At 35.1% G+C, this 115,343-nt stretch carries 99 protein-coding genes and 2 pseudogenes (1 of these 101 running past the window's edge); 68 read left to right on the top strand and 33 right to left on the bottom strand.

Annotation, left to right across the window (positions count from 1 at the left end):
• The 6 genes from EK417_RS20335 to EK417_RS20310 all read left to right on the top strand — a co-directional run.
• Window positions 1-2,201, top strand: the 3' portion of a protein-coding gene (locus tag EK417_RS20335) for a valine--tRNA ligase (protein WP_136523190.1). Its footprint begins 412 nt before the window's first position; 2,201 of the gene's 2,613 nt are visible here — the last part of the coding sequence; its start codon lies beyond the left edge, outside the window; it ends in the stop codon at window positions 2,199-2,201.
• An 85-nt stretch (window positions 2,202-2,286) separates the two neighbouring features.
• Window positions 2,287-2,922: a DUF4241 domain-containing protein gene (locus tag EK417_RS20330; protein ID WP_136523189.1), complete on the top strand. Its 636-nt coding sequence runs from the start codon at window positions 2,287-2,289 to the stop codon at window positions 2,920-2,922.
• A gap of 68 nt (window positions 2,923-2,990) precedes the next feature.
• Window positions 2,991-3,881, top strand: coding sequence for a ribokinase (locus EK417_RS20325; RefSeq protein WP_076596302.1), 891 nt, complete (start codon window positions 2,991-2,993; stop codon window positions 3,879-3,881).
• A 90-nt stretch (window positions 3,882-3,971) separates the two neighbouring features.
• Window positions 3,972-4,817, top strand: a complete 846-nt coding sequence (locus EK417_RS20320) for an alpha/beta hydrolase family protein (RefSeq protein WP_110367128.1) — start codon at window positions 3,972-3,974, stop codon at window positions 4,815-4,817.
• Window positions 4,814-5,458: an HD domain-containing protein gene (locus EK417_RS20315; RefSeq protein WP_076596300.1), complete on the top strand. Its 645-nt coding sequence runs from the start codon at window positions 4,814-4,816 to the stop codon at window positions 5,456-5,458. The genes EK417_RS20320 and EK417_RS20315 overlap by 4 nt, the downstream gene beginning before the upstream one ends.
• Before the next feature lie 225 nt (window positions 5,459-5,683).
• Window positions 5,684-6,289 (top strand): hypothetical protein, encoded by a 606-nt coding sequence (locus EK417_RS20310; protein ID WP_136523188.1) that lies wholly within the window; start codon window positions 5,684-5,686, stop codon window positions 6,287-6,289.
• A 32-nt stretch (window positions 6,290-6,321) separates the two neighbouring features.
• On the opposite strand, the gene EK417_RS20305 is transcribed toward EK417_RS20310, so the two are convergent.
• From EK417_RS20305 to EK417_RS20270, 8 genes are all read right to left on the bottom strand, one after another.
• The gene (locus EK417_RS20305; RefSeq protein ID WP_076596298.1) at window positions 6,322-6,552 is read right to left on the bottom strand and encodes a hypothetical protein; all 231 of its coding nucleotides are present in this window, start codon (window positions 6,550-6,552) and stop codon (window positions 6,322-6,324) included.
• Window positions 6,553-6,682: 130 nt separating this feature from the next.
• Window positions 6,683-7,573 carry a DUF72 domain-containing protein gene (locus tag EK417_RS20300; protein WP_076596403.1) on the bottom strand — a complete coding sequence of 297 codons (891 nt, stop codon included), beginning with the start codon at window positions 7,571-7,573 and terminating at the stop codon, window positions 6,683-6,685.
• A gap of 80 nt (window positions 7,574-7,653) precedes the next feature.
• A complete protein-coding gene (locus EK417_RS20295; RefSeq protein WP_110367131.1) occupies window positions 7,654-9,222 on the bottom strand; it encodes a hypothetical protein in 1,569 nt (522 codons plus the stop codon).
• A gap of 6 nt (window positions 9,223-9,228) precedes the next feature.
• A complete protein-coding gene (locus tag EK417_RS20290; protein WP_110367132.1) occupies window positions 9,229-9,801 on the bottom strand; it encodes a phage tail-like protein in 573 nt (190 codons plus the stop codon).
• A gap of 503 nt (window positions 9,802-10,304) precedes the next feature.
• Complete coding sequence (locus tag EK417_RS20285; RefSeq protein ID WP_076596295.1) at window positions 10,305-11,963, bottom strand: ribonucleoside-diphosphate reductase subunit alpha; 1,659 nt, start codon at window positions 11,961-11,963, stop codon at window positions 10,305-10,307.
• Window positions 11,964-12,019: 56 nt separating this feature from the next.
• Entirely contained in the window at window positions 12,020-12,310 is a 291-nt protein-coding gene (locus EK417_RS20280) for a hypothetical protein (RefSeq protein WP_136523187.1), read from the bottom strand.
• A gap of 9 nt (window positions 12,311-12,319) precedes the next feature.
• Window positions 12,320-13,282: a TIR domain-containing protein gene (locus tag EK417_RS21495; protein ID WP_228457979.1), complete on the bottom strand. Its 963-nt coding sequence runs from the start codon at window positions 13,280-13,282 to the stop codon at window positions 12,320-12,322.
• Between the two features lie 2 nt (window positions 13,283-13,284).
• Window positions 13,285-14,259, bottom strand: coding sequence for a ribonucleotide-diphosphate reductase subunit beta (locus tag EK417_RS20270; RefSeq protein ID WP_041461620.1), 975 nt, complete (start codon window positions 14,257-14,259; stop codon window positions 13,285-13,287).
• Between the two features lie 424 nt (window positions 14,260-14,683).
• Between EK417_RS20270 and EK417_RS20265 the strand changes: the two genes are divergently transcribed.
• The 35 genes from EK417_RS20265 (at window position 14,684) to EK417_RS20095 (ending at window position 55,143) form a co-directional block, all read left to right on the top strand.
• Window positions 14,684-15,373 carry an ABC transporter ATP-binding protein gene (locus EK417_RS20265; RefSeq protein WP_136523186.1) on the top strand — a complete coding sequence of 230 codons (690 nt, stop codon included), beginning with the start codon at window positions 14,684-14,686 and terminating at the stop codon, window positions 15,371-15,373.
• A 91-nt stretch (window positions 15,374-15,464) separates the two neighbouring features.
• On the top strand, window positions 15,465-16,694 hold the full coding sequence (locus EK417_RS20260) for an ABC transporter permease (protein WP_076596293.1): 1,230 nt from the start codon (window positions 15,465-15,467) through the stop codon (window positions 16,692-16,694).
• 86 nt (window positions 16,695-16,780) lie between these two features.
• Window positions 16,781-18,052 carry an ABC transporter permease gene (locus EK417_RS20255; RefSeq protein WP_076596292.1) on the top strand — a complete coding sequence of 424 codons (1,272 nt, stop codon included), beginning with the start codon at window positions 16,781-16,783 and terminating at the stop codon, window positions 18,050-18,052.
• A 121-nt stretch (window positions 18,053-18,173) separates the two neighbouring features.
• Window positions 18,174-19,385 carry an efflux RND transporter periplasmic adaptor subunit gene (locus tag EK417_RS20250; RefSeq protein WP_181446087.1) on the top strand — a complete coding sequence of 404 codons (1,212 nt, stop codon included), beginning with the start codon at window positions 18,174-18,176 and terminating at the stop codon, window positions 19,383-19,385.
• Between the two features lie 155 nt (window positions 19,386-19,540).
• Window positions 19,541-21,067 (top strand): glycosyltransferase family 39 protein, encoded by a 1,527-nt coding sequence (locus EK417_RS20245; protein WP_136523184.1) that lies wholly within the window; start codon window positions 19,541-19,543, stop codon window positions 21,065-21,067.
• Between the two features lie 150 nt (window positions 21,068-21,217).
• Window positions 21,218-22,123 carry an NAD(P)/FAD-dependent oxidoreductase gene (locus EK417_RS20240; protein ID WP_136523183.1) on the top strand — a complete coding sequence of 302 codons (906 nt, stop codon included), beginning with the start codon at window positions 21,218-21,220 and terminating at the stop codon, window positions 22,121-22,123.
• A 377-nt stretch (window positions 22,124-22,500) separates the two neighbouring features.
• Window positions 22,501-23,766: a serine hydroxymethyltransferase gene (glyA, locus tag EK417_RS20235; RefSeq protein WP_076596610.1), complete on the top strand. Its 1,266-nt coding sequence runs from the start codon at window positions 22,501-22,503 to the stop codon at window positions 23,764-23,766.
• 57 nt (window positions 23,767-23,823) lie between these two features.
• Window positions 23,824-24,282, top strand: coding sequence for a regulatory protein RecX (locus EK417_RS20230; RefSeq protein WP_083688869.1), 459 nt, complete (start codon window positions 23,824-23,826; stop codon window positions 24,280-24,282).
• A gap of 357 nt (window positions 24,283-24,639) precedes the next feature.
• A complete protein-coding gene (locus EK417_RS20225) occupies window positions 24,640-26,568 on the top strand; it encodes a polysaccharide biosynthesis protein (protein WP_076596609.1) in 1,929 nt (642 codons plus the stop codon).
• 39 nt (window positions 26,569-26,607) lie between these two features.
• A complete protein-coding gene (locus tag EK417_RS20220) occupies window positions 26,608-27,432 on the top strand; it encodes a polysaccharide biosynthesis/export family protein (protein WP_076596608.1) in 825 nt (274 codons plus the stop codon).
• 6 nt (window positions 27,433-27,438) lie between these two features.
• The gene (locus tag EK417_RS20215; protein WP_076596607.1) at window positions 27,439-29,835 is read left to right on the top strand and encodes a GumC family protein; all 2,397 of its coding nucleotides are present in this window, start codon (window positions 27,439-27,441) and stop codon (window positions 29,833-29,835) included.
• On the top strand, window positions 29,835-31,130 hold the full coding sequence (locus EK417_RS20210) for a nucleotide sugar dehydrogenase (protein ID WP_076596606.1): 1,296 nt from the start codon (window positions 29,835-29,837) through the stop codon (window positions 31,128-31,130). The genes EK417_RS20215 and EK417_RS20210 overlap by 1 nt, the downstream gene beginning before the upstream one ends.
• A gap of 6 nt (window positions 31,131-31,136) precedes the next feature.
• Entirely contained in the window at window positions 31,137-32,327 is a 1,191-nt protein-coding gene (gene lhgD, locus EK417_RS20205) for an L-2-hydroxyglutarate dehydrogenase (RefSeq protein WP_076596605.1), read from the top strand.
• Between the two features lie 35 nt (window positions 32,328-32,362).
• Window positions 32,363-33,487 (top strand): DegT/DnrJ/EryC1/StrS family aminotransferase, encoded by a 1,125-nt coding sequence (locus EK417_RS20200; RefSeq protein ID WP_076596604.1) that lies wholly within the window; start codon window positions 32,363-32,365, stop codon window positions 33,485-33,487.
• Window positions 33,488-33,499: 12 nt separating this feature from the next.
• Window positions 33,500-34,072 carry an acyltransferase gene (locus EK417_RS20195; RefSeq protein WP_076596603.1) on the top strand — a complete coding sequence of 191 codons (573 nt, stop codon included), beginning with the start codon at window positions 33,500-33,502 and terminating at the stop codon, window positions 34,070-34,072.
• 10 nt (window positions 34,073-34,082) lie between these two features.
• Window positions 34,083-35,093 (top strand): Gfo/Idh/MocA family protein, encoded by a 1,011-nt coding sequence (locus EK417_RS20190; RefSeq protein WP_076596602.1) that lies wholly within the window; start codon window positions 34,083-34,085, stop codon window positions 35,091-35,093.
• Between the two features lie 26 nt (window positions 35,094-35,119).
• Window positions 35,120-36,499: a polysaccharide deacetylase family protein gene (locus EK417_RS20185; RefSeq protein ID WP_136523182.1), complete on the top strand. Its 1,380-nt coding sequence runs from the start codon at window positions 35,120-35,122 to the stop codon at window positions 36,497-36,499.
• Window positions 36,496-37,566, top strand: coding sequence for an ATP-grasp domain-containing protein (locus EK417_RS20180; RefSeq protein WP_136523181.1), 1,071 nt, complete (start codon window positions 36,496-36,498; stop codon window positions 37,564-37,566). The genes EK417_RS20185 and EK417_RS20180 overlap by 4 nt, the downstream gene beginning before the upstream one ends.
• 1 nt (window position 37,567) lies before the next feature.
• On the top strand, window positions 37,568-38,275 hold the full coding sequence (locus EK417_RS20175; RefSeq protein ID WP_076596599.1) for a PHP domain-containing protein: 708 nt from the start codon (window positions 37,568-37,570) through the stop codon (window positions 38,273-38,275).
• Window positions 38,272-39,453 carry a lipopolysaccharide biosynthesis protein gene (locus EK417_RS20170; protein WP_136523180.1) on the top strand — a complete coding sequence of 394 codons (1,182 nt, stop codon included), beginning with the start codon at window positions 38,272-38,274 and terminating at the stop codon, window positions 39,451-39,453. Before EK417_RS20175 ends, EK417_RS20170 begins: the two co-directional genes overlap by 4 nt.
• A 644-nt stretch (window positions 39,454-40,097) precedes the next feature.
• Window positions 40,098-40,727 carry a hypothetical protein gene (locus EK417_RS20165; protein ID WP_168802049.1) on the top strand — a complete coding sequence of 210 codons (630 nt, stop codon included), beginning with the start codon at window positions 40,098-40,100 and terminating at the stop codon, window positions 40,725-40,727.
• A complete protein-coding gene (locus EK417_RS20160) occupies window positions 40,720-41,871 on the top strand; it encodes a glycosyltransferase (protein ID WP_076596596.1) in 1,152 nt (383 codons plus the stop codon). Before EK417_RS20165 ends, EK417_RS20160 begins: the two co-directional genes overlap by 8 nt.
• A 13-nt stretch (window positions 41,872-41,884) precedes the next feature.
• Window positions 41,885-43,714 (top strand): glucosamine 6-phosphate synthetase, encoded by a 1,830-nt coding sequence (locus EK417_RS20155; RefSeq protein ID WP_136523178.1) that lies wholly within the window; start codon window positions 41,885-41,887, stop codon window positions 43,712-43,714.
• 102 nt (window positions 43,715-43,816) lie between these two features.
• Window positions 43,817-44,989, top strand: coding sequence for a hypothetical protein (locus tag EK417_RS20150; RefSeq protein WP_136523177.1), 1,173 nt, complete (start codon window positions 43,817-43,819; stop codon window positions 44,987-44,989).
• Window positions 44,990-45,002: 13 nt separating this feature from the next.
• Window positions 45,003-46,235: a glycosyltransferase family 4 protein gene (locus EK417_RS20145; RefSeq protein ID WP_136523176.1), complete on the top strand. Its 1,233-nt coding sequence runs from the start codon at window positions 45,003-45,005 to the stop codon at window positions 46,233-46,235.
• A 35-nt stretch (window positions 46,236-46,270) separates the two neighbouring features.
• Complete coding sequence (locus EK417_RS20140) at window positions 46,271-47,452, top strand: O-antigen ligase family protein (RefSeq protein WP_076596592.1); 1,182 nt, start codon at window positions 46,271-46,273, stop codon at window positions 47,450-47,452.
• Window positions 47,453-47,493: 41 nt separating this feature from the next.
• On the top strand, window positions 47,494-48,099 hold the full coding sequence (locus EK417_RS20135; protein ID WP_076596591.1) for a sugar transferase: 606 nt from the start codon (window positions 47,494-47,496) through the stop codon (window positions 48,097-48,099).
• A 2-nt stretch (window positions 48,100-48,101) separates the two neighbouring features.
• Entirely contained in the window at window positions 48,102-48,743 is a 642-nt protein-coding gene (locus EK417_RS20130) for an acetyltransferase (protein WP_076596590.1), read from the top strand.
• Between the two features lies 1 nt (window position 48,744).
• Window positions 48,745-49,881: an aminotransferase class I/II-fold pyridoxal phosphate-dependent enzyme gene (locus EK417_RS20125; protein WP_136523175.1), complete on the top strand. Its 1,137-nt coding sequence runs from the start codon at window positions 48,745-48,747 to the stop codon at window positions 49,879-49,881.
• Between the two features lie 15 nt (window positions 49,882-49,896).
• Window positions 49,897-50,466 carry a sugar transferase gene (locus EK417_RS20120; protein WP_136523174.1) on the top strand — a complete coding sequence of 190 codons (570 nt, stop codon included), beginning with the start codon at window positions 49,897-49,899 and terminating at the stop codon, window positions 50,464-50,466.
• Window positions 50,467-50,480: 14 nt separating this feature from the next.
• Complete coding sequence (gene rfbC, locus EK417_RS20115; protein WP_076596587.1) at window positions 50,481-51,026, top strand: dTDP-4-dehydrorhamnose 3,5-epimerase; 546 nt, start codon at window positions 50,481-50,483, stop codon at window positions 51,024-51,026.
• Between the two features lie 95 nt (window positions 51,027-51,121).
• Window positions 51,122-52,423 (top strand): 30S ribosomal protein S12 methylthiotransferase RimO, encoded by a 1,302-nt coding sequence (gene rimO, locus EK417_RS20110; protein ID WP_076596586.1) that lies wholly within the window; start codon window positions 51,122-51,124, stop codon window positions 52,421-52,423.
• 398 nt (window positions 52,424-52,821) lie between these two features.
• Window positions 52,822-53,451, top strand: coding sequence for a phage tail-like protein (locus EK417_RS20105; protein ID WP_136523173.1), 630 nt, complete (start codon window positions 52,822-52,824; stop codon window positions 53,449-53,451).
• Window positions 53,452-53,485: 34 nt separating this feature from the next.
• Window positions 53,486-54,238 carry a hypothetical protein gene (locus EK417_RS20100; RefSeq protein ID WP_181446086.1) on the top strand — a complete coding sequence of 251 codons (753 nt, stop codon included), beginning with the start codon at window positions 53,486-53,488 and terminating at the stop codon, window positions 54,236-54,238.
• A gap of 527 nt (window positions 54,239-54,765) precedes the next feature.
• Window positions 54,766-55,143: a septal ring lytic transglycosylase RlpA family protein gene (locus EK417_RS20095; protein ID WP_076596583.1), complete on the top strand. Its 378-nt coding sequence runs from the start codon at window positions 54,766-54,768 to the stop codon at window positions 55,141-55,143.
• Window positions 55,144-55,213: 70 nt separating this feature from the next.
• Here the strand turns inward: EK417_RS20095 and EK417_RS20090 are convergent, their stop codons facing one another.
• The 4 genes from EK417_RS20090 to EK417_RS20075 all read right to left on the bottom strand — a co-directional run bounded on the left by EK417_RS20090 (window position 55,214) and on the right by EK417_RS20075 (window position 59,825).
• Window positions 55,214-55,978 (bottom strand): exodeoxyribonuclease III, encoded by a 765-nt coding sequence (locus EK417_RS20090; protein ID WP_110367156.1) that lies wholly within the window; start codon window positions 55,976-55,978, stop codon window positions 55,214-55,216.
• A gap of 87 nt (window positions 55,979-56,065) precedes the next feature.
• Window positions 56,066-56,443, bottom strand: a complete 378-nt coding sequence (locus EK417_RS20085; protein ID WP_076596581.1) for an MliC family protein — start codon at window positions 56,441-56,443, stop codon at window positions 56,066-56,068.
• A gap of 121 nt (window positions 56,444-56,564) precedes the next feature.
• Window positions 56,565-58,109 (bottom strand): T9SS response regulator signal transducer PorX, encoded by a 1,545-nt coding sequence (porX, locus tag EK417_RS20080; protein ID WP_136523172.1) that lies wholly within the window; start codon window positions 58,107-58,109, stop codon window positions 56,565-56,567.
• A gap of 132 nt (window positions 58,110-58,241) precedes the next feature.
• The gene (locus EK417_RS20075) at window positions 58,242-59,825 is read right to left on the bottom strand and encodes a S41 family peptidase (RefSeq protein ID WP_168802048.1); all 1,584 of its coding nucleotides are present in this window, start codon (window positions 59,823-59,825) and stop codon (window positions 58,242-58,244) included.
• 293 nt (window positions 59,826-60,118) lie between these two features.
• On the opposite strand from EK417_RS20075, the gene EK417_RS20070 reads away from it, so the two are divergent.
• The 8 genes from EK417_RS20070 (at window position 60,119) to EK417_RS20035 (ending at window position 67,907) form a co-directional block, all read left to right on the top strand.
• On the top strand, window positions 60,119-61,345 hold the full coding sequence (locus EK417_RS20070) for an HD domain-containing protein (protein WP_076596578.1): 1,227 nt from the start codon (window positions 60,119-60,121) through the stop codon (window positions 61,343-61,345).
• Window positions 61,346-61,416: 71 nt separating this feature from the next.
• A complete protein-coding gene (lpxD, locus tag EK417_RS20065; protein ID WP_076596577.1) occupies window positions 61,417-62,448 on the top strand; it encodes a UDP-3-O-(3-hydroxymyristoyl)glucosamine N-acyltransferase in 1,032 nt (343 codons plus the stop codon).
• Window positions 62,441-63,838 carry a bifunctional UDP-3-O-[3-hydroxymyristoyl] N-acetylglucosamine deacetylase/3-hydroxyacyl-ACP dehydratase gene (locus tag EK417_RS20060; RefSeq protein ID WP_076596576.1) on the top strand — a complete coding sequence of 466 codons (1,398 nt, stop codon included), beginning with the start codon at window positions 62,441-62,443 and terminating at the stop codon, window positions 63,836-63,838. The genes lpxD and EK417_RS20060 overlap by 8 nt, the downstream gene beginning before the upstream one ends.
• The gene (gene lpxA / locus EK417_RS20055; protein WP_076596575.1) at window positions 63,839-64,633 is read left to right on the top strand and encodes an acyl-ACP--UDP-N-acetylglucosamine O-acyltransferase; all 795 of its coding nucleotides are present in this window, start codon (window positions 63,839-63,841) and stop codon (window positions 64,631-64,633) included.
• Window positions 64,634-64,718: 85 nt separating this feature from the next.
• Window positions 64,719-65,285, top strand: a complete 567-nt coding sequence (gene efp, locus EK417_RS20050; protein ID WP_076596574.1) for an elongation factor P — start codon at window positions 64,719-64,721, stop codon at window positions 65,283-65,285.
• A gap of 67 nt (window positions 65,286-65,352) precedes the next feature.
• On the top strand, window positions 65,353-66,255 hold the full coding sequence (locus EK417_RS20045; protein ID WP_076596573.1) for a UDP-3-O-(3-hydroxymyristoyl)glucosamine N-acyltransferase: 903 nt from the start codon (window positions 65,353-65,355) through the stop codon (window positions 66,253-66,255).
• A 90-nt stretch (window positions 66,256-66,345) separates the two neighbouring features.
• Window positions 66,346-67,218, top strand: coding sequence for a succinate--CoA ligase subunit alpha (gene sucD, locus EK417_RS20040; protein WP_002977143.1), 873 nt, complete (start codon window positions 66,346-66,348; stop codon window positions 67,216-67,218).
• 17 nt (window positions 67,219-67,235) lie between these two features.
• A complete protein-coding gene (locus EK417_RS20035) occupies window positions 67,236-67,907 on the top strand; it encodes a porin family protein (RefSeq protein ID WP_076596572.1) in 672 nt (223 codons plus the stop codon).
• Window positions 67,908-68,012: 105 nt separating this feature from the next.
• Here EK417_RS20035 and EK417_RS20030 read toward each other — a convergent pair whose 3' ends face one another.
• The 3 genes from EK417_RS20030 to EK417_RS20020 form a co-directional block, all read right to left on the bottom strand.
• Complete coding sequence (locus EK417_RS20030; RefSeq protein WP_076596571.1) at window positions 68,013-69,323, bottom strand: ABC transporter permease; 1,311 nt, start codon at window positions 69,321-69,323, stop codon at window positions 68,013-68,015.
• 4 nt (window positions 69,324-69,327) lie between these two features.
• The gene (locus EK417_RS20025; protein ID WP_136523170.1) at window positions 69,328-70,239 is read right to left on the bottom strand and encodes an ABC transporter ATP-binding protein; all 912 of its coding nucleotides are present in this window, start codon (window positions 70,237-70,239) and stop codon (window positions 69,328-69,330) included.
• Between the two features lie 108 nt (window positions 70,240-70,347).
• Window positions 70,348-70,698: a T9SS type A sorting domain-containing protein gene (locus EK417_RS20020; protein ID WP_076596569.1), complete on the bottom strand. Its 351-nt coding sequence runs from the start codon at window positions 70,696-70,698 to the stop codon at window positions 70,348-70,350.
• 119 nt (window positions 70,699-70,817) lie between these two features.
• On the opposite strand from EK417_RS20020, the gene hemB reads away from it, so the two are divergent.
• A complete protein-coding gene (hemB, locus tag EK417_RS20015; RefSeq protein WP_136523169.1) occupies window positions 70,818-71,807 on the top strand; it encodes a porphobilinogen synthase in 990 nt (329 codons plus the stop codon).
• 76 nt (window positions 71,808-71,883) lie between these two features.
• On the opposite strand, the gene EK417_RS20010 is transcribed toward hemB, so the two are convergent.
• On the bottom strand, window positions 71,884-72,144 hold the full coding sequence (locus EK417_RS20010) for a TM2 domain-containing protein (RefSeq protein ID WP_110367182.1): 261 nt from the start codon (window positions 72,142-72,144) through the stop codon (window positions 71,884-71,886).
• A 186-nt stretch (window positions 72,145-72,330) separates the two neighbouring features.
• Here EK417_RS20010 and lptB point away from each other — a divergent pair.
• From lptB to EK417_RS19995, 3 genes and pseudogenes are all read left to right on the top strand, one after another.
• Window positions 72,331-73,056, top strand: a pseudogene (gene lptB / locus EK417_RS20005) (LPS export ABC transporter ATP-binding protein); the annotation flags it as partial.
• A gap of 503 nt (window positions 73,057-73,559) precedes the next feature.
• Complete coding sequence (locus tag EK417_RS20000; protein WP_136523204.1) at window positions 73,560-75,281, top strand: ABC transporter ATP-binding protein; 1,722 nt, start codon at window positions 73,560-73,562, stop codon at window positions 75,279-75,281.
• Window positions 75,282-75,337: 56 nt separating this feature from the next.
• Window positions 75,338-76,291, top strand: a complete 954-nt coding sequence (locus EK417_RS19995; protein ID WP_136523167.1) for a helix-turn-helix transcriptional regulator — start codon at window positions 75,338-75,340, stop codon at window positions 76,289-76,291.
• 162 nt (window positions 76,292-76,453) lie between these two features.
• On the opposite strand, the gene EK417_RS19990 is transcribed toward EK417_RS19995, so the two are convergent.
• Window positions 76,454-76,945, bottom strand: a complete 492-nt coding sequence (locus EK417_RS19990) for a DinB family protein (protein ID WP_076596563.1) — start codon at window positions 76,943-76,945, stop codon at window positions 76,454-76,456.
• A 171-nt stretch (window positions 76,946-77,116) separates the two neighbouring features.
• Between EK417_RS19990 and EK417_RS19985 the strand changes: the two genes are divergently transcribed.
• The 6 genes from EK417_RS19985 (at window position 77,117) to EK417_RS19960 (ending at window position 84,517) form a co-directional block, all read left to right on the top strand.
• Window positions 77,117-77,701, top strand: a complete 585-nt coding sequence (locus tag EK417_RS19985; RefSeq protein ID WP_110367160.1) for a hypothetical protein — start codon at window positions 77,117-77,119, stop codon at window positions 77,699-77,701.
• A gap of 336 nt (window positions 77,702-78,037) precedes the next feature.
• A complete protein-coding gene (locus EK417_RS19980) occupies window positions 78,038-80,458 on the top strand; it encodes a TonB-dependent receptor plug domain-containing protein (RefSeq protein WP_136523166.1) in 2,421 nt (806 codons plus the stop codon).
• Window positions 80,459-80,650: 192 nt separating this feature from the next.
• Window positions 80,651-81,220 carry a cob(I)yrinic acid a,c-diamide adenosyltransferase gene (locus EK417_RS19975; protein ID WP_076596560.1) on the top strand — a complete coding sequence of 190 codons (570 nt, stop codon included), beginning with the start codon at window positions 80,651-80,653 and terminating at the stop codon, window positions 81,218-81,220.
• Window positions 81,210-81,857, top strand: a complete 648-nt coding sequence (locus EK417_RS19970) for a thiamine diphosphokinase (protein ID WP_136523165.1) — start codon at window positions 81,210-81,212, stop codon at window positions 81,855-81,857. Before EK417_RS19975 ends, EK417_RS19970 begins: the two co-directional genes overlap by 11 nt.
• 240 nt (window positions 81,858-82,097) lie before the next feature.
• Window positions 82,098-83,003 carry a tyrosine-protein phosphatase gene (locus EK417_RS19965; protein ID WP_228457978.1) on the top strand — a complete coding sequence of 302 codons (906 nt, stop codon included), beginning with the start codon at window positions 82,098-82,100 and terminating at the stop codon, window positions 83,001-83,003.
• 122 nt (window positions 83,004-83,125) lie between these two features.
• A complete protein-coding gene (locus tag EK417_RS19960) occupies window positions 83,126-84,517 on the top strand; it encodes a type III PLP-dependent enzyme domain-containing protein (RefSeq protein ID WP_076596558.1) in 1,392 nt (463 codons plus the stop codon).
• A 230-nt stretch (window positions 84,518-84,747) separates the two neighbouring features.
• Here EK417_RS19960 and EK417_RS19955 read toward each other — a convergent pair whose 3' ends face one another.
• Window positions 84,748-85,407, bottom strand: coding sequence for an HAD family hydrolase (locus EK417_RS19955; RefSeq protein ID WP_136523164.1), 660 nt, complete (start codon window positions 85,405-85,407; stop codon window positions 84,748-84,750).
• A gap of 327 nt (window positions 85,408-85,734) precedes the next feature.
• Between EK417_RS19955 and speB the strand changes: the two genes are divergently transcribed.
• From speB to EK417_RS19940, 3 genes are all read left to right on the top strand, one after another.
• Window positions 85,735-86,592, top strand: a complete 858-nt coding sequence (speB, locus tag EK417_RS19950; RefSeq protein WP_136523163.1) for an agmatinase — start codon at window positions 85,735-85,737, stop codon at window positions 86,590-86,592.
• A 67-nt stretch (window positions 86,593-86,659) separates the two neighbouring features.
• Window positions 86,660-87,502, top strand: a complete 843-nt coding sequence (locus tag EK417_RS19945) for a bifunctional helix-turn-helix domain-containing protein/methylated-DNA--[protein]-cysteine S-methyltransferase (RefSeq protein WP_136523162.1) — start codon at window positions 86,660-86,662, stop codon at window positions 87,500-87,502.
• Window positions 87,503-87,874: 372 nt separating this feature from the next.
• Window positions 87,875-88,483, top strand: a complete 609-nt coding sequence (locus EK417_RS19940; protein ID WP_076596616.1) for an alpha-ketoglutarate-dependent dioxygenase AlkB family protein — start codon at window positions 87,875-87,877, stop codon at window positions 88,481-88,483.
• A gap of 349 nt (window positions 88,484-88,832) precedes the next feature.
• Here the strand turns inward: EK417_RS19940 and EK417_RS19935 are convergent, their stop codons facing one another.
• The 4 genes from EK417_RS19935 to EK417_RS19920 all read right to left on the bottom strand — a co-directional run bounded on the left by EK417_RS19935 (window position 88,833) and on the right by EK417_RS19920 (window position 94,709).
• Complete coding sequence (locus tag EK417_RS19935) at window positions 88,833-90,692, bottom strand: CocE/NonD family hydrolase (RefSeq protein WP_136523161.1); 1,860 nt, start codon at window positions 90,690-90,692, stop codon at window positions 88,833-88,835.
• 238 nt (window positions 90,693-90,930) lie between these two features.
• Window positions 90,931-93,699 carry a TonB-dependent receptor gene (locus EK417_RS19930; protein ID WP_136523160.1) on the bottom strand — a complete coding sequence of 923 codons (2,769 nt, stop codon included), beginning with the start codon at window positions 93,697-93,699 and terminating at the stop codon, window positions 90,931-90,933.
• 95 nt (window positions 93,700-93,794) lie between these two features.
• Window positions 93,795-94,214 (bottom strand): SH3 domain-containing protein, encoded by a 420-nt coding sequence (locus EK417_RS19925; RefSeq protein WP_136523159.1) that lies wholly within the window; start codon window positions 94,212-94,214, stop codon window positions 93,795-93,797.
• Between the two features lie 6 nt (window positions 94,215-94,220).
• The gene (locus tag EK417_RS19920) at window positions 94,221-94,709 is read right to left on the bottom strand and encodes a BON domain-containing protein (protein WP_047434427.1); all 489 of its coding nucleotides are present in this window, start codon (window positions 94,707-94,709) and stop codon (window positions 94,221-94,223) included.
• A 220-nt stretch (window positions 94,710-94,929) separates the two neighbouring features.
• Between EK417_RS19920 and EK417_RS19915 the strand changes: the two genes are divergently transcribed.
• Window positions 94,930-96,180: a dicarboxylate/amino acid:cation symporter gene (locus tag EK417_RS19915; protein ID WP_110367164.1), complete on the top strand. Its 1,251-nt coding sequence runs from the start codon at window positions 94,930-94,932 to the stop codon at window positions 96,178-96,180.
• A gap of 6 nt (window positions 96,181-96,186) precedes the next feature.
• Complete coding sequence (locus tag EK417_RS19910) at window positions 96,187-96,912, top strand: phytanoyl-CoA dioxygenase family protein (RefSeq protein WP_136523158.1); 726 nt, start codon at window positions 96,187-96,189, stop codon at window positions 96,910-96,912.
• 77 nt (window positions 96,913-96,989) lie between these two features.
• Here the strand turns inward: EK417_RS19910 and EK417_RS19905 are convergent, their stop codons facing one another.
• Together EK417_RS19905 and EK417_RS19900 are read right to left on the bottom strand one after the other, a co-directional pair.
• Window positions 96,990-97,760, bottom strand: a complete 771-nt coding sequence (locus tag EK417_RS19905) for a hypothetical protein (protein ID WP_110367166.1) — start codon at window positions 97,758-97,760, stop codon at window positions 96,990-96,992.
• A 16-nt stretch (window positions 97,761-97,776) separates the two neighbouring features.
• Complete coding sequence (locus tag EK417_RS19900; RefSeq protein ID WP_136523157.1) at window positions 97,777-100,578, bottom strand: GH92 family glycosyl hydrolase; 2,802 nt, start codon at window positions 100,576-100,578, stop codon at window positions 97,777-97,779.
• 93 nt (window positions 100,579-100,671) lie between these two features.
• On the opposite strand from EK417_RS19900, the gene EK417_RS19895 reads away from it, so the two are divergent.
• From EK417_RS19895 to EK417_RS19885, 3 genes are all read left to right on the top strand, one after another.
• Window positions 100,672-103,014, top strand: a complete 2,343-nt coding sequence (locus EK417_RS19895) for an outer membrane beta-barrel family protein (RefSeq protein ID WP_136523156.1) — start codon at window positions 100,672-100,674, stop codon at window positions 103,012-103,014.
• A gap of 332 nt (window positions 103,015-103,346) precedes the next feature.
• Entirely contained in the window at window positions 103,347-104,453 is a 1,107-nt protein-coding gene (locus EK417_RS19890; protein WP_062674106.1) for an Mrp/NBP35 family ATP-binding protein, read from the top strand.
• 47 nt (window positions 104,454-104,500) lie between these two features.
• Window positions 104,501-104,749 (top strand): NifU family protein, encoded by a 249-nt coding sequence (locus tag EK417_RS19885; RefSeq protein ID WP_076596547.1) that lies wholly within the window; start codon window positions 104,501-104,503, stop codon window positions 104,747-104,749.
• Between the two features lie 127 nt (window positions 104,750-104,876).
• Here the strand turns inward: EK417_RS19885 and EK417_RS19880 are convergent, their stop codons facing one another.
• The 6 genes from EK417_RS19880 to EK417_RS19860 form a co-directional block, all read right to left on the bottom strand.
• Window positions 104,877-105,584, bottom strand: a complete 708-nt coding sequence (locus tag EK417_RS19880) for a barstar family protein (protein ID WP_136523155.1) — start codon at window positions 105,582-105,584, stop codon at window positions 104,877-104,879.
• A gap of 24 nt (window positions 105,585-105,608) precedes the next feature.
• Window positions 105,609-106,001 carry a DUF3060 domain-containing protein gene (locus EK417_RS19875; RefSeq protein WP_136523154.1) on the bottom strand — a complete coding sequence of 131 codons (393 nt, stop codon included), beginning with the start codon at window positions 105,999-106,001 and terminating at the stop codon, window positions 105,609-105,611.
• 175 nt (window positions 106,002-106,176) lie between these two features.
• Complete coding sequence (locus tag EK417_RS19870; RefSeq protein WP_136523153.1) at window positions 106,177-109,215, bottom strand: choice-of-anchor I family protein; 3,039 nt, start codon at window positions 109,213-109,215, stop codon at window positions 106,177-106,179.
• 140 nt (window positions 109,216-109,355) lie between these two features.
• On the bottom strand, window positions 109,356-109,505 hold the full coding sequence (locus EK417_RS21265; protein WP_168802047.1) for a hypothetical protein: 150 nt from the start codon (window positions 109,503-109,505) through the stop codon (window positions 109,356-109,358).
• Entirely contained in the window at window positions 109,502-110,155 is a 654-nt protein-coding gene (locus EK417_RS19865; protein ID WP_076596544.1) for an NAD-dependent epimerase/dehydratase family protein, read from the bottom strand. Before EK417_RS19865 ends, EK417_RS21265 begins: the two co-directional genes overlap by 4 nt.
• Before the next feature lie 299 nt (window positions 110,156-110,454).
• Complete coding sequence (locus EK417_RS19860; protein ID WP_136523152.1) at window positions 110,455-110,967, bottom strand: thioredoxin family protein; 513 nt, start codon at window positions 110,965-110,967, stop codon at window positions 110,455-110,457.
• A 571-nt stretch (window positions 110,968-111,538) separates the two neighbouring features.
• Between EK417_RS19860 and EK417_RS21490 the strand changes: the two genes are divergently transcribed.
• The gene (locus tag EK417_RS21490; protein ID WP_228457977.1) at window positions 111,539-111,880 is read left to right on the top strand and encodes a hypothetical protein; all 342 of its coding nucleotides are present in this window, start codon (window positions 111,539-111,541) and stop codon (window positions 111,878-111,880) included.
• Window positions 111,881-111,898: 18 nt separating this feature from the next.
• Here the strand turns inward: EK417_RS21490 and EK417_RS19850 are convergent, their stop codons facing one another.
• The 3 genes and pseudogenes from EK417_RS19850 to EK417_RS21260 all read right to left on the bottom strand — a co-directional run.
• Window positions 111,899-113,008 (bottom strand): heparan-alpha-glucosaminide N-acetyltransferase domain-containing protein, encoded by a 1,110-nt coding sequence (locus EK417_RS19850; protein ID WP_136523151.1) that lies wholly within the window; start codon window positions 113,006-113,008, stop codon window positions 111,899-111,901.
• 249 nt (window positions 113,009-113,257) lie between these two features.
• Window positions 113,258-114,019: an aspartate/glutamate racemase family protein gene (locus EK417_RS19845; protein ID WP_136523150.1), complete on the bottom strand. Its 762-nt coding sequence runs from the start codon at window positions 114,017-114,019 to the stop codon at window positions 113,258-113,260.
• A 293-nt stretch (window positions 114,020-114,312) separates the two neighbouring features.
• Window positions 114,313-115,343 (bottom strand): annotated as a pseudogene (locus tag EK417_RS21260) (hypothetical protein); the annotation flags it as partial.

The raw sequence follows: 115,343 nt of genomic DNA, 5'->3' as shown, positions 1-115,343 counted from the left end.
GGGACAGAACCAGATTCACTATGGAAGACAAACTTTCCCAGCAGGTTATCAAAAGTTTTGTAGATCTTTATAATAAAGGACTCATCTACAGAGGGTACAGAATGGTCAACTGGGATCCGGAAGCGAAAACCAATATCTCTGACGAAGAAGTAATATTTAAAGAACAAAACGGAAAATTATATTTCCTTAAATATAAAATCGAAGGATCTGAAGAATTTCTTTCGGTGGCTACTACGCGTCCTGAAACTATTTTTGGGGATACAGCGGTATGTATCAATCCGAATGATGAAAGATATGCTCACCTGAAAGGTAAAAATGTAATCGTACCCATCGTTGACAGAGTAATCCCAATCATTGAAGATGAATATGTGGATATTGAATTCGGAACAGGAGCTTTGAAAATTACTCCTGCTCACGATATTAATGACTACGAAATCGGACAGAAACATCAATTAAAAATGATTGATGCGCTGGATGATGACGGAAACCTTAACGAGCATGGTCTACATTATGCAGGAAAAAACAGATTTGATGTAAGAAAACAAATCGCTAAAGAACTTGAAGAAAAAGATCTTTTACTGAAAGCTGAAGACTATGTCAATAAAGTAGGAACTTCTGAGAGAACAGGTGCTGTTATTGAACCTAAAGTTTCAGTACAGTGGTTCCTTAAAATGTCTGAAATTGCTAAGCCTGCTCTGGATGTAGTAATGGATGATGAGGTTAAGTTTTATCCTGAAAAGTTTAAAAATACCTATAAGCACTGGATGGAAAACATCCGTGACTGGAATATTTCCCGTCAGCTTTGGTGGGGACAGCAGATTCCTGCTTATTACTATGGGGAAGGAGAAAATGATTTTGTAGTTGCTGAAGATAAGCATCAGGCTCTTGTAGTATTAGAAGAACAAAAAGGAATTATTGCTAATCTTGAAGATTTAAGACAAGATGACGATGCATTAGACACATGGTTCTCCTCATGGCTGTGGCCAATGTCTGTATTTGAGGGATTACTTGATCCTGAAAATAAAGATATCAACTATTATTATCCAACCTCTGATTTGGTAACAGGTCCGGATATTATTTTCTTCTGGGTAGCCAGAATGATCATGGCCGGGTTGGAATACAGAAAAGAAGTTCCGTTCAAGAATGTTTATTTTACAGGAATTGTAAGAGATAAGCAGAGAAGAAAGATGTCTAAATCTCTAGGAAACTCTCCTGATCCTATTGAATTAATGGAAAAATATGGAGCTGATGGAGTACGTGTAGGAATTCTATTGAGTTCTGCGGCTGGAAATGACCTTCTTTTTGATGAAGATCTGATGCTTCAGGGAAGAAACTTCATGACGAAGATCTGGAATGCATTCCGTCTGATCAATATGTGGAATCATGAAGATAAGCCGGCTGTTGCTACAGATAACCAAGCTATTGAGTGGTTTGAAAATAAACTGAACAAAACAATCGTTGAAATTAATGATCAGTTCGAGAAATTCAGAATTTCTGATGCATTGCATTTGATCTATAAATTAATTTGGGATGATTTTTGCGGTTGGTATCTTGAAGCGATCAAACCTAACTATGGAGAAGGAATCTCTAAAGAAGTGTATAACAAAACAATATATTTCTTTGAAGAGCTGATGAAGTTACTTCATCCGTTCATGCCTTTCCTGACAGAAGAACTATGGCAGACTATCTCAGATAGAAGTATTGATGAGGCTTTAGTAATCGCTCAACAGAAAGAAGCAGGAGCGTTTGATGAGACAATTATTAAAAACTTTGAAACGGCAGCAGAGTTGATTTCAGGAGTTAGAAATTACCGTCAGACAAAAGGAATATCACCAAGAGAAGCGGTTGAGGTTTATACCAATGCATCTGAATTTGCCAATGAAGCTGTAGTAAGAAAGCTTGCTAATGTTTCTGATATCCATTTTGGACAGAAAACTGATAAGCCGAGTTTTACCTTCCTGGTAGGAGCAACTGAAGTTTCTATTCCATTAAGTGAAAACTTAGATTTGGCAGAAGAAAAAACTAAAACTGAAGAAGAATTGAAATATTTAAAAGGATTCTTGATTTCAGTAGATAAAAAACTTTCCAATGAGAAGTTTGTTGCCAATGCTAAGCCGGAAATTGTTGAGGTAGAGCGTAAGAAACAAAAAGATGCTCAGGATAAGATTGCGATCCTTGAAGAGAAACTGAAAAGTTTGTAAAGTATAGACAATAAATTTTGTCAAACCTCAGGCTGGATACACATGTATAATTGTATCCAGCCTGATGGTTTAAAGAATAAATACAATGACACATATAGAAAACATACAAAAACTATTCTCGAAAGACTTTGTAGAAAGTCCTTTGCTTGAAAGTTTTGAAGTAGGAAAGATTTATCTTTCAAGCGGGAAACTGGTTGCCTGTGATCCTTTGATTACTAATGATATGCTTCCTTTCACTACAGAATTTCCGAAAGGAGATTTCGCAGTAATGCTTCACAAAGAAAGAGATAGCAACTGTGTTGCCTATGCCGAAATTATATTCAATAATTCTGAAATTAAAGAATGGCAAATGGCTACCACAGCAGGACAGAAAATAAAAGATCTTGAGGAAGGAGAGGTTTTCGGATATCCTGTAGAAAGTGGGATGGGATGCCTGATGGATGTTGATACCCAAAACAGTCTTAACGAACTGGAGCAAAGATTATATCAAAATAAAGGAGGTGATTTTATGGGAATCTATGAAGAATTCTTCCATGACTATTTCTTTGATGAAAACGGAGCAATAGATCAATACGCCTTTCTTAAACCGGCAAAAGAACATCCCGGAACTATATTTGCTTTTGAAACCGGATATGGAGAAGGATTTTATGCCAGCTATATAGCCTACAACAAAGATCAACAGCCAGTGAAAATAATTACTGAATTTATAGAAATAAGTTAATTTTAAATTAGTTATTTTTGAGACACAATTTTTGTCAGTTATAAATTTTAAAGCTAATACAAAACACAATGAATTTCTCATCAGAACAACCCCGTATTATTGTTGTGGGCAGCTCATCGATAGATTTGGTTCTTGAAACCGAAAAACTCCCTTTGCCTAATGAAACGGTTTTAGCCGTCAAGTCAGATAGTTATTTTGGGGGGAAGGGAGCCAATCAATCAGTAGGTACAGCCAGACTGGGAGCAAGTGTATATTTTATCGGATGCGTCGGGATGGATCCTCTTGGGCAGCAGATTATGAGAAATCTGGTAAGCGAAAATGTGAATGTAGGATTTGTTCATGAAACAGATAAAGAAGCTACAGGAACAGCTTATGTAACAACTTCTCACGGAAACGCAGCGATTGTTGTAGTACCTGCCGCCAATAAACACCTTAGCAAATCCCATGTAGACGAAGCAGACAAGTATTTTCATACCACAGACCTTGTATTGGTACAGCTTGAAGTTTCTATGGATGTTGTAGAGCATACCATTAGAAAAGCTAAGAAATACGGAAAAAAAGTAGGGTTGTATGCTTCTCCTGCAATGAGAGTCAGTGAAGAAATTCTAGAAATGGTAGACTTTATTGTGGCAAAAAGTAATGAATTATATGTTATTTTCGGGGAAGAAAAAAGGGAAGAGGTTCTTAAAAAATATTTCAATAAAGTTTTTGTAAGAGATGATACCAATTCCACCATTTATTTTGATGGTACAGAAATGAAATATTACAGAAACGATAAAGATGAAAAAGTATATAAAATGGGGATGGGGGATGCATTTACATCAGGATTTGCCATTGCATTATGCCATGGGAATTCCATTGAAGAATGTGTGAAATTCGGGAATGAAGTTTCATCAAGGGTTTCCGGAGGCAAAGGCTCTCAGACAGGACTTCCGAGAATATCAGATTTCTTTTCTTAAAGCTATTTACGGCATATCAAAAGTCTGAAACTTAACATAAAAATATAAGTAAAATGTCCACTTTTATAGTGGATTTTTTCTTTTTATAGTATGGAAAAACTAATATTAACCACAGAAGACCATGTCTCGCTGACTGGCCATTTATTTAAACCGGAAAAAGATAATGGGAAATTACTCCTGATCAACTCAGCAACAGGAGTAAAACAGCAGGTCTACTTTTCTTTTGCCAGCTACTTCTGTGAAAAGGGATTTACCGTTGTTACCTATGATTACAGAGGAATAGGGCTTTCAAAACCGGAAAATATGAGAGGATTTCATGGCTCTATGAGGCTTTGGGGCTCAAAAGATTATAAAGCGGTAACTCAATATATCAAGTCAGAATTTAAAGAATATAAAAAGTACTGTTTGGGCCATTCTGTAGGCGCGTTGATTCTGGGAATGAATGCAGATTCCAAAATCTTTGAAGAATTTGTTTTTGTGGGTACGCAAAATGCCTTTGTAGGAAACCTTAAAGGGAGAACAAAAGTTGAAGCGTATTTAGGCTTTGGAATTGCCCAGCCATTAACAACTTCATTGTTAGGATATTTCCCCGCACATTGGTTTGGACTGGGAGAAAGTCTTCCAAAAAATTGCGCATATGACTGGAGAACCTTAATTTTAAACAAGAAATCAACCAATAAGCTGTTGGAAAAAATTGATGACTTTTCTAAAAATCTGACCCAGAAAGTATTTGTAATCCGGGCTGAAGATGATATATGGCTTACAGAAAAAGGAGTATTAAGTTTATTAAATAATACCTATTCAAATCTCAAACCTACATACAGATTGGTCGCTGCTTCAGAATCTGATCAGAATGAAATAGGACATATCAATTTTTTTAGAAGTTACAACAGCAAACTATGGGATATTATTTTAAATGAACTGATAGATAAATGAAAAGTACGATTGACAACACAGTAGCATTTGTAAAAGAAAAATTAGAAGGAGCAGAAGCAGGACATGACTGGTTCCATATTGAAAGAGTCTGGAAACTGGCCGCTCAGATAGCAGAAACAGAAGATTGTGACAAAGAAGTAGTAGAATTGTCTGCACTTCTTCACGATATTGCCGATCCTAAATTTCATAACGGTGATGAAACCATTGCTCCCAAAATATCCAGAGCATTTCTTGAAGAACAGAATGTTTCTGAACAAACCATTCAGAAGGTGTTGTTTGTGATTGAAAATATTTCGTTTAAAAACAGAGATCAGGCACCCGAAAATCCACCTGTTGAACTTCAGATTGTACAGGATGCAGACCGTATTGATGCCATAGGAGCTATTGGAATTGCAAGAACATTCAATTTTGGAGGTTTTAAAAATAACCTGATGTATCATCCGGATATAAAACCCAAACTGGGAATGTCAAAAGAAGAATATAAAAAGTCTGATGGAACCACTATTAATCATTTCTATGAAAAGTTACTGCTTTTGAAAGATATGATGAATACTGAAAAAGGAAAAGAAATGGCCGAAGAAAGACATCATTATATGTTGAATTTCCTCGACCAGTTTTATAAAGAATGGAATGTAGACTAGAAAATATGATGAGAATGAATTAATTTTGCCTCTGCTTGGCAAAAAAGGAAGTATCCGAACAAATATTGTATATGACATAATTTGTTTGGATATTTTTTATGTACAGATATACTTTATGAGTTCAAAGGGAAATAAAGGGGTAAAACTATTTTTTATGTTGGGTTAAAATTAAAAAATTGGCCTCAGATATAGATAAAATAGAGATAAGAAGTATCTTTGTAAAATATGACACTCATTATTTTTATCATATTTCTGGCTTGTGTCCTTTCATTGGTCCTGTTTAAGGTTAAATCAGGAAGCATAGCAAGATGGGCAAAACTGTTTCGTATTGTAACGGTGGTTTTTTCAATTTCTGTTTTTACATATTGGTTTATCAAGAAAAGCGCTGTGGCATTTGTGGATAATTCTGTGGGGCTTCAGGTGGTTAATAAACTTCCGCAGGCATTGGACTTTTATTTAATCAAGGTAAATAAAACAGATCAGAATACAGTTCTTGAACCTAAACATATCGGAAAAATACGTCCGGAGTATTACAGAATAGAATATCTCAAAATGGATAAGTCTGATGAATATTGGATAGTAGGTTATCTTGGGAAGAAAAACCTCGTATATTTTTCTCAACATTCTGTACCCAATAAGAATATTGACCAGATTGTAGAAGTACAGAACTATATCAATCAAAGTATGAAACTTTCTGAGGCGGCAAAAAAGCAGGTAGATGGTTATAATTATGAGAATACAAAACTGGGAATCTGGATTACACTGGATTTTCTGCTTCTATTTCTCAATCTTGTATTGCTTCTTAGAAAAAATAAACAGAAAAGGTTATGAGTTTTCAATACTCATTAACTTTTCTGTTTCTGTTAAGGATAATCCAGAATCTGCATAATCTGTTCCTTAAATTCTTCAGGACAGGCTTTAATAAGTTTATCCTTATTTTGTTTACTGATTTCTTTGGGTTTAAGCCATTCGCTCTTATTGGAATTCAAACTGTGGTTGTCATACACTCTTTTTATGGTATGATTTTCATAAAAAATATATTCATCACCAAGCCAGTTGGTAGCAATACTGATTGTGCAAATTTCCTTTTCCATGATTTATGTTTTAAAGCATAATGTTTAGTGAAATACATTATATTCTAATATACGAATTTTTCTTGATGAAAAGGAAGTAAACGGCTGTTTTTAAAATATATCGAAATTATTCTATTTATACTCTATATCATTAAAAAAGTGTCCCGGTAGTCTCCGTAGCCATCTGCGGAATATGAATATTCGTTTTCCATTCCTCATTCACTTTCCTGATGAAATAAGCAGACAATAAAGGAGATGCTTTTTCAATATTCTGGTGTACAAAGAAATAAAGATTCTGAAGACCTTCTTTTTTCCATTGGGTAAGATGTTTCAGCCAGTCATCCAGTCTTTCGTAGTCACTTTCTGCGTTGGCTCCTACATAACGGATAAATGCATTGGGTGTGGTAAGGCGCATATGAAGCATATCTCTTCTTCCGGCAGTATCTACAATAATATTGGTGATATTATGAGCTTCAAAAAGATCACAGGTTGTATTCAGGATTTCCTCATTGGTGAACCATTCCGTATTCCGGAGTTCTATGGCTAACGGGACTTCTTTAGGCCATTCTTTTACAAACTTTTCCAGTCTGTCATAATCTTTAGGTTTAAAATTATCGTGAAGCTGAAGGAAAGCCATCCCTAGTTTCTCATCAAAATTGATAATAGCGGAAGCAAAATGAGTTACAGGATCGGTAACATCAATCAGCCTTCTGAAATGGGAAACGGTATTGGTGATTTTAGGGAAAAATTTAAAATTTTCCGGCGTTTTTTCTTTCCAGGTTTTCACCTGATCCGGAGTGGGCATTCCATAGAAAGTAGCATTCAGCTCAATAGAATTAAACTGAGTGGCGTAATAGGTCAGTTCATCCTTAGTTCCTTTAGGATAGAATCCTTTAAGATCTGTTTTATTCCATTTCGCACATCCGATAGAAATGTTTTCCAGTCCTTTTTTATTAAGAGCCAGTATTTCCTTGGTTCTGGGATGGTCTTTAGGTAGTGTGAAATCTATTTTCGATGGATCTTCTACTTGTCCGAATTTCATATCTGTAGTTTTGGTATTAAACAATAAACACAAATATAAACAAAAAAGATCTTCATTATTTTGAAGATCTTTTTGATAATTTATTTTACCCCCTGTGTTACCATTCTATTTGAAATGACAGGATAGGTGCAGCCGGTAGTTTTTAAATTAACAGTAATTGTAGCGGGAACAGACCGATAGGCTGTATCACCATAAGGTTCAATGATTGTACCACTTGAATCCTTTACCGTTTTTCCTTTTATGCTGTACGTCATTGTAGCAGTTCCTGTAAATCCGCTTGAAGGAGTGAATGTGACAATGCCTGTAGACTTGTTGTACGTCCAGGTACCGGCAGAAGTTACTTTTTTGCGGTACAATGTGAGATCCGTGTCGCTGGTCTTTGCAAAACTGAATGTTGAATAATCAATATTGGCATTACTTCCGGTAGGTGGAGTTGTGATGCTTATTGGTCCTTTGTAGGCAATATCATTATTGAAAACAGGGATATTTACAGCCTGATACTTACACGTTGAAGCTGCATCATCATTGGTAACTGCTGAATAAGGAAGGGTTAATTTTACATTTCGGATAATATGTTGCTGAAATGCAGCTCCTGTAGAGGCTGCAAAACCTAATTTAAGAAAGGCAGGTGCGGTTGCATTAAGCGTCTGAGGAGTTGCAGCTCCTTCTATATCTGAAGTATTGAAATCTGTTGTCTGAGGATTGGCATTTTCCATATAAGGTACTGAAGTCTTATAATGATAATAATTGATGACATTAACAGGCGTTCCGTTTTGTGTCGTCTGGATGTCTACTTTTATATCAAATCCGTCTGTAGTGGTAGCACTTGTAAAATGGGGAATCAGATCCAGATATACTTTTCTGAACTCTCCGGCATTGTTTCTGAGATCAAACACGGTAGAAAGAGTATTGGATGTAGCAAGGTAGCTTCTGTCTGCTTGCAGTTCCCTGCCCACAGTTCCCGAGTTACTTAAAGTGGAACGCGTAATAAGAACAGGATATCCTGTAAAGCCTTCTCCTAATCCGTTTGTATTGATAGCAGCTCCTCTTGCTCCTCTGAGGGTAACATGGCTTGTAGGTTGTGACCAGGTTACTCCAGTGATTCCGTTTACCCTTGATTCACCCTGAAAACGCTTTGATTTGAAATTCCCAAATTCATCAAGGGCAATACCAAGATAAGCAGATGATAGACCTGCTTTTCTCTGGCTTGCATAGGTGTCCTTTGCCCTGTTGTAAGAATATCCAAGACCCGCTCCGGGTGCTCCGATTACTGGATTTGTCACAGCTCCATCATATAGGAAAAAGGATAAGCCATCTCCAAAAGTACCAGTGAAAGGAGTTCCGTTTTTCATGTCATATTCAAACTCAACATGAAGACCATTAACCGAGGTAAAGGTTCTTCCATTGATAAACAATCCTCCAAACTGCCCTAAGCTTGCAGGAGTAAGTTGCACTCCGGTAGAGGTATGTGATGCATTTCCCTGTATCGTAAGTTCGGAAGCTGAAGAAGCGTTCATAAGCGAGCTCGAATAGGAATAAAATCCATATATACTTGCTACTTCTGTACTGTCTGTCTGTGCATACATGAAGTTTGTAAGCAGCGAAAAAAACAGGCTCATCAATGATAGCCTTTTAACATACTTTTTCATAACTGCTTATTTTACAACAAATACGATGTTAATAAAAGCTGCCGGAGTAGCATTGGATAAAACATCGTAATTCAATACACCTGTACTGCTGATACTGTTTATTTTAAAAACAGTGGTATCATAACCTGTCACATAATAATATAAATCTGTTGCATTGGGAAAAAAAGGTATCGATGCAGGAGCAGATGTACTTCTTGCATTTGCCGGGATATTTGAAAACTGATTTTTATACAATGTGTACAGATCTTTCGTTTGACCCGTTGTGATTGTTGTAGTATCAAAAACTACACTTGGCATGTAGAAAAACTTATTGACATAGGGAGAAAGGCATACCCAATCCGGAGTTGCGGGAGTTCCTACATTTTGGCTGATACATTTTTTATTGGTATCAAAGATAATCAGACCGGTTGCCGGAGTGGTGACAGCGGATAGATTGCTGATTCTTGGCAGAAGTACGCCTTTGGAAGTACTTGTAACGTCTAAAACTGTGCTTTGATCAGGAGTTGTAGTGTTAATTCCAACCTGTGCATAAAAAGTAATGCTGAGCAATGTAAGCATTAAGGTAATAATTTTGTTCATGTTCGAAATAATTGTTTGTGTTTATACCTGGGTTAGTTTTTCAATAATATTAAATATTGAAATTTTGTTTGTGTTTTAAATGAAGATTTTGTGTTTTTTTTGTATTGTATTTTAATTCAGCGTGTTTTTAGCTAATTAATTTTAATATATGTTGTTTTATAATTATCCAAACCGGCTATTTTATTAAACTAAACAAAAATATAAGCTTTATTTTGTATTAACTTTTTTATTGAGGTTTTTGTATTATAAATACATTTGTTTTTATTTATTTTTAACAAATGTATATAAAAATGGTTTATAATAATAATGAAAAATCAATAATACAGGGACTTGATTCACTATTTAGGGAGTGATGGTTATAAATTTTCAGTATTAATGAATGATTAAAGAGAAATAGTTTTTTTTAACTTAAAATGTTAAAATTTGTTAAAGTTTTTGTTGCAATAAAAAAACACGCTTAAAAAGCGTGTTTTACTATAGAAATGTTTATTATTTGTGATTTTTTATGCCTCACAGCTTGAACATGATACGAAGTTAACCATCATTTCTTTTGAAACGGATGAACTTCTTTGGTAATAAAGTGTTTTTACTCCTTTTTTCCAGGCCTCAATATAAAGATAGTTGACATCTTTTACAGGCATTGTAGAAGGAATCTGCAGATTCAGAGACTGTGCCTGGTCAATATACTGTTGTCTCTGGGCTGCCTGAGAAATAATTTCCATTGGAGAGATTTCTTTGAACGTTTTGAATACTGCCTTTTCTTCAGGAGTAAGCTCGTTCAGGTGTTGTACAGACCCGTGGTTCAACATGATTGTTCTCCATGTTTCTTCGTTATCCAACCCTTTTTCCTTCAATAGTTTCGCCAGGTATTTGTTTTTACGCATAAAGTTTCCTTTTGCAAGGCCTGCCTTATAATAGTTGGAAGAGAAAGGCTCAATTCCAGGAGAAGTCTGTCCTAAGATGGCAGAACTTGAAGTGGTAGGAGCAATAGCCATTGTAGTGGTATTTCTTAATCCGTACCCTTTCAATACTTCCGGTTCTCCATAGATGTTCGCAAGCTCTCTTGAAGCCTGCTCAGCCTGCTCTTTAATATGTCTGAATGCTCTTGCGTTGAACTGAGTCGCTTCAAAGCTTTCAAACGGAATCATATTTTTCTGCAGATAAGAATGATATCCTAAAACTCCTAATCCAAGTGCTCTGTGACGCATAGCGAAGTTTCTTGCTCCCTGTAGGTAGTAGTTACCTTCAGTTTTGTCAATAAACTCTGATAATACAGCATCAAGGAAGTAGACTGCCAGTTTTACTGCATCGGTATCTTTCCACTCATCGTACAGCTCAAGATTCATGGAAGACAGACAGCAGATGAAAGACTCTTCCATAGTAGAAGGAAGCATGATCTCAGAACAAAGGTTACTTGCATTCACCGTCATTCCCAAATCTTTATAAACCTGAGGTTTATTTCTGTTCACGTTGTCTGTGAAGAAAATATACGGAAGACCTTTTTGCTGGCGGCTTTCCAATACTCTTGCCCAAACTTTACGTTTTTCCATATCACCCTCAATCATATCCTGCATCCAGTAATCGGGTACACATACTCCGGTAAACAGGTTCTGGATAGGGCTGCCGATATCTTTAATGGATAAAAATTCTTCAATATCTCCGTGGTCAATATCTAAGTAAGCAGCAAAGGCACCTCTTCTTACTCCTCCCTGAGAAACAACATCCATAGCCGTATCGAAAAGCTTCATGAATGAAACGGCTCCTGAAGATTTTCCGTTATCCGTTACAGCGGTTCCTCTGTTTCTCAATTCTCCAAAATATCCTGAAGTACCGCCTCCGATTTTGGTCTGCATGATGACTTCACCCATTTTGTGGGTAATCCCTTCAATACTGTCCGGAATGTGAACATTGAAACATGAGATAGGAAGACCTCTTTCCGTCCCCATATTAGCCCATACAGGAGAAGAGAAGCTGATCCATCCTTTTGTGATCATTTCTTTGAATGCCGGTTGAAGTTCAGGTTTGTATAACCTTTTTGCAGCGGCAGTGGTAATTCTGTCGATAGCTCCGTCTACCGTTTCACCTTTTAACAGATATCCTCTGTTCAGCATTTGCTCAGACTCTTCATTGAGCCACCATATATTTGAATTTTGCTCTTCCATAGATGTTATATTTTCGAATTCCGGAATGAGAGAATCACTCCGGAATTTTGTTTTTTTTATAGTATTGATTGTAAAATTTCTACTTTGTGGGAACCGTTCAGCCCGCTTTCGTCTCTTAATGTCTGAAATTCTTTAAAAGACGGAACATTCAAAACCTCATGCTGAACTTCTTCATTGATGTAGTTTGAATAATGTATAAAAGTAACACCATCTTCCTTTACATAGACCTTATATTCAAATGTTGTCTGATCCAGATTTTTGAAATCATTCAAAAACTTTTGAATATTTGCCTTATTTGCAGGAACAAATTCAGGATTTACGGTATAGCTTACAATTACATTAATCATTTTTAATTATTAAAAAAGGTTATTGATATCAATATCAAATCCTGTCGATTTTAATTCTTTAGCAAGTTCAATTTTCCAATTTCCTTGTTGATCATAAGGAGTATAAACTACTCCCGAAATATCATTAGGAACTTCAACACCTTCTTCTTTTAAAGTCATTACATTTTCTCTTCCTAGTTTTCCTATGAAATAACCTAATTCAAAGATAACATTTTGTCTTGCTCTTTTATTAGGTTTATCAATGTTATTTTTAGAGTTGCCTAGATCATCAGCTGTTAATAAAATTACAGCAAATGAAACATCGGAAAACTTTTCGAACTTCTCAATTATGGTTTTACCATTATTACTTTGTTCATGAAGAATTATTGGTTCTAATTTTAGTTTTTCTAATGTTCTTGCAACTTCAACTTTTAAATGATTATCATGTCCGTGTACAATAAATATTTCATTTCCATTTTTTAAATTACTCATATTGTTACCCGTAGAGTTATTTATTTCTAAAATATTAGTGTTTTGAATTTGATCAGAATGTTTTTTCTCAATAATATTTTCAATAATATTAATGTTTTCAGAAGAAAATTTTAGAAGCTCAATGTCCTTTTTTATTAATTCAAAATTTTTAGGAATAGAACTGTTCAATATAAATCCTTCAATTATTTTAGTTACAATGTTTTGAACTTTAATATCTTCTATATTATTGATAAATTTTATTAATACCTTTTCTAGATCACTTTTCTTTTGATTTGTTATAAGAGAAAATGTTCTATTTGTATTTTCTACTTCTATTAAAATTTGCTTCCATAGTTCATAAGAATTATTTTCCATCATTAGAATCTTGAATTCTCTGGAAAGAAAAAATGATCCGATATCTAATTTTAATAAATCATCGTAAAGTACTTCATAATTTGGTTTTATTTTTTCAAAAAGAGATAATGCTAATACATCCCGTGAAGGAAAATAATTTCTTGCCATTTTTAAAACAAATCGTTCGCAGTAATACTCTTATCGTGCTTCGTGTAGTCTACAGGTCTTTTGGCAAAGAAATCATCTAATGAATTGGCGAAAACTTCTTCCTCGAACCATACCATTGGTCTGTATTGCTCCGGAGTAATGTTGTATCTTGTTTTCATGTTGATTTTCTTCAGGCTGTCATCTACACGGTATTTCATGAAGTTTAACAGGTCTTCTTTGGAAACGTTGTCGATTTCTCCCAGTTCAAAGATCCAGCTAAGAATATCACCTTCTCTTGCGATAGACTCGTCTACTAAGGTGTAAATGTCTTCGATATCGCTGTCTGTTAACAAGTCAGGCTGTTCCTCACGGATTTTGTTGATCAGGTAGATTCCTGCATTGGCGTGAATCTGTTCATCTACGGAAGTCCATGCAATGATATTGGAAACATTCTTCATGAAACCTTTGAATCTTGTGAAAGAAAGGATGATGGCAAACTGCGAGAAAAGAGAAACGTTTTCCACTAAAATACTGAATAATAGTAAAGCAGAAACATACTCTTTAGGTGTCGCAGAATTAGCATGCTTTAAGGCATTTCCAAGAAACTCTATTCTTCCTTTTACGGCAGGAATTTCGATCACGTTAAGGAACTCGTCATTATATCCTAATACCTCTAATAAGCGGGAATATGCTTCAGAATGACGGAACTCGCATTCTGCAAAAGTAGATCCTAATCCATTGAACTCCGGTTTTGGTAGGTGGTTGTATAAATTTCCCCAGAATGTCTTTACAGACACCTCGATCTGTGCAATGGCTAACAGCGCATTTTTCACAGCATGCTTCTCATGTGGTTCCAACTGCGAATGAAAATCCTGAACATCTGCAGTAAAGTCCACTTCCGAATGCACCCAGAACGATTTGTTGATGGCCTCTACAAATTGAAGAACCTCCGGGTATTCAAATGGCTTATAACTTACTCTTTTATCAAAAATTCCCATATTAAATATCTTTATAATTAAATAATTTAGATCCTTGTGGATAAAGTTCCGGAAATACTTAACTTTTTGTTTTTCTGCGGGTTGTGAATTAAAGTTATTCACTTCCGCAAATCCATATTTCTTGTAAAGAACTAGTAGCAAAGTTCGAAAAAAAGAACTGATTTTGAAAGAGGTAAATACTAATAGGCTGACTTTTAGCCTGAAAAGTTTTCCACATTTACATGAAACTGGCTCGGATAATAGGCTGGACCGCAATCTTGAGGATAAATAGATGCAAATGAGGAGTTACAGTTAAACGATATTTTATAAACTATTATAAATAAAGGATTAATGTGTTAAACAAAAAAATATTTGAATAAATTTTTATTCTTGTAACAATTTGAAAATATGATCTACTTATTGGGTATAAAACATACATCACTTAATGTTAGTAATTCAGGATTTAAATAAGTCATACGATACAGGGAAAAGCAAGCTTCATGTTCTCAAAGGAATTAATCTGAATATTTCTGAAGGAGAGTTTGTTTCCATTATGGGAAGTTCCGGTTCCGGAAAATCCACACTTCTTAATATTATTGGAATTCTGGATGAAAAAGATTCAGGAATCTATGAATTGGATGGAGTTCCTATTGAGAATTTGTCCGAAGTAAAAGCGGCCGAATACAGAAGTAGATTCTTAGGATTTATTTTCCAGTCTTTTAACCTTATCAATTATAAAACAGCCCTGGAAAATGTTTCTCTGCCTTTGTACTATCAGAATGTACCGAGAAAAGAGCGAAATCAGAAAGCGATGGAATACCTGGAGAAAGTAGGATTGGCACAGTGGGCCAACCACCTTCCAAGTGAACTTTCAGGAGGACAGAAACAAAGAGTCGCTATTGCAAGAGCTTTGATTACAGATCCTAAAGTAGTACTGGCAGATGAGCCTACAGGAGCATTGGATTCCAAAACCACTCATGATATTATGAAACTGCTTCAGGATATTAATAATGAGGGGAAAACAATCATTGTTGTAACCCACGAACCCGATGTAGCTGCACAAACCAAAAGGAATGTAGTACTGAAGGACGGGATTATTGAAAGTGATGAGTTTATTAAGCAGATTGTGCTTTAGGAATTTGATAATTTGAAAATGAGATAATTTGAAAATTTACTGATTCAGTTTTTTAATCTTTAAATTTTTCAATCTTTAAATACCAATAAAAATGTTTGACCTAGATCGTTGGCAGGAAATATTCAGTTCTATCCGGAGCAATGTGCTCAGGACGGTACTTTCAGGGTTTACGGTAGCCCTGGGACTGTTTATTTTCATTGTGCTTTTTGGAATTGGAAAAGGACTTCAGAATGCTTTCTTTGAGGGATTTGCCGGAGATGCTAAGAACCTTATTGTTATTTCAACCGGGAAAGCCACTTTAGCGTATAAAGGGTTACAGTCTGATAGAAATGTTTCAATGAATAACGCAGACTATGATTTTTTGATTAATGCGGATAAGGAAAAAACGGGTCCTTCAAGTCCCAGGTATAGCGCCAATTTAATGGTGAAATATGGGAAAGAGAGTGGTCTTTATCAGATCAATGGTGCTGAGCCGGGGGAGCAGGTTATTGAGAATAGAAAAATTATTGATGGCCGTTATCTGACATCTATGGATTTGACAAGGAAATTAAATGTGGCAGTAATCGGAAGAATGGTTCAGCGTGATTTGATCAAAAATGGAAATCCTATTGGAAAAGATCTTGATATTAATGGAACGATGTACAAGGTGATAGGAGTCTTTTCAGATGATGGAGGAGACAGAGATGAAAGACATATTACAGTTCCTATTACCACTTTGCAGCAGATGAAAAAAGGTTCTGATACTGTAAATATAGCATATATCACCTATAGTGATAAGCTGACTCCGGATCAGGCTATAAAATATGGTGATGAGCTACAAGATAAATTGAAAGCCAGAAAAAATGTTTCTCCTGATGATGAAAATGGAGTTCGTGTCTGGAATAACGCCAAAAACATGAATGATACATTTACTTTTTTGGCAGTTCTTACCGCTATTGTTGGATTTATTGGCCTGGGGACATTGCTTGCTGGAATTATCGGGATCAGTAATATCATGGTGTATATCGTGAAAGAAAGAACCAAAGAAATCGGGGTACGAAAAGCCATTGGAGCAAAACCAGCCGGAATCGTAGGTCTGATTGTTCAGGAAAGTGTTGTGATTACAGTGGTATCCGGACTTATAGGAGTAGGAATAGGTGTTTTGACATTAACCCTTATTGGTGACAATCTCGAAGAATTCTTTATTAAAAGCCCGAGTGTAGGATGGGGAGCTATTATTATGGCATTTATTGCACTGATTTTTTCAGGATTGATTGCTGGATTTGTACCCGCGTACAGAGCTTCAAGAATAAAACCTATTGAAGCACTGAGAACAGAATAATATAAGCTAAAAAGCAAAAGCAGGTCTTTAGTTAAAAGGATGAATGAATTTCATAAATCATAATTTATAACTTATAATTCAAAAAGGTGAATATCATATTTAAAAAAGATACTTGGCAGGAGATTTATTATTCATTGAGGAATAATAAACTCCGAACATTTCTTACCATGATCGGCGTAGGATGGGGGATGTTTTTGTATGTAAGCCTTCTTGGAGCAGCAAAAGGAATGGAGAATGGTTTTGATAAATTATTTTCCGGTTTTGCTACCAATTCAATCTTCTTGTGGGCACAGAAAACGTCTATTCCATATGACGGTTTTCCTAAAGGAAGAGAAGTTCACCTGAACCTGGTAGATATGGATATGCTGAAAAGAAAAGTAACTGACATAGATTATATATCGCCGCAAAATGCAAGAGGAAGTTTTACCGGAACACCGGGAGAAGCAATGTCAAGAAACGGGAAAAACGGAACCTATTCGCTTACGGGAGATTATTCTGTAGGAAATAAAATATCAGAAAAGAAACTGATCTACGGGCGCTACATCAATGATGCAGATGTTTCCGGGAATAAGAATGTAGTCGTTATTGGAGAAGAAATTTATAAAAACTTCTTTGATTCCAAGAAACAAGAAAATCCAATAGGAAAATCAATCAATATTAAAGGTCTCTTCTTTAATGTCATCGGAGTTTTCCGTGTGAAAAAAGGAGGCGGCTTAGAAAATGACCAGACAGCTTTCATTCCACTTTCCACTTACACAAAAATGTATAATGCAGGAGACCAGATAGACATGTTTGCTATCGTAAGCAAGCCTAATGCTAACGTTAATTCTGTGGAAGAGGATGTGAAGCAGGTTCTAAAAACCAAAAATAAAGTTTCACCTGAAGATACCAATGCTTTCGGAAGCTTCAACCTTGGAAAAGAGTTTAAAAAACTGACTGGTTTTCTTACAGGGATGCAGTTACTGACCATTATTGTTGGGACACTGACTATTCTTGCAGGAGTAATCGCTATTTCAAATATTCTTTTGATTACGGTAAAAGAAAGAACCAAAGAAATCGGAATCAGAAGAGCATTGGGAGCAAAACCTGCTGAAGTAAGAAATCAGATTTTGTTGGAAAGTGTTGTAATCACACTCTCCTCGGGACTGTTGGGTTTTATGTTTGGAATTTTTGTACTCATGATCCTCAATGCTGTTACCCAGGGCCAGGATTCATTTCCTTTCTATAATCCGACAGTTAACTATGGAAACGTATTTGCAGCCATGGCTGTAATGGTGGTTTTGGGATTGATAATTGGGATGATTCCTGCGCAGAGAGCCGTAAAGATAAGACCTATTGAAGCATTAAGAACAGAGTAATTAATTTGAAAATGAAACAATTTGAAAATTTGAAAATGAAGACGGACGGTTTATCAAAGTACCGGATTGATCTTTTAATTTTTAAATCATTCAATCTTTAAATAAAAAATAAACTATACATATGAAAAAGAAATTCACCTGGAAAAAAGCCATTTATATAGTGTTGGGGCTTTTATTTGCAGTGGCATTGTTCTCGGGGCTTGGCTATCTTATTAAATCTAACTCTAAAGAAAGCGAGGCTTTCCTTACCCGTAAGCCTACTATTCAGAATATGGATGATAAAGTGATGGCCACAGGAAAAATTGTTCCCAAAGAAGAAATTGAAATCAAACCCAACATTGCAGGGATTATAGATAAAATATTAGTAAAAGAAGGAGATAAGGTAGAAGTAGGACAGCTGATTGCTACCGTTAAAATTGTTCCAAGCATCTCTGAAGTAAACGCCGCCCAGCAGGAAGTTCAGAATGCGCAGATTCAGATCAGTAATGCGCAGATGAATGTAGGGAATATGCAAAGGCAGTTTGAAATACAGGACAAATTATACAAGCAAGGAGTCACTTCTAAACAGGAGTATCTGAACTCTCAGCAGCAGTTGTACACTCAGCAGCAGACGTTGAAAAATGCTCAGCAGCAGTTAAATACCGCTCAAAAAAGATTGCAGATCGCTAAAACAGGAGCAACTCCGGAACTTAAAGGACAAGGTTTAGCTACTACAGAAATCCGTTCCAAAGCCTCAGGTACCGTACTTGAAGTTCCTGTAAAAGCAGGAAGCCAGGTGATTGAAGCCAATAACTTTAACGCAGGAACCACAATCTGTTCAGTGGCAGATTTAAATGTTTTGATTTTTAAAGGCGAAATTGATGAAGCACAGGCAGGAAAGCTAAGTGAAGGTATGGATATGAACATCGTGATCGGTGCTCTTCAGAATAAAACATTCCCGGGAAAACTAACCATGATTGCTCCAAAAGGTAAAGATAATGCAGGAACTATTAAATTTCCGGTAGAAGGTAATGTAACTAATCCTAATAATGAGTATATTAGAGCAGGTTTTTCGGCCAATGGTGAAATTGTGTTGAGTTCTCAGAAAAATGCATTATTATTGGATGAGTCTTTAGTTCAGTATGAAAAGAAACAAGGAAAAGATGTACCTTTCGTAGAAGTAAAACAAAAAGATGGGAAGTTCAAAAAAGTATACGTGAAACTGGGAGCAAGTGATGGGATCAATGTTCAGATTCTTCCGGGATCAAATATCACAAAAGATACGGAGATTAAAGTTTGGAATCCGTCTGATAAAGACAAAGAAGAGCTTAAAGAAAAAGCAAATAAAAAATAATAAACTACACTATACACTTTTAAACTGTGAATCCTGGAGAAATTTTTTTCTCCGGGATTCTTTTTTGATATATTGATAGTATTCTAAAATAGAAAGAATGTAACAAAAAGTAAATTCAAACTGTCTTATCTTTAAATTTTAAACTATTATCCCTCATGAAAAAAGACTATTGGATTCTGTTTCTTTTTATCATTGCAAAGTTTGCACTCCAATACTCACTGATAAGCCCTGAGTATGAACTTCACAGAGATGAATACCTGCATCTTGATCAGGCCAATCATCTTGCCTGGGGATATCTCTCTGTTCCTCCTGTTAATTCCTGGTTGGCCTGGATGATTAAAATGTTGGGAAATTCTATTTTTTGGGTTAAATTCTTTCCAGTGCTGTTCGGAGCTTTGACAATTGTGCTGACATGGAAAGTTGTTGAAGAACTTAAAGGAGGTCTGTTTGCTAAAATTCTGGCTTCTGCAGGAATATTATTTTCAGTGCTTCTCCGGATTAATATGCTGTTCCAGCCAACCTCTCTGGAGATTTTACTCTGGCTTTCCCTTTATTACAGCCTGATCAGATATTTCAATTCTCAAAAAATAGAATGGTTGTATATAGGTGCCGTTATTGTTGGAATAGGAATATTAAATAAATACAATATTGCTTTTGCATTGTTAGGACTTATTCCTGCATTACTGTTGACAAAGCAAAGGCAGATTTTTATGCAGTCTCATGTGTATTGGGCTGCTCTTTTAGCTTTAATTATTATTTTCCCCAATCTTCTTTGGCAGTACCAGAACCAGTTTCCGGTTATTCATCATATGAAAGAACTTTCTGAAAAACAATTGGTGCATGTAGATCGAATGGGTTTTATGAAATCACAGATTTTATTTTTTGTTGGAGTTATTTTTGTAACGATTGCAGGTTGGGGAGCATTGCTGTTGTACAAACCTTTTGAGAAATTCAGGTTTTTCTTCTGGAGCTATATCATAACTATTAGTCTGTTTTTGTTTTTTAAAGCAAAAGATTACTACGCGATAGGGCTTTATCCGGTTTATATTGCTTTTGGTGCTGTTTTTCTCGGGCATGTGTTAGAAAAAGGATGGAAAAGGTTTTTAAAACCGGTTAGCATACTTATTCCAATACTTTTATTCCTTCCACTATATAATGTCGCCTTTCCGAATAAAAGTCCTGAATATATTGAATCTCACCAGGATCAATACAAAAAATTCGGACTGCTTCGCTGGGAAGATGGAAAAGATCATCCGCTGCCACAGGATTTTGCCGATATGCAGGGTTGGAAAGAGCTGGCTCAAAAAGTAGATAAAGAATATTTCAGGGTATCAAAAACCGGAAATACGATGGTGCTGTGTGATAATTACGGACAGGCCGGAGCTATTAATTATTATTCGAAGGCTGGCGTTACGGCCATGTCATTTCATGCGGATTATATCAATTGGATAGATGTAAGCAGGAAATATAAAAATGTTATCAGAGTTAAAGATGCCCCTGAAGCAGGGAGAGAACTTGAAGAATCCGGCTCTTTTTTTGAAGTTTCAAAATTAGCTGATTCTATTACCAATCCGTATGCAAGAGAAAGAGGAACCGCAATTTTCAGTTTTCAGGGAGCAAAAACAGATATCAATAAAAGAATTCAGGACGAAATTATCGAAGTAAAAAATGAGTGGAAATAGTTTTTCAAAATTGAGAGAGAAGTGATGATTTGTTTACAAAATAAAGGTAATAGATATAAATTGTTATTGCAATCTTGTTGCGTTAATTAATTTTAATTTACCTTTGCACTATCATCTATCATCTATCATCTATCATCTATCAACTGAACTATGAAAAACAAAAACTTTGATGTCATTATAACAGGAGGAAGCTATTCTGGATTGTCAGCAGGAATGTCTTTAGGAAGATCTTTAAGAAATGTTCTGATTATCGATAACGGAAAACCTTGTAACATACAGACTCCGCATTCCCATAATTTTATTACTCATGATGGGAAAACACCCGCGGAAATTGCAAAGCTGGCAAAAGAAGATGTTCAAAAATACAATACAGTTCACTTTTATAACGGAACCGTAGTGAAAACACAAAAGACAACCGAAGGTTTTGTGATTGAAACTTCCTCCGGTGAAAAATTTAATGCTAAAAAACTTATTCTTGCTTCAGGAGTGAAAGATATAATGCCGGATATTCCTGGGTTTGCAGAATGCTGGGGAACTTCTGTTATACACTGCCCATACTGTCATGGTTATGAAGTGAAAAACGAGGTTACCGGAATTCTTTCCAATGGAGATATGGCTTACGAATTTTCAAAACTGATTTTTAATCTGACTAAAGATCTTACCCTGTTTACCAACGGAAAGTCTTCACTTTCAAAAGAACAGATTGAAAAACTGGGTCACAATAAAATCGTTCTTAACGAAGATGAAATAAAAGAAATAAAACATGAAAACGGTTTCATTCAAAAAATAGTGTTTAAAAACGGAAAAGAACTTCCTTTACAGGCTTTGTATGCTAAAATTCCTTTTGAACAAAATATCAATGTATCTGGTGATCTGGGTTGTGAAATGACAGAACAGGGATTTATTAAAGTAGATATGATGCAGAAAACAAACATTCCCGGAGTTTTTGCCTGTGGAGATAATGTAACCATGATGCGTTCCGTATCCAATGCAGTTGCACAGGGAAATTTTGCAGGTGCTGTGGTGAATAAAGAACTTGCCGATGAGGAATTTTAAAGGCTTTCTTATTATAAAGTTGTTTAAACTTTATAAAACCACAAAAGTCACAAAAGGTTTCATTTTAAACCATTTTAGTCTACTTAAGTAAGTTTAAAATAAGTCTGAAGAAAAGTTCACATAAGACGAAAATCAAAGATTTTTTAAAACTTCGGTTTACTTATTATGCATAAAATCTGGTCCTAAAATACTTAAGTGTTTAAACTTTTGTGCCTTTTATGGTTAAAATAATTAATGTAAAAGTTGACACGGTTTTAATATAATATAAAAGGAGGTGTTTTTTCATTTTTTGGTGTTTAAAAATCATTTTTTCAATAGAGAAATCTCGATGAAAATTCCGTACATTTGGGGTGAAAATTTCAAAAACTAAAAGTAAAATGGATATTATTTTCGACCTGATTGAAAAGGAAAGACAAAGACAAACCCATGGTTTAGAACTTATTGCATCAGAAAACTTTGTTTCTGAAAATGTAATGAAAGCAATGGGAAGTGTACTGACAAATAAATATGCTGAAGGATATCCCGGAAAAAGATATTACGGAGGATGTGAAGTAGTAGATGAGGTTGAAACTTTAGCGATCAACAGAGCTAAAGAACTTTTCGGAGTAGATTATGTGAATGTTCAGCCGCATTCCGGTTCTCAGGCGAATGCAGCCATTTATCTTGCAGTTTTGAAACCAGGAGACAAAATCATGGGGATGGACCTTTCAATGGGAGGACACCTTACCCACGGTTCTGCAGTGAATTTCTCAGGGATTCAGTATAACGTAGTTTCTTATGGAGTTCAGCAGGAAACAGGTCTAATTGATTATGACCAAATGAGAGAAGTAGCACTGAGAGAAAAGCCAAAAATGCTTATCGCTGGTTTCTCAGCATATTCAAGAGACTTGGATTATGCTAAATTCAGAGAAGTGGCAGACGAAATAGGAGCTACTCTTTGGGCAGACATCGCTCACCCGGCTGGTTTAGTAGCAAAAGGATTGTTAAATTCTCCATTCGAACACTGTCATGTAGTAACTACTACTACTCACAAAACCCTGAGAGGACCAAGAGGAGGAATGATCATGATGGGGAAAGACTTTGAAAATACTTACGGTCACAAAACTCCAAAAGGAGAAATTAAAATGATGAGCCAGGTACTGGACGGAGCTGTATTCCCTGGTATTCAGGGAGGACCTCTTGAACACGTGATTGCCGGTAAAGCGGTAGCTTTCGGTGAAGCATTGGATGTACAGTTCGAAACCTATGCAAAACAGGTTAAAGCTAATGCTCAGGCATTATCAAAAGCAATGATAGACAGAGGATTTGATATCGTAAGCGGTGGTACAGATAATCACCTGATGCTGGTAGACCTTAGAAATAAAGGAGTAAACGGTAAAGAAACTGAAAAAGCATTAGTACTTGCTGATATTACTTGTAATAAAAACATGGTTCCTTTTGATGATAAATCACCATTTACAACATCTGGTATCAGATTGGGAACTGCGGCTATTACAACAAGAGGGTTGAAAGAAAATGATATGGACACTATTGCCGGATTAATTTCTGAGGTAGTAGACAATATCAAAAATGAAGAAGTTCTTGGATCTGTAAGAAAGAAAGTTAACGAATTAATGGAAGGTAAAGCTCTGTTCAATTACTAACGGGCATTCCAATATCATGTAAAGAATGGGCAGACTGCTCATTCTTTTTTTATTCAAATGGAAAAGAAATCTTATACTTTCGACGAAATTAAGCAGAAACTGGTTAATTATTGTGTTTATCAGGATCGCTGCCATGCCGAAGTGGAACAGAAGATGAGAGAATTTCTGCTTATTGATGAAGCAAAAGAAGAAATTATTTTATTTCTCCTGAAAGAAAATTACCTGAACGAAGAAAGATTTACCCGGAGCTACATCCGAGGCAAATTTTACATCAAACACTGGGGCAAGACCAAGATTAAAATGAATCTGAAACAGAAACAGATTTCTGAAAGGTTGATTAACTCCTGTTTTGATGAGATTGATGAATCTGATTATGAGAAAACCATCAGAAAAATTTTTGATGATTACTACACCAGGCAAACCGGCTTGAAAGAATATCAAAAAAAAACCAAAACTATAAAATATTTGATGAGTAAAGGTTTTGAGTATGAAAAAATAATTGATATTTTTGACTAAATATTAATAAATCAAAAAAACTTGACGCATGACTTTTAGGAAAAAAAACAATCAGTTCATTGAAAAAGATTGATATATAAAGATTTAATAATTCTTTTAAAGAAAAACAGTTAAATTAAAGAATTTGTATAGATAAATATCACCTTCATAAACAGTTTGTATGGTACGATTTTTGTCACTGAATTTAGCTGTACCGCAATGAAATTGTTAGACTATATAAATGAAACATCAAATTTATTTTTGATTTCAGCATATTGAAATAAATTTATTTTATTTTTGCATGATTGTATCAAAATTATCTTTGATTGGATAGTTTAGATATTATACCTTAATTAAATATGAACACCAATATAGACAATGTACAATTCTCTTAGAAAAACAATATTTGGAGGGGATAATGTTGTCAATCTCTCAGACGTAAGATATCTTCCTAGATGGATAATTCTTGTAATAGATATTATTATTCTGGTAATATCTTTATTTCTTTCTACTTACATTATCGCAAAAATTACCAAGCAGGAATTTATATATCATGACGATAAAAGCTTGATTTTTAGTTTTATTATCCTTGTGAATGCTGCTTTTATGTATGTCTTCAAGACCTATGCAGGTATTATCCGTCATTCCACATTTATAGATTTATTTAAGCTTCTGATATCCTGTTTTTGCACAATGCTGGCTATCGGAACAGTAAATATCTGTTATTTCTGGATTACAGGAAGCAAATTCATACTGACTCCTTATCTGATGCTTTATTTTGTAATTTCATTTATGGGATTATTTCTTTTCAGACTCTATGTAAAAGAATTTTTTCATATCGTAAGGGAATACAGAAGAAGTGCGCTGAAAAAAAGAATTTTGGTATTGGGAATTGATGAACAATCTATTGCCATTGCCCGTGCTATTCTTGATAATCCGAGTTTGCCTTATCAGGTAGTAGGATTTTTGACACAAAGAACAGATTCTAAAAGGGCCTCTCTACTAGGAAAGCCAATTTATGAAAAACAAAAAATAGAGGAAAATACCAAAGAAGATCTTATCATTGATGGCGTTCTTGTTGTTAAAGAAATGATGGCCAGAGATGAGATGAATTCATGGGTAAATTTATTTTTAGAGAAGGATCTTAACGTCTTTAAAGCACCTTCAGTACAAAAGCTTAGAGATAGTGATCTGGGTGGATCTATTAGAAATCTTCAAATTGAAGATCTGTTGAATAGAAAACCTATCAAAATTCAGAACGAAAAAGTTAAAAAAAGACATTTTGATAAAACAGTATTAGTAACCGGTGGAGCAGGATCCATAGGAAGTGAAATTGTAAGACAGGTTGCTCTTTTCAATCCTTCATTGATTGTCATTTTAGATCAGGCAGAAACACCGCTTTATGAAATTGAACTTGAAATGACAGAGAAATTCCCTCATATCGCTTTCAAATTTGTTTTAGGAGATGTTTCCAATCATCACAGGATGGAATCTCTTTTCCAGACTTATAATTTCTCAATGGTATATCATGCAGCTGCTTATAAGCATGTCCCTTTGGTGGAAGAAAACCCTCACGAAGCCATCTTTGTTAATATATTAGGATCAAAGATTGTTGCAAAACTATCCAGTAAATATAAAGTAAACAGATTCGTAATGGTATCTACAGATAAAGCTGTAAATCCAACCAATGTAATGGGTGCATCAAAACGAGCTGCTGAACTTTTTGTGCAGTCGCTTCAGAATGTAGAAGGTAACGTTACCAAGTTTATTACAACAAGGTTTGGAAATGTACTGGGATCCAATGGCTCTGTTATTCCTCATTTCAAAAAGCAGATTGAAGCAGGAGGACCGGTAACCATTACCCATCCGGAAATTGTAAGGTATTTCATGACGATTCCTGAAGCCTGTGAACTTGTACTTCAGGCCGGAACAATGGGTGAGGGAGGTGAAATTTTTGTTTTCGATATGGGGGAACCTGTTAAAATTATTGATCTTGCCAAAAGAATGATAAAATTATCCGGATTCGAACCTAATATTGATATTAAGATTATTTATACAGGTCTAAGACCTGGGGAGAAGTTATATGAAGAACTCTTGAGTGACGACGCAAAAACACTTCCTACTCATAATGATAAAATTATGATTTCTAAAGACCCTTCTATGGGATTTGCAGAAATAGATACGCTTACTAAAGAAATTACTAAAGCTTCTCTTAGAAGAGATAAAGTGGAAGTGGTAAGGATTCTCAAAAAAATAGTGCCGGAATTCCGAAGCAATAATTCAATCTATGAGGCCCTGGATAAATAGAAAAAATATAAATGTATATTTGCATAATTTAACAAAATAATGAAAGGAAAAATATTAGCAGTAGTTTTGGCGTCTTCATTAGTGATTTCCTGTAAAGTGAATCCTAATGCTAAGAATGATTTAAATTATATGCAGAATATAGAACAGGTTGCAATCAATGCCTCTGCTAAAAATTCAGCGAATACCATCCAGGTAGGAGATCAGTTAGTTATTCTGATCACTGCTAAAGATATGGATGTTGTAAAACCTTTTAATCAGAATTACTCTTCGTCAGAACTTGTCCAAACAAATGCCACGGCAGGTGGAAACACTCCTAATCAGGGAGCAACAATACTGTCAGGACCAACCTATATTGTAGATGCAAATGGAAATATTGATTTTCCGATATTAGGAAAGCTGAACACATCAGATAAGAGTTTGACGACCTTCAAAGATGAGCTAAGGGAAAAAATGACGAAATACGTTATTAATCCAACAGTTAATATGCGACTTGCCAATTTTAAAGTGACCGTTTTAGGAGAAGTAAACAGACAAGGAGATTATACTATCGCTAATGGACAAGCAACTATTTTAAATGCTTTAGGGATGGCTGGTGATCTTACTCAGTATGGAAAAAGAGATGATATCTTAATCGTAAGAACTGAAAACGGTGTCGTTTCGCATGGTCGTGTCAACATTTTGGATGGTAATCTGATTAATTCGCCATATTATAATCTTAAACAGGGTGATGCTATTATTGTTTCTTCAAGCAATACAAAGGATGTTTTAGCAAAACAAAATCCAAATACAGGCCTTTACCTGACAGCGATTTCTATCGGTATTACAGCCATTGCAGTAGTGGTAAGTTTATTTAATAAGAAATAAAAATTGATGGATAACCAAAAATCTTCACAATTTTCAGAGGAAGAAAACAGCATAATCAAGATTAATATTGGTGAAATTATAAAACCATATATCCGAAAATGGCCTTGGTTTATTATAAGTGCATTTATTGCTCTGATAATAGGCTATATTTCATTGAAGTTTATGGTTCCTATTTATAGTGTACAGTCTACAATTCTTATCAAAGATGCTAAAAATTCCTCGTCATCAGTAATGGCAAATGATTTGGGAGTATTACCTGATTTGTCAGGAATTGGGGGGCTTAAAACCAATAGTATAGCCAATGAAATAGAAGTTTTGAAGTCAAAAAAGATGATGAGTGAAGTTATCAGCAATTTAAATCTTCAAACTAATATTACAGCAAAAGGAAAAATAAGAACCTTAGAACTATATAAAGAAACTTCTCCTGTAGAAGTGAGAGTAATTGGAGAGAAAAAAGATAAAGGCTCTGTAAATACAATTCAGCTTGCCATCAATGGAGAGAAGTTAACATTGAATGGAGAAAGTCTTAAAAAAGATATTATAACAACTTATGGTAAAACAATAAGTTTACCATTTGCTAATATTATAATAACAAAAAATTCCAAATTTAACTCCGCAGAAGTTAAAGGGATAAACATGAATAATCTGGTACTTCAGATATCCTCTCTGGAAGCTGCCGTAAATAGTCTTCAAGGACCACTTAATGTCGATCTTGTCAATAGAGAAACTACTGTCCTTAAACTTGGATATCAGTATCCTCAGATTTCAAAAGCCAAAGATATTATTAATAGTCTGATAGTAGCTTATAATAATGATGCTATTGTAGATAAAAATTCAGAATCAAAAAAGACTTTGGATTTCATTGAAGATAGAATAAAAAAATTATCAGGTGAGCTGGGAGAAGTTGAAAATCAGAAAGAAAGCTTTAAATCTAAAAATAATCTTACAGATTTAGAAACGGAAGCTAAAATTAATTTAGAAAGTTCTGCAGCAGCCAGGGCTAAGCAACTGGATGTAGATGCTCAGCTTGAACTTACAACAGCACTTATAGGCTATGTTTCCAAACAAGGACAGTATCAGGTTCTGCCTGCAAATGTTGGATTGAATAATCCTGAAGCAATATCAGGAATATCTTCATATAATCAACTTGTTTTACAGAGAAACAGATTACTTGAATCTGCTACGCCGGAAAACCCTACTGTGGTAGATGTTACAAAGCAAATTAATGCAATGCGTAGTTCTATAATGCAGACTCTCCAAAGGAATAGAGTAGGGCTGGAGCTTGCAAGAAATGAATATTTAGGAGAGCAAAATAAAGTTTCCGGAATAATATCAAAACTTCCTTCTATTGAAAAAATGTTCAGAAGCATAGAAAGACAACAACAAATTAAGGAAAATTTGTATTTGCTTTTACTTCAGAAAAGAGAAGAAACAGCTATTGCTCAATCTATTATAGCTCCAAAAGCAAAAGTTCTTGATGCTGCGTATGCTTCACCAGTAGCAATTTCTCCAAAAACCAATGTTATTTTGACGGTTTATTTAGTTGCTGGTCTGTTAATTCCTTTTATTATTATTTATTTAACAATACTTTTCAATAATAAGATTATTACTAAACATGATCTTGAGAAGGTTGTCCATGCTCCTATTATTGCAGAATTGCCAAGTCTTGAAAAAGGAGATTCCGAGATTGTTAAAATGAATGATATTACTCCTATGGCGGAAGCATTTAGAATTCTTATTACCAATATGAATTTCATGCTTTCAAAAGAGAAAAAAGGGAAAGTAGTATTTGTTACCTCAACCGTAAAAGGTGAAGGGAAAACATTCACATCTGTGAATTTGGCTTTAACATTGGCAAACCCTAAGAAAAAAGCAATTATTATCGGATCTGATATCAGAAACCCTCAGCTTCAAAGATATAATCCTGCCAGAAAAGGACTTGCCGGGCTTACGGAGTATCTATACAATGAAGACACTAAACTTGCAGATATTATTCATGTATCATCTTTTAATCCTTACCTGGATGTAATTTATTCAGGAATGATTCCTCCGAACCCAACAGAATTGTTATCTAACGGGCGTTATGAGGTCCTTCTTAGTGAATTGAAAGAAAAATATGAATATATTATTCTGGATACTGCTCCATTGCTTCTCGTAACAGATACTTTCCTTATTGCTGAACTTTCTGATATCACGATTTATGTTTCCAGATCTAAATACACTGAAAAGGCATTATTAGAATTTGCCAATAACAATATCGATCAGAAAAAGATCAGAAATGTAGGATTTGTACTTAATGATGTAAGCAGAGAAAATTTAGGATACAGTAACAAATACGGTTATGGCTATAACCAGCATACAGAACAATCTTGGTTTCAAAAAATAAAAAATAAATTTAGTTAATGGCAACAACATATAAAATAGCGGTTATAGGCCAGGGTTATGTAGGTCTTCCTTTATCTCTTGAATTTGCAGATCACTATCCTGTTTTTGGATTTGATATCAATACACAGCGTGTTGATCAGCTTAATAACGGAAAGGATATAACGCTTGAGGCTGATGTTGATAAATTAAATAGCGGACTGAAAAAGTATAACGAATCCAATGGTTCTTTAGGTTATAAAGCAACAAGCCAGTTATCTGATATTGCTGAAGCTAATGTATTCATTGTAACAGTTCCTACCCCTATTGATAAATATAATGCTCCCGATTTGAATCCATTGATTTCTGCTTCAAAAATGTTAGGAGAAATTATCAAAAAAGGAGATATTGTTATTTATGAATCTACGGTTTTTCCCGGATGTACAGAAGAAGAATGTGTACCGGTTCTTGAGAAATATTCAGGACTTACGTTTAACGAAGATTTTTTCGTAGGCTACTCTCCGGAAAGAATTAATCCGGGAGATAAAGTAAATACGCTTACAAGCGTTAAAAAAGTAACGTCAGGTTCTACGGAAAAGATTGCCGAAGAAGTAGATCAACTGTATAAGAAAATTATTACTGCAGGAACCCATAAAGCACCTAGCATTAAAGTTGCAGAAGCCTCAAAAGCTATAGAAAATGCACAAAGAGATGTTAATATTTCTTTTGTTAACGAATTGGCTTTAATTTTCGACAGAGTAGGAATTGATACCAATGATGTATTGGAAGCTGCAGGAACAAAATATAATTTCCTTAAATATAAACCAGGATTGGTGGGAGGACATTGTATCTCCGTAGATCCTTATTACCTTGCACACAAAGCAGAACAACTGGGGTATCATCCGGATGTGATCTTATCCGGAAGACGTGTAAACGATTCTATTGCAAAGTTTGTTGCTGCTAAAGTGGTGAAACTTCTTATTGCAAAAGGCGGAGTAATTAAAAATTCCAGTGCCCTTATTTTAGGAGTTACATTCAAAGAAAACTGTCCCGATGTCAGAAATACTAAAGTAGTAGATATCTACAGAGAATTGGCTGATTACGGAGTAAATGTTGATATTTATGATCCGTGGGCAAGCAAAGAAGAAGTAAAACATGAATATGGAATTGATATTCTGGACGCTCTTGAGGAAGGGAAAAAGTATGATTCTTTAGTGATCGCAGTATCTCATAATGAGTTTCTGGAAATGGATCTGAATCAGCTTAAAAAAGAAAATGCTGTGGTTTTCGATACTAAAGCATGTTTAGACAGAAATCTGGTAGACGCAAGATTATAACTGATCATGAACTATGATATCATAATCATTGGTGCCGGTTTGGTAGGATTGGCCACAGCTTATCAGACCAAGATGAAAAATCCTGATTCTAAGATTTTAATTTTGGAAAAAGAAAACGATGTGGCCCTACACCAATCGGGACATAACAGCGGAGTAATCCATAGTGGGATTTATTATAAACCGGGAAGCCTCAAAGCTAAAAATTGCATTGAAGGGTATAACTCAGTTATCCACTTTGCTGAGAAACACGGCATACGATATGACCTTTGCGGGAAGATCATTGTAGCTACTTCTCAGGAAGAATTACCACTTTTGGATAATATCTATAAAAGAGGAGTTGAAAACGGACTGCAGGATTTAAAATATCTTTCGAGAGAAGAATTCCGTGAAATCGAACCTCATTGTGAAGGTGTAAAAGCAATTAAAGTTCCGCAAACCGGAATTATTGATTACCCGGGAATAGCCCAAAAAATAAAAGAACTTTTTGAAGAATTAGGAGGAGAAATAAGATTTAATAATGAAGTAAAAAACATCATTGATAAAGGATCTGAAATTATTGTCAATACCAATATTTCCGAATTTAAAACCAAAAAATTAATTTCCTGTGCAGGATTGTATTCCGATAAAATAACCAGAATGACCAACGAAAAAAACGATGTGGTCATTATTCCTTTTAGAGGAGAGTATTATAAAATTAAGGATGAAAAAAAATATCTGGTAAAGCATCTTATCTATCCTGTACCTGATCCTAATTTTCCGTTTCTTGGAGTTCACTTTACCAGAATGATTGATGGTAATATAGAAGCAGGTCCTAATGCAGTGCTGGCTTTTAAAAAAGAAGGATACCATTTTTTCGACTTCAATTTTAGCGAAACCATGCAAACCATGCTATGGCCAGGGTTTAGAAAAATTGTAGCGAAATACGGAAAAACCGGAATGGGAGAAATGCACCGTTCACTTTCCAAGTCCGCATTTACAAAAGCCCTTCAGAAACTTTTACCGGAAATACAGGAAAACGATCTTGTTACAGGTGGTTCAGGAGTAAGAGCTCAGGCTTGCGACAGAAACGGAGGATTGATTGATGATTTTGATATCGTGAAAAATGGAAACATTATCCATGTTAGAAATGCTCCTTCTCCGGCTGCCACTTCGTGCCTTTCCATAGGAAATAAAATAAGTGAGCTTATCATGAATTAAAAAATAGCACTCCGTGCACTCAAAAAACTAAGAATATGAAAATTCAAATGGTTGATCTTAAAGGTCAATACCTGAAAATAAAAGAAGAAGTAGATGCTGGTATTCAGGAATGCATAGACAATACAGCATTTATTAATGGTCCTGCTGTAAAAGAATTTCAAAATGATTTTGAAAAATATCTGGGAGTAAAACATGTAATTCCATGTGCCAACGGAACAGATGCTCTTCAAATTGCCATGATGGCACTTGATCTGCAGCCTGGCGACGAAATCATCTGCCCTGCTTTCACATATGTAGCTACTGCGGAAGTGATTGGTCTTTTAGGATTAAAACCTGTAATGGTAGATGTAAACGAAGATACGTTTGATATACAGCTGGATGGTCTTGAAAAATATCTGACTTCTAAAACCAAAGCAATTGTTCCTGTTCATTTATACGGCCAGAGTGCTGATATGGAGAAAATTCTTGAATTTGCAGAAAGACACAACCTTTTTGTTATAGAAGATAATGCTCAGGCAATAGGTTCCGATTATACTTTTTCTGATGGAACTGTGAAAAAAACAGGAACTATCGGGCATATCGGATGTACCTCATTTTTCCCTTCAAAAAATCTTGGATGCTATGGTGATGGTGGTGCATTGATGACGAACGACGATGAATTGGCTTCCAAAATCAGGATGATTGCCAACCACGGTCAGGAAAAGAAATATTATCACAAAGTTTTAGGCTGTAATTCAAGATTGGATACCATTCAGGCAGCGGTATTAAAAGTTAAGCTTAAGCATTTGGATGAGTATTCAGCTGCCAGAAACAGAATGGCAGATTATTATGATACAAACCTTGCAGGGATAGCTGAAATTCAAACTCCTAAAAGAGCTGTAAATTCTACCCACGTATTTCACCAGTATACCCTTAGAGTGAAAAATGGGAAAAGAGATGAATTACAAAAGTATTTGGCAGAAAAGAATATTCCAAGTATGGTATATTATCCTTTACCTCTATACAAACAAGAAGCTTTTCTTCAATATGTAGAAGAAGGTTTTAGTCTTCCTGTTACAGAGCAGCTTTGTACAGAAGTTATTTCTCTTCCGGTACATACAGAATTTGATCAGGAAGTACTGGATGTTATTATTACAGAAATTAAGAATTATTTTAATTAATATAAAGCAGATATGTCGGATTTTTTTGCACACGAAACAGCCGTTATTGACGAAGGATGTCACATAGGGAAAGGAACCAAAATTTGGCACTTTTCACATCTTATGACAGGCTGCATTTTAGGAGAAAAATGTAATATAGGTCAGAATGTTGTCATCTCACCTAAAGTAGTTTTAGGTCAGAATGTGAAAGTTCAGAATAATGTTTCTATTTATGAAGGAGTAACATGTGATGATGATGTTTTTTTAGGCCCTTCAATGGTTTTTACCAATGTGATAAATCCAAGAAGTGCAGTAAACAGAAAAAATGAATATCTGAAGACCCATGTAGGAAAAGGAGCGTCTATAGGAGCCAATGCAACAATTGTTTGCGGACATAATATAGGTGAGTACGCCTTTATTGGTGCAGGAGCAGTGGTTACAAAAGAAGTGCCGGATTATGCATTGGTAGTAGGAAACCCGGCAAGACAAATGGGATGGATGAGTGAATATGGACAAAGACTTCAGTTTGATGCCGAAAATATTGCTGTTTGTGAAGAAAGTGGAGAAAAATACAAATTAGAAAATAATAAAGTTTCAAAAATTTAAAAACATACAAATGAGTGAAAAAATAAAATTTGCAGTCGTTGGGTGCGGGCATATCGGAAAGAGACATGCTGAAATGATCTCAAGAAATGAAGAATGTGAATTAGTTGGATTGATCGATGTTAAAGATAAATCTGTATTGGGAATCGAAAGTTATGATGTTCCTTTTTTTACATCACTGGATGAGTTTTTAGCTTCCGGGATTGAAGTAGATGTTATTAATATTGCTTCTCCCAACGGATTCCATTTTGAGCAATCTTATAAAGTGATAGATGCAGGTAAGCACGTCGTAGTAGAAAAGCCAATGGCTCTGAAAAAACAGCATGCGGAAAAACTTATTTTTCAAGCGTTGCACAAGCATAAACAAGTTTTTGCCGTTATGCAAAACAGATATTCTCCACCTTCTGCATGGGTGAAAGAAATGGTAGAAAGCGGAAAACTAGGAAATATATATATGGTTCAGCTTAATTGCTACTGGAACCGTGATGACAGATATTATAAGACAGAATCATGGCACGGGAAAAAAGACCTGGATGGAGGAACCTTATTTACACAGTTTTCTCACTTTATCGATATCATGTACTGGCTGTTCGGCGATATTACTAATATTCAGGCAAAATTTGCAGATTTTAATCATGCAACTCTTACTGATTTTGAAGATTCAGGATTCGTTAGCTTTGATTTTGTAGATGGAGGAATGGGTTCCTTAAATTATTCTACTTCAGTTTGGAATCAGAACCTTGAAAGTTCTATGACGATCATTGCAGAGAATGGTTCTGTGAAGATTGGAGGACAGTATATGGACAAAGTTGAAGTTTGTAATGTAAAAGACTATGTAATGCCGGAATTAGCTCCAACAAACCCTGGAAATGATTATGGTGCTTATAAAGGATCTGCAGCCAATCATCATTATATCATAGAAAATGTAGTGGATGTATTAAAAGGAAGAAATACCATTACTACTAATGCTTTGGAAGGGCTTAAAGTGGTGGATATTATAGAAAGGATATATGATAAAAAGTAGAAAATTTTCATAATAGTTTTAAAATTTTGGTAACAAGTAATTATTTCTCAGAAATACTTTCGGATGATCAGTTGCAAGATTGGGTGAGTATTATTTTTAGAGAGAGATTTGACATAGATGTTCAGGTTGAATTCACTGATGATCATTTTTGTTTGATTTTTTCTAAGAATAACCATTTTATAACTATTAACTTTACTGATAATGGAAGACAAGGATTTTTTAGTAAAGAAAATACTTTAAGTTATATATCCAGAGAGGCTATTTCAGAGACAACTGGTCTGGAAATTCCAAATGAAAATTTAGTTTTATTTGGAGTTTCAGAAATAGATTGGTTTATCAGGAAAGAAAATAATACTTTTACAATAAATTATGACTTCGTATCCTATATGATATGGACCCTCAATAGATTAGAAGAATACGAAGTGAAATCTGAAGATAAACATTCCAGATTTGAGTTGAAAGATTCTCATTTATTTAAAGATGAATTATATTTGCGGCCAATAGTTGATGAGTGGGTTTATTTTATTGGGAATATACTTTTAGCCTCGGGCATTGATTGCAAACAAAATAAGTTTTCTTATGAAGTAAGCCACGATGTTGATAAGATATCAAGATATATAAGTGTTCCTAAAACTAAATTTATTACACTTTTTCTTATAGATTTATTGAAAAGACCCCAATTGGCTGTTTCTTATTTGACTAACAGGAAATTTTTTTTTGATAACGAGGCTTCAAATACATTTGATTGGCTTATGGATGTTTCAGAGAAGTATGGTATCATCAGTAAATTTTATTTTATTCCGGCCAGTACTTCTTTCAAATTTGATTTTAGATACAACTATACCAATTTTGTAAAACGTCTTATAAAAAAAATAGACAATAGAGGCCATGAAGTAGGTATTCATTATAGTTATAACGCATCATCAAAATTCCGTATTAAAACAGAATGGATGAAGCTCAGAAAAATTTTATCTGAACTGAATATTCCTACAGATCTTGGAGGGAGAATGCATTATTTAAGAATTAGTTTTCTTGAAACATTAAGGCAGCTTTCCACAGCCGGACAAAAATATGACAATACATTAAGCTTTCATGAAACAGGTGGTTTTAGATGTGGGACATGTTTTCCATATAAACCGTTTGATATTTATAATAAATCAATACTGAATGTAGAAATAAGACCTTTAATTGTAATGGAAGGAAGTGTTTTATATTATTCTAAAATAAATATAGATGATGATAAAGCTCTTCATTACGTAAAAAAAATAGTTATTCAGTGCTACAAAGTTGGAGGAAGATTTTCATTACTTTGGCATAATGATGAATTTGAGAGTGAAAAAAAGAAAGAACTATACTGTCAGATCCTTGAATTCTGTTCAACCTTGAATAATACAAAGCAAGTATGAGAATTTTGATAACAGATGCAAATTACAAGAACTCTATTGCAATACAGCGAGAATTGCATAGAGAAAATATACACGAAGTTTTTGCCACAGATAAGGAAACTGTTTTTTTTACTAAAAGGTTTGGCTATTGTAAAGATTATCTTGTGGGGAATTTAGAAGAATCCGTTAAGCAGACTCAACCTGAATTTATAATTCCCGTAGGAAGTGAAGCAGTAACTATATGTTCGGAAAAGTATAGGGAATTGTGTTTGCTGCCTCCCAAAGAAAGTCTTGAAATAGCATTGAATAAAGACAAAATGGTAGTTTTAAATTTTCTTCAGGATGTCCATTATCCAGAATGTAAATTATTTTCAAATCTTGAAGAATTGAGACAATATAGTAAAGATAAAAATTGTGTAGTTAAATCGAGTAATGAAAGTTTAGCTAAATTTGACCCAATATATGTAAAGTTAGCTTCTGAATCTGAATTTGATGAAATAGAAAAATATTTGTCGGGAGGAGTAAAATTATTAATGCAGGAAAGGGTATCAGGAGTAGGCAGAGGTTTCTTTTGTATTGCTAAAGAAGGTAAAATCATTAGTTACTATATGCATGAGCGTATTAGAGAAATACCCATTACTGGAGGATCTAGTACGGCTGCTAAGTCGGTTTTTTGTGATAAAATGTTTAGTATATCCAAACAGATTATTGAGTATTTAAAATGGTCAGGCCCTCTAATGATTGAATATAAATATGATGAGTCTAACCAAAAGTATCATTTGATAGAGTTAAATCCTAAATTTTGGGGTTCGCTGGATTTATCTTATGCATTAGGATTGAATTTTGGTAGAACTTTGATAGATGCCTATTCAAATAACGTAAACGAACACCTTGAAAAGAAATATGAAGTTGGGGAAAAATTTTTTTGGGTTTTAGATGGTGATCTTTTAGGCTTGTTTAAAACAGGAAAGCTGCATAAAATTAAAGAATATTTTCAAACAAATTCTCATACGAATTTATTTGAAAATTTTTCCATTGATTTGGTTAAATTAATGTGGACAATAAAGAAAATTTTCTCAAGTAATTAAAATGAAAAAAGGTATCTTTCATTTTCATAGTACCTATTCCTACGATGGAATTAATACGATTGAAAATATAATTAAAGTAATAAAGGATAAAAAGCTAGACTTTATTGTATTGACAGATCATGAAACTATAGAAGGAAGCCTGGAACTTCAGAAAAAAGTAAAAGAATACAATCTGGATGTAGAGATACCAACTGCTGCAGAATATAAGACAAATCAGGGAGATGTAATTGCATTAAATATAAAGAATGAAATTACAGATATGAAATGGGAAGAGTTTTATAAAAGTGCAAGAGAACAGAATGCGATGCTAATTTTACCTCATCCCTATGACGGACATACCCAAATAGAAAAATTGGCTCAGGCTGTTGACGTTATAGAAGTATTTAACGCCAGATCATCAGTTATTAATAATTATAAGTCTTATCTATTAGCTCTAAAATATAAAAAAACTATGATTTGGAGCTCCGATTCACATATTCCTCAATCTCTCTTAAATGTAGTGGTAGGATATGAAAAAAAAGATTTAAAGTTTCATGAAGCATTAACAAATGGTGAAATTGCTCCATTATTTATAAAAAAAAGCTCAGTGTTAGATATTTTTCTCTCGCAGCTCAAGAAAGCGTATGTGAACAAAAATTTTAAATTATTTATTTACATTGTATACAAAACTCTTTTTAAGAGAACTAAAGAAGATTATTTAAATTTATGAAAAGAAAAATAATATCTTTTTTAGGCAGCAATATATTATCTCAATTAATATTACTGATTGCGGTTCCATTAACCGGAAGAATTTATTCTGATTACGAAATTGGAGTACTGTCATTTATTTTGTCCATTTCCGCTCCATTATCCTATTTTTATACTTTGTCATACAACAAAGCAATTATGTTACCAGCCAAAAGCGAGGAATATAGTATGCTGTATGCTGTTTCTATTTTTTTAAGTATAACCATCTCATTAATTTCTTTTTTCGTTATACTTATTTCAATGTTATTTTTTGATATAGACTCCTATTTTTTACTTGTTCCATTGGTTGCATTTAGCCAGTCTTTATATAGTGCGTCAAAAGATATTCTTATTAAAAAAGGATTGTTGAATGTGGTGAGTAAATCAATGATACTTAACTCTGTGTTTGCCGTTATCATTATACTTTCCGGTTATTATATAAAATTATCATACGGTATTTTAGTATTATCTTATGTGGTACCTAATTTCTTGGCTACTATATTCATACTGTTTTATCTCAAACTCCAAAAAAGGAATATTGTTTACAGAGATTTTTACAATATAATAATAAAATATAAGTCTTTCCCATTGCATCAGATGCCAGCTTATTTTATTAATACTTTCAATGCAGAGCTGCCCAGTTTCTTTATAAAACATTATTTTGGAGAAGCTATTTTGGGAAACTACTTTATGGCTTCCAAAATTGTGAATAAACCACTAAGTTTAATATCTGAAAGTTTAAATGGATTAATATACAAGGATTTGTCAGAAACCAATAAAGTGAAGCTAAATAAAAAAATGAATACCTATGTTGGATTATTATTCTTGGTTTCCCTACTGTTTGCTATTGTATATTTAATTTTTGGTGAATATTTTTTCTCTTTATTTTTTGATATTAATAAATGGAGAAAAGCATTTGATATGAGTAAAATAATAATTTTCACAACTGTTATTTCATCGTCTTTTTCTCATTATTCAAGTGGTGTATTGGTTAAAAGGAAGAATAAAATTTTTCTTGTTTGGGAGGTAATTACTACTTTAGTTTTGCTGGTTTCATTTTTTTTAGGAAAAAGTTCTACCATCGATTTATTTATATGGATTTATGTTGGAGTAATTCTATTTAGATATTTATTACTTTCTTTACTATTTAATAAGTCTTGACGTTTATTGTTATGAAGTATTTCACATTATTAATATTTTCTATTATATATAAGTTATCTTTAGATTATCTCTATGTTAATTCAATATCTGTACATTACGGATATCTTGGTTATGTAAGAGAATTTAGTCATACCATTAATAATCTTTCTTACATTGTTATAATATTTTATACTTATTTTTTTAAAAAGATTCTAGAAAAAAATACACCAGCAAGCTTAATTCTTATGGTGACATATCTTTTATACTTTTTACCCAACCTAACTTTTTGTATATATACCAATAATTTTGAGTTTTTTTTATATAGTATTTTATATTGTGCGCTTCTCTTTTTGTTTTATATAAGATACGATAATGTGAAATATTTTAAAATTTTTGACAATTCCCAATCCATGATATTGTTTAAAATTTTATTATATACTGTGGTTTTAATGATGATTATTTTTTCCGTTATATATAATGGTTTTAATATTAAATTTGATTTTGAAGAGGTATATGAAATACGCGCAAAAGTCAGTGAGCTAAATATGCCTTCCTTCATTAATTATCTCCGGCCAATATCAAGTATGTTTATTACGATTTCTTTTATGTATTATCTGATACAAAAAAATGTTTTTCTTAGCTGTCTGTTTTTCTTCTTTGGCTTAATGATGTATTCTTTTGGAGCGCATAAGACAGATTTCGTATTATTGATCATGACGATACTTATTTATTTCTTTTATAAAAAAGAATATAATAAGTACCTTCTGCACGCATTTATTGGTTTCAATAGTATTTTAATCTTTTTTGTCATATTTGGAAGTGAGAATGTTCAGATCAGTATTGCAGGTCTTTATTCAAGAACCTTTTTCACACCTACATTATTAGCCTATTGTCATTATGATTACTTTTCAACTCATGAATTACTTTACCTTCGTGAGCATTTTGGACACTGGTTCGAAACAACAGTAAATCATAAAAACAATTCCCCTTATATAATAGCAGCAACTTATTTTAACGATCCGGAAATGTCTTCCAATACGGGTTTGATAGGGAGTGATTATGCACAATTTGGATGGGCTTCTTTACTTGTATTTCCTTTTGTAAGAGCTTTTTTCCTGAGAGTATTTGATATGTCAAGCTTTAAATTAGATGCAAGAATATATTTGATTTCCAGTTTTTCTTTTGGAATTCTATTTATTAATGGTGCTTTTTTTACAGCACTTATTTCAGGAGGATTTCTGGCAGTTTGCTTTTTACTTTACTTAATGCCTAGATATACTAAAAATAATGAATAAAAAGATACTTCATCTTTCACCCACAGATATCCGATACGACAGTAGGATTTTAAAGGAGCTGAAGGCAGTCCAAAAAATTGAAAACACAACTCTGGTAGCCTATGGAATTGATGACTCTGAAGGACATAAATATGAAACAGAGCAAATACCTTTTATCAGGGTATTTAATATTGCTACAAAAAATCTTAAATTTTTACCAAGGCCTGTCAGATATTTTCTTAATCTTATAGAGGCATTTATCAGGATGGTTTTTCCAGGAATCAAATACAAACCGGATGTTATCCATTGTCATGATACACTGTATTTACCTATTGCAAAAATAATTAAATTATTTTGCCGTTCAAAACTCATTTATGACGCTCATGAACTGGAATCAGATAAGGCAGGCCAATCAAAAATACTATCAAAATATACACTTTTCATTGAAAAAATGTTATGGAAAGATATAGATATACTAATTAGTGTAAGCCCATCCATTATTGATTGGTATGATAAAAATCTTGGGAAAAAGAAAAGTCTATTGATATTAAACTCGCCATTGCTTGATACTTCTCCCAGAGAAAATAGTAAAAATAATTATCTCAGAGAAAAATTTAATATTCCTGAAGGGAAAAAAATATTTCTATATCTGGGAATAATAAGTGAAGTAGGAAGAGGTGTACATTTGTATTTGGATGTTTTTCAAAGAAAAGAAGTAGATTCACACATTGTTTTTATTGGCTATGGTGAGTATGTTGATCAAATAAAAAAAGCAGCGCTTAATAACGATAATATTCATTATCATCCGGCAGTTCCGCATCATCAGGTTGTAGAGGTGTCTACATCTGCAGATGTAGGGCTTTGTCTGGTAGAAGCTGTTTCTTTAAGTGATTATTATTGTCTTCCCAATAAATTATTTGAATATGCTTTTTCAGAATTATATATTTTAGCGTCAGATTTTCCGGATATTAGAAAAATTGTGGATGAATATGATTTAGGAAAATGTAGTAGCTTAAATGCTGAAAATTTATTTGAAATTGTAAAACAGGTTGAACATTCAGATTTGGACAATAGGCTCAAAACAGACCTTTACCCGCTTAGCTGGAACTTTCAGGAAAGTGAGTTATTAAAAATGTATAATAATATTTTAAAAAATAAAGAATAAATAATAAAGACAAATGTGTGGAATTTTTGGAGTCGTATCAAAGACTCATATCAACAAGCAGAAGTTTCAAACTCTGGTAAAACATTCCGAACAAAGAGGAGTGGATTCCAGTGGTTTGATCTATTATCAAAACAATAACTATAAAGTAAACAGAGCTGATTATAGTATTGAGAAATTACTGAACAAAGTACAGCCGTATAATAATAATGTTGTATTAGGTCATAGTAGATTGATTACTAATGGTTTGGGTGATAATCAGCCCGTGGTGAGAGGAAATATATGTGCTATCCACAATGGTATTATTGTCAATGAAGAAGAAGTTTGGAGCAAATTATCAGTAAGCAGGCAGCTTAAAATTGATTCTGAAGCTATTGTAGCTATTGCAGAAGAATTTCTTAGCAATAAGGAGAATAAAATTGAAGACCTTCCCAAAGAAATACTTTCTTTATGCAGAGGTGTTATTGCATGTGCTCTTGTACTGCCGGAAAAAGGAAAATTGCTTCTTTTTTCCAATAATGGAAGCCTATATGTAGGGTACAATGAAGATAAAACGTATTTTGCCTCAGAAAATTATGGCCTTAAAATTATCGGATGTGAGAATATCAGCCAGATAAAAGATGAAGCTATGATTATTGATATTCCTGTTTCAGAAGAAAAACTGACTATAGTAGATGAGAAAAGCAGAGTAGAGAATTTAATTCCTGAATTTAAATTTAATACTATTGAAGAAGGTCTACTGGAATATAAAAAGATAAATATCAAGAGATGTACAAAATGTATACTACCGGAAACAATGCCCTTCATAAAATTTGATGAGGCTGGAGTATGTAATTATTGTAAAAATTATAAACCAAGAAATAATCCGAAACCAAAAGAAGAATTATTTAAATTGGTTGAACCTTACAGAAGAAAAGGAAAAGAATTAGATTGTATCGTTCCTTTTTCAGGAGGTAGAGATAGCTGCTATGGGTTACACCTTATTGTAAAAGAACTGGAAATGAAACCTGTTACTTATACCTATGACTGGGGAATGGTAACAGACCTTGGAAGACGAAATATCAGCCGTATGTGTGCAGATCTTGGGGTAGAAAACATTATTGTTGCAGCAGATATTTCACTCAAAAGAAAGAATATCAGAATGAATCTTGAAGCATGGCTGAAGTCTCCTCACTTAGGAATGATGGCAATGCTTACTGCAGGAGATAAACATTTCTTCAGATATGTAGAAGATATAAAGAAACAAACTGGAATCAATCTTAATCTTTGGGGAGTAAATCCATTGGAAGTAACACACTTTAAAACAGGGTTTTTAGATATTGAACCTGATTTTGAAGAAAAAAGAGTGTATAGTCATGGTGCTATGAAACAGTTGAGATACCATTCTAAGAGGTTCAGAGCAATGATGCAGAGTCCAGGGTATTTTAATAGCTCACTTTGGGATACTTTGTCTGGTGAATATTATCGTAGTTTCACAGAAAAACAGGATTACTACCATATATTTGATTATTGGAGATGGGATGAAGAGCAGGTGGATAATACTCTTTTAAATGATTATGATTGGGAGAAAGCAATAGATACTACCACGACCTGGAGAATCGGAGATGGAACTGCTGCCTTTTATAACTATGTATATTATACTGTAGCTGGTTTTACAGAACATGATACGTTTAGAAGCAATCAGATCAGAGAAGGACAAATGACAAGAGAAAGAGCACTAGAACTTGTTGAAATAGAGAATGCTCCACGTTATCAGAACATCAGATGGTATTTAGATACTTTAGGACTGGATTTTGAACGCGTGATAAAAATAGTTAACAATATTCCAAAATTATATAAGCAATAATAGATGCTAATTACAAATGCCTACTTATAGATGAAAAACGTATTAATTTATAAAATTAGGTTTATTTTTATTTTTTTGTTTTGTACCATCAGCACTTGCTTGATGGTACAAGCATCTGTAAGCAAATCATCATTAATATCTGTAGAACCTGTATTCAGACAACAAAATCTGAAAACTACAGAAATCGTTAATCTTATCAATTATTATAATGATATTTTTGCTTCTGAAACAAAAATGGCAAACTGGCCTAATGCAGCTTATGATTGTGCAGCTTTTTTGTATATTCCTGTACAATATGCTTATGATACCAAAAATCAGGATGTTATAGAAAGACTACAGGTGTTTTTTACTTATGAAAAACTACTTACCATAAAAAATAGATCAGATATAGATGATTTAAGTAAAAGAACTTTCTATTTTACAGTTTCCGAATATCTCAGAAGAAGTGGAATACGCGGTGATGCGGAAAAGACCAAAATGTTTAATTTCATCAAAAAGGAGATACTAAACTATTGGAACAATGCCTATGCAAATATTTGGGAAGCAGAATCAAGAAAATTTTACGGAGTAAAGCAAAGAGTAGAGTATCTGCTGAGTGGTGAATATAATGGAGATATGAGTTATTATAGTGCATTTACTGATCTTGAACTTTATATTATGGGAACAGGAGTGAGTCTTTCACTTATTGAAAAAGATACCTCACTTACTAATACTAGAGATTTGATTAACATTAGAAACCTCTTTTATCAGGTGATGCAGAAAAAAGTTGTATTTCAGGATAATGTATGGTATTTGCAGCCCAATGTCTGGAAAGATCATCCTAATTTTCAGGATGTAGTCCTTAAAAGAAATCAGAGTGTTAATTGGGATGCCTCTCACTTTTCAAGAATGCCGGCTTATCTCTATATTTTGAAATTAGCATTCCAGTCGGATTACACAAAATTTAACTACCTGGATAAACTTAATATATTGCTTTCAAAACTATTACTGAATAATATTGCAGTATATAATTCTACAAACGGAACTTATTCGTTCAATAATTTTGTTGATGGCAATAATAGTAACTTTAGAAGTAATCTTAAAAAAGGAGATAAGGGATTATCACCTTCTGAAGATTATACCCATATTTTCTACGGGTGGTGGAAGATGCTAAATACAAACGAGGTAAATATGATGTATGAAAAAATTTCACTCAAATACTCATTTTATTCCAATCAAAACCCATTTATCAATGAAAACAAAGGATATTTCCAAGAAATTGTAAACTTAAAATAAAATAAATAAATAAATGAATATCTGGTTAATTTCCAAATATGCCTCACCTCCTCAATACGCAAAAGCTCCATCACGCTTATTCTATCTGGCAAGGGAATTTAAAAAACTAGGCAACGAAGCATTATTAATAACTTCAGATGCCAATCATTTTGCCAATTGTCCTGAAACTGACAAAATTTATAATGATGAAGAACAGGATGAAGTAGCTATAAGGTGGATTAAAACAAAAAAATATATCAGAACAGCATCTAAAGACAGAATATTATCATGGTTTGATTTTGAAAGAAAGCTTTTCTCTATGAAACTTTCAAACATGGCAAAACCTGATGTTGTTATTGTTTCATCACTTTCGATTTTTACCATTATTTATGGGTATTATCTAAAAAAGAAATTTGGAAGTTTTTTAGTTTTTGAAATTCGTGATATCTGGCCTTTAACAATGACGGAAGAGGCTGGGTTTTCCAAATGGCATCCTCTTGTTTTATTGATAGGATTTATTGAGAAATTTGGATACAAAAAATCTGATCTGGTAGCAGGAACAATGCCAAGATTAGATTTGCATGTAGAGCAGTTATTGGGATATCAAAGACCCTTTCATTGCTCTCCATTGGGATTTGATCCTGAAAACTACTCTGAAGACTTCCTAAAAGAAAGAAATCCTTTTTTAGACATAATACCATCAGACAAAATAATTGTTGGCTATGCAGGAAGTATGGGGGTTACTAATGCATTGGAGCCTTTTATTGAAACTGTAAAAATGATGAAGGACGATAATAATATCCATTTTGTACTTGTTGGAAGTGGTGATCTTAGAGCATCCTATGAAGAAACGCTAAAAGATTGTTCCAATGTAACATTTTTACAAAGAATTCAGCAAAGTGAAGTTAAATATTTTCTTGATGCTTGCGATATTCTGTATTTGTCTACTAAAGATTCAAAAGTATGGGACTACGGTCAATCTATGAATAAAGTTGTGGAATATATGTTGGCAGCGAAACCTATTATAGCTTCTTATACCGGATATCCTTCCATGATTAATGAAGCTGATTGTGGTAAGTTTATCAACAGTACCTCTGCAGAGGATATCAAAGATGCAATCTTATATTATGGCAATATGAGTGTGGAAGAAAGGATGGAGATAGGTGATAAAGGAAGAAAATGGATTTTTGAAAACAGAACGTATCCGGTACTGGGGAAAAAATATATGGATGCTATTTTATTTCATTCTGTAAAGCAAAAGAACTAGCTTTGCACTGGCTGAAATAAAAAACAGACTTTATTTTGAAAATTGCTATTGATAAAAATTTTATTTATAAACTATTCCTTTTATCTGTTATGGTAGGAAATACCATTGCTATTTCTTTCGCAAAGCCTTTGGAAATGAATCCAAGGAGCTTTTCTATACCGTATCGGATTTTTATTATTGTATTTTCTGTATTCATAATTTATAAAGAAAGGAGAAATATTAGTTTTAAAAATATTTCATTGATAAGCCTTGTTGGATTTTGGATTTTTTACATCATCAAGCTTATATATTCGTTTAATAATTATTCTTTTAACCAGGATGTAATAATATTGGAGAATGAGGATATCTTCAGAATCTTATTTATGAATCTCCTTCCTGGTGCAGCATTATTATGTATTAATTATAATAAAGTAGATTTCAAAAGTATTACAAAGTACTGTCTCTTTATTTTATGTGGTCTTCTTGTTGTCAATTATATTTATGGATATATCAATTTAGATCATATTTTTAGTACATACTACATTATGTATGGTCATATAGGAGCCTCATTGTTTATTATTTCTTTATTTCTGCTTTTATTTTGCAAAAAAGATTATAAATCATATTTTTTATTCTTTTGTCTTTTTTTAGGGCTTTTTAATGTAATACAATCTATGGCGAGGAGTCCTTTAATTGCCATTGCTGTAAGCTCTTTTTATATGGTTCTTTTAAAAGGAAACAAGAAATATCTGTTATACGCCATTACATTACTTTTATTATTTGTAGGACTTATTTTTCTCCATGAACAATATGGAGACAGCTTAATAACAAGTTTCAACAGAATGTATAATTGGCTTGCCAAGGGAGATACCTCAAGCAGAGAACCATTATATAGAGGAGCACTTGAAATTTTTAATTCAAATCCTTTTGTAGGAGGAAGAATTTTATTTGAAGATGGAGTTCATCCGCATAACATCTTTTTAGAACTTTTAATGGCTACCGGTATTCTAGGGTTAATTATTTATTTTATAAAATTTTTGCCAGTATTCCAAAATGCTTCTATTTTCTTTAACATAAACAAAAGTAATATATACTATAAAGTTATTTTTGCTTTATTTTTGCAATATTTTACGCTCGTACAGACATCTTGTAATCTTTTTAATATACCGGAATTTTTGTACTTTAGTTCAATAATTATTGGTATTAGTTATACAGCAAAAACAAAAAGAATTGAGTAAAAGCCACCAAGTATTATGACGAACAGATCTAACTTTTAAGAATGTATAAAAATTATTTAAAGAGGTTTTTCGACTTTGTATTCTCTCTGATGGGAATTACCTTATTGCTTCCGATTTTTCTTGTTGTGATGGTAGGATTGTTCCTATCCAATGATGGGAAACCTTTTTTCTTCCAGTTAAGACCAGGGAAAAACGGAAAAATATTTAAAATTATAAAGTTTAAAACAATGAATGATAAAAAGGATTCCAACGGAAACCTTTTATCAGATGCAGAAAGATTAACACCTATAGGCTCATTCGTTCGCAAAACATCTTTGGATGAAATTCCACAGTTAATCAATGTTTTGAAAGGAGATATGTCACTGATTGGTCCCAGACCTCTTCTTGTACAATATCTGCCGCTTTATAATGAGCGTCAGGCACGAAGGCATGAAGTAAGACCTGGAATTACAGGATGGGCGCAGGTAAATGGAAGAAATGCAATATCATGGAATCAAAAATTTGATTATGATCTATGGTATGTAGAAAATATATCATTTATTGTTGATCTTAGGATCTTTTTCCTTACAGCAAAAAAAGTATTTATTAGAGAAGGCATTTCACAAGAAGGACAAGCAACTATGGAACCGTTTAAAGGAAATATTTAAAAATGAAAAAAATAGCAATTATTGGAGCAGGAGGATTTGGACGTGAGGTGAAAATGCTGATCGATCATATCAATCAAAAAGAAAAGCAATACGAAATTTATGGTTTTTATGATGACAAACACTATGATCATGATATTAATGGAGTTCCCTACTTAGGAAAGGTTGAAAAAATAAATGAAGTGAAGGAGTTCTTATGTATTGCAGTAGCAATTGGAGATCCTAAGACCAAGAAAAAAATTATACAAAGGATAAATAATCCGAATATTGAATTTCCAACGTTAATTCATCCATCAGTAATTATTGGGCAGGATGATATCCAAATTGGAAAAGGAAATATTATTTGTGCAGGTGTTATTATTACGATAAATATCGTGATTGAAAATTTTGTAATTCTTAATCTTTCCTGTACGGTAGGACATGATACAATAATAAAAAATTATAGCTCGTTCATGCCGACAGTTAATATCTCTGGAGAAGTTGTAATAAATGAAGCCGTATATGTAGGGACTGGAGCAAAAATTATAAATCTTCTTGAGATTGGTGAAAATACTATTGTCGGAGCAGGAGCAGTAGTGTATAAAAATCTTCCTGCCAACTGTACCGCAGTAGGAATTCCAGCTAAACCTATAAAATTTCACGATTAATATGAATACTAAAATCTGGTTGTCCTCACCACATATGGGTGGGAATGAACAAAAATATATCAACGAAGCTTTTGAAGAAAACTGGGTAGCCCCATTGGGACCAAATGTCAACGGATTTGAAAACGATCTGGAACAGTTTTTAGGTGGAAATGCAAAAGTGGCTGCACTTTCTGCAGGTACCGCAGCATTGCACCTTGCTCTTATCGAATGCGGAATTGTACATGGGGATGAGGTAATCTGCCAATCCATGACTTTTTCTGCTTCAGCCAATCCAATTGCATATTGTGGAGCAATACCTGTTTTTGTGGATAGTGAGCCTGTTACATGGAATATGTGCCCGAAAGCATTAAGAGAAGCTATTGAAGACAGAATTCAGAAAGGAACAAAACCTAAAGCAATCATTGTAGTTCACCTTTACGGTATGCCGGCAAAAATGGACGAAATTACAGCCATTGCTCAGGAGTTTCAGATTCCTGTGATAGAAGATGCTGCAGAAGCTCTTGGCTCAACTTATAAAGGACAGGCATGTGGAACATTCGGACGTTTTGGTATTTTAAGTTTTAACGGAAATAAAATTATTACCACTTCAGGAGGCGGAGCTTTGGTTTGTCATACTCAGGAAGATAAAGATAAAACCGTTTTCCTTTCCACGCAGGCAAGAGACAACGCACCACACTATCAGCATTCACAAATTGGGTTCAACTACAGAATGAGCAATATTGTAGCAGGAATAGGAAGAGGACAGATGGAAGTGCTTAAAGACAGAGTTTCTGCCCGCAGAGCAATGCATAATTTCTATAAGGATCTTTTCAGTAATATTGAAGGGGTAACAGTATTTTCAGAACCCGGAGAAGATTTTTATTCCAATCATTGGCTATCTGCAGTGATCATTGATCCGGAAATTATAGGAAAAGACAGAGAAGGTTTAAGATTCGCATTTTTAGAAGATAATATAGAATCAAGACCGCTTTGGAAACCCATGCATTTACAACCGGTTTTTGAAACTTCCCCTTATTATGGCGGGAATGTTTCTGAAAAACTTTTTGACAACGGATTATGTCTTCCTTCAGGTTCTAATCTGTCAGACGGCGACAGAGAAAGAATAGCAAAGGTTGTTCATGCTTACTTTGGAATTTAATATCATTTGAATTTAATGAATCAGTATAAATATTGGAAACAAGTTTTTGATTTTGTCTTGGCGGCAATATTGATCCTTTTTCTTATGCCTGTACTGATTATTTTATTTGTAATTGCAAGTTTGGACACCTCTTCCAATGGAATTTTTTTTCAGACCCGGATAGGGCAGTATGGAAAACCCTTTACCATTTTTAAAATTAAAACAATTCATGAGCAGAAAAGAACATGTTCAAAAGTAGGGCAGACTCTCAGAAAATTTAAGCTTGATGAATTTCCGCAACTGTTTAATATTTTAAAAGGGGATATGAGTTTTGTAGGTCCCAGACCTGATATTGAAGGCTATTACGATAAACTTGTCGGAGAAGACAGGAAAGTTCTGGAACTCAAACCAGGGCTTACCTGCGAAGCAAGCATTAAGTACAGAGACGAAGAATACCTTCTGAACAACCAGGAAGATCCTTTAGCTTATAATGATAAAGTATTGTTTCCGAACAAAGTAAAAATGAATCTGGACTATTTTGAAAATATGTCTTTCAAAAACGATACAAAGATCTTGTTTAAAACATTAATAACCACATTGAAATAGAGTTTTTGACTATTATGAAAATTAAAGAAACCCCGCTTAAAGACTGCTACATCATAGAGCCTACTATATTTGAAGATGAAAGAGGCTACTTCTTTGAAAAATTCAACGAAAAAAAATTCGAAGAACTTACCGGAATGAACGGACACTTTGTGCAGGATAATATTTCCAAATCTTCCTATGGAGTATTGAGAGGACTGCATCTTCAGAAAGGAGAACATGCTCAGGCAAAACTGGTTTCCTGCCTTGAAGGAAGCGTTTGGGATGTGGCTGTAGACCTTAGAGAAGATTCTCCCACATTCGGAAAGTGGTTCGGAGTAGAACTTACTGCTGAAAATAAATTACAGCTTTATGTACCGAGAGGGTTCGGACACGGTTTTTCTGTACTGAGTACCCACGCTGTATTTTCTTATAAATGTGACAATTTCTATAACAAAGAATCAGAAGGCAGTGTGAAATTCAATGATCCGGATCTTAATATCGACTGGAAGATAGAGGAAAAAGATGCCGTACTTTCAGAAAAAGACCAGAATGCCCCTGGATTTAAAGAAAAAAACTTTTAAAGTATATCCCTGAAAACCACTTTTATAAAGTGGTTTTCATTTTTTAATCTTAACTCTCCAATATTTTGTATCTTTGCAGACTCAAAATCAAAACGATGCGTACAAAATCTGTAGGGAAGAAGAAAATCAATGTGGTCACTCTTGGATGTTCCAAGAATGTATATGATTCTGAAGTATTAATGAGCCAGCTGAAAGCCAATGGCAAAGAAGTGGTTCACGAAGACCGTGGGGACATCGTGGTCATCAATACCTGCGGATTTATTGATAATGCCAAAGAAGAATCTATCAATACCATCCTTGATTATGTTGATGCCAAAAACAGAGGCGAGGTTGAGAAAGTATTTGTTACAGGATGTTTATCTGAAAGATATAAACCGGATTTGATAAAAGAGATTCCTGATGTAGACCAATATTTCGGAACCAGAGACCTTCCGGTACTTTTAAAGCATCTTGGAGCAGATTATAAACATGAACTGGTAGGAGAAAGATTAACAACAACTCCAAAACATTACGCATATCTTAAAATTTCTGAGGGTTGCGACAGACCATGCTCTTTCTGTGCTATCCCGCTGATGAGAGGAGGCCATATTTCAACTCCAATCGAAAAACTGGTTTTAGAAGCTCAGAAACTGGCAAAAAAGGGAACCAAAGAATTAATTCTTATCGCTCAGGATCTTACTTACTATGGGTTGGATCTTTATAAAAAAAGAGCATTGGGAGACCTCCTAAAAGAGTTGGTAAAAGTAGAAGGAGTAGAATGGATTCGTCTTCATTATGCTTTTCCAAGCGGTTTCCCTGAAGATGTTCTTGATATTATCCGCGAAGAGCCTAAGATCTGTAATTATATAGATATTCCTCTTCAGCACATCAATTCAGATTTGCTGAAGTCTATGAAGAGAGGAACTACCCATGAGAAAACAAATGCCCTTTTAGGAAAATTCAGAGAGAAAGTTCCTGATATGGCAATCAGAACAACACTGATTGTCGGGTATCCGGGTGAAACAGAAGAAAGATTTCAGGAGCTTAAAGAATGGGTAAGAGAGCAGAAGTTTGACAGATTAGGCTGCTTTACATATTCTCACGAAGAAAATACCACCGCTTATGTGTTGGAAGATGATATTCCACAGGAAGTAAAAGAGGCAAGAGTAGAAGAAATTATGGAATTGCAGTCTCAGATTTCATGGGAAAAAAATCAGGAAAAAATCGGTAAAGTATTCAGATGTATTTTCGACCGTAAAGAAGGGAATTATTTCATCGGAAGAACAGAGTATGATTCACCGGATGTAGATAATACTGTTTTGGTTTCAGCTGAAAATACTTATATTTCCATTGGTGAATTTGCGGATGTTAAAATTACCTCTGCCGAAGAATTCGATTTATACGGAGATTTGGTTTAGCTAAATGCTTATTAATCAAACGAAAATATCATGTTTAAAATTAAATTATTAATTATAATTAATATAGAATTTTTTCAGTAGCATATTTTTAAATGGCTGATATTCAATGTTTTGCAATTTTGCTTAATCTAGGTTTTTTAATTTTTCTTTTATAGAGTATATAAATTCAAAAATTATGTCTTAAATTTGCGAAAGAAACGATATTTTTAAATGATGTGTTTTTCAATTAGTTAATATTAAAAGTAGCTAAAACTTAATTGAAATAATTATCAGATTGTTTTAGATTTGATCTGATATTCACAAGTTGAGATACATATTCTTTTTTCGAAAATATTGATGAAAAAAATGTAATTAAAAATCTTTAAAAACTTATGAAAAAAATTTTATTAACAGCAATTATGCTTGTTGGCCTTTCGGCCGTTTCTAAGGCTCAACAGGGGCGAGTGGGGATTAACACAACCACACCTGCCGCAACATTAGACGTAGTAGCCAATACTACAGACAATACAAGACCTGATGCCTTATTAGTCCCTCGTTTATCTAGAGCAGAACTAGAAAATAAGAACGCAGCTTATGCTGATGGTAATGCTACTGCTGCAAGCGCTCAGAATGGAGCTTTAGTTTTTGTAACTGGACTTGGAGGTACTGGTGTAGGTAAAACTGTAAATGTTACAGCTCCTGGATTCTACTATTATGATGGAACAAATGGTAATAATGTCTGGAGAGGAATTGGCGGAGGTGGAACAGTAAACCCATCAGCTAACGTTAGAACTTCTACTACAGGGAATGATTTTACTGCGGCAGATTTAAATGGATATGTATTCCTTACAGGTAATTCTGCAGACCTTACTGCTTTTCCAGCCACTGCGAGTAATAAAGGAAAAACTATAACCCTTGTTAGAATAGGTACTCAAAATATCTCAATTGCTGGAATTAGTCCTACTTCTGTAAACGCTATTCAAGTAGCTGGTAGAGGTATTGCATTTGTATCTGATGGTACCAATTGGCAATCTTTCTCAGCTCAATAATATTATCCTTATTAAACTTTTACACATATAAGTCATGAATAAAAAATTTTTACTAATAGTTGCCTCTGCATTAGCAATATCACAATATTCTAAAGCTCAATTAAGAACTAATGGATTTGCTAGTGGAAATATTCAGGGGCAATCAGCATTTATGGATGCATCGGGTGCTACCAATGGTTTCAGTGATGATGCTAACACTAAAGATGGAAAAGGTTTGGTTTTTCCCAGAACTAATCTAACTAATTTTACATTTGCATCAACAACGGGCGATGAGGATAACTTTCCTACTGCTTATGATGGTATGATTGTTTATAATACAGGAACTGGTAATACTCCAGCTACAGGGTCAGGGATCGGAACTCAAGCTGTTACACCAGGATTTTACTATTTCTCTAATCCAACTGCAGGACCTACTTCTGGTAACTTTTCTGCAACAACAGGAAGATGGGTTCCACTTAGTGCTTCACCAAAAGTAACCATTGGAACGACAGAAACAACAACCAATACCCTTATCAATACTCCAACAGGAGATAAGCAACTTTATGCAATCAAAGGAACTTTTACAGCAAATGGAACTTCTACAGCTGTTAATATTCCTTCTCCTACAGGAATGACTGCAATGTATGGAATCACTATCTATAAAGCAGGTACAAACGTTGTTTACGATAGAAGTTTATATTCTTATACAATTGCTACAACTGCCGGTAATGCAATTACTGGTTCTCCTAGCATGTCTGTAGTATATCCGAATGGAACATATGATTATGTCTTGGAATATTTAAAATAAGAATTTTAATTACATAATAAAAACCAATGAGAGATCATTGGTTTTTTGCTTTTATAGATACAATGTTAACCATTTTTTATTCTTGATACGGAGATTATTAAAATAATGATCAGACTTTAAATTTTAACAGAATATATAGACGTTAAAATTTTGATCCATAAATATTGTTTTATAAGGTTGAACAGGCTGTGTTACCTGTTTTCTTCAAAGGCAGATTTTATGACTTTACATTTATTAGTATAAATTTTTAAACTTGGATCTTAACATTACGCGTTTTGTAAGTTCTTGATTTTGAATTGATTTTGAATTTTAAATTTTTAAATTATGCAATAATTAGTTAATTATGTTAACTTTTAAAGCTTTTTTTTAACGTTTTTTAACAATGTAGTCTGAAAGCCCTATTCATAGTATATGACAAAGGTCGTTAACGTTTATTTAAGGTTTTATTAACTGTCTTTAACATATTGAGTAGTTTTTTATAAAGATTCCTGATACTTTTGTCCCGTCAAAACCAATAAAAGTTCAAAATGATGAAAAGATTCATTCTCGTAATCATAATGATGATTTCAACCCTAGGTGTTTACTCATTTACAAGTAATACCTCAGATGCGAAAAAAACAAGTTATGCATCGTACTACCACGATAGATTTAACGGTAGAAAAACCGCCAGCGGAGAAATCTTTGATAACTCAAAGTTTACTGCAGCAAACAGAACGCTTCCATTTGGAACAAACGTTAAGGTAACTAACCTTAGAAATGGTAAAGAGGTTATAGTGAGAATTAATGACCGAGGCCCTTATGGTGGCCCTTCATCAAGAGCATTAGACATGTCTAAAGCTGCGTTCGATGAGATTGGAGATATCAATCATGGTACTATCCCAGTCGAATATGAAATTGTCGATTAATCTTATGATTTAAATTAAAAAAAAGCCAGCTGATTCAGCTGGCTTTTTGTATGGATGAATGTCCTGTTGATTATACATCCAATTCCAGTAATGCAGGACAATGGTCAGAATGTACAGCTTCCTTTAAAATAACGGCCCTTGTGAGCTTATCTTTTAAACTATAGGAAGTGAAGTTATAATCTAGTCTCCAGCCTTTATTTCTTTCCCTTGAATTTTGTCGGTAGCTCCACCACGTATAATGATCCGGTTCATTATTAAAGAATCTGAAGCTGTCAATCAGTTCACACTCATTGATGAAGTTGGTCATCCACTCTCTTTCCATAGGAAGAAAACCGGAAACATTCTTTAAGCCAACAGGGTTGTGAATATCGATAGCTTCATGGCAGATATTAAAGTCACCTGATATAATGAGGTTAGGAATTTCTTTTTTTAAATTCTTGATATACTCAAGGAAGTCATGGCAAAACTGCATTTTAAAATCCAGCCTCTCAATATTAGATGCAGAAGGAACATAGACTGAAATAGCAGAAAATCCGTCAAAATCTGCCCGGATGATTCTTCCTTCATTATCATAGCTTTCGATACCACAACCATACTCTACATGATTAGGTTTTATTTTTGAAGCAATTCCGACCCCGCTGTAGCCTTTTCTTACTGCAGAATGCCAATAACTGTGATACCCTAATTTTTCAAGGCTTTCGATATCTATCTGATCATTTCCGGCCTTGCTTTCCTGAATACAGATGATATCCGGATCGGCAGTTTTAAGCCAGCCCAGGAAATCTTTTGTAAAAGCAGCTCTGATGCCGTTGACATTATAAGTGATTAATTTCATAAACAAAATAAATTTTTTCAAATGTAGGGAAATAAAAAAGCCGGTTTTGAATTTCAAGGCCGGCTTTTATATGTTGAATGAGTAATCTTAATTTTTAAAAACTGTTTTACCGTCTTTTGTCAGTTCTATTTGCTCGCCTTTTCCTCTCAGCTCATAATGATCATTCTTATACCATATTCCTGATGCAGGCTTTTGCCCCTGTAGTTCAATTGTTTCATTATTGAAAATTACTGTAGCTGTATTTTGGGTGTTATTGAAAGTCATGTCCAATGTTTTTCCACTGCTGTCCTTCGAAGTACTTTTTACAATTTCATCCTGAGTTCCTGGAACAGCTGCTGAATCAGAAGGCTTAGAAGCAATACTGTCTGCAGTAGTGGATGTGGAATCTGCTGCTTTCTTTTCTTTATTACATGAAGTTAAAAATAATGTTGCGAATGCTGCTGTAATAAAAATGTGCTTTTTCATAAGATTATATTTATTTAAGGTTGCCTTCTGAAATGCAAAATGAGTGCCTTAAAAAAGAGGCGGAAAAAATCATTCGATTTTTTCCGCCTTTAACCCAAAATTAAATAAACTATGAAAAAAACTACTTGGGTTCTAATAAGCTGATAGGAATGATACATTCTTCCAGTGAAATTCCTCCATGCTGATAAGTTTCTTTATAGTAATTTACAAAATGATTGTAATTTTTAGGATAAGCCAGGAATATATTGTTTTTAGCAAAAATATATTTCGAACTCAGGTTTCCTTTGGGAAGGAAAAGTTTTTCCGGATTGGTAATGGCCCATACATCACTGTCATCGTACGTTAAGCTTTTACCGGTTTTATATCTGATATTGGTAGATGTTTCTCTGTCTCCCACCACTTTACTTGGTTTTTTAACGTATACGGTTCCGTGATCTGTGGTGATAACCAGCTTATAGCCATTTTCTGCAGCCGCTTTAATGATCTTCAATAAAGAAGAATTTTCAAACCAGTTGAAGGTAAGAGAACGGAAAGTCTTATCATCACGGATCAGCTGATCTACTATGTGATTGTCTGTTTTCGCGTGTGACAGGATATCAATAAAGTTGTATACAATGACCAGGAGGTCATTATTTTTATGCTGATTGAAATCATCGTAGATCTTTCTTTCAAAATCAGCATTCAGTACTTTAAGATACTTCATCGATTTTGATGCAAGACCAATTCTTTTCATTTGGTCTTCCAGGAAATCACGTTCAAATTCATTTTTATTTCCTTCTTCATTATCATTGAACCATTTATCCGGAAAACGTTTTTCAATCTCGGATGGCATTAATCCCGCAAAGAAAGAGTTTCTTGCATACTGTGTTGCCGTAGGAAGAATACTATAGTAATAATCTTCCGATATTTTATTGTAATATTTTGTAAATAAAGGTTCAATTACTTTCCACTGGTCATAACGAAGGTTGTCTACCATCAGTAAAAGAACTTTCTCTTTTTCTACTTCAGGTTTCACTTTTTCCTTGAAAAGTGTATGGCTCATCATGGGTTTATCCGAATCTGTAAGCCAGTTTTCATAATTTTTCTCAATGAATTTAGCAAACTGAATATTTGCTTCTTCTTTCTGAGACTGCAGAAGATCTGCAAACTCATTGTCTGCTACCTTATCAAATTTGATTTCCCAGCTAAGGATCTTTTTATAATACTCAGCCCATTCCTGATACGTTCTCAGGTAAGAAAGCTCCATCGAAAGGTTTCTGAATTCCTGCTGGTATTGTAAAATTGTTTTTTGTTCAACCAGATTATCCTCCTGAAGGTTTTTCTTTAGGGAAAGTAATATCTGATTAGGGTTTACTGGCTTTAATATATAGTCGGCAATCTGGGAACCGATAGCCTCTTCCATAATATGTTCTTCTTCGCTTTTGGTAACCATGACAATTTTTAAGGCATTATCTTTTTCCTTAATCATAGGAATAGCCTCCAGGCCGGAAATACCCGGCATATTTTCATCAATTAGCGTTAAAGCAAATTTTTCTGAATCCATAAGCTCCAAAGCCTCGTTCACATTATTTACAGGGGTTACCTGGTAACCCTTTTTTTCTAAAAATACGATATGAGGTTTAAGTAAATCTATTTCATCATCAATCCATAATATCTTTTCTGACATAATTTATTTTTTACATGGTTATAGTATCAAAATGTTGACCAATTCCTTTTAAAATCTCACAAAATCGAAAGATTAAAAGTTAAATATTAGTTAAATGAAAATACGGTAAAATAATTCACATTTTCTATTCATTTAATCAGTGGTTTTTATATACTCTAAAGCCTTTTCCAGCACTTCATCTTTTCCGTTTTTTATTCCTTCTATACTTGGTTTTATCAGGATATCAGGAATAATTCCGATTCTTTGGGTCTCTCTGCCATCAGGATAATAAGCACCAAGACCTGTAAACCTCGTATTAAGATCAGCAATTTTAAAAACAATAACATCTCCGTTGGCTCCCGAAGTATTACTCCCGATAATTTTCGCCTTAGGATGCTGTTTGAGCATCATTGCTGTAGTTTCGGCCTGGCTTTGGGTATTCTCATCTACTAAAACGATGACATTTCCTTTATAGTATTCAGGATTTTTTCTGCCGGTGACATTTTCTCTGCTGTAGAATTTGCCGGGATAGCTGGTATCAGGAAAAGTAAACTGATAATAAACCGAGAGGTTAGGAAGAAGAAGGTGACTTAATGGAATGATCGTTTGTCTGGGATAATTCCTAAGATCAAAAATAATGGATTTGGCAGATTTTAAACTGCTGTACATTTCATCGAGATCTTCCTTTTCTGTAATTCCCATATTCACGTACCCGATTTTCTTTTCATTATCCATAAACTTCCATTTTTTCAGAACCGGAATTTTTTCATGAATAATATCCTTAGTAAGGTATGTTCTGGTTTTTATTTCCAGGTTTTGACCTTCTCTTTCAATCTTTACGGAAATAGAATCATTGTTGCTGAAGAGAAGCTTTTCTTTTATTTTGCTGACTTTACCCCATGAGTTGGAAGCGGGTACATATTTTCCCAAACTGTTGATCACTTGCGGAATAGTTTTTCCCTCAATATCATAAATGACATCTCCCGGATGCAGAGGACTTTTATGTCTGGATCGAGTGGTATTAATTTTTGTAATCACTAATTTCCCCTCAGCATAGGAATATTCTACCGGGATTTTTCGCTGACCATACAAATTAAGTTGAATTTCTTTTGACGAAATATAGGCGTGTGAGTCATCCGTTTTAGTGACCAGCTCTGCCAATGCCAAATGAAAATTTTCATCATTATCAATCATTAGAAATTTTGGGATCATTTCTGTAAGGACATCATTCCAGTTCTGATCGGTTTCGTATTTATAGGGAAAGAAATATTCTACGTAATTCCAGTATCTGAATAACTCCAGTAAACTATTCCTTTTAGAAGTAAATTTAGAACCATAGGATTTTTCATTCCTGAAATATATTTTTCTTCCACTTTTTCCAATATAGTGATTGTCTTCAAGATTCCTGTTATTTTCAATATAGCGGAGGCTTTGAGATACATCATCTGAGAAAATTTGCGAATTATCTATCCAGCGCAGATCAAAATTTTTAAGGAAATACACTTTCTGATCTTTAACTGAACATTCTTTGCAGCGCGGGACTTCTCCGAGGCTTTCAATCCATTCGGAATACAAATTATTGAGAGATTCCTTATCGTTAATATTTTCAAGTTCATTGATCTTTTGAAAAAGCTCCTTGTCCCAGTTCAGATTCCCTTTGGCTACATGAGGGTGGTAATATTTTAAAAATCCCCAAACTCTGCACAGAGATTCCAACTTCTGAGTCTCAGTGATCATTTGTGCGGAAAAATTTAAACTTAAGAGTAATAAAAGAAAAAGAGAATGTTTTCTCATTAAAGGTTGTAGCGTTTTCTCTCAAAGATAATCCTTTAATATAACAGACGCAAAAGGTTTTCAAAAAATATTGAATTGAAAAAAAATATCCGGAAGAAAATTTCTACAATTGATATGATGATGTTTTTGATGAGAATATTGGGTAGATCAACGGCTTATGCCAATATTTTAATAGTAATTTAATGAAAGGCTAAACTTTAAAATGCCTAACTTTGTTTACTAATACTGACGTTTCAATGCAGAATAAGCTAAAAATCATCAACGATCCCGTTCACGGATTTATAAAAATACCACACGAAATTTTATTTGATATCATTGAGCATCCCTACTTTCAGAGATTAAGAAGAATCGGGCAGACCGGGCTTTTGAACCTGATATTTCCAGGGGCTACCCATACAAGGTTTCACCATGCTCTTGGAGCAATGCATCTGATGTTTACCGCGCTGGAAACATTGAAGCAGAAAGGAGTGAAAATTTCTGAGGAAGAAGAAAAAGGAGCGATGCTGGCCATTCTGATGCATGATATTGGTCATGGTCCGTTTTCACATGCGCTGGAAAGTATGCTGATGGATGACTGGCATCATGAAAACCTTTCTTTATTATTGATGAATAAACTAAATGAAGAATTTGAAGGTCAGCTTTCAATGGCTATTGAAATGTTCCAGGGGAAATATCACAGAAAATTTTTCAATCAACTGATCTCTTCCCAATTGGATGTTGACCGTTTGGACTATCTTAAAAGAGACAGCTTTTTTACAGGAGTGTCTGAAGGAAATATTAATACGCAGAGAATTATTTCTATGATGAATGTCTGTGAAGAAGGCGAACTGGTAATTGATGCAAAAGGGATTTATTCCATTGAAAATTTCCTTACGGCCAGAATGTTTATGTACTGGCAGGTATATTATCATAAAACTTCAGCTTTGGCAGAGTTTCTTTTGGTGAAAATCCTTGAAAGAGCAAAGTATCTGATTTCTCAGGGAGCAAAACTTCCCGCAACGGATAATCTGCAATATTTCTTATACCGTGAAAAGAGTGCTGCAACGGATGAAGATATAGAGCGATTTACAAAACTTGATGACAATGATGTGATCCAGGCAATGAAAGAATGGCAGAATTCGGATGACTTTGTTTTGTCGTATTGGTGTCAATGTGTAATTCAGAGAAATCTGCCTAAAACCATTATTTCATCACATCCATTTGACCAGGAAATAATTAAAGAAAAAATAAAAAAGAGCAATGAACTTTTCGGAATTGATAATGGTAATGAATTGGTTCATGAAATTAAAAGAAGATTACTGCCTTATCATGCAGAGAAACAACCCATCTATTTACTGCATAAAAATGGCAGGAGAACAAGGCTGCATGAGTCGGAAGATCAGCTTTTATCAGGGTTGATTGTAAATAAAACAACCCGCTATATCCTTATGTTTCCAAGAGATATCTCCATACTGGACTCTTAAAGAATATTAAAATTTACGATCTGAAACTAAAACATGTTTGCAAATTATAGAATTTCTTATCTTTGCAGAATATGGAATTTACAGCTTCGCAAATTGCAAGTTTTATTGACGGAAAAATAATAGGTGACGAGAACGCACTTATTACGGGAGTTTCACCAATTGAAAATGGGGAATCAGGACATCTTTCTTTTATAGCACAAGATCGGTTTTCTCATTTTTTGGACAGCTCAAAATGCTCTGTTATCATCGTTTCGGAAAAACTTCTGGAGAAAAATCATTATAACCCTACCTTAATCGTTGTAAAGGATGCCTATCTTTCTTTTCAGATTCTGATGAATTTATATCAGGAAATGCAGGGAAGAAAAGAAGGTATTGAGAATGGTTCATCTATTCATGACTCAGCGGTCATAGGTGATAAAGCCTATATCGGAGCATTTACTTATGTTTCCGAGAAAGCTAAGATAGGGGAAGGATCACAGATCTATCCACATGTATATATAGGAAAAGGAGTGAAAATTGGTAAAAACTGTAAGATAGACAGTGGTGCCAGAATTTACGACTACTGTATTGTTGGGGATAACTGTGTAATTCATTCCAATACCGTAATCGGAGGTGATGGTTTTGGTTTCCAGCCAACAGCTGAAGGCTTCAAAAAAATACCACAGCTTGGAAATGTAATTATTGAAGACGATGTAGAAATTGGTTCAAATTGCAGTATTGACAGAGCTACCATTGGCTCTACTGTCATCGGAAAAGGAACCAAAATTGACAATTTGATTCAGATTGCCCACAATGTGAAAATTGGTCAGAACAACGTAATTGCTGCACAAGCAGGAATTGCTGGTTCTACAACTATCGGTGACTGGAACCAGATTGGTGGCCAGGTAGGCGTTGTAGGACATATCAAAATAGGAAATCAGGTGAAAATTCAGGCTCAGAGTGGCGTGAATTCCAGTGTTAATGACAGAGAAACATTGTATGGTTCACCCGCAATCAGTTACAATGACTATTTAAGGAGTTATGTTCATTTCAGGAACTTACCTGGAATAGTAAACAGAATAAATAATCTTGAGAATAACTCAAAAGATAATACTAATGAGTGATATGCAAAAAACACTTCAGCAAGAGGTAACTCTTTCTGGAATTGGCCTTCATACGGGTAAAGAAGTAAAACTGACCATTAAACCTGCTAAAGAAAATACAGGTTTTGTATTTGTAAGAACAGACTTGGAGGGACATCCTCAGGTAGAAGCTGATGTAAATTATGTTGTAGCAACTGAAAGAGGAACTACATTAGAAAAATTAGGCGTAAAAATTACCACTTGCGAACATCTTTTGGCTGCCCTTGTTGGCTGCGATATTGATAATGCAATTTTAGAAATGGATGCCTCTGAACCTCCTATTTTGGATGGATCCTCAAAATACTTTGTGGAAGCAATCGAAAGTGTTGGAGTAGCAGAACAAACCATTGCAAGAGAATATCTTGTGGTAAAAGAAGTTCTTACGTACAGTGATCCGGCTACAGGTTCGGAAATCACCATCATTCCTTCAGATACTTACGAAGTTACTACTATGGTAGATTTTGGGACTAAAGTATTAGGTACTCAGAATGCTACTCTTAAAAATATTTCAGAATTTAAAGACGAAATCTCATCAGCAAGAACATTCAGCTTCCTGCATGAATTGGAAATGCTTTTAGATCATGGTTTGATCAAAGGTGGAGATATTTCCAATGCAATTGTATATGTAGATAAAGATCTTACTCCTGAAACAACAGAAAAATTAAAGAAAGCCTTTGGAAAAGATAATGTATCCATCAGACCAAACGGTATTCTTGATAATCTTAATTTAAACTATCCTAACGAAGCAGCGAGACACAAATTACTGGATGTAATTGGTGACCTTGCTCTGGCAGGAGTAAAAATAAAAGGTAAAGTTATAGCCAACAAACCGGGACACTATGTGAATACCCAGTTTGCAAAAAAACTAAACCGCCAGTGGAAATTGCAGAAAAAGAAAAACGTTCCGGATTTTGACCTGACAAAAGAACCAGTATTCGATATCAACGGAATTATGAAGCTTATGCCTCACAGACCTCCGTTCTTATTGATTGATAAGGTTCTTGAACTTTCAGACTCTCACGTTGTAGGTTTGAAAAATGTAACAATGAACGAACCTTTCTTCGTGGGACACTTCCCTAAAGAACCTGTAATGCCTGGAGTTCTTCAGGTAGAAGCATTAGCACAGACAGGAGGAATTCTTGTATTGGCAAGCGTTCCGGATCCTGAAAACTATTCTACTTATTTCATCAAAATTGATAAGGTGAAATTCAAGAGAAAAGTAATTCCAGGAGATACACTTATATTCAAAATTGAATTGATTGAGCCTATCAGAAGAGGAATTGTGCATATGCAGGGGTATGGATATGTAGGAGATGCAGTAGCAGTAGAAGCAGAGCTTATGGCTCAAGTCGCAAAAAATAAAGTTGATTAAATGATTCATCAATTAGCAGCCGTTGATAAACGTGCGAAAATCAGCAAAAATGTAATCGTAGAACCTTTCACTACCATTGCAGGGGATGTAGAAATAGGAGAAGGAACATGGATTGGTCCTAATGTAACCATTATGGATGGCGCAAGAATAGGAAAAAACTGTAGGATTTTTCCCGGTACCGTAATATCTGCAATTCCTCAGGATCTGAAATTTGATGGTGAAGATACCCAGGTAATTATCGGTGATGACACAACAATCAGAGAGTGTGTTACCGTAAACAGAGGGACAAAGGCTTTGGGATATACTAAAATAGGAGCGAACTGCCTTATTATGGCTACTTCGCATATTGCCCATGATTGCGTTATTGGAGATCACGTTATCATTGTAAACGGTTGTGGTATTGCGGGACATGTGGAAATTGGTGATTATACCGTAATGGGAGGTCTGTCAGCAGTTCACCAATTTGGTAAAATCGGAAAACATGTCATGATTTCCGGAGGTACTCTGGTAAGAAAAGATATTCCGCCTTACGTAAAAGTAGCAAGAGAGCCTATGTCTTATGCTGGTATTAATTCTGTGGGTTTAAGAAGAAGAGGATTTACGAATGAAAAGATCTTTGAAATCCAGAAAATCTACAGAGCCATCTTCCAGATGAAAATGAACGTTTCCCAGGCTATTTCCCATATTGAAAAAGAAATGCTTCCAACGGCTGAAAGAGATGAAATCTTACAGTTTATTCAAAACTCACCAAGAGGTATCGTAAAAGGGTACGGAACCGGTAAAGAGAGTAATTAAGAGAAATGCTAAAAAGCAAATTTGCAAATCTGCCTGTTTGCTTGCCAGCCAATACAATTTAAGTAAAAAAAGATAATATATATTAATGGCAACAAGTAACGATATCAGAAAAGGTCTTTGCATCGAGTATAGCAACGATATTTTTAAAGTAATCGAGTTTCTTCATGTAAAACCAGGAAAAGGACCTGCTTTCGTAAGAACAAAATTAAAATCTGTGACTAACGGTAAAGTAATTGATAATACTTTCTCTGCAGGACACAAAATTGATGAAGTAAAAGTAATCACCAGAAAATTCCAGTATCTGTATGATGATGAAAACGGATTCCACTTCATGAACAATGATGACTTTTCTCAGCTATACATCAATAAAGAAATGATTGAGAACTCTCAGTTTATGAAAGCTGGTGAAGAAGTAACCATCATTTTGAAAGAGGCTGATGAAACTCCACTTTCTGCTGAACTTCCACAATCAGTATACCTTGATGTTATCGAAGCTGATCCGGGTGTAAAAGGAAACACGGCAACCAATGCCCTTAAAAACGCAATCGTTGAAACAGGAGCAAGAGTAATGGTTCCTTTGTTCATTGAACCGGGAGACAGAATTAAAGTAAGCACTGAAGACGGCAGCTACTTAGAAAGAGTAAAAGAATAAATAAAATTTACATAAATTCGGTTTGCATCAGCACTCCGAATTTTGTTTTATAAGAAAATCTATTGTTATGAGATTCCATTCTCCGCAAAAGCTTAAAACGATTGCAGATTTAATAGGCTCAGCATTTGTAGGGCCGGAAGATTTTGAAGTATTGGGCACCAATGAAATTCACATGGTAAAACCAGGTGATATCGTATTTGTGAATCACCCTAAATATTATGACAAAGCATTAAACTCTGCAGCCACTATTATTTTAATTGATAAAGAAGTAGACTGTCCGGAAGGCAAGGCACTTTTGGTTTCTGATGATCCTTTCAGAGACTTTAATAAAATCAATACCCATTTTACCAGAATCTATAATTTCACGGAAGAACTTCACGACGTGGAAATAGGAGAGGGTACAAAGATTCACTCTTCAGCAGTGATAGGAAATAATGTGAAAATCGGGAAAAATACCCTTATCTTCCCTAATGTTGTAATCGGTGACCGTACGGAAATTGGTGATAACGTCATTATCCAGTCCAATACAGTGTTAGGAGGTGATGCATTTTATTACAGAAAATTAAATGGAAATTTTGATCGTCTGATTTCTGTGGGAAATGTTATCATTGAAAACAATGTGGAGATCGGTAACGGCTGTACCATTGACAGGGGCGTTACAGACTCTACCATCATTGGAGAAGGTTCCGTTTTGGATAACCAGATTCAGATCGGACATGATACCGTTATCGGGAAAAAATGTCTGATTGCTTCTCAGGTAGGAATTGCGGGATGTTGTATCATTGGAGATGAGGTGACATTATGGGGACAGGTAGGAATTGCTTCCGGTAACAAAATAGAGTCAGGATCAGTACTTTTAGGAAAAACAGGGGTGAACAGAGATCTTGAAAAAGGAACCTATATCGGGATGTTTGCAGAAGATTTTAAAACTTATCTGAAAAAAGAAGTAAAACTGAGAAATCTCAAATAAACAATTCCAAAGGTTTTATCCAAAATCAAAGAAATTTAAGTAAATTTGTGAGCATTAATAAAATAATAAATAAATTAAAACAACAATAAAATGTCAATTTTAGTAAACAAAGATTCTAAAGTAATTGTACAAGGATTTACAGGGAACGAAGGAACTTTCCACGCTGGTCAGATGATTGAATACGGAACAAACGTAGTAGGTGGTGTTACTCCAGGAAAAGGAGGCAGCGAGCACCTAGGAAAACCGGTATTTAATACAGTAGCTGACGCGGTTGAAAAAGCAGGAGCTAACGTAAGTATCATTTTCGTACCACCGGCATTCGCAGCAGACGCTATCATGGAAGCTGCTGAAGCAGGAATCAAAGTAATTGTATGTATTACTGAAGGTATTCCTGTAGCTGATATGGTAAAAGTAAAATCTTATATCGCGGACAGAGACTGCAGATTAATCGGACCAAACTGCCCTGGAATCATTACTTCTGAAGAAGCTAAAATTGGTATTATGCCAGGTTTCGTTTTCAAAAAAGGAAAAGTAGGGATCGTTTCAAAATCAGGAACACTTACATACGAAGCTGCTGACCAGGTAGTAAGAGCAGGTTACGGTATCTCTACTGCAATCGGTATCGGTGGTGACCCAATCATTGGAACAACTACAAGAGAAGCTTTGGAGCTATTTATCAACGACCCTGAAACTGAAGCTGTTGTAATGATCGGTGAAATTGGTGGAGGTCTTGAAGCTGAAGCTGCAAGATGGTACAAAGCAAGCGGATCTACTAAACCGGTTGTAGGTTTCATCGCTGGACAAACTGCTCCAAAAGGAAGAACAATGGGACACGCAGGTGCTATCGTAGGTGGTGCTGAAGATACAGCTCAGGCTAAAATGGAAATCATGAGAGAAAACGGTATCAACGTTGTTGATTCTCCTGCTGATATTGGTGCTACAGTAGCTAAGATTCTAGGATAATATAAAACCCACAACATATGAAAAAACTTTTATTAGCCTCTGCTTTAATGCTCTCTGCTTTATCATTCGCACAAGTGCAGTGGAAAAGTACAAGATTTGGAGTAACAGGAGGTTTAAACTACTCCAGAGTATCGAACGCTCACAATCCTTCAGGCCCAAGATACACTTTCCAGGCTGGAGCATTGGCATTGATTCCCGTAGGAAATGCAAATCAATTCTTTATCCAGCCTGAAGTTCTGTACTATGGTGCAGGAGAAACAGGAAAAGATAAAGATGCTAAAGGTGCAAGCGGTTATGACGCTTTATATGCTAATAACTACCTGAGTGTGCCTCTTTACTTCAAAGGATATTTTTCTGAAGCAGAATCAGAATTCTTTGGATTAATAGGACCTAGATTTAACTTCTTGCTGAGCCAGAACGTTAAAGATGCTCCTGTAAGCAGACCTTATTATGATCCGGATGTTACTGATCCTAACCAGCCGGCAGGCGTTAATGGTAAGGCGAAGAGCTTTAACTGGGGACTTGGACTGGGTGTAGGATATAGCTACAAAAGACAACTTGAAGTAGCCGTAAAATATGACTTAGGTCTTGGTGATACTTACCCTGGTCTTAAAAAAGAAACTAAGGGTACTGATAAGAAAAAATCAGAACAGGTCATTGCACTTACTTTAAGCTATATATTCAAATAGAATATTTCAGAATATAAAAAATCCCGGAAATTCAATTTTTTCCGGGATTTTTTTATTACAAACCTTAAGAGAATAAATGTATTGATCAATTGGCCTTTTTACTTCTTACCCCTTAATCCACTTCCAAAGCTCTTTTAACGTAGCTTTATTCCCATACATCAAAATCCCTACACGGTAGATTTTTCCGGCAAGGAAGATCATAAAAATAGTGGTTGCCAGCAATAATGTAATAGACAATGCAATCTGCCATGCAGGAACCCCGAACGGAATTCTGGCAATCATGGCAACCGGTGAAGTAAACGGGATGATGGATAACCAGAAACCTAAAGGACCTTCCGGATTGTTCATCAATGTAAAACTCCCATACATTCCTAATGTTAATGGTAAAATAGCAAATAAAGTAAACTGCTGTGTCTCAGTTTCGTTATCCACTGCAGAACCAATAGCTGCATAAATAGAACTATAGAAAATATATCCTAAAAGGAAAAATACGATGAATACAAAGATGATTAGTGGGAAGTTCAACTCCAGCAAACTATGTGAAATCTGAGTCGCAAGTTGTCCCATATCCAGTTTACTTGCAATCTCTTCATTTCCACCCGGAATATTCTTCTGAAGAGGAGAAAAGCCTGTATTGAGTACCAATGCACCTATAACAGACATGGTAATCCAGATCAAAAACTGGGTCAGTGCAACCATGGTTACTCCCAGGATCTTACCCATCATCAGTTCAAAAGGTTTTACAGACGAAATAATGATCTCTACAACACGGTTATTTTTCTCTTCAAGCACACTTCGCATTACCCTTACCCCATAAATAATGATGAACATAAAAGTAACATACATCAGTACCATACTTAATCCGGATTTCACCCCAAAAGCAAGATCAGAATCCTCTTTATTGTTATCTGAAACATTAATGGTTTTTAAAGTAAAGTTTTTATCAAGATCATTTAATTGAGTTTCCTGAATACCCAGTTGCTTTATTTTTTCTTTTCGGACAACATTGCTGATATCAGATACAATTTGTTGTTTGGTATCAAACCCTATCTTACTGTTGATAATCAGTCGGGTTTCCTTTTCAAGGCCATCAAAATTCTGATTTTTCAATTCAGGAAGAATCAGGATGCCGTCCAGAGATTCATTTCCTTTTAAATTGTTAATCTTGGACTTTTCATCCGCTGCAGAAACAAAAACGTAGTTTAATTTATCATTAGATTTAAGCTGATTGGTAAACAATCCGCTTTTATCAACCACTTCTATGATACTGTGTGACTCATTCGCTTTAAACATTAATCCTACAACTGCTCCGAAAGCAATAATCAAGACAGGGGCAAGAAGGGTTAATATGATGAAAGACTTTTTCTTAACCTGGGTAAGAAACTCTCTCTTGGTAATTAAAAAAATATTATTCATAAAATTAAGAATGGTTACTTACAGCATTAATAAACACTTCATTCATACTGGGAATTCTTTCGTCGAATGATCTTACTTTACCTACCTGTACAAGATCCAGAAGAACTTTATTCTGGCTCTCTTCATTTTTCAGGTCAAAAGAAACAAGATTATTTTCATTGGATAGGTTGAAGATCTCATGTTTGTTTCTGAAATTTTCAAACTGATCACTGTTTACCTCAGAAAGCGTAATCCCAAAAATATTTTTCTTGAATTTTTCCCTTACATCAAAAACCCTTCCGTCAATAATTTTCTTTGAATTGTTAATCAAAGCAACATAATCACACATTTCTTCCACACTTTCCATTCTGTGGGTAGAAAGAATGATGGTTGTTCCGTTATTTTTAAGGTCGATGATCTGATCTTTGATTAAATTGGCATTCACAGGATCAAAACCTGAAAACGGCTCATCAAGAATTAAAAGATGAGGTCTGTGAAGAACGGTTACCACAAACTGTATTTTTTGTGCCATTCCCTTAGAAAGTTCGGAAAGCTTTTTCTTCCACCATTGATCGATGTTCAGTTTTTCAAACCATTTTTTAGCTTCGTTCAAAGCATCACTTTTGCTCATTCCCTTCAGTTCTCCGAAATAGAGGATCTGGTCACCAACAGTCATGTTTTTGTACAGTCCTCTTTCTTCAGGCATATAGCCAATATCTTTAATATGGTCTGGGTTCAGTTTTTTACCATTGATATGGATTTCTCCAGAATCTGCCTGAGTAATTTGGTTAATGATACGGATGAAAGAAGTTTTTCCGGCTCCGTTGGGACCTAAAAGGCCATAGATACTGCCTTTTGGAACATGGATGCTAAAATCATCCAGGGCGACCTTTTTTCCGGCATTATAGGTCTTTTTAATATGTTCAGCTTTTAGCATTAAATTGTTCTTTTTTACTATTAGTATGAAAAAGTCCCGAAAGTTACGGAAATATTAAAACAGATTTAATGTAAAAGAAAAAATCCTGATGATTATCAGGATTTTAATTTATTGTTTCACGATTTGAGTAACTTTCTGCGTGTTGTCACTTAAAATATATCGGATCATATATTTTCCGGGCTTTAATTTTTCAATATTAATCTCTCCGGAGTTCATATTCACCGTATAATTGGCGACCTGCATACCCAAAATTGAATAAAAAGTCACGGTTTTGATTCTTAAAGAAGAATCTTTTGCCTTAATAATAAGGAAATCCTTTGCAGGATTTGGATAGGCAAGCAATACACCATCATCCGCCTTTTGAGTGGTGGAAGCCGGCTCTCTCAGCTGAGCTTTTAAATTGTTGGAAAACCCAACAAAAGTGCCTGCAAATAGAAATAAAAGTAAAAGTTTTTTCATCAAATTTATAATTTCTCGAATATATGTAACAAATGTAACAAATTCTACAATTTCATACAATAGTTTATTGTAGAACTTATATTAAATTTGTAGAAACTTATTCAAAAAGTATTCCAAAAATGATACATTCAAGAAATAGAAGACTTAGAGTTAATGAATCTATCAGAAGTCTGGTAAGAGAAAATGTGCTTACAACTGATGATTTTGTAATGCCGATCTTCGTAATGGAGGGCGAAAACAAGCAGGAGGCAATCCCGTCTATGCCGGGAATTTTTAGGCGGAGTATAGATTTAACAGTGAAGGAATGTAAGGAATTATTTTCTTTGGGAGTGAAAGCGGTCAATTTGTACATGAAAGTGTCAGAACATCTGAAAGACAATACAGGAAAAGAAGCCTGGAACAAAGACGGCTTGATGCAGAACACCATCAAAGCAATTAAAGATGCCGTTCCGGGAATGATTGTAATGCCGGATGTAGCCTTAGATCCTTATTCAATATACGGACACGACGGAATCATTGAAAACGGAAAAGTTTTAAATGACGCTACCAATGAAGCACTGGCAAGAATGTCAGTATCGCATGCAGAAGCAGGAGCAGATCTTGTGGCACCAAGTGATATGATGGATGGCAGAGTAATGGTTATCCGTGAAGCATTGGAAGAAAACGGATTTACAGATGTAGGAATTGTTAGCTATGCTGCCAAATATGCAAGTTCTTTCTATGGACCTTTCAGAAGTGCATTAGATAGCGCACCAAAAGATGATATGGAAATTCCGAAAGATAAAAAAACGTATCAGATGGATTTTCACAACACCCGTGAAGCCATGAATGAAGTATTTAAAGATATTGATGAAGGAGCAGACGTAATCATGATTAAACCGGGTCTTCCTTATCTGGATATCGTTTCCAAAGTACGTGAAGCTATTGATCTTCCCATCGCAGTATACAATGTAAGTGGAGAATATGCCATGGTAAAAGCTGCTGCTCAAAACGGCTGGCTGGATAATGATAAAACGATCCTTGAAAGCTTAACATGTTTCAAAAGAGCAGGAGCAGATATGATCTTTACTTATTTTGCAAAAGAAGCGGCTATTTTATTGAATAAATAAGATTGCGTGTATTAAAATAAAATTCCGGCTGCTCTTTTCAGAACAGCCGGAATTTTTATGATGATATTTATAATTCTTATAACCAGCCTTTTTTTCCATACACATACGTATCATCGAATTGTTTATCACTCATAAAAAGATATAAAATACCTTCGATAAAAGGAATAACAGAGGCAGCACCAAAAGTAACAACATTCAGCACCAATTGAATGATTCCCTCTTTTGTATAACCCAGATAAAATTTATTTAAAGCCAGCCATCCCACAAGAATTCCCAATATAGCGGCAGGGATTTTCTTTTCTGAACGGTAAGGAACATTGCTTTGCTGGTTTTGCATATTTTCTGTTTTTGTATACCCGTAATTTTCCATTGCTTACTATTTATAATTGTTTGATATATTTACTATAAGTAGATGAAATTGAAGAAAAGTTACAATGGTTTGGAAATGAATAAGTTTGCATTTAACCTAAACAAGTTGATATTAACCTATAAGTGAAGTTTATATTTTTGATATATTTGCCCTATGATTTTACGAGGAGAAAACTTAATCAAGGAATACGGTCCTAAAAAAGTTGTAAAAGGCGTTTCTGTACAGGTTCAACAGGGAGAAATTGTTGGTTTGCTGGGTCCGAACGGAGCAGGAAAAACCACATCGTTTTATATGATTGTAGGGTTGGTTAAGCCTACTTCAGGAAAAATTTTTCTGGACAAGCAGGAGATTACTACCGATGCCATGTACAGACGTGCTCAAAAAGGAATCGGGTATCTGGCTCAGGAAGCTTCGGTTTTCAGAAAACTGTCTGTAGAGGAAAATATTATGGGCGTATTACAGCTGACCAAGCTTTCAAAACGTGAACAGCAGATCAAATGTGATGAACTGATTGAAGAGTTTTCTTTACAGCACGTTCGTAAAAACAGAGGAGATCTTCTTTCCGGGGGAGAAAGACGTAGAACAGAAATTGCACGCTGTCTTGCCACAAGCCCGAACTTCATTCTTCTGGATGAGCCTTTCGCAGGGGTAGACCCGATTGCTGTAGAAGATATTCAGAAAATCGTAAGAAGTCTTGTTGATAAAAATATCGGAATTCTGATTACCGACCACAACGTACAGCAAACCCTGGCGATTACGAACAAAACCTATATTATGTTTGAAGGAAAGATCCTGAAAGAAGGACTTCCGGAAGATCTTGCAAACGATCCGCAGGTAAGAGAAGCCTATCTGGGTGAAAACTTCGTGTATCAAAGTATTTTAGATAAACCTAAAAAGAAGAAATACGCTTATAATATCTGGGCTGGTAACTTTGATTCCAAAGCACAGCTGCAGGCATTTGTCAATGAAAATTTCAGTCAGTTTGATGATCTTAGATTATTACATGGCTTTGAAGAGGTCAGCTTTGCTACCTTAGCAAATTCTGAAATTGAGCATATTTTTAATGAGGTAGTGGATAAGAATGCCAACAACTCATTTGTTTTGCAGAAAAAGGAAATTAATTCCCAATACTCTTTAGAACAGGCAGAAGCGGAGTCTAAAGAAGCCAGCAGAAAAGAGCTGCACTACCTTACAACTTATGTATTTGAAGGATAAAATATAAGCATTCACTTGCTGAACATGATAATAAAACGTACCTTTTTCTTTTGAAAGCGGTACGTTTTTCATTTAAAATGATTTTTATGGCTAAACCTTTTAACAGAACCGTTACCTTATTCGGAATCTATAAACAGCTTGTCCCCTTCATCAGACCTTACAGACCCATGATTTACGGAACTTTGTTTCTTACTTTTCTGGGAGCTCTCGCAGCACAGGTGAACCCGATTGTTCTGAAATACACGGTGGATGAAGTCACTAAACTTACGCATCTTCCACATCCGATGTCAGAGGGAATTCATATTCTCGTTATCATTTCCATTATTTTACTGGGAAAAGAGCTGTTGAATATCTTCATCAACTTCGGGCAGAAATTTTATGGCGAAAAAATCAGGATTAATGTAAGCTCCGTGCTGGCGCAATCAGCCATTGATAAGATTTTAACCTACAGAGTTGCTTATTTTAATGATGAAAACCATGAATCCGGAAAATTACAGATCAGAATCGATCGTGGAATAGAAAGTTTAACAAGATTGGTTCAGAACTTTTTTATTGATATCCTTCCTCTTTTTTCCAATGCCATTATTGCCCTCATCATTATGTATATGCAGAATGTGTATGTGGGACTGGTTTCTACGATTATTGTTCCGATCTATTTCTACATCAGCTCCCTGCAGGCCAAAAAACTGGGCGGAGTAAGACGCCAGCTTAGAAATCAAAGAGAAAAGAAGACATCAGGACTCTTGAACCTGATTAATTCTATTATGGTTATTAAAAGCTTTGTCCGTGAAAAATTTGAAGGGAAAAAACAATATGACCTTCAGATGGAGCTGATGGAAAGTCAGATGATTACAAGGAGAACCAATTTTATTTATGATGGTTTAAAAACGTTCATTGAACAATTTGGAGTTGTTTTGATTATCCTTTTAACTGTTTATCTGGTGCTTGATCAGCAGATGACTATCGGTGCTATCATGCTTCATATTATGCTTTTTAACAATGTCTCAGCGCCTATCCGACAGCTTCACAGAATTTATGATGATATGAATGATGCCATGATTTATGCCGAAGGGTACTTTGATATTCTGAATGCAGATCATGAAACAGAATCCAACGGAAACTTTGTAGAAAAAGAAATCAAAGGAACTTTTGAATTGAAAAATGTTGATTTCACTTATCCCAATGGTACGAAAGCTTTACATAATGTTTCCATGAAAATTGAAAACGGAAAGACGACAGCTTTGGTAGGATTGAGCGGTGCGGGAAAATCAACGGTGATCAATCTTTTATGTAAATTTTATCTTCCGGATTCTGGAGAAATCCTTCTGGACGGAGTAAACCTTAATGAATTTGATAATACTTTTCTGAGAAGTGATCTGGGGCTTGTACTTCAGAGAAATCATATCTTTCAGGGAAGTATAGAAGATAATATCCGTTACGGCGATATGAATGCCAGTTTTGAAGAAATTCAGGAGGCCGCAAAAAAAGCTTATCTGCATGATCAGATTATGGATCTTCCTGAAAAATACCAGCATGATGCCACTCAGCTTTCAGGAGGACAGCAGCAGAGAATTGCCATTGCAAGACTGTTCCTTAAAAATCCTCCAATCATCTTTCTGGATGAACCGACAGCCAGTCTGGATGCCATTGCCACAGAACAGATCAAAAACTCTCTGGATGCCATAAAAGAAGGAAGAACGGTGATTATCATTTCCCATTCACTATCACAGATTCTGGATTCAGATATCATTTATGTGATGAAAAAAGGAAAAGTGGTTGAAAATGGAACTCATGATGAACTCTATAATAAAGAAGGAACTTACCGTGAAATTTTTGATGCCTCCGCCCGCAGTCTGAATCTTGATAAACTCGTTAATACCTTCAAATAAAAAAGCTGTCCCTCATAAGTTATACTTCAGAAAAGAATTTTTAGTTTTGTGATATAATGAACGACCACTATCTTAAAAAACTCGATCGGGTAACTGCCATTCTTACCCAATTACAGTCGAAACCTGTTGTTCGGGCTCAGGATCTCGCTGAAAAATTCGATGTTAGCATCAGAACCATTTACCGTGATGTAAAAACTCTGGAAAATGCAGGGATTCCTATTGTGGGCGAAGCAGGGAACGGCTATTCTCTGATGGAAGGCTACAAACTTCCTCCGATTATGTTTACCAAAGAAGAAGTGTTAAGTTTCATTACCGCAGAAAAGCTGATGCAGAAATTTTCCCACCAAAGCTTAGGAAGCCATTATCAGGCTGCTATGGAAAAAGTACGTTCGGTACTGAAATATTCTGATAAAAATCTGATTAAAAATATTGAGAAGCAGATTGATGTTTTCAGTTTTCATACAGATTCCGGAGATTCACTGAAAAACGTAATTCCTATTATCCTGGAAAGTATTGCGGAGAAAACCCAGCTCAATATCAGATATAAGACCGTAGATGAGAGAGTAAACAACAGAACTATTGAAACGGTCGGGATGTTTTTCGAATTTAATATTTGGTACATCATGGCATACTGTACCTTGAGAAAAGATTTCAGACAGTTTCGTATCGACAGAATTCTGGAAATTTCAAAAACACAGAATCCTTTCCTGCAGGAATATGGGCAGGTGAATGATTACCGTAAAAAAGCCAATGGAAATAAAGTCAGAGCCAGACTTTTAGTAGATAAAAAAATAATGTCTCATCTGGTAAATTCTAAAAAATATTACGGATTGATAGAAGAAGTAGAAACCGAACATGGGATGGAACTCACTTTTGAAACAGAATGGATCAATGACGGATTTCCCCGCTGGCTTGTTACTTTTGCAGATTATGCAACGGTTCTTGAACCGGAAAGTCTTCGTACAAGATTAAAAGAACTGCTTCTGAAAATGACAGAAAGACATCAATAAAAACCCCAACAAGACAGCTGTTGAGGTTTAAAAGACTTAATTGAGGCAAATAAATGAAATGTTTTGATTAAAAGGCAAAATTGCAACTAAACACATTGGTTGTGTGGCAAAAAAGATATCTGTTTTGTTTACCCTTTCTGCAATTTTACCCTTTCGCTTTTATTAGAATCTCTCCCAGAAGAAAGGAGGTTCAATTCCCAAAGCTCTCAGATAAACATAACCTTGTCCGCGGTGGTGAACTTCGTTGTCTATAAAATAAAGAATGTTCTGATACACCGGAAATTCATATTGTCCGAATAAATTGAAGGTTTCCTGAAAACGCTCTTCAGAAATCTGATTGAAATAATGATTGATCACTTCAGTTTCTTCATCCCATTTTTTCAAAATTTCTTCCTTGGTTTTCGGATTAAAAGCTTCTTCACTGTAAGCTTCCACATTTCCTTCCACAATTCCTTTTAAAGCAGGCCCGCCAATGCTGATCAGTTCTACTGCAAGTTTTGCAAATGGTCTCATTCCGCCTACAGAAAATTCAAATAACTCTTTTTCCGGAAAAGATTCAATGACTCTTCTCGTCAGATTTCTGTGTCCCTGCCATTCGTTTAATACCTGTTCAGAAGTCATGAATTGTTTAGTGGCTGTTGCTGTAGTTGTCATAATGTATTTGTTTTGTTTGTTGTTGATACAAAGGTAAGAGAGGAGAATGACAACAGTTTGTCAGCAGTATTTTTCATATTTAAAAAATATTTTTTTCTTTGTTAAAATATCCTGACCTATTTTTACGTTAGAAAAGAGGATATTAATAAAAAAATCGCTATTATTAGAATTATGAAGAAGTATATTTTGCCTGTTATTGCCAGTTTTTTATTAGTATCATGCAATAAAATAGAGGAAAAAATTGACCAGACTGTTCAGAAAACAACCGAAACTGTACAGCAAAAAACACAACAGGTTGTTGAGGAAACAGTAAAAAAAACGGTAAATGAATCTATTAATTCTATAACCAATTCCGAAGATGTTAAGTTCAATACCGTTTTCCCTGATACTGGAACTTCCATTGTTTCGGAGGAAAAAGGGAAGAAAATTAGAATTCCCGGAAGACCTCAAGGATATATTTTTAAATATAAAGCTGATATTGCAGTATTACTGCCATTTTTGGAAGGTCAGCCAACATCGGATGAAAATAAATCTGATAAAACTGCCAGAAAGATTGATGGCCAGAATATAATTGATAAATTAAGCTTTATATCAAAATTTCTTCCTGACAATACTTTTGATACTAAGGTTCTCGAGGAGCTTAAATCCGACAAAAATATTCAGTATTATAAACTGAAAAGATTTCCTAACAGTAGTACCATTATCTACAACCCAAAAAATCAGACCATCATACAGTACGTAGAGGTAAATAAATAATTTGGATATGGCCGGTTTCTTCCGGCCATTTTTTGTGGCCATTCACTGCGAGCCATAAACGAAGCAATCTCAATTTACTGAAAACTACTTGCCAGTAAGAATGAAATCATGTTTATTTCTGATGATAACTAATTAATTTTTTTTATACAAATACGGCGTTATTGATTTATTTTTTTTCATGATATTAATAAATAACTTTATGTTTTGTAGATTAATTATTGTTTTTACGAAATGGTATAATTTTCGCGAATATGAAATTGTATTTTTATTGTATTTTCAATTTTTGTATTTAATGTTGATTTTTTCATTAGATTTATTGAATAATTAACAATTGGCATGAAAAATAATTTATTTAATGGAAAAATCTATGCATTAGTATTAAGCGGAGCTGGTGCAATGGGATATGCTCAGGACAGCATAAAACAAAATAAAATAGATGAGGTTGTGGTTACCACGGGTAGAACCAAGCCAAGAACCATCATTACCTCAGCAATTCCTATTGACAATATTTCTGCCGTACAATTAAAATCCACTGGGCAGGCAACTTTTGATAAAGCTTTAACCTATGCCGTTCCCTCTTTCAATTCATCACAACAAACTGTTTCTGATGCAACAGCTCATTTTGATCCTGCAGATTTAAGAGGATTAGGGCCTTCCAGAACATTAGTTTTGGTGAATGGTAAAAGAAAAAATCAAAGTGCTTTAATTTATGTAAATGATACCCCCGGAAAAGGTGAAGTGGGTACAGATCTGAAAAGTATTCCTTCAGCAGCCTTACAAAACGTAGAGGTATTGAGGGATGGAGCATCTGCACAGTACGGCTCTGATGCTATTGCGGGAGTTATTAATATTATTCTTAAGAACAGTGTTGGAAAAAGTACAGTCAATCTTTTTTCAGGTATTACTTCAAAAGGAGATGGTTTTAATATCGGAGCAGATTTTAATACAGGAATCAAAGTAGCAAAAACCGGAAGTCTGAATCTTACATTCGGATTTTCCTCTCAAAATAAAACGAACCGTGCAGGTTCTGTTACAAAAGATGAACTTTTTGGGGTGGATAATGCCTGGACTCAGGCTAATCCTGGTTTAGGAATGATTATAGGGCAGCCGGAAACAAAAGTGGCCAATATGTTTGTCAATTTTGAATTGCCAACAGGTGAAACAGGTAAATTTTATGCTTTTGGGGGTACCACTTACAGAAACGGGACTAGTTTTGCTTTGTATAGAACACCCTACTGGGTAGCTTCAGATTTTGGTTTATTAACCCCAAAAGGACAGCCTTACAACGGATTTCAGCCGGAATTTAAAACAGATGTTTATGATTATAATTTAACTTCCGGATGGAAAGGTATGTTTGGTAAATGGAATTTTGACGGGAGTGCCACCTTTGGCTCTAATGCAGTAGATTATATGGTAGGAAATACTATTAATACGTCTTTGGGTGCAAATTCACCAACCCGTTTTAAGGCAGGTGGCCATCAGTTCAGTAATATTATAGGAAATATAGATATCAGCCGGGATTTTGGTGCAATTGTTTTAGGTGCCGGAGCTGAAGTGCGCAATGAAAATTATCAGGCAAAAGCAGGGGAAGAATCATCTTATATAGGAAGTGGTGCAGAATCATTTCCCGGACTGCAGCCTCAAAATGAAGTCAATAAAAACCGTCAGAATATGGGAGCTTATATAAATACTGAATGGGATGTTACGAAAGACCTTCTGCTTGGAGGAACTGTGAGATATGAAAACTTCAGTGATTTTGGAAATAATGTTTCCTGGAAAGGAAATGCAAGGTATAAGCTGCTGGATGATAAATTAGTTTTCCGTGGATCTGTTTCTACAGGATTCCGCGCACCTTCATTACACCAGATTTACTATTCCAATGTTCAGACCAAAATTACAGGAAATACAGTAGCTAATCAGGGGACATTTAATAATGACTCTCAAATTGTAAGATCTGATCTTGGGGTATCTAAATTAAATGCTGAAAAAGCCTTTAACATTACCGGGGGATTGGCCGTAAAACCTTTTAAAAACCTTACTATTACAGCAGATTATTATAGAATAAAAATCAAAGACAGGGTGCTTTTCTCAGGAGATATTGGGTACAAAACGGGTGCTCCGGGAAGTCCGGATCTGACAAACCCTGTGGAAGTCATATTAAACAATAACAAAATAACATCCCTGAAGTTTTTCACCAATGCTGTCAATACAGTTACTCAGGGCGTGGATTTCGTTGCTAATTATTATACTTCTGCTATTGGGAAAGGAAGATTGGGCGTTATTGCTGCTTTTAATTATAACGAAACTAAAATAGTAGATAATATTGCCGTTCCGCCTATTTTAGCTCAAAATGGTTACTCAGAAAACTTTTTTGATAGAAAAGAACAATCCAGAATTATCTCTGCAAGACCAAAAACAAAAACGATTCTTAGTCTTTCTTATGATATTACAAAGTTTAATTTTAACTTAAATAATACGTATTTTGGTTCTGTTACCTGGCAGCACGCTACTGATCCTGCCAAAGATCAGACGTTTTCCGGTAAGGTAGTTACAGACATTGTTTTAACCTATAAAATAACGAATGATCTTAAAGTTTCCGGAGTGGTAAATAATTTATTTAATATTTATCCGGATGTAATAGACAGCAAAGGAGATGTAGTAACAGATCTAGGAGGAAGGTTCAGATATCCATGGGAAGTAAACCAGTTTGGATTTAACGGAACAACTTTTCAGTTCAATGTTAATTATACTTTTTAATCTTAAAATAAAGAAATGAGTATTGCTTCGTGATGCTTACTAAAGAGCAGCTATTCCAAAAATATAAAAACCCATCTGGGCAGATATTAACTGACATTAATTTCTAGTGTCAGTTTTATTTTTTCAGATCGAATAGTAAGCTATTACTACATTTTACTTTTTACATTGTATAAAAAAAAGTATTTTAGTCCTATGAAAATTTATACAAAGACAGGAGATAAAGGTCAGACGGCGTTATACGGTGGGACAAGAGTTTCCAAAGCCAGTGCCAGAGTAGACAGTTATGGAAATATAGATGAGCTGAATTCATTTATCGGGATTGCAAAAAGCCATATTGAAGATGAAGAAGTGCTGAGACAGCTGAAGAAAATACAGTTTGATCTGTTCACTGTAGGTTCAGAGGCAGCAACACCTGTGGATAAGCTGATGCTTGCCAATGGGAAATCCCGTCTTCCGATCATTATTTCAGAAACAGAAATTGAAGAGCTGGAACAGTGGATGGATGCTTTTGACGAAAAACTGGAACCGCTTCAGTATTTTATCCTGCCGGGTGGTGGAAAATCTGCAACTTTTCTACATGCAGCAAGAACCATCTGCAGAAGAGCAGAACGTTCATTGGTTTTTCTGAATGAATCAGAGGAAGTACGTCCCGAACTGATTAAATATTTAAACAGGCTTTCAGATTATCTTTTTGTGTTGGCCAGATATATTTCAAAACTGAACAGCGAACCGGAAGAATACTGGAATCCGAATGAAAGATAAAGCATTACTTTTCATCAACGGAGATGCTCCAAAATTATTACCCGATCCGGAAAATTATGGTTTAACTGCCTGTACAGACGGTGCTTTCCATTATTTGAAAAGAATGGGATTTCCTTTGGATAAGCTGGATTTTATATCGGGTGATTTTGATTCGCATTCCGGATCAGATGAAGATATGTATCAGGAGAAATTCATCCTTACACTGGATCAGGAAAAAACAGATTTTCATAAAGCGTTGGAAATCATTCTGGGAAAAGGCTTTTCAGAGGTTGATGTTTTTGGAGGAAGTGGAGGTGAACAGGATCATTTTCTGGGAAATCTTACTGTTGCATATACATTCAAAGACCAGCTGAAAATAAAGTTTTATGACGGGTTTTCAGAATATTATTTTATTCCCAATCATTTTACACTGAAAGGAGTGAAAAATAGAATGATTTCTATTTATCCGTTTCCATCAGTGAATAATATAACAACAGAAGGTCTCAATTGGCCGCTGACCAATGAAAGTCTAAGCATCACTTCAAGAATAGGAACCCGAAATTTTGCCGTTGAAGATGAAGTTTCCGTGGAATATGAATCAGGAGATGTTTTGTTTTTTGTAGGAATGAAGGAGATAGAATATCCGGCAATCTATTAAGGTGATTATTATCAATAGAAACGAACCTTACCATTTAAAAAAAAGACTGTGATTAAACACAAATTACACCAATATTTTTCACAAATGGCACTAATTTTATATCAATAAAAACGGGTTTTACCCATTTAAAAAAAAGACTGTGATTAAACACAAATTACACCAATATTTTTCACAAATGGCACGAATTTTTACATCAATAGAAACGGGCTTCAGCCCGTTTAATAAAAATAAATACATCCATTGGCTTTAGCCAAAACCTATCAAAAACCATTGAATAAACTAATCAAAATATCACTTTTCATCATTTCATTGTGCTGTATTTTCTCATGCAAAACACAGCATTTTGAAACACCCGAATATGGAAAAAATGAAACTCAAAAAGTAATTCATGTCAAGAAAGTATGCAATTTCCGGACGGTAGGAAACATCAAAAATATAGACGGCAGGACATTGAAGGAAGGAAAACTGTACCGGAGTGCTCATCTAAATAAACTTAAAAAGAAATCTTTTGACGCTTTTGAAAAGCTGGGAATCAAAGAAATTATTGATCTTAGAAATTCCAGGGAAATTGCTCAGAAGCCGGATCAGCTGCCGTCAAAAAGTGTTTACAGAAATCTCTCGGCATTTGAAGATGAAGGAGATCAGCTGGCTCAGGCCAAAAAACTGGTCCTTAAAGGCAAAGTGAATGCATCTGATGCAGACAAAAGAATGATTGATTTCTACCGTGAGTACGTTACTGAAAATCCGGAAACGATTAAAAGGATTATTACGGAGATTCTGGAATCTGAAGATCCTATTCTTTACCACTGCACAGCAGGAAAAGACAGAACAGGAATTACGACAGCATTAATTCTTACGATTCTGAAGTTTGATAAAGAAACTATTTACAACGAATATCTTTTATCTAATAACTACAGGAAAGATCTTATCCTGAAGAGACTTCGTCTGGCCAATAACCTGCATTTCCTTTATCCAAAGATGGATCTGAAGGTGCTGGAAAAACTGAGCTGGGTAGAAAAAAGATACCTTGATGCTGCATTTGAAGAGATCAACAAAAAGTATGGCTCCACAGATGCTTATATTGATGAGGTATTAGGGATTTCAGACGCCAAAAGAAGCGGGTATATTCAAAAGTTTACCTATTGATTATCAGAGATAAATTTTTGTAAGATTTAATATTGAGTCCTAAATTAAAATTATAACAATTTTAACACCTAAAAATGAAAGTTTTTTAGCAATTTTGCATTTCTTAATTCACTTGTTTAGAAATGAAAATAAAGTACTCGGAACTTATTGATCAGACATTGTACTTCCCTACAGAGGAATTTAATGTATCTGAGAACAATTTGTTGTTTCACGACGTTCCACTGATGGACGTAGTTGAACAATTTGGCACTCCGCTAAAGATTAGCTATCTGCCGAGAATTTCTCAAAATATTCAGAAAGCGAAAAGCTGGTTTAAAGAAGCTTTTGAAAAAACCGAATATAGAAAGAATTATACCTACTGCTACTGCACAAAATCCAGTCATTTTAATTTTGTATTGGAAGAAGCATTGAAAAATGACATTTCAATAGAAACTTCTTCTGCTTATGATATGGATATTGTAAAGTCTCTTTATGAAAAAGAGAAAGTAGATAAAAATATTGAAGTCATCTGTAATGGTTTCAAAACTGATGATTATCTGGCAAAGATCTCAGATATGATCAACAGCGGTTTTGAAAATATTACTCCGATTCTTGATAATTACAGAGAATTGGATAAACTTACGGAAAGTATCGATTCTACCTTTAATATCGGAATCAGAATCGCATCAGAGGAAGAGCCGAAGTTTGAATTCTATACCTCAAGACTAGGAATCGGATATAAAGATATCATTCCTTACTATAGTCAGAAGATCGCAGAACACCCGAATGCAAGATTGAAAATGCTTCACTTCTTCATCAATACAGGGATTAAGGATACTTCATATTACTGGAACGAATTGTATAAATGTCTGCGTGTATATGCACGTTTGAAGAAAATCGCTCCTGAAGTGGATTCACTGAACATCGGTGGTGGTTTCCCAATCAAAACTTCTCTGAACTTTGATTATGACTATCAGTATATGGTGGAAGAAATCGTTTCTCAGATCAAGAAATTCTGTGAAGAGGAAGGAGTAGAAGAACCTAATATTTACACTGAGTTCGGAAGCTTTACCGTAGGAGAAAGTGGAGCGAATCTTTATAAAATCATTTCTCAGAAACGTCAGAACGACAGAGAAAAATGGAATATGATTGATTCTTCTTTCATGACCACTCTTCCTGATACGTGGGCTATTTCAAGACACTTTATCATGCTTCCGCTTAACCGTTGGGAAGATACTTATGAAAGAGTTTTCCTTGGAGGATTAACTTGCGATTCAGATGATTATTATAACTCGGAACAACATACCAACGCAATTTATTTACCTGTTTTCAGTGATACAAAACCTTTGTATATCGGATTTTTCCACACTGGGGCTTATCAGGAAACCATCGGAGGGTACGGTGGAGTACATCACTGTCTGATGCCTCAGCCGAGACACGTCCTGATTCAGAAAGATGAAAACGGTGAACTGAAATATGAGATTTTCCGTGAAAAGCAGGAACCGGAAGATGTATTGAAACTTCTTGGTTATTAATAATTTTATGATCAGTAGAAATGGGCTTTAGCCCATTTACAATCAATAGAAAAGTCAAATGGCTTTAGCCAAAACTTATAGAAAACAAAAGAGGCTGTCTCAAAAGTGTCATTCTGAACGAAATGAAATGTAGTGAAGAATCTCATATGTTTGGTTATCAATGAGATTCTTCCTTCGTCAGAATGACAAAAGCCAGATTGTTTGACTTTTGAGACAGCCTCTTTTTTGTTTTAAAGATATTTTGAAATTTTATCAAGTTCCAGATCTTCATAATCTGAAACTACCGTATCAGCCAATGTATAATCCTGATTTTTAGAATGTGGACTTCTGTATGCAGCGCAGAAAATTTTTGCTCTGTGGGCTGCCAGAATTCCGTTGGTAGAATCCTCAATCACCATACAGTTTTCAACAGGTTCATCCGCCATTTCTGCCGCCAGTAAAAAAACTTCAGGATGAGGTTTTGATTCCTTTAAATCCGCCCCGCTGATCTTTCCACTGAAATATTGCTCCAGACCGAATTTTTCAAAAACCATATTGATGGTTACCATCGTAGCAGAAGATGCCAGAATCAGCTTGAGTCCATTTTCGTGATAATGCTCGATCAGTTTTCTTACTCCCGGAATTAAATCAAATTCGTCATCATTATAAAAATAATCTTTGAAATGAGACCTTTTGATTCCTGCAATGGATTCGTAAGTCTGATTTAGATTAAATTCCTTAATCAGAGTTTCAGAAACTCTTTTAGTAGATGCTCCGGTAAAAGAGGTGTAAAGCTCTTCGGAAACAGCAATTTCCAGTTCATCAAACGTTTTGAAATAAGCTTTTCTATGTAATGGTTCTGTATCTACAATCACACCATCCATATCGAAAAGAACAGCTTTTAAAGGCATATTATGAGTTTTGTACAAAAATAGGAAATTGAGTTGAAAAGGGAAAACTCAATAAGGCAGGAAGTCTGAAGAGGGAAGCAGGAAGTTATTCTATGAAAAATTTCAATATATCGATAATAAATAGATTGAAGGTATTTGTTAAATTGAACTCAAAATGATTCTTTAAACATTCATTACTTCCTTCTTCTAGCCTCCGGCTTCCTGGCAAATATTCAAGGATAATTATCATTTACAAACTCTCCGACGCTCTTACTCTTCAACTCATAAATCTTCGTATCTTTGTGGTCAATATTTCAATTTTAAAACATTAAAATTTTTAAATAAAGCATGAGAACATACGCAGGAATTCCCGAGGAAAACGCAATACTAGAGAATTCGAAAGTAATGTTGGTAACTGTTCCTTACGATGGAACTTCAACATGGGGTAAAGGAGCTGATAAAGGTCCGGAATTATTTTTAAACGCTTCTGAAAACATGGAGCTTTATGATATTGAAACTCAAACAGAACCTTATCTACAGGGAGTTTACTTAGCTGGTGAAGTTTCTGAAAATTCTTCTCCTGAAGCAATGACAGAGGCGGTTTATCAGAAAACAAAAGAACTTTTGAACAATGAGGGTAAATTATTTACTCTTTTTGGAGGAGAGCACTCTGTTTCTATCGGTTCTATCCGTGCGGTAGGAGAGAAGTTTGAAAACCTTACTGTTCTTCAGTTGGATGCTCACACAGATTTACGTCCTGAGTTCCACGGTTCTACTTCCAACCATGCTTGTGCAGTGTTTGAAGCTAATCAGAAGCATAACTTAGTACAGGTGGGAATCCGTTCTATGGATGCTGAGGAAGCTGAATATTTACCGGAAGGAAGAGTATTCTTTGCTCACGAAATCGCAAACAACGAGAACTGGATCAATGATGTATTGGAAAAAGTATCAGGAAATGTGTATATCACTATTGATTTAGATGCTTTCGATCCTTCAATTGCTCCATCTACAGGAACTCCTGAGCCAGGTGGATTACAATGGTATCCAACGTTGGAATTATTAAGAAAAGTATTTGAAAAATGTAACGTAGTAGCATTTGATATTGTAGAATTAATGGATTCTCCAATGGCTAAGCCAACGGCTTTCCTTTCTGCGAAGTTATATTACAAAATGCTTGCTTACTACGATATTTATAACAACAACTAATTCCGCAAGAATCGGATTTTTTCTGCCGTATATTCTTTGGAAATTTGTGAGGTAAAATAACAATACAATGTCCACACAAAGTCAGATAGATTATAACAGAATTGCCAAGGCGATAGAATATATCCGGAGCAATTTCAGGCTTCAGCCAAGTTTGGAGGAAGTGGCAGAGAATATTCACCTGAGTCCGGCCCATTTTCAGAAGATCTTTACAGATTGGGCAGGAACAAGTCCGAAAAAATTTTTACAGTTCATCAGTCTTGAACATGCTAAAAATTTATTGAAGGAAGAAAAGGCAAGTTTGTTTGATACCGCTTATGAGACAGGACTTTCCAGTACCAGCAGGCTGCATGATCTGTTTGTGAAAATAGAAGGAATGTCTCCGGCAGAATATAAAAACGGAGGAAAAAGTCTTAGTATTCATTACAGTTTTTCCGAGAGTCCTTTCGGAAATATCTTAGTAGCTTCTACAGAAAAAGGAATCTGCTATATGGCTTTTGAAGATAATAAAGAAAAAGCATTCGGGGAACTGAAACAGAAGTTCCCCAATGCTTTTTTTATTGAAAAACTAGATACTCTTCAAAAGAATGCATTGTCCATATTCGATAAAGACTGGACAAAACTCAACACCATAAAATTACATTTAAAAGGAACCGATTTTCAGCTGAAAGTATGGGAAAGTCTGCTGAAAATTCCAATGGGAAAATTGTCTACATATGGTAGCCTGGCAGAAAAAATTGGAAATCCTAAAGCTTCCAGAGCTGTTGGAACGGCTATTGGAAGTAATCCGGTTGCATTTCTTATTCCATGTCACCGCGTGATTCAGTCTACCGGGCATCTTGGCGGCTACAGATGGGGAAGTAATAGGAAACAGCTGATTGTTGGTTGGGAGGGTTCACAAATGTACTCGTAACGTATTTTTACCACAAAAGATACAAAAGGATTCTTCTTTTATTAAGTTTTGGCTAAAGCCAATGGATTAGATTATTTTTGTTAAATGGGCTAAAGCCCATTCCTATTGATATAAAATTCGTGTCATTTGTGAAAAACATTGGTGCCATTTGTGTTTAATGACAGTCTTTTTTTAAAATGGATAAGGCCCGTTTCTATTGATATAAGAATTCGTGTTATTTGTGAAAGACATTGGTGCCATTTGTGTTTAATGACAGTCTTTTTTTTAAAATGGATAAGGCCCGTTTCTATTGATATAAGAATTCGTGTTATTTGTGAAAGACATTAGTGCCATTTGTGTTTAAATATAAAAGCATTTAATTAAAAAGTTATGATGAGTCTCTTCGAAGAAATATCCGATTATCCCCTAAATATCCTTCCACACGATGGAACTGTTCATTATTACGGTAAGGTTTTCTCCAAAGAACAATCAGATTTTTACTATGATTATCTGCTCAGCCAGATTCCGTGGGAAAATGATGAGGCATTAATCTTTGGAAAATTGATTGTAACCAAAAGGAAAGTAGCCTGGTTTGGAGAGAAAGCTTTTGAATATACCTATTCGAAAAGAACAAAATATGCCCAATTCTGGACTCCCGAATTACTGGAACTGAAGAAAAAATGTGAAGAAGTTTCGGGCGAAACCTACAATTCATGTCTGCTTAATTTATACCATGACGGAAGCGAAGGCATGGCTTATCACAGCGATGGTGAAACAGATCTGAAAAAGCATGGAGCAATTGCCTCTCTGACCTTTGGAGCGGAAAGAAAGTTTTTATTCAAACATAAAACAACCAAAGAAAAGGCAGAAATATTCCTCGAAAACGGAAGCTTATTAATTATGAAAGGAACCACTCAGGACCACTGGCTGCACAGACTTCCTCCCACTACAAAAGTGAAAACACCCAGAGTAAACCTTACCTTCAGAACCATTGAGGAATAATTTTTAGGAATAATTTTATCCATACGTTTGTCACTCCGTAGAGTCTCAAATGATGCTGATCTAATGATGCAGACCTCACGCAGATTTTAAAGAATTGAGCTTTTCATCTCCATCAATAGAAGTGGGCTTTAGCCCACTTAAACAAAAGAATAAATTCGTCCGGCTTTAGCCAAAAGCTAAAAACAAAAACTTCAACTCCTCAGAAATAAAAGAGGCTGTCTCAAAAGTCAAACAATCTGGCTTTTGTCATGCTGACGAAGGAAGAATCTCATTGATAACCAAATATATGAGATTCTTCACTACATTTCATTTCGTTCAGAATGACACTTTTGAGACAGCCTCTTTCAATTTATTTTAAAACATCAGCTTCAATAGAGCTGTCATCATATACTTTAATAAATGCCTTGGTGTAATCCTCTTTATTGGCAAAATTCGGATTATCCATAAATTTCTGCGGGTTGATTGCGAAAAGCGGAAACCAAGTACTGCTGATCTGAATCTGGATTTTATGTCCTTTTTTGAACGTATGAACCACATCCTGAAGTCTGAAATTAACAGCCGTTTTTTGGTTAGGAACCAGAGCTTCTCCCTTTTCTTTGGTATTTCTGAATCTTGCAGGCATGATCTCACTTCTTACCATCTGGTGATAGTTGCCATAGATAACACCTTCTTTCTTTTCTGCAGGTTTGAAATCTTCAGGGTAAACATCAATTAATTTTACGGCAAAATCAGCATCTGTAGAAGTGGATGCAATATTCAGTTTAGCCATGATCTCTCCGGCAAATGTAATATCATCAGTCAGTACATCGGTAGTAAACGTTAATACATCTGGTCTTCCTACAGCAAATCTCTGGTCTTCCGACATATAATTTTTTGGAGTGAAGCCATTAAAATCTTTTAAGTGATCTGAGCTTAAAACAGGATTGTTAGGATCACTGTAATATTCAGAATATCCTTGTCCTGATGTTTTTTTCAAGGTTTTATCAGCCAGATAGAAGTTCACTTTCTGAGCATTTTTCGGTGGGTAAGAAGCAAATTCCTTCCATGCTTTAGCACCGGTGTCATACATTAATGCTTCAGGAAGTCCTGCGTCTTCTTTGGTATTGCCTTTCAGATAATGATTGAAGAATTTTGTTTCAATATTTTTCTGATAGTACGTAGCAATGCTGTCGCCAAAATAAGTTTCACTGTGGAAGTGTTTTCCCTGCTCCTGAGACCAGCCGCCATGAGAGAATGGTCCCATAACGATGGTGTTTTTAGCTTTAGGACTTGTTTTTTCGATAGTTTTATAAATATTCAATGGTCCTGAAAGATCTTCTGCATCAAACCATCCGCCGACAGTCATTACAGCATGGCTGATATTTTTCAGGTGAGGAAGGAGACCTCTTTTCTGCCAGAATTCATCATAGTTGGTATGATTCATAATTTCTGTCATGAAGAAGTTATTCTTGTAATATTTTTCATATCCGTCTTTCAGCGTACCCATATCTCTGTAGAATTTTAATCCATCCTCAGAAGTCTGCTTAATGAAAGAATCCATATACCATGCCTGTTTTTCCGGTTGCGTTTTCTGAACACCAAAAACAGGGAACGTTCTGAAGTATCCCAGCATAAATCTTCCGTTGTGAAGGAAATCGTCATTCCAGAAATCGGAAATAGGTGCCTGTGGTGAAGAAGCTACCAAAGCCGGGTGCTGTGACAACGTTCCTACAGCGGTATAAAATCCGGGATATGATGTTCCAAACTGGCCTACTTTACCATTGTTATCTTTCACATTTTTCAAAAGCCATTCGATGGTATCGTAGGTATCTGTACTTTCATCAACATCTTTTTTGGTTTTACGCTCCACCTGTGGTGTCATATTGGTAAAAGTACCTTCACTCATATATCTTCCGCGTACATCCTGATACACGAAAATATACTTGTCTTTCATCAGATAAGTGTTGGGACCTACCTTTGTTTTATATTCACTCTCTCCGTAAGGGGCAATGCTGTAACAGGTTCTCTGCATCAGGAACGGATATTTGTTTTTGTTCGATATATCTTTCGGAATATATACCGCAGTAAAAAGTTTCACGCCATCACGCATTGGAATATAAAATTCTTTCTTGGTGAAATTGTCTTTAACGAAATTGTCTTTCTGTTCCGTTTTCTGAGCTTTTCCAAGAATGAAAAAAAGAATACATAATACTGAAATATGGATTTTCATAAAAAAAATTTACCGCTAATTTAAAAATAAAAACATGTTTATTAATAATCTTGTTTAAAAGGTTGTTGTAAAAACCACCCCGTCAAAAATTCTTTGAATTTTCGCCACCCCTCCGGAGGAGGGGAATATTATATCTTCAGTTGTAACGGAGCTCAGGATTATATTTCAGGTTGCCCCATAGAAATAGCCGGAAAGATCCGGCCATTATCAAAAATATATATAAAAGTATAGTGTTGCTTTACTGCGTCTTTTTACCTGCAAACTTATTCAGTTTCATGCTGATGGAGAACATGATGTATCGTTTCAGGATGAGGTCTTCACGGTCTTCAAAATAAGAATCGGTAATGGTTCTTCTCACGCTTTGATTTTGATTCAAGACATCGTAGATTTTTACCTTTGCCGTAAACTGTTTTTTATAGAATGAATATCCAAGGCTGGTATTCCAGAAGTAGAAATCCCTTTTGAAGCCCGGAGCAATATTGGAGTTGGTATTGTATTCAAAATCATTTCCAAATACAAATCTGCCCTGCAGCATATAATTCGTCAGTTCCAGTTTTAAGGATTGATTGGCTGTATTTACATTCGTTATATTGTAATTGGTATAATTTGAAAAATTGTATCCAAGTCTGTAAGAGGGTTTAATCGTCATTTTATCCTTGATTTCATAGGTAAGATTAAGTCCAGGGTTAAGACTATATGTTTTGCTGGTAAAAGCCTGTCCGTCTATAAAACCATTATTGTAAGCATAATTCATGGTGAATCTTGGATTGATAATAAGTTTATTATTCTTCCATTTCAATACTTTACTGAAACCTCCGCCGGCATTGATGCTTTTATTTCCGCTTACATTGTCGTAAGTGATCACCTGTTTTCCTGCATTATCATAGGTAGAAAAATTGATGATGTCATTATTTCTGTACGTAAAACCAACGTTGAAATAGTAGCTGAGATCTTTTACTTTATTATAATTATTGAAATACAGATAAAGATTGTTGGTCCAGGTATTTTTCAAATTCGGATTTCCCTGATAGCTAATTAAAGGATTGGATTCATCTTTATAGGGAGTCAGTTGTTCTGCTGTCGGAATGGTGAAGTTGGAATAGTTGTAAAAGTTTAAAGTTTTTCCTTCTGACAGTTGATAGTAAAGGTTCACATTATATTGGGGCAGTACAAAATTTTTCTGCAGATCATATTGCTGTCCGTTATAGACAGAATTTACTTTCATATCTGAAATATCAAGGTTCATGGAAGCCCAGAAATTCAGTTTCTTTTTGCTGATTTGATAAGTGAACTCAGGAGATATCTGATTAATTCTTTGCTTCATATTGTTGGATAAAAGCTGATTGAATTTAGTGTAATCTCCGGTTGTATTATCAAAATCATTTACATTTCTCAAATCTCTGGAAGATCGGGTTTCATATTTCACTTCAAAACTTACACTGGAAGAATCGGAAACAGGTTCCGTATATCCTGCACTGAAATTGAAACTGCTGTTCTGATTTTTATTTTTGGCTAATTGATCCCTGTTGTCTGTTGTTGTTCCACTAGGTTGGTAGAAAGTGTTTTGGGACTGGTTCAGGTTATCCCTTCCGGATTCTGATATGGAACTGTTCATATTGGCTGAAACCGAACGGCCTTTTTTCTTAAATTTTTTAGAAAAATAGATGTATGGATTGAATGAATTGCTTTCCGAATCATTACTTGAATAAGCATTACTTTCATTCACAAGTTTGCCATTATTTAAAGTAGATGAACGTGAATTATTAAAATTAAAACTGCTGTTTTTCGTAAATCTTGGAGAAAGATAGATGCTAGTCATAGAATCCAGCTTGATTTTAACCGAAGTATCAAAACTGTATTGTTTGGATTCATTTTCTCCATTGCTTTCAGAACTGGTCTGAAGGGTGTAAGTGGGGAGAAGTGTAGATCTTGAAACTTTAGATCTCGTTTCCATATTGGAATCGGAATGCATCATACTGAAAGAATCCAGGTCAGCATCTTTTCCCAGCTTGTCACTATAGTTTAATCCAATGGTTGTAGACCTTTGAATACCTTTTGCACCGCCACCCTGGCTATAGTAAGTCACATTTCCTACCGTTGAGACAGATCCTCCCTGCATCATCCAGGCATTCCGGCCATTTCCCATACTGTCAAAAACCTCATCCCTGGAAAATCCCTGTGAATTGATGTTATTGGAAGAAGCCAATAAACTTATTTTCGTATCCCCTTTAAAATAACTCGCCAGTCCGCTTGCTTCATATCGCTTGTCTGATCCATAGCCTACCGTAAGTCTGGTCAGCAAACCTTTGTTTTTCTTTTCATCAATATTAAAGTTGATGGTGGTATTCTGAGATTTGGCTGCTTTTCCGCTGAGTTCTTCCTCTTTTGTTTTGGTGGTGGTAAACTGAATATTCTTGATAATATCTGCAGGTAAATTTTGAAGGGCAATTTTCCCGTCTTTATCAAAGAAAGGTTTTCCATTGATCATAATTTGGTCTACTTCTTTACCATTCACCGTAATTTTTCCTTCATTGCTGATTTCTACACCGGGGATCTGCTTCAGAAGTTCCTCAATTTTACTGTCAGGGCGTACTTTGATCGCTGCAGCATTGAATTCAATAGTGTCTTTTTTGATTTTTACCGGAGAAACGGTGATTTTTACTTCATCAATACTATTCACGATACCTTGTTTCTCAAGCTGAATATCTCCAAGAGATAATGACTGATCTATTTTCTCAAATTTTTTTGAATAGGAAGATAATTTATCAGCATCAATTTTAAGAATGGAAGGTTCTTTCATATCATCAATCTTCAGTGAGAATTTCCCTTCCTTATTGGTTGCCGTATAATTGATAATGGATGAGTCTTTTTCTTTTAAAAGATAGACGGTGGCATTTTCTATCGCTTTCTTTTCAGAATCTGATATTTTTCCGTCAATGTGTAGTTTTTGGGCGTGCAGAATAATGACTGTGAACATCAAAGTCAATAGCAACAGAGTTTTCTTCATTAGTTTTTTTTCAGAGCCGTAAAAATATAAAAACATCCCAAAGCTGGGATGTTTCTATGCTTTTTTTGTGAAAATTTATTATTTTTTAATAAAAATTATGCTCTTAAATATCTTGAGTAAGCATATCCTTCCTGGCCGTCAGCATTTTTTACTTTCCACCAGTCATCAGAAGTTTGCTCAATAAGAGTCACAGAAGAGCCTTTGGCAGCTTTACCTACAACGGCAGCTTCAGTAGAAGGTTCCTGTCTGATATTAAGATTAGACTCTTCAGTAGCCACTGTTAAAGAAGCTCCTGAAGCAAGACCTGCAACCTGTACATCAATATTGATATCTGAAGCAGAATAAGTAGAATCAATAGCTCCCAGAGCATTCCATACCGCATCTTTAGCCGAAGTGTTGGAAGCATTTCCGGAAACGTAAAGAATTCCGTCCTGCTCCTGAACCTGAAGGTTGGAAATCCCTGCAGACTGTGCCGCTGAAACTACGCTTGAATATTTATCTTGTAATTCGCTCATCTTAAATTATTTTACGATTAGGTTGTTGTTATACTTTCCGATTTTCAAAGCATCTACAGATTCTTTGATTTTTCTAGCCTGTAAGCCGGAAACATTTCCTGTAAGAGTAAGCTGTCCGTTTACAACTTCTACTTTTACAGAAGGGAAATCCTTCACCGCATCCTGAACTTTTTTCTGAACAGCAGGATCTACAGCAGAAGTAGTTTCCACTGGGGCAGGAGCAGGGGCAGCTGCTATAGTAGACATATCCATTACGTCTTTTACTCCGCTAATTGCTTTTAGTTTTGCAATCATCGCATCTTTCGACTGTTGATCTGCAAAAGTACCGCTTAAGTGAGCTACACCTTCTTTTACTTCCACAGAAGCATTGGGATTAGAAGTTACTATAGTTGTAGCCTGAGTCTGAAGGTCGGCATCAGAAACTTTCTTTTTACAAGAAATAGCACCGAAAGATACAGCTACAGCTAATGCAGCCATTGCAATAGTTTTTTTCATATTGTATATTTATTAATGTTGTTATACACTCAAATGTAATAATAAAATTTGTACCAAAAGAATAAAAATTCAATAAATGTTTCTTAATTTTTTTACAATATTTTCTAAACCAGGGAATTAATTTTTTGAGATTAAAAACTTAATGGAAAAATTATCTCTGTAGAAGAAAATCTTCTGCCAATTGAAAAACCATTATATTTGCGCAAATTGAACTATATATATGAAAGGACAGAATAAACTTTTTATAGCAATTATCATAGCACTTCTTCTGGGTGTAGGAATTGGAGGTATTGTACACGTAAGCTATCCGGATAGTGCAGAACCATTTTCTAAAAATATAAAACTGTTGGGAACAGTTTTTATCAGATTGGTACAGATGATTATTGCTCCATTGGTTTTTACAACATTAGTAGTGGGGATTGCCAAAATGAGTGATATCAAAATGATCGGAAGAGTAGGTACAAAAGCCATGCTTTGGTTTATTTCAGCTTCTCTGATTTCCCTTTTTATCGGACTGATCCTCGTTAACTGGCTGGAGCCGGGACATGTTACAAAATTACCAATTCAGGATGTGGCTTCTGCTGATGAACTTCTTAAAAGCAGCAAAAGTTTTTCCATGGAAGACTTTGTAAAACACATGATTCCTAAAAGTTTATTTGAAGCCTTTGCTACCAATGAAGTATTGCAGATTGTTGTATTTGCGGTAATGTTCGGAGTTGCACTGGCTAATTTAGGAGAAGAATATGCTAAACCTGTAGTAAAGCTTTTTGATATTATTGCTCATGCTATTCTTAAGATGGTAGGATATATCATGTGGTTTGCGCCGCTTGGAGTATTGGGAGCTATTGCAGCCGTAGTGGCCACCAATGGTTTTGAAATCTTTAAAGTATATGCTATTTATTTAAGAGACTTCTTCTTTGCTATAGCTGTTCTTTGGCTGGTGCTTTTATTGGTAGGATATTTTATCTTAGGAAACCGTCTTTTTGACCTTTTAAAAAGAATTAAAGAGCCATTGTTGATTGCTTTCTCTACTACAAGTTCAGAAGCGGTATTCCCTAAATTGGTGGAAGAATTAGAAAAATTTGGATGTAACAGCAGAGTGGTATCTTTTATCTTACCTTTAGGATATTCGTTCAATCTGGATGGAAGTATGATGTATATGACATTTGCTTCAATCTTTATTGCCCAGATCTACGGAATTGAAATGACTCTTGGACAGCAGATCACCATGCTTTTGGTATTGATGCTCACTTCAAAAGGAATTGCAGGAGTTCCGAGAGCTTCTCTGGTGATTATCGTGGCAACCTGTTCAATGTTCGGGATTCCGCCGGAAGGTATTGCTTTAATTTTACCAATTGATCATTTCTGTGACATGGGTAGAAGTATGACCAACGTATTAGGAAATACACTGGCAACTACAGCCGTTTCAAAATGGGAAGGACAATTAACAGAACCATTAGACAAAATTTAAATATCAATGAGTTTAAAAAACTTAGAAAATCATAAAAGCCATATTGAAGAATATGGCTTTGCTGTTATCAATAATATGTTTTCGCAGAAAGAGTTAGAAGACATCAGCCATGTTCTGCACAATATAGACACTTCCAAAGAAAACTTTAGAAAGTCTGAAGATCTTTTCGCCATAAGACAGTTTTTAAAAGAAGTTCCGGAAATCAAAGACCTCATTTTTAATGGAAATATTCAGAAAATAATCAAGGAAATTTTCGGAGAAAAATATTTTGTGGTCAAAAGTATTTATTTTGATAAGCCTGAAACCTCCAACTGGTATGTAGCTTATCATCAGGATCTGACTATTTCTGTAGATAAAAAACTGGAACTGGATAACTTTGGTCCATGGACTACCAAACAAAATCAGTTCGCGGTACAGCCTCCACTGAATATTCTGGAAAATATCTATACCATCAGAATTCATCTGGATGATACCGATGAAAATAACGGAGCATTGAAGGTAGTTCCCAAATCTCATGCAAAAGGCATTTACAGACCCGAGACTATTGATTGGGCTGTAGAAACAGAAGAAATCTGCAACGTTAAAAAAGGAGGAATTATGCTGATGAAACCTTTAACGCTTCATGGTTCCAACCGAACCACCAACGGAAAGAAAAGAAGAGTCATTCATATCGAATTTTCTGATATAGAACTTCCGGAAGTCCTGCAATGGTCGGAAAGAATGAATGGATAAAAAATCGCCCTTTCAATTTTAGAAGGGCGATTTTTATTGCAGGAAGAGGGATGCTGGAAGAAGTAATTATTTGGGTTTTAATCACAGGATATGATTTCACCATACGACTTGTCTATATTTTCTTTATGATAATAGAGAAATAGCAAACCTTCTTTTGAATTGGGAATCCAGAAAGATGTCGGTGTGGAGACTTTCATCTTTGTTTTCAATATATTTTCGATCATACTATCCTTACTTCCAAAAGTTGTAACAGGAGTAATTTCCTGAATTTTTGATGTATCATCTATTTTTACTTTATAGATAGCAAAAGGCTGCTTAGGCTTGAATCCACTGATCTTTGATAAATCAGATCTATATTCAGTGTGAAATTCATCATAGCAACGGGTAAACTGTAAGCCTATAAACCTGAATGTATTATTATTTAAATAGGTAAAGGCTTTTTCCAGATTTTTAAGCCACGATTTTTCATCTTTTGTTGGTTTATTTTCCAGTTTTGATTTTGGAGTACAGGATGAAATGGAATACGTGTTATTATATTGGTTTAAAAAGATCAGATATCTTTCATTAGGAAGTACATCAATTTCACAAGCTCCGGAATAGGAATTTCCAATGAGTCCTCTCACATTCATTGTTTTGAATTTTTTAGCTCCCTTATATACTTTTTCTATTTCAATATCTGCTTTATAGGTTCTTTGCTCAGTGTTTTCGTCATATACTTTCAAAATTTTGATAATACCTACAAAATTAGAATTTTGATAATTCTGTGCTAAGGTTTCATATACACATTTACAGGCTGAAACTTTTATGAGACTTAAAAGTAAAAAGAATAGTAATGATAATTTTTTCATCTATAATTATGTTTTTTTATTTCATAGAAATCTCATCAATAAAAATATAAGCATCACCACCTGCTCCCTGGTGCCATTCCGGAAGTTTTCCGAAATAGTACGCTTTTACTTTAACGTATCGGGCTTCGGTAGGAAGAATTTCTGTAGAAAAGTTTTTGACCTGTACTTTTTCGTCTTTAGGATCAACATCGTTGTCGACGGTTTTCAGAAGGACAAAATCTTTTCCGTTCATGGAGGCATAATATTCTACTTTTTTAGGCATCAGAATCCAGGCTCTGCTGTCCTGAAGGTAAGTGGAAGATAATGATTTTATGTTCTGAGGGGATTTAAGATCAATAATAGCTTCAAAATTTTGGCCCTGATAACCATGCCATTCACCCTTTCTCCAGTTAATATCTCCTCTGATTCCGTCGATAAGAGCAAGGTTTCCGGTAGCGCTGTACTGTGGAGTTACTTTTGACAGGATATTAATATCCCAATAATTAGGTCTTCTGTTGAAATGAGCTGTGGTTACAGAACTTTTTTCGCCGTTTCTTTCAGCGTAAGCCATTACCTGAGTAGTTTTAGTGATGGAGAATGGTCCTTTATAAGTTGAGAACGTCTTTCTTTTATTGCTGTCACTGTCATCCATTGTCATATAATATATCTTGTCATTTGGGTTCAATGGAGTGATTTCAACTTTGGTAGAAAAATCAAAAATTCTGTCTGCAGCAATTACTGGTGAAGCGGTTTGTTCAGCATATTTATAATCTTTAGCAGGTTTTATATTTTCGAATCCTAATTTTTTAAGTTCAGCTCTGCCGGTATTTTTAGTAATTGTTCTTGTAGTACCGTCTTCAAGATGAATTTTAATTTCGTCAAAATAGGGCGTTGTGGTTTCCCATTCCGGTAATCCCGGGGTTACAGAATAAATTCCCATGGAGCTTAAAACATACCAGGCGCTCATCTGGCCGCAGTCTTCATTTCCGATGAGGCCGTCAGGTGTATTTTTATAAAAATGATCAAGAACGTATTTGATTTTGGCATCTGTTTTTTCAGGCTTATCTACAAAATTGTACAGATAGGCAATATGATGGCTTGGTTCATTTCCCTGAGCATATTGTCCCATCAATCCTGTAATGTCTACCTGTTCTCTTCCTGTTGTTTTATCTGGAGCCGTAAATATGGCATCAATGAACTGTTCGAACTTTTCTTTCCCTCCATGAGCTGCAATAAGCCCGGGAATATCCTGCTGTACAGAATAAGAGTAATGCCACGAATTTCCTTCCGTATAATTGTTGTTGACTTCTCTTGGATCAAAAGGCTCATACCAGTTTCCGTTTTTTCTAGGCTGCATAAACCCTGTTTTAGGATTGTACAGGTTTTTCCAGTTCTGAGAACGTTGCATGAAATTCTGATACTCTTCTTTCTTGCCTAAAATTTTGGCCATCTGAGCAATACACCAGTCATCATAAGCGTATTCTACAGTTTTGGAAACACTTTCATGTTCGTCATCTATGCTGATGTAATTATTCTGTTTATAAGCATTCAATCCAAAAATATCCTGCATTGCCGATCCTTTGGCAGCCTGAAACGCTTTTTCATAATCAAATCCCTGAATTCCTTTCGCCATAGCATCTGCAATCACAGAAACAGAGTGGTAGCCAATCATACATTCTGTTTCATTGGAAGCCAGCTCCCATACCGGAAGTTTTCCTCCCTGTTCGTATTGTTTGATGAAGGTATTGATAAAATCAGCAGTTCTTTTTCTGTCGATTAAAGTCATCAGCGGATGAGCACCTCTGAAGGTATCCCAAAGGGAAAATACGGTGTAATAATCAAAACCATTGGCAGTATAAAGCTTGTTATCTCTGCCTCTGTATTTTCCGTCAACATCCATATTGATGTTCGGTTGTGTGAAAACATGATAAAGAGCGGTATAAAAAACGGCTAATTTGTTTTTATCATCAGATTTCACCTCAATTTTGGAAAGTTCTTTATCCCAATTCGTTTCTGCCTGTTTTTTTACTGCTTCAAAATCATTAGATATTCCTTCTGCCAGCATATTCTTTTCTGCACCTTCATAGCCTGTAGGAGAAATAGCAACTTTTACATTGATCTTTTCTCCTTTTTTAACATTGGTGGAGAATGCCAGGGCAAGCTTTGTTCCGGTAAAAAGATTGTTTTCCTGTTTTCCGTTAGCCTCTTTTTTTGAAATCTTCATCGGTCTTGAAAACTCAATTCTTGAGTAGATGTATTGGTTGGTTGCCCATGCTTCACTTCTTCTGAACACTTCAATCGTTTTATCATCAATAATCTTTACTTCACCTTCCAGAAGTTTATCCCTGTGGTTAAGATCTAAGATAATATTGGCATTTCCTGTATTGTTAAAGGTGTATTCATGATAACCAACTCTTTTGGTGGTGGTAAGGCGAACATCAATATTGTTCTTACCTAACTTGACAGCATAAAATCCTGCTGTTGCTTTTTCGTTTTTATGCGAAAATTTTGACGAATAATCTTTGCTGCTGAGGCTTGGATTTCCCATGGTGGGCATTAGCATAATATCACCGTAATCTGAAACTCCTGTCCCGTTCAGATGGGTATGAGAAAAACCATAGATCACAGAATCCGAATAATGATATCCGCTGCATCCGTCCCAGCTGCCGTCTATTCTTGTATCCGGAGACAGCTGCACCATTCCGAAAGGAACAATAGCACCCGGAAAAGTATGGCCATGGCCTCCGGTTCCGATAAACGGATTAACATATTGGGAATAATTCTGTGCAGAAATAATTTGGGTAATAAATAGAGAAAATGCAATAAGGCCTTTTTTCATGTTCTGATTTTATGAAGCGAAGATATTGAAAAACAGTAAAAGTGATGTAATAAAAGATAATCACGGTTTGTCTTATTAAAAACGATATAATTCATGAAGAAGATAGTACTTGCTGTGATCATGCTGCTGCCCGCTGTTGCCTTAGCTCAAAGGATAACAGGGAAAATCACTCAAACCGGAAATCCTGTTCCTTACGTTGAGGTAATTGCGGTCAAAAATCAGAAAAAACAAACCGTTATTTCGGATGAAAAAGGAAATTTTTCACTGAGACTTTCAGAAAACGGAAACTATAATATTACGCTTATCCGGGATGGTATTGAAATATCCAATCAAGATATTGCGATCAACGGAACAGTAAAACAGGACTTTTTTATTGAAAAAAAGAATGAAAAACAAATCGAAGGGGTTACACTTACTGCCAGAAAAAAACTGATCGAAAGAAAAGCAGACAGACTGGTTTTTAATGTATCCAACTCTGTTGCCTCACAGGGAATGGATGCGGCGGATGCTCTTGCGGCAACTCCTCTGGTAAAAGTAGATGATCACACCGGTGTTTCCATTGTCGGGAAAAGTGGAGTTGCAGTAATGATTAACGACAGAATTCTGAATTTATCTGATGCAGAACTTGTCACCTACCTGAAAAGTCTCAGATCCGAAAATATTGAAAAAATTGAAGTCATCACAGCACCTCCCGCCAAATATGAAGCGCAGGGAAACAGCGGCCTGATTAATATTGTTTTAAAGAAAAATCAAAACCTCGGATGGAGTGGAAGTTTTACCAGCAGTCTTCAGCAGCAGACTTATACCGGGACTTCAAACAGTGTAACAGCCAATTATCAGAATGAAAAACTTCGTACTTCATTAAAGCTGAGGCAGAATAAAAATGAAAAACATTCCTATGAAAACTATTGGATAGAAGGAGCAGACGGCCTTAAAAGTAATGATAACAGAAGAGATTTCGGAGATGGACTTGGAGCCAATTTGAGTCTGGATTATCTGCTTAATAAGAAGTCCAATATCGGATTTATTTATGATTTCGGTTTCGGACATTCCAATATGGATATCAGGAATACTTCCAACTATTTTCAGAATGGAATTTATACGAATACACTTCTGACTGATGCGGAGCACAGAGCTACGGCGAGACAACATACTGCCAGTGCTTATTATGATCTGAAATTCGGAAAGCAGGATCATAAGCTGAGTATTACCGGAAATTATTTTTCCAACACTCCCGAAAGTATTATTGATTTTGCTACTACAGAAAATTCAGGAGATAAATTTGTAGTAAAATCACCGTCTATGGTAGAGTATAAAATTTATTCCGGACAGGCGGATCTTACACTGCCTTATCAGTTTGCAAAGACAGAAACAGGAGTGAAATTCACTAATTTTGATAATAATTCCAGTATATTCTATCAGAACTTAACGAACGGACAATATATCACAGATCCTCTGAAAAGCAATGAATTTGAATATAACGAGAAAAATTATGCAGCTTATATCAGTTTTGAAAAATCATTCAGTGAAAAATGGTCTGCAAAAGCGGGTTTACGCTATGAATATTCTGTGGTGAACGGAAACTCTTTAACTTCCGGACAGCAGACTGAAAACTCGTACGGAAAATTTTTTCCTACGGCCTATATCAGCTATAAAAGCAATGAAAATCACACTTTTAATATGAATTATTCCAAAAGAATCAACAGACCGGGATTCCGGGCGATTAATCCATACCGCTGGTACATCAATATCAATTCTTATTTTACCGGAAACCCTTTCCTGAAGCCTTCTATCAATCATAATTTTGAACTTTCCTATGTGTATAAAGGAAAATTATCGGCATCAGCGTATTTTCAGAGAACCGTAGAAGCATTCGGTCAGTTGGCCAATCTGAAAGGGGAAAACAGGGTAAGTACTTTTGAAAATTATTACAACCAGAACAGCATGGGAGTTTCCCTTAACTATTCAGATACTTTTTTCAAAAAATGGGAAGCGAATTACTCGGCCAATTATTCTTATATGAATACGGATGTTTTTGCAACCGATGCTCTTGCCAGAAAAGGGAATAGTTATGATTTCGATTTTCAGAATAATATATCACTCAATCAAAGTAAAACAATACAGCTGATTCTGAATTACTGGTTCCGTCTGCCTTCCAATTCCGGAAATTCCTATATGAAGTTTGCAGGAAATCTTACCTCAGGTCTGAAGCTTAATCTTATGGAAAAAAGCCTTCAGCTTAATGTATTTGTTTCAGATATCTTAAAGCAGGGGAAAAGTCTGGGTGAAATTTATTATACCACAGGAACTCATTCTTACAACAATTACTACGATGCCCGAAGACTTACTGTATCAGCAACCTATACTTTCGGAAATAAAAAAGTAAAAGGAACGGAACGCAATGTAAGGTTTGATGAGAAAAACAGAGCCAACTGATAATCCGTATTCATATTTTTAAAGTTTTCTTAAGTATTTTCATACACAATTGTGCATTATCAATGTCCTGCTGGGAAGCTTTTGAAGGATCACCGGCGAGGTCATACCATTTGAACTTTATATTCCAACCATAGAAATTCCTTTTGGCTATGCCTATTGGGAAGGATAATGGCTTGTTTTCATATCAGCTGTTTTCCAGAGTTGGCGTGGTATCAGAATAAAAAAACAGAATAAGAAATTTTTAACGATCTGATTTATCACCTGATATTATAGATTTTATTGATTCTAAATTACCGAAAAAATCCGTAAATTTGTAAACAATTTATATTTATATGTTGACGAAAGAAAAGGTTCAGGAATTCCTTAAAGAAATAGAAGTAGACGATTTGGTGAATAACCTTCAGATTATGGGTAACGATGTTTATATCGACATGACTGCCCATTCGCCTGCCATGCACGAAAAGAAAAAGCTGGAGGCTGCCATGAAACAGGCTTTTGCCAGTGAGTTTGGAGAAGACATTCATTTAAAACTTAAAATCGTTTCTCCGGAGCCTAGTGAAATTCAGCAAAGTCAGATCAAAGGAAAACAAATTCCGGGAATTCAAAATATTATCGCTATTGCTTCCGGTAAAGGAGGAGTAGGGAAATCTACCGTTTCTGCAAATATGGCAGTAACGCTTGCTAAAATGGGCTTTAAAGTAGGATTATTGGATGCCGATATCTATGGTCCTTCAGTGCCTACCATGTTTGATACAGAGGGGCAAAAACCAATTTCTGTAGAAGTAAATGGTAAGAATCTGATGAAGCCTATCGAGAATTATGGGGTAAAAATGCTTTCAATAGGATACTTCTCAGGAGCCAATCAGGCTGTAGTATGGAGAGGGCCAATGGCATCAAAAGCTTTAAACCAGATGATCAGAGATGCTGCCTGGGGAGAACTGGATTTTTTATTAATTGACCTTCCTCCGGGAACAGGGGATATTCACTTGTCAATTATTCAGGAAGTGCCGGTAACAGGAGCGGTCATTGTAAGTACACCTCAGCATGTTGCATTGGCAGACGTAAGAAAAGGAATTGCTATGTTCCAGATGGAAAGTATCAATATCCCGGTTCTTGGTTTGATCGAAAATATGGCGTATTTTACACCGGAAGAACTTCCTGACAATAAATATTATATCTTTGGAAACCAGGGAGCACAATATTTAGCGGAAGATCTTGGAATTCCGGTATTGGGAGAAATTCCATTGATCCAGAGCATCAGAGAAGCAGGAGACGTCGGAAGACCGGCAGCGCTTCAGGAAGGATCTAAAATTGCAGATATCTACACAGAAACTGCCAGAAAAATGGTAGAAAGTTTAGTGGAAAGAAATAAAAATCTTCCTCCTACTGAAGCGGTGAAGATTTCCACGATGGCAGGATGCTCACCAAAAGCAAAATAATAATAATTTCAATAAAATTTGAAAAAACCGAATTGAACTGAAAAAATATGGAAACAAACATAACACACGAAGATATCGTAACAAGAGTAATGGAAGCTCTGGAAAGCATCAGACCGTTTTTGAATAAAGACGGAGGTGATATTGAGCTTATTGATGTGAAAGATAATCAGGTGTTTGTGAAACTTTTAGGTAACTGTTCCGGATGTTCATTGAATTTTTCAACCTTAAAACTAGGTGTTGAAAATACAATCAAACAACATGCTCCGGAAATCGAAAAGGTAATCAACGTAGAGTAAAATATATCTGAGATATTTTTATGAGACAGGCTTTTTTTAAGGCCTGTCTTTTTATTTGCATATTTAGTCTGCTAAGCTTCCCAAACCTGACGGGTTTTAAAAACCCGTCAGGTTTCCGATGATAAAATCAGTTCAGGAGAACTTTTATATTATGATCTTCAAAAATCTCAACGATTTGTTTAAACTTTGTTTTCAGTAATTTTTTACTTTTTTTATGATTTACCCAATGGAGTTCTGAAATAGATTTTATCCCAAAGCCACCACTGAGACAATCAGAAAGGGTAGGTAAATTGCGTCCGAAATATCCTGTGATTCCATGGATTTCTTCTCCAAGTGTGCAGAAAAAACCATCTAAGCTGTGAAATTCATTTCCATCAATTTGAATGTTAATATTTTCTCTGATTATTTCAGGTTTACAAAAATGTAAAGAATAAACAAGCCATCCCTGAAGTTCGTCTTTTCTAAAGTTTTTCCAGATATTTTTTTCAATCATTTCATTATTGAGTTTCATATCAGTAGCTTTTTGATATCCTATAGGCCTAGTCCATGCAAAACCATTTAAAATGATATTTTTTTTGGATTTGCTTATTTTTATATTACTGATAAAAGTACCCGATATAATATTATTTTCCTGATCAAGGTTGTAAATGAAACCATTGTTTTCATAAATTTCAGAGGCATTTTCTATAGCAGAAATAAGACTGGGTACGTTATGAACATTCATTAGTCTTACTTTTTTATAAGCAATAGGGTTAGCTCCTTCAATATTCTTTACCTGATCTATTAATGTGATAATTTCAGGACAATTTCCAGTATCTAATGCAAATCCAAACATGCAATGAGGCTTTTCTAACTATGTTTATTGTTTTACAACCTTATTTCCTACTCCCGTAATAGAAACATCCGGCTTTCCCGATTTTGTTCCGGAAGTTCGGTAGTAGATCATATTGCCGCCGCCTTCCATGGAAACTTTATCCACTTTATCGATGTATACTTGATTACCTGTTCCTGAAACCGTAATTTTTTTAGCACTTCCTTTCACTGTTAAGGTGTTGTCACCACCTTCTACCTCAACAAAGCCTCCATTGAGAGTGTAATTGAGCTTGTGGCCCACACCTTCTACATGTACAACCTTATCGCTTTCTGTTTTTTCTACCCCTTTTGTAGATTCTGCTTTTCTGGATTGTGAAAAAGCAGTAGCTGTTCCCAGCAGCAGGAAACAAAGAATTCCTGCAGTTTTAATATTTTTCATTGTGAATTGGGTTTTTGTTCAGGATAAATATAGATATAAAATGCTTTGTGAAGGCATTTCAAAAGTTAAATCATTGTAAATAAAGAGTCTTCATACGGCATATTGTAGATTCAATAATAAAAAAGCTTCGGATTTTCCGAAGCTTTACAATAGAATGGCGTTTTATAATATATATTTACTTTACAATAACTCTCTTGATCTGTCCTTCCGAAGTTTTTACAAGATAAACCCCAGTAGAAAGATTGGAAGTGCTTATGGTTAAAGCATTCTTTTCCTTTCTGATTAATTTTCCGGACATATCGTACAATTCATAATTCTGTTTTCTGTTGAAATAAAGCGTATTTCCTTTGTTGACAGGGTTTGGAAATATATTGAAGGTCGCCTGTTCAGCTTTTATTTCACCAGATCCAAGTGTTGCAGGCGTGGCTACTTCATACATGGATAAAGTTCCGCTGATTTCATTGGCAATAATCACATAGCCTTTATGGGTAGTCGTATTTTCAGGAGCGATGTAAATGATTCCTTCTGGACCATTATCTCCTCCGTATGCGGAGGTAGAACGCGAATGCTTATAATCTGTAAAAGTAGGATTATTAGGATCTGTAATATTATAAACCATAACACCTCCTGTTCTTTCTAATGTAATAAAAGCATAAGTCTGCCCGTTGATATTTCCTAATGCCACTCCTTCCGGTTCAGGACCTTTAGCACGGCTTCGGTTTTTGACAGCATTGGATTCATTATCCGCATTGAAAATTAAGGACTGATAAGCTGCAATATACCGTTCAAACTGATCACCACTATCGTAAACAATCTGCTTGGTATCTGCATTGAAAATGGAGAATGAACGAGCTCCTAATGCTGCAATTTCTTCAAATTCTGTATCTCCGTCTGTATTTCCTGTCGCAGAGGAAACCCTGAATCTTCCAAGATTATAAGATGCTTTTAAGATGCTTGAATTAGGGAAAGATACAGGGTCTAAAGTATAATTATTAGCTCCCACAGTCGTTCTTTCGCTGAATCCTGAAAGATCTTTTTCATCACCTTCATTAGCGGTTACAATATAGTTGGTGTTTCCTACCTTATAATTTTGTACTGCATCCGGTACATAATAGGCTTTTACCGGCCAGTTGGAAATTAACACCTCACCATTATTGTCTGAAGCATCCAATCCGTTACCCGGAATGCTCATGTCTTTTTTGCCCAATCCCCAGATGCCTGTGATCGTTTTGGTAGCCAGATTAATCTCAGCAATCGCATTGTTTTCCTGAAGCGTAACCCATGCTTTCTGACTGTCGGCACTGATGGTTACATATTCAGGCTCCAGATCCTGAGAAAGGGTATTATTCGTTCTTACTTTTCTTAAACCGGTAGCTGTTAATGCTGCTATCTGAGAATCAAAACTATTGAAGTTAAGAGTCGTTACATTACTTTGGGTAAGGTTTCCGACACCTCCGGAAATGTCAATGATACTGATGCTACCTTCAGGATCTATCGTATAAGCATCATTAGGCTCACCTTCGTTTGCCGTAACAACTTTGGTCCCGTCAGGGGAAAATGTTACCATGTCCGGTAAAGCTCCTACAGTTACCTGCTTTAGGAAGTTACCGTTGATGTCAAAAAAGACTACAGATCCATTTTGCTGAGGATCAGTGTTAGGAGATGCGGCTGCAATGATTCCGTTTTTCACGGCGATGCTTGTAATACCTCCATAAGGAGCCATATTCACTGTTTTTATGACTGAGGGTATTGAAGGATTACTGAAATCAATAATATCAAAAACATCCGTAATGGAGCTGATCGTAAATAAGCGTTGTGTTGACGGATCATGAACTACAATTTCCGTAGAACTGTTATTATTTCCTGAAGGATCAAAACTTAGGAGATAATTCAGCTGAATCTGATGGGAAGGAACCGGAGCCGGTTTATCATTGTCTACAATATAAACGGTTGCAGAATTGTCTCCTGAAATAGTTGCTCCAACAGGATTTTCAAGACTCACAACAAAATATTCGGCCTGCTGTTCTGACACTGTGTCATCAATAATAGGGATATTAACGGTATAACTCGTTGTAGACGGAGTGATGTTAATAGTCTGATTGGCCAGTGTAAAATCATTGCTGTCTGCTGTACTGAAAGGTGTTGGTTTTACAACAAGGTTTACCGAAGAGGTCGAAGGATTGTTAATATTAATTTTTAATGTAAGATTTCCGGCATTTTCATTGACTTTGACGAAATTCTTTTCCAAAGAAATTGTAGTTCCGGCAGTGGTAAAAGTACTGGAAGTAACAGCCGTAATTCCATTATCATTAAAATCTTCTACCATATTGGGTTTAAGAGCTAAATAGTAGGTTTGCCCTGGCACAAGTCCGGAAGCAGGAATTACCGTAATGGTATTGTTAGTAAAAGTCGTGGTGAAAGGAACTTGTGTACCTGAAGAATTTCCCAGACGGAAATCTATAAGATTCTGTGCATTAGAATTATTGATTGCGGAATTATCTGTTAATCTTATATTTTCATTAAAAGATAACGTAGGGTTTACAGTAGTTGAAGCATTATTATTACTATTAGCAGGAAGATAAGTAACCGTTGGTGGAGTAGTGTCAAGACTACCTGCAGGAGTAGCATCTACTGTAAAGTTGTCAAAACGGTTATTTCCTCCTGTTCCGCCTCCGGTTGCAGAAAATTCTACTTTTAATTTAAAATTAGGATTGTTATTCGCTAACTGTATAGCAGAAAAATCAAGAGTTACAAGCTGTGGATCGGCATCCTGAGGACTCACAGTCTGGAATGGTATAAAAGTATTTCCGTCTGTGGAGTAAGACCAGGCCTGTGTACCCGCTCCCTGGCCGGATCTTCTGGTCGTGAACTTAATAATGACATTATTGTAACCTGTTGTAGGAAGATTAAATTGCAAAGCTCCCCCAATCGGATTATTAAATCTTAAGTGGGTACCTGAACCATCACCATTTCTGGCATTTAAATTTTGCAGGCTGAAATTCTGTCCGGTACCGCCGGCAAAATCAATTATACTTGTACCTCCTGCCAAAGCTGCAAGAGAACCATTCACCATAGTAGAAGTGGGTGTGGTAACAGTAGCCGCAGAAGTATTATTGTTAAAATTCCAGTAATGAATCAGTGTCTGCCCGAAAAGACTGCTCTGAAAGAAGAATGTGGCAATTACAGACCCTTTTAATAGGTAGTTGTTGATCATTTTTTGTTTCAATTAGATGAATACAAAAATGAACTTTATGTTTCGCAATTATTTTAATGGAATTTTAAGAAATGTTTAAAAAATAGGTTTATTTCCGATAAAGATAAGATGATATTCGAATGAGAAATTTCAGAATGAGATTATTTTCCTGATTTTCCGGAAAAGTTTAAAATCCTTCCTGATTTATTTCCTTCCAAAGGATGTTTCTGCATATAAAAATATCCTGAAACAGCAGTCACAAGCAACAGTACAAAAATAACCAGAACAATTCTTTTTAACATGCCTCTCATAGTGCTAAATTTTTTATATCTCTAATTTCTAAAGTAGATGTAGGGTATCCTTTTTGTGTCACATAGATCATTGCTCTACCCACCTCCTGTAAAGTTAATGATTTTGACTGAAAAAATACAGGGAAAATCCAAATAAAAGGTTTAAAAAACCATTTTACATTGGTTTGACCCTCAACAGGTTTCATAAATCCGGGACGGAAATTATATGTGCCTCTGAAATTCATTCTTTTCAAATCATTCTCCGTTCTGCCTTTTACGCGTGCCCACATCAGTTTTCCGCTCTCTGTACTGTCTGTGCTTGCCCCGGAAACATAGTTGAACACCATTTCAGGATTTTGGTTCAAAACAGCTTTTGCAAAATGAAGGGTTGTATCGTAAGTAATTTTGGTGTAGTCTTCTTCATTTATACCTATACTGCTGATTCCTGCACAGAAAAAACAGGCATCATACCCTTTCAGTTTTTCATCATGAAGGGCGATTGAAAGAAAGTCAGGGATAAGGTATTCTTTTAACTTGGGATGTGTTTTTCCAGAGGGCTTTCTGCTTATGCTCAGGATTTCAGAAACTTCTGGATTTTCAAGACATTCCATTAAAATACCTTCACCTACCATTCCTGTAGCGCCTGTAAGAATTATTTTGATTGGGTTCATTTGCTTTGCTATTGATATAGGAATGACGGATAGGGATGGAGATTTACTTTAAAAATTCAGAAAAATTTTATAAAGATAAAAGATAAAAGATAAAAGATATGGTGTTAAAATTCAATAGGGGTGGGCTTTATCCATCTTTAAAAATGACAAATAGCCAAAACTTAATAAAAGAAGAGACTGTATAGATTTCTTCGTCGCTTCGCTCCTCGCAATGTCATTGCTGGAAATAGATGCCAAAATAAAAAGTGTCTAACTTTTTGAGGGCAGTCCAGAAATTTCCCAGGGATTTTAGTTAGTTATTATTTTTTCACAAATACTTTCTCTATGGCCAGTGATTCTTCAGTACTCAGTTTTGAGGCTTTCCCCAGTTTGGCAATAAAAGTATTTACTTCTTCCGGTGTGGCTGGTGATCCCAGATTTTCTCCTTTATCATCAAAAGAGTCTGCCAACACTTCTCCCTTTGGGTTTAGAATTACCCAGAAAGGAAGTCCTGCATTTCCGCCTTTATATTTATTCATCAGCTCTTGTCCACCAGGATTTTCAAGGCTTTTCTTATCTCCTCTTTCCTGAACATCTACATAGGCTGTGACAAATCTTTTATTAAAAACGGGCTTGGTTTCCGGAAGATCCATATTCTTTTCCATTGTCTTACACCATTTGCACCAGGAAGCATGGAAAACAAGCAAAACATTTTTATTTCCAGCTTTAGCTTCTTTAAAAGCCTTATTTAATACAACATCTGCTTTTTCCTGTGCTGCGCCCAACTGAAACAATAACAGGGTTACAACGATAATAATTTTTGAGTATTTCATTCTGATTTTTTTGTTTAAAACTTACACGAATTTAGATATTTTTCCTATCAATATAACTTCATATTTTATTAATTTATCTCTTTTTAGTCATAATAGCTTCGACAGGCTCAGCCTGACAACGCTCAAAAATTCGGGTTGGTATTCGACTTGTCACCGTGAGCCTGTTGAAGGGTTCTCAATAAGAAAACCTTTGTTAATCATTAATCCCGAGTATTAATTAAAAGGATAAGTCAATTTATTTAAACATTTTGTAATTTAGTAAGCCCTAAGTTCCAATTTCCCCCAATAATTGATATAAGAAAACACTCTAACCAGACAATATATTCTGAACCAGGACGGATCATCAGATACATTTTATTCTGGTGTCAACATGAAAATGCAGAAATTCTGATTACAAAAATATTTTTATAATGAAACCGGTCCGGTTGTAACCATTACTTCAGGACAGTTCCATCAGCTGAAATCTGTTGAATGAGAACTTACAGCACTGGAATTTACGCTGGATTTTTTCTGTAAAAGTGACAGTGATATTGAACTTATCTTCCACAATGGCCTCTTTTGTCATTTTGGGATGAATGAAATGATCACTGTACAACATCCTGAATTTTTCTCTGAAACATTGAATACTATTGAAAAAGAAATCCAGGAACAGCCTTATCAGTATCTGATCTCTACACATTCTCTGGTTAAACTGCTCCTGATAGAAATCAACCGCAGTAAAATTGCCCATGGTAATGAGATCTGGAAACCCGATGCTTTATTTTTAAAGTTTCTTGAAAGCGTAAGAAATAATTTTAAAAATAATTATCAGGTCTCTCATTTTGCTGATCTTCTCGGCACTACTGAGGCCAAACTGAATGAGATTTCAAAACTCAACCACAGTAAACTTTCACCGTGGTTTTATAATTTTTGAAAAGATAAGATTGAATTATTATTTCAAAATTCTTTTATCACCTGATATTAAACTGAAGTCTATTAGGGTCTTTTTCTTTCTTATAAGATCCACCAAAGTTTGCATTAAAAAAGTGAGAATAATATATAATAAGATAAGTAGGGATACATATCCAATTTCATGCTGTCTGTATCCGAAGATACCTTTTCCCCATGAAATCAGTATCCATTGGATCATGTACATTGAAGTTAAATTTTTACTGCAGTATTTTAGAATCCGCATAAAGCTATTTTCTTTAACATTGACTGTAATAATATTAATCAGGCATAAAAGCAGTAAAGTCCAGCCTGCAAAATAGACAACGCCTCCGGGCCCCATATGATAAAAGCCATTGTAATGATAATCTCCATATAGAAAAACCAACGGTGCTCCTACCACGATGAACAATAATCCCATATAGAGCATATTTTTAAATAGCTGATTGGTATCGTAGTTCAGTTCCTGAAACCATTTCCCGAAGAACATTCCGATGATGATAAAAGCCATCCATGGAAAAACAGGGAAATAAACATAGGCAGGATAATCAGTATTGAAAAGTAAATCCAGGATATAATTGATCACAGGATAATCCGGATTAATTCCGCTTACCTCTCTGGATATTAATGCAACAAATAAACCTATAGCCAACATGATATACTTATTTTTCACATACTCTCTGATAAATCCGACGAACAATAAAGACATCCCCGCAAGCTGTAAAATATCTCCCAACTGTACCAGATATACGTACTGCTGCTCTATAGGCGTATGCCATCCGTATTTTTGAATAAAATTATCGGGAGCAAAATTAAAAATCACAGGGATCATAAACTTCATAAAGTTCATAAACAGACCCGCAAATACCAGTAAAATGCCCCGTTTTAAAGCACTTATAAGGCTTTGATGGCTGGAAGTCATGAAGGTGATTCCCATACAGATCAGAAAAATAGAAGTTCCCCTTCCGAGAAAAACAATAAAACTGCCGATAGCTGTTTCATATTGTGATTTTACATTCGCATATACCAACAAGGTATGTATAATGATCATTCCGATAACACTTATACCTTTTATTACATCAAGAGTAAGGATTCTTTTGCTTTGTTCTTTCATAGTATTTAGTAAGAATTGTGGATTAAATGGATAAAATCGTATTAATTATATTTATTTATTCTAAATAAAATCAAATATACAAATTAAATACACTTCTCATAATTCATGCCTCAATTTTCATAAAATATTACTATTTAAATCTTTATTAGCAGTAAAGAAGAATCAGGACACATATTTTCTCACTCCCGGATATGTAATTTTTCTATGAACCATGCAAAACGAAACAATTAATACTCTATAAATAAGTATTTAAAAATTAATTCCAAGAATAAAATCCGCTCCCATTTGAGCGTGCAATAATGTAGTATTGAACACCGGTATTTTCAAATCATTCTGTCCTACAATAAGAGGGAATTCTGTACACCCCAATATAATACCTTCAGCTCCCATTGCTTCCAGGATTGCAATTTGATCCAGGATATATTTTTTTGTTTCAGGTTTAAAAATACCGAGTGACAGTTCTTTCTGTATAATCCTGTGAAGCTTTTTTCTGTCTTCTTTTTTATCAGGCACTATCATATCAATGTCATATTTTTCTTTAAGGATTTTCTCAATAAATGGTTCCTCCATGGTAAATATTGTCCCAATAAGCCCAACCTTACGGAGTCCTTTCTTTTTAATACCAAAGCCTATCGCATCTCCGATATGCAGTATGGGAATCATGCTATCTGCTTGTACATCATGATACACTTTATGGGGTGTATTTGCACAAAACATTGCGGCAGATGCTCCGGCTTTATACAACTGATCACAAGCTTCAATCAACATTTTTGCTATTACATCCCAATGATCCAATTGTTGTAATTGATGCATATAATACTGATTTAGATTTACTAATACAAGAGGAGGATTTGTATTATTACTAAAATGATCGTTTATTGTTTGGTTCAGGTAAACATAATATTCAAGCGTTGAATGCCAGGAAAGACCTCCAATAAGACCTAATTTTCGTAATATAGGATGTTGCATATTTTGATGATTTTCTCTAGAACTTGTATTGTAATCAAACATAAATTAATTGAAGTGTTTTTTATTTTTATCTTATGAATATTCCCTATAATCTTTTAGATTATTCGTTCATAATACCAATTACCTGAAAAATAGCTAAGGTATTTTATTGCAGATCCTATTCGTAATGAATAAATAAGCTATACTCAAAAGTATAGCTTATTTTAAACATCCTGAAAATGATCACATTAAAAATCTATATTACAGATTTTCAACATTAAGAAATCCTTATTTTTTTCTATTTTCCCAAATTAAAAATCTGAAATTGTTTATGTTTTATTGATAAGATTTGCTACTTATTTTCCTAAATAAACAAACATATTTACACTTAAGCTTTGCGGCTGTATATTGATGGACTGCTGTGCTACACCACCGTTTACACTATTAGTAGTAAATGTATGGTTGTGCGCATCTTGAGCCAGTACATTAGTATTACGATTGTCCTGCTGTCTCCAGCCAGTACCTATTTTCCCTGCTAAAAATGTACGTGATTCTACGTTGTCTGATGGCTTACCATTATTATAGATAATATCATATCTTATACTCGGAGCCGTTGAACTCGTTGATCCTGACAACTGGAAATCAGGCAATTGATTTCTTGAAATTTTACGGTTGTTGCTGCTGTTTACACTTCCCAGTCTGGCATTATCCTGCACTAAGTAAGAGTTGGTAGCATTAGGAATATATGATGCAAAGCCTAAAGAATTTGCTGCAGCTCTTTGGGTTGCGGTCAGATTACCTACTGGTCTTCCATCTAGTTTTACCCATCCGTTATGATCAGCATTTGAAAAACTGGGCTTAACATCGCCAATATTTTGTGGGACTGCTCCCGCAGTTCCTCCATCTGTAGATCTCCAGTAAGAGTTACTGAATACAAACTCCAATACTTTTCCATTAGGAACGGTAACCCCGTCCAGTGTTGCCCCGAATCCGCCTGTGGTATTGTTATAGACAATTAGTCTTTGCCCTGGGTTGGGAGCAGCAGGTGCAAAAATTGCCACATTGGCTGTAGCAGCTCCGGTAATCTGTACCTGGCTCACGTTGGCAGGAACGGTAACCGCATTACCACTAACAGCTAAAGCAGTTTCACGGTTGGTAATAGCTCCATTCACATCAAGTGTAGTTCCGGGAGAGGACATATTCATACCTACTTTTCCTCCAGAGGTAACAGTTACTCTTGCTATATTATCAGTCGTAAGGTTTAGATTGTTCGGAGTAGTGGTTCCTATATAACCTGTCCCTCCACCAATATAGGTTTTCAGATTAACTGTGCCGTTGGTATGATTCAAACCGAAGCTATTATCAGGGGTACTGATAGTAAGTTTGG

Source organism: Chryseobacterium candidae, assembly GCF_004916905.1.
Taxonomy (GTDB): Bacteria; Bacteroidota; Bacteroidia; order Flavobacteriales; family Weeksellaceae; genus Chryseobacterium; species Chryseobacterium candidae.
Note: the sequence above shows the minus strand (reverse complement) of the source record. Positions and strands in the feature narration are given on the sequence as shown.

Excerpts from the sequence above, each read along its gene's own strand:
- EK417_RS20330 (WP_136523189.1), top strand. The coding sequence starts at position 2,287 with ATGACACATATAGAAAACATACAAAAACTATTCTCGAAAGACTTTGTA.
- EK417_RS20325 (WP_076596302.1), top strand. The coding sequence starts at position 2,991 with ATGAATTTCTCATCAGAACAACCCCGTATTATTGTTGTGGGCAGCTCA.
- EK417_RS20320 (WP_110367128.1), top strand. The coding sequence starts at position 3,972 with ATGGAAAAACTAATATTAACCACAGAAGACCATGTCTCGCTGACTGGC.
- EK417_RS20315 (WP_076596300.1), top strand. The coding sequence starts at position 4,814 with ATGAAAAGTACGATTGACAACACAGTAGCATTTGTAAAAGAAAAATTA.
- EK417_RS20310 (WP_136523188.1), top strand. The coding sequence starts at position 5,684 with ATGACACTCATTATTTTTATCATATTTCTGGCTTGTGTCCTTTCATTG.
- EK417_RS20305 (WP_076596298.1), bottom strand. The coding sequence starts at position 6,552 with ATGGAAAAGGAAATTTGCACAATCAGTATTGCTACCAACTGGCTTGGT.
- EK417_RS20300 (WP_076596403.1), bottom strand. The coding sequence starts at position 7,573 with ATGAAATTCGGACAAGTAGAAGATCCATCGAAAATAGATTTCACACTA.
- EK417_RS20295 (WP_110367131.1), bottom strand. The coding sequence starts at position 9,222 with ATGAAAAAGTATGTTAAAAGGCTATCATTGATGAGCCTGTTTTTTTCG.
- EK417_RS20290 (WP_110367132.1), bottom strand. The coding sequence starts at position 9,801 with ATGAACAAAATTATTACCTTAATGCTTACATTGCTCAGCATTACTTTT.
- EK417_RS20285 (WP_076596295.1), bottom strand. The coding sequence starts at position 11,963 with ATGGAAGAGCAAAATTCAAATATATGGTGGCTCAATGAAGAGTCTGAG.
- EK417_RS20280 (WP_136523187.1), bottom strand. The coding sequence starts at position 12,310 with ATGATTAATGTAATTGTAAGCTATACCGTAAATCCTGAATTTGTTCCT.
- EK417_RS21495 (WP_228457979.1), bottom strand. The coding sequence starts at position 13,282 with ATGGCAAGAAATTATTTTCCTTCACGGGATGTATTAGCATTATCTCTT.
- EK417_RS20270 (WP_041461620.1), bottom strand. The coding sequence starts at position 14,259 with ATGGGAATTTTTGATAAAAGAGTAAGTTATAAGCCATTTGAATACCCG.
- EK417_RS20265 (WP_136523186.1), top strand. The coding sequence starts at position 14,684 with ATGTTAGTAATTCAGGATTTAAATAAGTCATACGATACAGGGAAAAGC.
- EK417_RS20260 (WP_076596293.1), top strand. The coding sequence starts at position 15,465 with ATGTTTGACCTAGATCGTTGGCAGGAAATATTCAGTTCTATCCGGAGC.
- EK417_RS20250 (WP_181446087.1), top strand. The coding sequence starts at position 18,174 with ATGAAAAAGAAATTCACCTGGAAAAAAGCCATTTATATAGTGTTGGGG.
- EK417_RS20245 (WP_136523184.1), top strand. The coding sequence starts at position 19,541 with ATGAAAAAAGACTATTGGATTCTGTTTCTTTTTATCATTGCAAAGTTT.
- EK417_RS20240 (WP_136523183.1), top strand. The coding sequence starts at position 21,218 with ATGAAAAACAAAAACTTTGATGTCATTATAACAGGAGGAAGCTATTCT.
- glyA (WP_076596610.1), top strand. The coding sequence starts at position 22,501 with ATGGATATTATTTTCGACCTGATTGAAAAGGAAAGACAAAGACAAACC.
- EK417_RS20230 (WP_083688869.1), top strand. The coding sequence starts at position 23,824 with ATGGAAAAGAAATCTTATACTTTCGACGAAATTAAGCAGAAACTGGTT.
- EK417_RS20225 (WP_076596609.1), top strand. The coding sequence starts at position 24,640 with ATGTACAATTCTCTTAGAAAAACAATATTTGGAGGGGATAATGTTGTC.
- EK417_RS20220 (WP_076596608.1), top strand. The coding sequence starts at position 26,608 with ATGAAAGGAAAAATATTAGCAGTAGTTTTGGCGTCTTCATTAGTGATT.
- EK417_RS20215 (WP_076596607.1), top strand. The coding sequence starts at position 27,439 with ATGGATAACCAAAAATCTTCACAATTTTCAGAGGAAGAAAACAGCATA.
- EK417_RS20210 (WP_076596606.1), top strand. The coding sequence starts at position 29,835 with ATGGCAACAACATATAAAATAGCGGTTATAGGCCAGGGTTATGTAGGT.
- lhgD (WP_076596605.1), top strand. The coding sequence starts at position 31,137 with ATGAACTATGATATCATAATCATTGGTGCCGGTTTGGTAGGATTGGCC.
- EK417_RS20200 (WP_076596604.1), top strand. The coding sequence starts at position 32,363 with ATGAAAATTCAAATGGTTGATCTTAAAGGTCAATACCTGAAAATAAAA.
- EK417_RS20195 (WP_076596603.1), top strand. The coding sequence starts at position 33,500 with ATGTCGGATTTTTTTGCACACGAAACAGCCGTTATTGACGAAGGATGT.
- EK417_RS20190 (WP_076596602.1), top strand. The coding sequence starts at position 34,083 with ATGAGTGAAAAAATAAAATTTGCAGTCGTTGGGTGCGGGCATATCGGA.
- EK417_RS20180 (WP_136523181.1), top strand. The coding sequence starts at position 36,496 with ATGAGAATTTTGATAACAGATGCAAATTACAAGAACTCTATTGCAATA.
- EK417_RS20175 (WP_076596599.1), top strand. The coding sequence starts at position 37,568 with ATGAAAAAAGGTATCTTTCATTTTCATAGTACCTATTCCTACGATGGA.
- EK417_RS20170 (WP_136523180.1), top strand. The coding sequence starts at position 38,272 with ATGAAAAGAAAAATAATATCTTTTTTAGGCAGCAATATATTATCTCAA.
- EK417_RS20165 (WP_168802049.1), top strand. The coding sequence starts at position 40,098 with ATGATGTATTCTTTTGGAGCGCATAAGACAGATTTCGTATTATTGATC.
- EK417_RS20160 (WP_076596596.1), top strand. The coding sequence starts at position 40,720 with ATGAATAAAAAGATACTTCATCTTTCACCCACAGATATCCGATACGAC.
- EK417_RS20155 (WP_136523178.1), top strand. The coding sequence starts at position 41,885 with ATGTGTGGAATTTTTGGAGTCGTATCAAAGACTCATATCAACAAGCAG.
- EK417_RS20150 (WP_136523177.1), top strand. The coding sequence starts at position 43,817 with ATGGTACAAGCATCTGTAAGCAAATCATCATTAATATCTGTAGAACCT.
- EK417_RS20145 (WP_136523176.1), top strand. The coding sequence starts at position 45,003 with ATGAATATCTGGTTAATTTCCAAATATGCCTCACCTCCTCAATACGCA.
- EK417_RS20135 (WP_076596591.1), top strand. The coding sequence starts at position 47,494 with ATGTATAAAAATTATTTAAAGAGGTTTTTCGACTTTGTATTCTCTCTG.
- EK417_RS20130 (WP_076596590.1), top strand. The coding sequence starts at position 48,102 with ATGAAAAAAATAGCAATTATTGGAGCAGGAGGATTTGGACGTGAGGTG.
- EK417_RS20125 (WP_136523175.1), top strand. The coding sequence starts at position 48,745 with ATGAATACTAAAATCTGGTTGTCCTCACCACATATGGGTGGGAATGAA.
- EK417_RS20120 (WP_136523174.1), top strand. The coding sequence starts at position 49,897 with ATGAATCAGTATAAATATTGGAAACAAGTTTTTGATTTTGTCTTGGCG.
- rfbC (WP_076596587.1), top strand. The coding sequence starts at position 50,481 with ATGAAAATTAAAGAAACCCCGCTTAAAGACTGCTACATCATAGAGCCT.
- rimO (WP_076596586.1), top strand. The coding sequence starts at position 51,122 with ATGCGTACAAAATCTGTAGGGAAGAAGAAAATCAATGTGGTCACTCTT.
- EK417_RS20105 (WP_136523173.1), top strand. The coding sequence starts at position 52,822 with ATGCTTGTTGGCCTTTCGGCCGTTTCTAAGGCTCAACAGGGGCGAGTG.
- EK417_RS20100 (WP_181446086.1), top strand. The coding sequence starts at position 53,486 with ATGAATAAAAAATTTTTACTAATAGTTGCCTCTGCATTAGCAATATCA.
- EK417_RS20095 (WP_076596583.1), top strand. The coding sequence starts at position 54,766 with ATGATGAAAAGATTCATTCTCGTAATCATAATGATGATTTCAACCCTA.
- EK417_RS20090 (WP_110367156.1), bottom strand. The coding sequence starts at position 55,978 with ATGAAATTAATCACTTATAATGTCAACGGCATCAGAGCTGCTTTTACA.
- EK417_RS20085 (WP_076596581.1), bottom strand. The coding sequence starts at position 56,443 with ATGAAAAAGCACATTTTTATTACAGCAGCATTCGCAACATTATTTTTA.
- porX (WP_136523172.1), bottom strand. The coding sequence starts at position 58,109 with ATGTCAGAAAAGATATTATGGATTGATGATGAAATAGATTTACTTAAA.
- EK417_RS20075 (WP_168802048.1), bottom strand. The coding sequence starts at position 59,825 with ATGATCACTGAGACTCAGAAGTTGGAATCTCTGTGCAGAGTTTGGGGA.
- EK417_RS20070 (WP_076596578.1), top strand. The coding sequence starts at position 60,119 with ATGCAGAATAAGCTAAAAATCATCAACGATCCCGTTCACGGATTTATA.
- lpxD (WP_076596577.1), top strand. The coding sequence starts at position 61,417 with ATGGAATTTACAGCTTCGCAAATTGCAAGTTTTATTGACGGAAAAATA.
- EK417_RS20060 (WP_076596576.1), top strand. The coding sequence starts at position 62,441 with ATGAGTGATATGCAAAAAACACTTCAGCAAGAGGTAACTCTTTCTGGA.
- lpxA (WP_076596575.1), top strand. The coding sequence starts at position 63,839 with ATGATTCATCAATTAGCAGCCGTTGATAAACGTGCGAAAATCAGCAAA.
- efp (WP_076596574.1), top strand. The coding sequence starts at position 64,719 with ATGGCAACAAGTAACGATATCAGAAAAGGTCTTTGCATCGAGTATAGC.
- EK417_RS20045 (WP_076596573.1), top strand. The coding sequence starts at position 65,353 with ATGAGATTCCATTCTCCGCAAAAGCTTAAAACGATTGCAGATTTAATA.
- sucD (WP_002977143.1), top strand. The coding sequence starts at position 66,346 with ATGTCAATTTTAGTAAACAAAGATTCTAAAGTAATTGTACAAGGATTT.
- EK417_RS20035 (WP_076596572.1), top strand. The coding sequence starts at position 67,236 with ATGAAAAAACTTTTATTAGCCTCTGCTTTAATGCTCTCTGCTTTATCA.
- EK417_RS20030 (WP_076596571.1), bottom strand. The coding sequence starts at position 69,323 with ATGAATAATATTTTTTTAATTACCAAGAGAGAGTTTCTTACCCAGGTT.
- EK417_RS20025 (WP_136523170.1), bottom strand. The coding sequence starts at position 70,239 with ATGCTAAAAGCTGAACATATTAAAAAGACCTATAATGCCGGAAAAAAG.
- EK417_RS20020 (WP_076596569.1), bottom strand. The coding sequence starts at position 70,698 with ATGAAAAAACTTTTACTTTTATTTCTATTTGCAGGCACTTTTGTTGGG.
- hemB (WP_136523169.1), top strand. The coding sequence starts at position 70,818 with ATGATACATTCAAGAAATAGAAGACTTAGAGTTAATGAATCTATCAGA.
- EK417_RS20010 (WP_110367182.1), bottom strand. The coding sequence starts at position 72,144 with ATGCAAAACCAGCAAAGCAATGTTCCTTACCGTTCAGAAAAGAAAATC.
- EK417_RS20000 (WP_136523204.1), top strand. The coding sequence starts at position 73,560 with ATGATTTACGGAACTTTGTTTCTTACTTTTCTGGGAGCTCTCGCAGCA.
- EK417_RS19995 (WP_136523167.1), top strand. The coding sequence starts at position 75,338 with ATGAACGACCACTATCTTAAAAAACTCGATCGGGTAACTGCCATTCTT.
- EK417_RS19990 (WP_076596563.1), bottom strand. The coding sequence starts at position 76,945 with ATGACAACTACAGCAACAGCCACTAAACAATTCATGACTTCTGAACAG.
- EK417_RS19985 (WP_110367160.1), top strand. The coding sequence starts at position 77,117 with ATGAAGAAGTATATTTTGCCTGTTATTGCCAGTTTTTTATTAGTATCA.
- EK417_RS19980 (WP_136523166.1), top strand. The coding sequence starts at position 78,038 with ATGAAAAATAATTTATTTAATGGAAAAATCTATGCATTAGTATTAAGC.
- EK417_RS19975 (WP_076596560.1), top strand. The coding sequence starts at position 80,651 with ATGAAAATTTATACAAAGACAGGAGATAAAGGTCAGACGGCGTTATAC.
- EK417_RS19970 (WP_136523165.1), top strand. The coding sequence starts at position 81,210 with ATGAAAGATAAAGCATTACTTTTCATCAACGGAGATGCTCCAAAATTA.
- EK417_RS19960 (WP_076596558.1), top strand. The coding sequence starts at position 83,126 with ATGAAAATAAAGTACTCGGAACTTATTGATCAGACATTGTACTTCCCT.
- EK417_RS19955 (WP_136523164.1), bottom strand. The coding sequence starts at position 85,407 with ATGCCTTTAAAAGCTGTTCTTTTCGATATGGATGGTGTGATTGTAGAT.
- speB (WP_136523163.1), top strand. The coding sequence starts at position 85,735 with ATGAGAACATACGCAGGAATTCCCGAGGAAAACGCAATACTAGAGAAT.
- EK417_RS19945 (WP_136523162.1), top strand. The coding sequence starts at position 86,660 with ATGTCCACACAAAGTCAGATAGATTATAACAGAATTGCCAAGGCGATA.
- EK417_RS19940 (WP_076596616.1), top strand. The coding sequence starts at position 87,875 with ATGAGTCTCTTCGAAGAAATATCCGATTATCCCCTAAATATCCTTCCA.
- EK417_RS19935 (WP_136523161.1), bottom strand. The coding sequence starts at position 90,692 with ATGAAAATCCATATTTCAGTATTATGTATTCTTTTTTTCATTCTTGGA.
- EK417_RS19930 (WP_136523160.1), bottom strand. The coding sequence starts at position 93,699 with ATGAAGAAAACTCTGTTGCTATTGACTTTGATGTTCACAGTCATTATT.
- EK417_RS19925 (WP_136523159.1), bottom strand. The coding sequence starts at position 94,214 with ATGAGCGAATTACAAGATAAATATTCAAGCGTAGTTTCAGCGGCACAG.
- EK417_RS19920 (WP_047434427.1), bottom strand. The coding sequence starts at position 94,709 with ATGAAAAAAACTATTGCAATGGCTGCATTAGCTGTAGCTGTATCTTTC.
- EK417_RS19915 (WP_110367164.1), top strand. The coding sequence starts at position 94,930 with ATGAAAGGACAGAATAAACTTTTTATAGCAATTATCATAGCACTTCTT.
- EK417_RS19910 (WP_136523158.1), top strand. The coding sequence starts at position 96,187 with ATGAGTTTAAAAAACTTAGAAAATCATAAAAGCCATATTGAAGAATAT.
- EK417_RS19905 (WP_110367166.1), bottom strand. The coding sequence starts at position 97,760 with ATGAAAAAATTATCATTACTATTCTTTTTACTTTTAAGTCTCATAAAA.
- EK417_RS19900 (WP_136523157.1), bottom strand. The coding sequence starts at position 100,578 with ATGAAAAAAGGCCTTATTGCATTTTCTCTATTTATTACCCAAATTATT.
- EK417_RS19895 (WP_136523156.1), top strand. The coding sequence starts at position 100,672 with ATGAAGAAGATAGTACTTGCTGTGATCATGCTGCTGCCCGCTGTTGCC.
- EK417_RS19890 (WP_062674106.1), top strand. The coding sequence starts at position 103,347 with ATGTTGACGAAAGAAAAGGTTCAGGAATTCCTTAAAGAAATAGAAGTA.
- EK417_RS19885 (WP_076596547.1), top strand. The coding sequence starts at position 104,501 with ATGGAAACAAACATAACACACGAAGATATCGTAACAAGAGTAATGGAA.
- EK417_RS19880 (WP_136523155.1), bottom strand. The coding sequence starts at position 105,584 with ATGTTTGGATTTGCATTAGATACTGGAAATTGTCCTGAAATTATCACA.
- EK417_RS19875 (WP_136523154.1), bottom strand. The coding sequence starts at position 106,001 with ATGAAAAATATTAAAACTGCAGGAATTCTTTGTTTCCTGCTGCTGGGA.
- EK417_RS19870 (WP_136523153.1), bottom strand. The coding sequence starts at position 109,215 with ATGATCAACAACTACCTATTAAAAGGGTCTGTAATTGCCACATTCTTC.
- EK417_RS21265 (WP_168802047.1), bottom strand. The coding sequence starts at position 109,505 with ATGAGAGGCATGTTAAAAAGAATTGTTCTGGTTATTTTTGTACTGTTG.
- EK417_RS19865 (WP_076596544.1), bottom strand. The coding sequence starts at position 110,155 with ATGAACCCAATCAAAATAATTCTTACAGGCGCTACAGGAATGGTAGGT.
- EK417_RS19860 (WP_136523152.1), bottom strand. The coding sequence starts at position 110,967 with ATGAAATACTCAAAAATTATTATCGTTGTAACCCTGTTATTGTTTCAG.
- EK417_RS21490 (WP_228457977.1), top strand. The coding sequence starts at position 111,539 with ATGAATGAAATGATCACTGTACAACATCCTGAATTTTTCTCTGAAACA.
- EK417_RS19850 (WP_136523151.1), bottom strand. The coding sequence starts at position 113,008 with ATGAAAGAACAAAGCAAAAGAATCCTTACTCTTGATGTAATAAAAGGT.
- EK417_RS19845 (WP_136523150.1), bottom strand. The coding sequence starts at position 114,019 with ATGTTTGATTACAATACAAGTTCTAGAGAAAATCATCAAAATATGCAA.